At 45.7% G+C, this 115,343-nt stretch carries 94 protein-coding genes (1 of these 94 only partly in view); 84 read left to right on the top strand and 10 right to left on the bottom strand.

Annotation, left to right across the window (positions count from 1 at the left end):
* From KQI22_RS02360 to sdaAB, 13 genes are all read left to right on the top strand, one after another.
* A protein-coding gene (locus KQI22_RS02360; RefSeq protein WP_216550477.1) for a LamB/YcsF family protein crosses the window boundary here: on the top strand, positions 1 to 728 show its 3' portion. Its footprint begins 40 nt before the window's first position; only the last 728 of its 768 coding nucleotides appear in the window; the start codon falls outside the window, past its left edge; it ends in the stop codon at positions 726 to 728.
* A gap of 15 nt (positions 729 to 743) precedes the next feature.
* Entirely contained in the window at positions 744 to 1,583 is an 840-nt protein-coding gene (locus KQI22_RS02355; protein ID WP_253293471.1) for a DUF4392 domain-containing protein, read from the top strand.
* Complete coding sequence (locus KQI22_RS02350; protein ID WP_216550475.1) at positions 1,580 to 2,419, top strand: aminotransferase class IV; 840 nt, start codon at positions 1,580 to 1,582, stop codon at positions 2,417 to 2,419. Before KQI22_RS02355 ends, KQI22_RS02350 begins: the two co-directional genes overlap by 4 nt.
* 10 nt (positions 2,420 to 2,429) lie before the next feature.
* The gene (locus KQI22_RS02345) at positions 2,430 to 3,590 is read left to right on the top strand and encodes a PucR family transcriptional regulator (RefSeq protein ID WP_216550474.1); all 1,161 of its coding nucleotides are present in this window, start codon (positions 2,430 to 2,432) and stop codon (positions 3,588 to 3,590) included.
* A gap of 224 nt (positions 3,591 to 3,814) precedes the next feature.
* On the top strand, positions 3,815 to 4,912 hold the full coding sequence (locus tag KQI22_RS02340) for an iron-containing alcohol dehydrogenase (protein WP_216550473.1): 1,098 nt from the start codon (positions 3,815 to 3,817) through the stop codon (positions 4,910 to 4,912).
* Positions 4,913 to 5,006: 94 nt separating this feature from the next.
* Entirely contained in the window at positions 5,007 to 5,624 is a 618-nt protein-coding gene (locus tag KQI22_RS02335; protein WP_216550472.1) for a cytidylate kinase-like family protein, read from the top strand.
* 50 nt (positions 5,625 to 5,674) lie between these two features.
* Positions 5,675 to 6,883: an ABC transporter substrate-binding protein gene (locus KQI22_RS02330; protein WP_216550471.1), complete on the top strand. Its 1,209-nt coding sequence runs from the start codon at positions 5,675 to 5,677 to the stop codon at positions 6,881 to 6,883.
* A gap of 108 nt (positions 6,884 to 6,991) precedes the next feature.
* Positions 6,992 to 7,879, top strand: coding sequence for a branched-chain amino acid ABC transporter permease (locus KQI22_RS02325; protein WP_216550470.1), 888 nt, complete (start codon positions 6,992 to 6,994; stop codon positions 7,877 to 7,879).
* A 30-nt stretch (positions 7,880 to 7,909) separates the two neighbouring features.
* Positions 7,910 to 8,923: a branched-chain amino acid ABC transporter permease gene (locus KQI22_RS02320; RefSeq protein ID WP_216550469.1), complete on the top strand. Its 1,014-nt coding sequence runs from the start codon at positions 7,910 to 7,912 to the stop codon at positions 8,921 to 8,923.
* Between the two features lie 5 nt (positions 8,924 to 8,928).
* On the top strand, positions 8,929 to 9,729 hold the full coding sequence (locus KQI22_RS02315) for an ABC transporter ATP-binding protein (protein WP_216550468.1): 801 nt from the start codon (positions 8,929 to 8,931) through the stop codon (positions 9,727 to 9,729).
* Complete coding sequence (locus tag KQI22_RS02310; protein WP_216550467.1) at positions 9,722 to 10,432, top strand: ABC transporter ATP-binding protein; 711 nt, start codon at positions 9,722 to 9,724, stop codon at positions 10,430 to 10,432. The genes KQI22_RS02315 and KQI22_RS02310 overlap by 8 nt, the downstream gene beginning before the upstream one ends.
* A gap of 29 nt (positions 10,433 to 10,461) precedes the next feature.
* Entirely contained in the window at positions 10,462 to 11,802 is a 1,341-nt protein-coding gene (locus tag KQI22_RS02305; protein ID WP_330623237.1) for an aminotransferase class III-fold pyridoxal phosphate-dependent enzyme, read from the top strand.
* An 84-nt stretch (positions 11,803 to 11,886) separates the two neighbouring features.
* A complete protein-coding gene (sdaAB, locus tag KQI22_RS02300; protein WP_216550466.1) occupies positions 11,887 to 12,546 on the top strand; it encodes an L-serine ammonia-lyase, iron-sulfur-dependent subunit beta in 660 nt (219 codons plus the stop codon).
* Between the two features lie 22 nt (positions 12,547 to 12,568).
* Here sdaAB and KQI22_RS14105 read toward each other — a convergent pair whose 3' ends face one another.
* Positions 12,569 to 12,754, bottom strand: a complete 186-nt coding sequence (locus KQI22_RS14105; protein WP_253293470.1) for a hypothetical protein — start codon at positions 12,752 to 12,754, stop codon at positions 12,569 to 12,571.
* Between the two features lie 11 nt (positions 12,755 to 12,765).
* Here KQI22_RS14105 and sdaAA point away from each other — a divergent pair, with 11 nt between their 5' ends.
* The 5 genes from sdaAA (at position 12,766) to KQI22_RS02275 (ending at position 30,087) form a co-directional block, all read left to right on the top strand.
* Positions 12,766 to 13,659, top strand: a complete 894-nt coding sequence (gene sdaAA, locus KQI22_RS02295) for an L-serine ammonia-lyase, iron-sulfur-dependent, subunit alpha (RefSeq protein ID WP_216550465.1) — start codon at positions 12,766 to 12,768, stop codon at positions 13,657 to 13,659.
* A gap of 512 nt (positions 13,660 to 14,171) precedes the next feature.
* Positions 14,172 to 17,336 carry an isoleucine--tRNA ligase gene (gene ileS / locus KQI22_RS02290; protein ID WP_216550464.1) on the top strand — a complete coding sequence of 1,055 codons (3,165 nt, stop codon included), beginning with the start codon at positions 14,172 to 14,174 and terminating at the stop codon, positions 17,334 to 17,336.
* Between the two features lie 227 nt (positions 17,337 to 17,563).
* Entirely contained in the window at positions 17,564 to 19,549 is a 1,986-nt protein-coding gene (locus KQI22_RS02285; protein WP_216550463.1) for a methyl-accepting chemotaxis protein, read from the top strand.
* A 198-nt stretch (positions 19,550 to 19,747) separates the two neighbouring features.
* Positions 19,748 to 27,307 (top strand): leucine-rich repeat protein, encoded by a 7,560-nt coding sequence (locus KQI22_RS02280; RefSeq protein WP_216550462.1) that lies wholly within the window; start codon positions 19,748 to 19,750, stop codon positions 27,305 to 27,307.
* A 260-nt stretch (positions 27,308 to 27,567) separates the two neighbouring features.
* Complete coding sequence (locus KQI22_RS02275) at positions 27,568 to 30,087, top strand: glycogen/starch/alpha-glucan phosphorylase (protein WP_216550461.1); 2,520 nt, start codon at positions 27,568 to 27,570, stop codon at positions 30,085 to 30,087.
* 89 nt (positions 30,088 to 30,176) lie between these two features.
* Here KQI22_RS02275 and KQI22_RS02270 read toward each other — a convergent pair whose 3' ends face one another.
* From KQI22_RS02270 to KQI22_RS02260, 3 genes are all read right to left on the bottom strand, one after another.
* The gene (locus KQI22_RS02270; RefSeq protein ID WP_216550460.1) at positions 30,177 to 31,634 is read right to left on the bottom strand and encodes a helix-turn-helix domain-containing protein; all 1,458 of its coding nucleotides are present in this window, start codon (positions 31,632 to 31,634) and stop codon (positions 30,177 to 30,179) included.
* Between the two features lie 162 nt (positions 31,635 to 31,796).
* On the bottom strand, positions 31,797 to 32,150 hold the full coding sequence (locus KQI22_RS02265) for a helix-turn-helix domain-containing protein (protein ID WP_216550459.1): 354 nt from the start codon (positions 32,148 to 32,150) through the stop codon (positions 31,797 to 31,799).
* Positions 32,151 to 32,465: 315 nt separating this feature from the next.
* A complete protein-coding gene (locus tag KQI22_RS02260) occupies positions 32,466 to 33,353 on the bottom strand; it encodes a DegV family protein (protein WP_216550458.1) in 888 nt (295 codons plus the stop codon).
* 173 nt (positions 33,354 to 33,526) lie between these two features.
* Between KQI22_RS02260 and KQI22_RS02255 the strand changes: the two genes are divergently transcribed.
* The 7 genes from KQI22_RS02255 (at position 33,527) to KQI22_RS02225 (ending at position 43,023) form a co-directional block, all read left to right on the top strand.
* Positions 33,527 to 35,830, top strand: a complete 2,304-nt coding sequence (locus KQI22_RS02255) for a hydratase (RefSeq protein WP_216550457.1) — start codon at positions 33,527 to 33,529, stop codon at positions 35,828 to 35,830.
* A 293-nt stretch (positions 35,831 to 36,123) separates the two neighbouring features.
* Positions 36,124 to 37,179, top strand: coding sequence for a hypothetical protein (locus tag KQI22_RS02250; RefSeq protein ID WP_216550456.1), 1,056 nt, complete (start codon positions 36,124 to 36,126; stop codon positions 37,177 to 37,179).
* A gap of 134 nt (positions 37,180 to 37,313) precedes the next feature.
* Positions 37,314 to 38,240 carry a SpoIID/LytB domain-containing protein gene (locus KQI22_RS02245; protein ID WP_216550455.1) on the top strand — a complete coding sequence of 309 codons (927 nt, stop codon included), beginning with the start codon at positions 37,314 to 37,316 and terminating at the stop codon, positions 38,238 to 38,240.
* Between the two features lie 70 nt (positions 38,241 to 38,310).
* The gene (locus KQI22_RS02240; protein ID WP_216550454.1) at positions 38,311 to 39,231 is read left to right on the top strand and encodes a M23 family metallopeptidase; all 921 of its coding nucleotides are present in this window, start codon (positions 38,311 to 38,313) and stop codon (positions 39,229 to 39,231) included.
* Between the two features lie 78 nt (positions 39,232 to 39,309).
* Positions 39,310 to 40,605, top strand: a complete 1,296-nt coding sequence (locus KQI22_RS02235) for a cellulase N-terminal Ig-like domain-containing protein (RefSeq protein ID WP_216550453.1) — start codon at positions 39,310 to 39,312, stop codon at positions 40,603 to 40,605.
* 9 nt (positions 40,606 to 40,614) lie between these two features.
* On the top strand, positions 40,615 to 41,637 hold the full coding sequence (locus KQI22_RS02230; protein WP_216550452.1) for a D-alanine--D-alanine ligase family protein: 1,023 nt from the start codon (positions 40,615 to 40,617) through the stop codon (positions 41,635 to 41,637).
* Between the two features lie 33 nt (positions 41,638 to 41,670).
* Positions 41,671 to 43,023 carry a UDP-N-acetylmuramoyl-tripeptide--D-alanyl-D-alanine ligase gene (locus KQI22_RS02225; protein WP_330623232.1) on the top strand — a complete coding sequence of 451 codons (1,353 nt, stop codon included), beginning with the start codon at positions 41,671 to 41,673 and terminating at the stop codon, positions 43,021 to 43,023.
* On the opposite strand, the gene KQI22_RS02220 is transcribed toward KQI22_RS02225, so the two are convergent.
* Positions 43,020 to 43,754 carry a lysophospholipid acyltransferase family protein gene (locus KQI22_RS02220; RefSeq protein WP_216550451.1) on the bottom strand — a complete coding sequence of 245 codons (735 nt, stop codon included), beginning with the start codon at positions 43,752 to 43,754 and terminating at the stop codon, positions 43,020 to 43,022. The genes KQI22_RS02225 and KQI22_RS02220 overlap by 4 nt on opposite strands.
* Positions 43,755 to 43,918: 164 nt before the next feature.
* Between KQI22_RS02220 and KQI22_RS02215 the strand changes: the two genes are divergently transcribed.
* The 16 genes from KQI22_RS02215 (at position 43,919) to dnaB (ending at position 59,080) form a co-directional block, all read left to right on the top strand.
* Complete coding sequence (locus tag KQI22_RS02215; RefSeq protein ID WP_216550450.1) at positions 43,919 to 44,851, top strand: DMT family transporter; 933 nt, start codon at positions 43,919 to 43,921, stop codon at positions 44,849 to 44,851.
* 41 nt (positions 44,852 to 44,892) lie between these two features.
* Positions 44,893 to 45,384, top strand: a complete 492-nt coding sequence (locus tag KQI22_RS02210; RefSeq protein WP_216550449.1) for a GNAT family N-acetyltransferase — start codon at positions 44,893 to 44,895, stop codon at positions 45,382 to 45,384.
* 62 nt (positions 45,385 to 45,446) lie between these two features.
* On the top strand, positions 45,447 to 45,851 hold the full coding sequence (locus KQI22_RS02205) for a protease complex subunit PrcB family protein (RefSeq protein ID WP_216550448.1): 405 nt from the start codon (positions 45,447 to 45,449) through the stop codon (positions 45,849 to 45,851).
* 77 nt (positions 45,852 to 45,928) lie between these two features.
* Positions 45,929 to 47,221, top strand: a complete 1,293-nt coding sequence (locus KQI22_RS02200) for a dihydroorotase (RefSeq protein WP_216550447.1) — start codon at positions 45,929 to 45,931, stop codon at positions 47,219 to 47,221.
* On the top strand, positions 47,218 to 48,003 hold the full coding sequence (locus KQI22_RS02195) for a dihydroorotate dehydrogenase electron transfer subunit (RefSeq protein WP_216550446.1): 786 nt from the start codon (positions 47,218 to 47,220) through the stop codon (positions 48,001 to 48,003). Before KQI22_RS02200 ends, KQI22_RS02195 begins: the two co-directional genes overlap by 4 nt.
* Positions 48,003 to 48,908 (top strand): dihydroorotate dehydrogenase, encoded by a 906-nt coding sequence (locus KQI22_RS02190; RefSeq protein ID WP_216550445.1) that lies wholly within the window; start codon positions 48,003 to 48,005, stop codon positions 48,906 to 48,908. The genes KQI22_RS02195 and KQI22_RS02190 overlap by 1 nt, the downstream gene beginning before the upstream one ends.
* An 80-nt stretch (positions 48,909 to 48,988) precedes the next feature.
* Positions 48,989 to 50,539, top strand: coding sequence for a DUF3794 and LysM peptidoglycan-binding domain-containing protein (locus tag KQI22_RS02185; protein WP_216550444.1), 1,551 nt, complete (start codon positions 48,989 to 48,991; stop codon positions 50,537 to 50,539).
* Positions 50,540 to 50,703: 164 nt separating this feature from the next.
* Positions 50,704 to 51,576, top strand: coding sequence for a 4-(cytidine 5'-diphospho)-2-C-methyl-D-erythritol kinase (ispE, locus tag KQI22_RS02180; RefSeq protein WP_216550443.1), 873 nt, complete (start codon positions 50,704 to 50,706; stop codon positions 51,574 to 51,576).
* Positions 51,576 to 52,250, top strand: a complete 675-nt coding sequence (locus tag KQI22_RS02175) for a GntR family transcriptional regulator (RefSeq protein ID WP_216550442.1) — start codon at positions 51,576 to 51,578, stop codon at positions 52,248 to 52,250. The genes ispE and KQI22_RS02175 overlap by 1 nt, the downstream gene beginning before the upstream one ends.
* A gap of 46 nt (positions 52,251 to 52,296) precedes the next feature.
* Complete coding sequence (locus tag KQI22_RS02170) at positions 52,297 to 52,566, top strand: hypothetical protein (RefSeq protein ID WP_216550441.1); 270 nt, start codon at positions 52,297 to 52,299, stop codon at positions 52,564 to 52,566.
* A complete protein-coding gene (locus KQI22_RS02165) occupies positions 52,567 to 53,010 on the top strand; it encodes a DUF1934 domain-containing protein (RefSeq protein WP_216550440.1) in 444 nt (147 codons plus the stop codon).
* 81 nt (positions 53,011 to 53,091) lie between these two features.
* Entirely contained in the window at positions 53,092 to 54,000 is a 909-nt protein-coding gene (pfkB, locus tag KQI22_RS02160; RefSeq protein WP_216550439.1) for a 1-phosphofructokinase, read from the top strand.
* A gap of 169 nt (positions 54,001 to 54,169) precedes the next feature.
* The gene (locus tag KQI22_RS02155) at positions 54,170 to 55,162 is read left to right on the top strand and encodes an aldo/keto reductase (protein ID WP_216550438.1); all 993 of its coding nucleotides are present in this window, start codon (positions 54,170 to 54,172) and stop codon (positions 55,160 to 55,162) included.
* Between the two features lie 44 nt (positions 55,163 to 55,206).
* Entirely contained in the window at positions 55,207 to 57,258 is a 2,052-nt protein-coding gene (locus KQI22_RS02150; protein ID WP_216550437.1) for a DHH family phosphoesterase, read from the top strand.
* Positions 57,259 to 57,283: 25 nt separating this feature from the next.
* Positions 57,284 to 57,730: a 50S ribosomal protein L9 gene (rplI, locus tag KQI22_RS02145; protein ID WP_216550436.1), complete on the top strand. Its 447-nt coding sequence runs from the start codon at positions 57,284 to 57,286 to the stop codon at positions 57,728 to 57,730.
* 18 nt (positions 57,731 to 57,748) lie between these two features.
* Positions 57,749 to 59,080 (top strand): replicative DNA helicase, encoded by a 1,332-nt coding sequence (gene dnaB / locus KQI22_RS02140; RefSeq protein ID WP_022004856.1) that lies wholly within the window; start codon positions 57,749 to 57,751, stop codon positions 59,078 to 59,080.
* Positions 59,081 to 59,887: 807 nt separating this feature from the next.
* Here dnaB and KQI22_RS02135 read toward each other — a convergent pair.
* Positions 59,888 to 60,058, bottom strand: a complete 171-nt coding sequence (locus KQI22_RS02135) for a DUF362 domain-containing protein (protein WP_216550435.1) — start codon at positions 60,056 to 60,058, stop codon at positions 59,888 to 59,890.
* Between the two features lie 330 nt (positions 60,059 to 60,388).
* Here KQI22_RS02135 and pflB point away from each other — a divergent pair, with 330 nt between their 5' ends.
* The 4 genes from pflB to KQI22_RS02115 all read left to right on the top strand — a co-directional run bounded on the left by pflB (position 60,389) and on the right by KQI22_RS02115 (position 65,162).
* Positions 60,389 to 62,656, top strand: a complete 2,268-nt coding sequence (gene pflB, locus KQI22_RS02130) for a formate C-acetyltransferase (RefSeq protein WP_216550434.1) — start codon at positions 60,389 to 60,391, stop codon at positions 62,654 to 62,656.
* A 332-nt stretch (positions 62,657 to 62,988) separates the two neighbouring features.
* The gene (gene pflA, locus KQI22_RS02125; RefSeq protein WP_216550433.1) at positions 62,989 to 63,723 is read left to right on the top strand and encodes a pyruvate formate-lyase-activating protein; all 735 of its coding nucleotides are present in this window, start codon (positions 62,989 to 62,991) and stop codon (positions 63,721 to 63,723) included.
* A 345-nt stretch (positions 63,724 to 64,068) separates the two neighbouring features.
* Positions 64,069 to 64,890: a Bax inhibitor-1/YccA family protein gene (locus KQI22_RS02120; protein ID WP_216550432.1), complete on the top strand. Its 822-nt coding sequence runs from the start codon at positions 64,069 to 64,071 to the stop codon at positions 64,888 to 64,890.
* Positions 64,891 to 64,970: 80 nt separating this feature from the next.
* Positions 64,971 to 65,162, top strand: coding sequence for a DUF1858 domain-containing protein (locus tag KQI22_RS02115; protein ID WP_216550431.1), 192 nt, complete (start codon positions 64,971 to 64,973; stop codon positions 65,160 to 65,162).
* 86 nt (positions 65,163 to 65,248) lie between these two features.
* Here KQI22_RS02115 and KQI22_RS02110 read toward each other — a convergent pair whose 3' ends face one another.
* The gene (locus KQI22_RS02110; RefSeq protein WP_216550430.1) at positions 65,249 to 65,959 is read right to left on the bottom strand and encodes an adaptor protein MecA; all 711 of its coding nucleotides are present in this window, start codon (positions 65,957 to 65,959) and stop codon (positions 65,249 to 65,251) included.
* A 563-nt stretch (positions 65,960 to 66,522) separates the two neighbouring features.
* Here KQI22_RS02110 and KQI22_RS02105 point away from each other — a divergent pair.
* The 13 genes from KQI22_RS02105 (at position 66,523) to KQI22_RS02045 (ending at position 82,246) form a co-directional block, all read left to right on the top strand.
* Positions 66,523 to 66,750 carry a hypothetical protein gene (locus KQI22_RS02105; protein WP_216550429.1) on the top strand — a complete coding sequence of 76 codons (228 nt, stop codon included), beginning with the start codon at positions 66,523 to 66,525 and terminating at the stop codon, positions 66,748 to 66,750.
* A 138-nt stretch (positions 66,751 to 66,888) separates the two neighbouring features.
* A complete protein-coding gene (locus KQI22_RS02100) occupies positions 66,889 to 68,691 on the top strand; it encodes a glycosyl hydrolase family 18 protein (RefSeq protein WP_216550428.1) in 1,803 nt (600 codons plus the stop codon).
* Positions 68,692 to 68,767: 76 nt separating this feature from the next.
* Positions 68,768 to 69,475, top strand: a complete 708-nt coding sequence (locus tag KQI22_RS02095; RefSeq protein ID WP_330623228.1) for an N-acetylmuramoyl-L-alanine amidase — start codon at positions 68,768 to 68,770, stop codon at positions 69,473 to 69,475.
* A 130-nt stretch (positions 69,476 to 69,605) separates the two neighbouring features.
* A complete protein-coding gene (locus tag KQI22_RS02090; protein WP_305854754.1) occupies positions 69,606 to 70,688 on the top strand; it encodes an L-threonylcarbamoyladenylate synthase in 1,083 nt (360 codons plus the stop codon).
* Positions 70,669 to 71,097, top strand: coding sequence for a ribose 5-phosphate isomerase B (gene rpiB / locus KQI22_RS02085; protein WP_216550426.1), 429 nt, complete (start codon positions 70,669 to 70,671; stop codon positions 71,095 to 71,097). Before KQI22_RS02090 ends, rpiB begins: the two co-directional genes overlap by 20 nt.
* A 24-nt stretch (positions 71,098 to 71,121) precedes the next feature.
* Positions 71,122 to 71,751 (top strand): uracil phosphoribosyltransferase, encoded by a 630-nt coding sequence (upp, locus tag KQI22_RS02080; protein WP_216550425.1) that lies wholly within the window; start codon positions 71,122 to 71,124, stop codon positions 71,749 to 71,751.
* A 155-nt stretch (positions 71,752 to 71,906) separates the two neighbouring features.
* On the top strand, positions 71,907 to 72,392 hold the full coding sequence (locus KQI22_RS02075; protein WP_216550424.1) for a deoxycytidylate deaminase: 486 nt from the start codon (positions 71,907 to 71,909) through the stop codon (positions 72,390 to 72,392).
* 12 nt (positions 72,393 to 72,404) lie between these two features.
* Positions 72,405 to 73,562 carry a cell wall hydrolase gene (locus KQI22_RS02070; protein WP_216550423.1) on the top strand — a complete coding sequence of 386 codons (1,158 nt, stop codon included), beginning with the start codon at positions 72,405 to 72,407 and terminating at the stop codon, positions 73,560 to 73,562.
* A 293-nt stretch (positions 73,563 to 73,855) separates the two neighbouring features.
* On the top strand, positions 73,856 to 74,269 hold the full coding sequence (locus KQI22_RS02065) for a PcfJ domain-containing protein (protein WP_216550422.1): 414 nt from the start codon (positions 73,856 to 73,858) through the stop codon (positions 74,267 to 74,269).
* 20 nt (positions 74,270 to 74,289) lie between these two features.
* Entirely contained in the window at positions 74,290 to 79,677 is a 5,388-nt protein-coding gene (locus KQI22_RS02060; protein WP_216550421.1) for a DUF4132 domain-containing protein, read from the top strand.
* 256 nt (positions 79,678 to 79,933) lie between these two features.
* The gene (locus KQI22_RS02055; RefSeq protein WP_216550420.1) at positions 79,934 to 80,701 is read left to right on the top strand and encodes an Rpn family recombination-promoting nuclease/putative transposase; all 768 of its coding nucleotides are present in this window, start codon (positions 79,934 to 79,936) and stop codon (positions 80,699 to 80,701) included.
* A 148-nt stretch (positions 80,702 to 80,849) separates the two neighbouring features.
* Positions 80,850 to 81,266 (top strand): HTH domain-containing protein, encoded by a 417-nt coding sequence (locus tag KQI22_RS02050; RefSeq protein ID WP_216550419.1) that lies wholly within the window; start codon positions 80,850 to 80,852, stop codon positions 81,264 to 81,266.
* A 2-nt stretch (positions 81,267 to 81,268) separates the two neighbouring features.
* The gene (locus KQI22_RS02045; protein WP_216550418.1) at positions 81,269 to 82,246 is read left to right on the top strand and encodes an IS3 family transposase; all 978 of its coding nucleotides are present in this window, start codon (positions 81,269 to 81,271) and stop codon (positions 82,244 to 82,246) included.
* Between the two features lie 223 nt (positions 82,247 to 82,469).
* Here KQI22_RS02045 and KQI22_RS02040 read toward each other — a convergent pair whose 3' ends face one another.
* Positions 82,470 to 82,949, bottom strand: coding sequence for a DUF402 domain-containing protein (locus KQI22_RS02040; RefSeq protein ID WP_216550417.1), 480 nt, complete (start codon positions 82,947 to 82,949; stop codon positions 82,470 to 82,472).
* 329 nt (positions 82,950 to 83,278) lie between these two features.
* On the opposite strand from KQI22_RS02040, the gene KQI22_RS02035 reads away from it, so the two are divergent.
* From KQI22_RS02035 to KQI22_RS01975, 13 genes are all read left to right on the top strand, one after another.
* A complete protein-coding gene (locus tag KQI22_RS02035) occupies positions 83,279 to 83,599 on the top strand; it encodes an AtpZ/AtpI family protein (RefSeq protein ID WP_253293467.1) in 321 nt (106 codons plus the stop codon).
* 67 nt (positions 83,600 to 83,666) lie between these two features.
* Entirely contained in the window at positions 83,667 to 84,065 is a 399-nt protein-coding gene (locus KQI22_RS02030; RefSeq protein ID WP_216550415.1) for a hypothetical protein, read from the top strand.
* A gap of 4 nt (positions 84,066 to 84,069) precedes the next feature.
* Complete coding sequence (gene atpB, locus KQI22_RS02025) at positions 84,070 to 84,789, top strand: F0F1 ATP synthase subunit A (protein WP_216550414.1); 720 nt, start codon at positions 84,070 to 84,072, stop codon at positions 84,787 to 84,789.
* A 37-nt stretch (positions 84,790 to 84,826) separates the two neighbouring features.
* The gene (atpE, locus tag KQI22_RS02020; protein WP_022005014.1) at positions 84,827 to 85,081 is read left to right on the top strand and encodes an ATP synthase F0 subunit C; all 255 of its coding nucleotides are present in this window, start codon (positions 84,827 to 84,829) and stop codon (positions 85,079 to 85,081) included.
* A gap of 88 nt (positions 85,082 to 85,169) precedes the next feature.
* Entirely contained in the window at positions 85,170 to 85,685 is a 516-nt protein-coding gene (atpF, locus tag KQI22_RS02015; RefSeq protein ID WP_216550612.1) for a F0F1 ATP synthase subunit B, read from the top strand.
* Positions 85,673 to 86,221, top strand: a complete 549-nt coding sequence (locus KQI22_RS02010) for a F0F1 ATP synthase subunit delta (RefSeq protein WP_216550413.1) — start codon at positions 85,673 to 85,675, stop codon at positions 86,219 to 86,221. Before atpF ends, KQI22_RS02010 begins: the two co-directional genes overlap by 13 nt.
* A 33-nt stretch (positions 86,222 to 86,254) precedes the next feature.
* Positions 86,255 to 87,760: a F0F1 ATP synthase subunit alpha gene (gene atpA / locus KQI22_RS02005; RefSeq protein WP_022005011.1), complete on the top strand. Its 1,506-nt coding sequence runs from the start codon at positions 86,255 to 86,257 to the stop codon at positions 87,758 to 87,760.
* A gap of 26 nt (positions 87,761 to 87,786) precedes the next feature.
* Positions 87,787 to 88,659: an ATP synthase F1 subunit gamma gene (gene atpG / locus KQI22_RS02000; protein WP_216550412.1), complete on the top strand. Its 873-nt coding sequence runs from the start codon at positions 87,787 to 87,789 to the stop codon at positions 88,657 to 88,659.
* Positions 88,660 to 88,680: 21 nt separating this feature from the next.
* Positions 88,681 to 90,072 (top strand): F0F1 ATP synthase subunit beta, encoded by a 1,392-nt coding sequence (gene atpD / locus KQI22_RS01995; protein WP_216550411.1) that lies wholly within the window; start codon positions 88,681 to 88,683, stop codon positions 90,070 to 90,072.
* A gap of 13 nt (positions 90,073 to 90,085) precedes the next feature.
* Positions 90,086 to 90,493, top strand: a complete 408-nt coding sequence (gene atpC, locus KQI22_RS01990) for an ATP synthase F1 subunit epsilon (RefSeq protein ID WP_216550410.1) — start codon at positions 90,086 to 90,088, stop codon at positions 90,491 to 90,493.
* 83 nt (positions 90,494 to 90,576) lie between these two features.
* A complete protein-coding gene (locus KQI22_RS01985; RefSeq protein ID WP_216550409.1) occupies positions 90,577 to 90,957 on the top strand; it encodes a hypothetical protein in 381 nt (126 codons plus the stop codon).
* Positions 90,958 to 91,096: 139 nt separating this feature from the next.
* Positions 91,097 to 92,362: a class I SAM-dependent methyltransferase gene (locus tag KQI22_RS01980; protein ID WP_216550408.1), complete on the top strand. Its 1,266-nt coding sequence runs from the start codon at positions 91,097 to 91,099 to the stop codon at positions 92,360 to 92,362.
* 19 nt (positions 92,363 to 92,381) lie between these two features.
* The gene (locus KQI22_RS01975) at positions 92,382 to 94,895 is read left to right on the top strand and encodes a hypothetical protein (protein ID WP_216550407.1); all 2,514 of its coding nucleotides are present in this window, start codon (positions 92,382 to 92,384) and stop codon (positions 94,893 to 94,895) included.
* A gap of 75 nt (positions 94,896 to 94,970) precedes the next feature.
* Here KQI22_RS01975 and KQI22_RS01970 read toward each other — a convergent pair whose 3' ends face one another.
* Complete coding sequence (locus KQI22_RS01970; protein WP_216550406.1) at positions 94,971 to 95,459, bottom strand: QueT transporter family protein; 489 nt, start codon at positions 95,457 to 95,459, stop codon at positions 94,971 to 94,973.
* Positions 95,460 to 95,636: 177 nt separating this feature from the next.
* Here KQI22_RS01970 and KQI22_RS01965 point away from each other — a divergent pair, with 177 nt between their 5' ends.
* From KQI22_RS01965 to KQI22_RS01925, 9 genes are all read left to right on the top strand, one after another.
* Positions 95,637 to 96,404, top strand: coding sequence for a YlmH family RNA-binding protein (locus KQI22_RS01965; protein ID WP_216550405.1), 768 nt, complete (start codon positions 95,637 to 95,639; stop codon positions 96,402 to 96,404).
* A complete protein-coding gene (locus tag KQI22_RS01960; RefSeq protein WP_216550404.1) occupies positions 96,401 to 98,266 on the top strand; it encodes an ABC-F family ATP-binding cassette domain-containing protein in 1,866 nt (621 codons plus the stop codon). Before KQI22_RS01965 ends, KQI22_RS01960 begins: the two co-directional genes overlap by 4 nt.
* 11 nt (positions 98,267 to 98,277) lie before the next feature.
* Positions 98,278 to 99,567, top strand: coding sequence for a diguanylate cyclase (locus KQI22_RS01955; RefSeq protein WP_216550403.1), 1,290 nt, complete (start codon positions 98,278 to 98,280; stop codon positions 99,565 to 99,567).
* Positions 99,568 to 99,680: 113 nt separating this feature from the next.
* Complete coding sequence (locus KQI22_RS01950; RefSeq protein ID WP_216550402.1) at positions 99,681 to 101,021, top strand: methyl-accepting chemotaxis protein; 1,341 nt, start codon at positions 99,681 to 99,683, stop codon at positions 101,019 to 101,021.
* Positions 101,022 to 101,189: 168 nt separating this feature from the next.
* Positions 101,190 to 101,885, top strand: coding sequence for an ABC transporter ATP-binding protein (locus tag KQI22_RS01945; protein ID WP_216550401.1), 696 nt, complete (start codon positions 101,190 to 101,192; stop codon positions 101,883 to 101,885).
* Positions 101,885 to 104,095 (top strand): ABC transporter permease, encoded by a 2,211-nt coding sequence (locus KQI22_RS01940; protein ID WP_216550400.1) that lies wholly within the window; start codon positions 101,885 to 101,887, stop codon positions 104,093 to 104,095. The genes KQI22_RS01945 and KQI22_RS01940 overlap by 1 nt, the downstream gene beginning before the upstream one ends.
* A 32-nt stretch (positions 104,096 to 104,127) precedes the next feature.
* The gene (locus KQI22_RS01935; RefSeq protein ID WP_216550399.1) at positions 104,128 to 105,123 is read left to right on the top strand and encodes a helix-turn-helix domain-containing protein; all 996 of its coding nucleotides are present in this window, start codon (positions 104,128 to 104,130) and stop codon (positions 105,121 to 105,123) included.
* Between the two features lie 48 nt (positions 105,124 to 105,171).
* Positions 105,172 to 106,956, top strand: a complete 1,785-nt coding sequence (locus KQI22_RS01930) for an ABC transporter ATP-binding protein (protein WP_253293466.1) — start codon at positions 105,172 to 105,174, stop codon at positions 106,954 to 106,956.
* Positions 106,953 to 108,680, top strand: a complete 1,728-nt coding sequence (locus tag KQI22_RS01925) for an ABC transporter ATP-binding protein (protein WP_216550398.1) — start codon at positions 106,953 to 106,955, stop codon at positions 108,678 to 108,680. Before KQI22_RS01930 ends, KQI22_RS01925 begins: the two co-directional genes overlap by 4 nt.
* Before the next feature lie 3 nt (positions 108,681 to 108,683).
* Here KQI22_RS01925 and KQI22_RS01920 read toward each other — a convergent pair whose 3' ends face one another.
* On the bottom strand, positions 108,684 to 109,559 hold the full coding sequence (locus tag KQI22_RS01920; RefSeq protein WP_216550397.1) for a helix-turn-helix transcriptional regulator: 876 nt from the start codon (positions 109,557 to 109,559) through the stop codon (positions 108,684 to 108,686).
* 229 nt (positions 109,560 to 109,788) lie between these two features.
* On the opposite strand from KQI22_RS01920, the gene KQI22_RS01915 reads away from it, so the two are divergent.
* From KQI22_RS01915 to KQI22_RS01900, 4 genes are all read left to right on the top strand, one after another.
* Positions 109,789 to 112,080 (top strand): glycoside hydrolase family 3 C-terminal domain-containing protein, encoded by a 2,292-nt coding sequence (locus KQI22_RS01915; protein WP_216550396.1) that lies wholly within the window; start codon positions 109,789 to 109,791, stop codon positions 112,078 to 112,080.
* A 192-nt stretch (positions 112,081 to 112,272) separates the two neighbouring features.
* A complete protein-coding gene (locus KQI22_RS01910; protein WP_216550395.1) occupies positions 112,273 to 113,340 on the top strand; it encodes an ABC transporter substrate-binding protein in 1,068 nt (355 codons plus the stop codon).
* A 211-nt stretch (positions 113,341 to 113,551) separates the two neighbouring features.
* Positions 113,552 to 114,517 carry an ABC transporter permease gene (locus tag KQI22_RS01905; protein ID WP_442905251.1) on the top strand — a complete coding sequence of 322 codons (966 nt, stop codon included), beginning with the start codon at positions 113,552 to 113,554 and terminating at the stop codon, positions 114,515 to 114,517.
* Positions 114,518 to 115,312, top strand: coding sequence for an ABC transporter ATP-binding protein (locus KQI22_RS01900; protein WP_216550393.1), 795 nt, complete (start codon positions 114,518 to 114,520; stop codon positions 115,310 to 115,312).
* The last annotated feature ends 31 nt before the right edge of the window (positions 115,313 to 115,343 follow it).

The following is a 115,343-nucleotide window of genomic DNA, read 5'->3' as shown; positions in this document are numbered from 1 at the left end:
GAAACTACAAATGTGGTATGGATGAAGAGGTCATACAATATGTTTCGTCTGTCAATGTAGCATGTGGATTTCATGCATCGGATCCGGTCGTTATGGCGGAAACGGTCAGACTGGCAAAAGAAAAAAACACAGCAGTCGGTGCACATCCGGGCTATCCGGATCTGGTCGGCTTCGGCCGGCGGAATATGGCAGTCAGTCCAAAAGAAGTGAAGGCAATGGTGCAGTACCAGATCGGTGCACTGCAGGCATTCTGCGAGGCAGCACATGTCAGTCTGCAGCATGTAAAGCCGCATGGTGCCATGTACAATATGGCAGCCAAAGACGAAAAGCTGGCATATGCGATCGCAGAAGGCATTTATGAAGTGGACAGCGGTTTGATCCTGCTTGGACTGTCGGGCAGTCAGCTGATCAAAGCAGGAGAACAGGTCGGACTTCGTACCGCAAATGAAGTATTTGCGGACAGATCCTATCAGGCGGACGGAACACTTGTACCGCGCGCACAGAAAGGTGCTGTGATCGAAGACGAGGAAACAGCCGTACAGCGGACGATCCGAATGGTACAGGAAGGTGTTGTGACAAGCATAGACGGGACAGAAATTCCGATCAAAGCAGACTCGGTCTGTCTGCATGGGGATGGAAAAAAGGCTGTTGCATTTGCCAGACTGCTGCAGGAGCAGCTCACAGAGGCAGGTGTCACCATAGTACCGATCACACAGGTGATCGCATAGAAAGAAGGGATGCGTATGACAGAAACCATTGAAGATGTTATTTTGCGTTATTCGCAGCGTGGGATACCGTATATCAGGCGATATGTATCGGATAACTGCTGTGAAAAGGCAGCACAGGAAATCCTCTCGTGGGAAAAAGGCGTTGTGTTTTTAACGACCGGATTTTATGTGGCAGGATATGCGGAAACAGATGGCCCGGCAGGAACCGTGGTGCTGGCACTGGCACTGCAAAGACTGGGATATCAGCCGGTGATCCTGACGGATCAGCCGTGTCAGGGCTTTTTTGAACTGGAAATGCTGCCCACTGTCTATGTACCGTATGATGCGGATCAGGAAACCTTTCAGGAACTGATCGAAACCTATCAGCCGAAGGGGATGATCTCGGTCGAACGCTGTGGCAGAAACCGCTTTCTGCAATACGCCAATATGCGGGGGGTGAGCATCAGCGAACACACAGCTCCCATCGATGAGTTGTTTGTGGCTTACCAGGGCATCATTCCTTCGATCGGCGTAGGAGATGGCGGCAATGAGATCGGTATGGGAAAGATCGCAGGCGCGATCAGCAGAAAACTCTCGTTAGAGCCCTGCGTGGTCAGCACCGATATTCTGGTAGTCGCAACCGTGTCCAACTGGGGTGCTTACGGAATTGTGGCAGCCCTGTCCGGCCGTGTGGGGGAAAAACTGCTGCCGGGCTTTTCCTGGATCAGATCCTACATTGCAAAAACGGTGGAGATCGGAAGTGTGGACGGCGTGACACATGAGATGACGTGCACGGTGGACGGCAAGAGTATGCTGACAGAGCAGGAAATCATTACAGCACTGGAAAGGATAGAACAAGGAGGTATATGCGCATGAAAACATTAGGATATTACAATGGAACTTATGATGAACTGGAAAATATGATGGTACCTTTTGATGACAGAGTATGTTTCTTCGGTGATGGTGTCTATGATGCGGGCCCGGCAAGAAATTATCATCTGTTTGCGATCGACGAACATATTGACCGCTTTTTCAATTCCGCAAAGCTGATGGATATGGAAATCCCTTGCTCCAAGGAAGAACTGAAAGAGCTCCTTACTTCTCTGGTACAGAAAATGGATACGGGAGATAACTTTGTTTATTGGGCATGCACAAGAGGAACGGGCATCAGAAACCATGTATATGAAAAAGGTCCGGGCAATCTGTGGGTTATGATCAAGCCGGATCATATCGATCCGTGTCAGAAGCCGATCAAGTGTGTGACAGCGGAAGATAAACGTTTCTTCTATTGTAACTGCAAGACACTTAACCTGCTGCCCTCCGTATTATATGCGGAAAAAGCCTATAAAGCGGGCGCGGATGAAACGATCCTGTATCGTCATGACGGCAGGATCACAGAATGCGCGCATTGCAACTGTCATATCTTAAAGGATGGCATTTTATATACCGCACCGACGGATGATATGATCCTGCCGGGCATTGCAAGGGCACATCTGGTGCGTATGTGCAAAAAGCTGGGGATCGGTGTCAGCGAGACACCTTACTATCTGGAGGATCTGCGAAATGCGGATGAGATCATCGTGACATCTTCCTCCCATGTCTGCATGTATGTGGACGAATTGGACGGAGAGCCGGTTGGCGGAAAAGATCCGGAAACACTGTTCCGTCTGCGTGACGCATTATATGAGGAAATCTGTAAAGCAACAGAATAGGGTGATACATATGGCACTTACAGTGGGTAATCTTTTTAAGGAATCAGTCAAATATAATATGAAGCTGCTGGCAGGACAGGCGGGACTTTGCCGTCCTGTGCAGTGGATCCATATTATTGAAACAAACGAGGGGGCACAGTTTCTGCATGGAAATGAGGTTGTCATCACGGAATGTATTGCCGGAAATGATGAGGAAAAGCTGCAGCGTTTTGTGGATACGATCTACCGTCTGCACGCCAGCGCGCTCATTATCAATACAGGCATGTTCATAAAGACAGTACCGGACAGTGTGGTCGCATTCTGCGAGGAAAAGAAGCTGCCGCTTTTTGCACTGCCGTGGGAAGTTCCGCTTGTGGACGTCACAAGGGAATATTGTCAGATGATCATAGACAATGCAGCGCAGGAGGATACGGTCGCAACGATCATGAAGGATCTGATCTTTCATGTCGGAGAGAAGGACGCGCTTCTGCATCAGCTAGAACGACTTGGCTTTATGACGACCTGCACGATGGCAGCCTTATGTATTTCTCTGCATATGCCACATGGAACGGAGGAATATGTCAGGGAGAGCAGGCATCTGAAAATGGTGGCGGAAAGCTGTGCCAAGCTGATCCATGATCAGTACATTTCCTTTGAATACAGGGAAAAACGGATCCTGCTTTTGATCAATTACACGGCAGAGGATCTGGAGCAGTATCTGGACAGTCTTTTTAAGACTGCATCTGCACATAAGCTCCTGCCACTTATCTCGATCGGCGTGGGAGATATTGTAAAAGGTCCGGAAAATCAGGATGCCAATTTTATGCATGCGTATGCTGCCTGTAAGCTGGCAGCGCGGAAAAAGGAACGCATTCTGTATTACAAAGAAATGGGCATTTACAAGCTGCTGATCGACAATGAAAATACAGAGGCACTGACCGCATTTTATGCGGATTCTGTCGGAAAACTGAAGGATTATGATGAAAAGAACAAAACGGAATATGAGGCATTTGTGAAAACCTATGTGGCATGTGACGGGCATCAGGGAGAGGTCAGTGAAAAATGCTTTATCCATCGCAATACCGTCAACAATTATGTGAAAAAGGCGGAGGAGATCATGGGAATCGATCTTTCTTCCTGGGAAGGGAAGGCAAGACTGTATGTGGCACTCTGCGTAGAAGATATCCTGTAAAGCCGGAGAGGAAATGGATCTATCCGCATGTGCAGATGCACAAAAATGCGTGTTTTGTTTGCTATTGCCAGTGCAAAGGGCAGGTGCTATGATGACTCCAACATCAAACAAAACACAGAAAATAAGACAAAGAAGTCGGGTACAGTGTACACCGGCTTTTTTCTGTGATAGAGTCTTATCACAGAAAATGCTCCGCAGGGACGAAGCTACAGGAGGTGGATGACATGTATCAGATTTTAATGCCCGGCAGAACGATTGTCGGAGAAAATGCAATTTCCATGGCAAAGGAGCAGATCAGCCAGCTTGGAAACCATGCACTGATCATATCCGGCAAGATCGTGGAGAAAAGCGGGATCGTAAAGAAACTGACCGATTCCTTAGAGGAGGCAGGCGTCAGCTACACCGTCTTTACAGATATCAAAGGAGAACCGGATGACCTGATGGTTGCGGCTGCCAAAAAGGTATATGACACAGAAGGCTGCGATATGGTCATCGGGATTGGCGGCGGAAGCCCACAGGACAGTGCCAAAGCAGTTTCCGCAGCATCCGGTTATGCACCGATCGCCTTAATACCGACAACAGCAGGCTCCGGATCGGAAGCAACAAAATTTTACTGCGTGACAGAATCCGCAACGGATACGAAAAAGCTGATCACGGATGAAAAGGTGATCCCAAGGCTGGCGGTCATCGATCCGACGCTTTCCGTTACAGCACCGAAATCAATCACAGCAGCGACCGGAATGGATGCCCTGACACATGCGGTAGAGGCGTATACATCCAGAAAGGCGACACCGTATACCGATATATTTGCCATATCCGCGATCAAACGGGTCTTTACCTATTTACCTGCCGCCTATGAAAACGGCGAAGATCTGGAAGCCAGAACACAGATGGCTCTTGCAGCATACGAAGCCGGTGTCTGTATCAACAATGCAAGCGTGACGCTCGTACATGGCATGAGCAGACCGATCGGTGCACTCTTTCATGTGCCACACGGTATTTCCAATGCCATGCTGATCTCCAAATGTCTGGCATTTGCAAAGGACGGATGTCTTTCCAGATTTGCAGCGATCGGCAGAGCACTTGGCGTGGCAGGAACCGACAAGGAATGTGCAGATGCCTTTTTCATCTATCTGGAAGACCTGTGCAAGACGATCGAGATTCCGACGCTGGAAGCGTATGGCATCAACAAAGAAGCATTTTTCGAAAAGATGGATAAGATGGCGGATGATGCACTGGCAAGCGGCAGTCCGGGAAATACGATCAAAGAAGTGACCAAGGAAGATATCTTACAAATATATAAGAAGTTGTGGGAGGCATAACAATCAGTCAGCATGACCCATACGATAAGCAAAGGAGCTTTTACAAACCGTAAAAGCTCCTTTGTGATTTCTAAATAGTGAGGAGGAGAACAATATGCAGAAATTTGTCATTACGATTGCCAGAGGATTTGGCAGCGGTGGAAAAGAAATTGGTGTAAAACTGGCAGAAAGGCTGGGAATTCCTTGCTATGAGCAGCAGATTCTGAGAATGGCTTCCGAAAGCAGCGGTATTAATGAAGCACTTTTCAATCTGGCAGATGAGAAGATCGAGATCGCAGATAAGCTGAAGGGACTGCCGTTTCATTACGTGGTAGAGCCGTCGGATAAGCGTTTTACATCCAATAACAACCTGTTCAATATCCAGAGCGAGCTGATCCGTAAGCTGGCGGACGAAACATCCTTTATCGTGATCGGAAAATGCGCGGATTATGTACTGAGAGATTATTGCAATGTTGCCAGTTTCTACATAGAAGCACCGCGTGCAGACTGTGTGGCATCCATTGTTAAGAAAATGGGTGTATCGGAAAACGAAGCACATCGTCTGATCGAAAAAACGGATAAATACCGTGCTGATTATTACAAGCATTATACAAACGGAAATTACTGGACGAATCCGGTGAATTATGACATGACACTCAACAGCGCCAGAGTGGGAAGAGACCGTTGTGTCGATGTCATGGAGAATTATGTAAAAGTGAAATTTGGCCTGTAAGCTTTGCGAAGGGTTGAATGATAAATTTTCAAAAAGAGGAGGACAAAACTATGAAAAAACGAATCAAAACAGTCATAACAGCGGCGATGATCGCAGCACTTGGTGCCAGTCTTTTAACAGGCTGTGGCAGCACTGCAGATGAAACGGCTTCCACATCGGGAGCAGCAGAAACATCATCCGATGCGGCGGGCGGAGATTCCGATTCCATCCTGATCGCAGGTATTGCACCACTGACAGGAAGTCTTGCCAGCTGGGGCGAAGGCGCGATCAACGGTTATAATCTGGCGATCAAAGAGATCAACGAAGCCGGCGGTGTAACGATCGGGGATAAGACATACACACTGGAATCCGCAGTATTTGCAGATGATAAGTCGGATGCGACAGAAGCGATCAGCGCATACAACAACTGTGCATCCTATGATATCAGCGCAGTCATCGGTTCTTGTTCTTCCAGCTGTACCCTTTCCTTTGTGGAAACAGCACAGGACAGTGGCATGCTCGTCATCACACCATATTCCACAAATGCAACGATCTGTAAAACAGGTGATTACATTTTCAGAGAATGTTTCTCCGATGCGGATCAGGGCCCGACACTTGCCAAGCTGGCAACAGAAGAATTCGGTGCTAAAAATATTGCAGTCGTAGCGGCAGAAGATTCCGACTACTGCGCAGGTCTTGCAGAAGCAATGGAAGAATCCCTGTCTGAAATGTCAGATGTGACTTATGAGCATTATGGCTGTGTGACAACAGATACAGATTATACAGCACAGATCTCGAAAGCAGTTGAACAGGGTGCTGAAGTTATCATTTATCCAAACAACTATGATACGGTACCTAACTTTGTTTCCCAGGCAAGAGACGCAGGCTTTACAGGCCCGATCCTTGGTGGTGATGCATGGGACGGAACAGATGTTACAGGCTACGAAAGCAAGTTTGATAATTGCTACTATCTGGCACATCTGGATCTTTCCGCTGACACAGAAGCTGTCAAAAATTATGTATCCGCTTACAAGGCAGAATACGGCGAAGACGGTCTGAATGCAGTTTCTTCCCTGTATTACGATTCAGTCAAGATGCTCGCACAGGCAATGGAAGAGGCAGGTTCTTCCGATCCTTCCGTCATCAAGGATACACTGCTTGGCATGAAATATGAAAGCATGGGCGGCGAGATCACTTACGATGAGAACGGTGATGCAAAGAAGCCTTTCACGATCGAAACATTTAAGGACGGAACACTCAGCTATTACGGTAGCTTCTAACTTGTATGATGCAAAGGCCATGTAACACTGGCGTGCATAGGGTGACCGGGCAGGCAAAGGAGCCTTCCGGCCACCCACTAAAAAGAAAAGAAATGGAGATGAGGGCATATGGCTAAATTTATTCAAAGTCTGGCAAACGGATTGAATCTGGGTTCTATTTATGCACTGACAGCTCTCGGTTATACCATGGTCTACGGTATCATCAGAATGATCAATTTCGCACATGGTGATTTCATCATGGTAGGCGGATTTACATTATTCTATGTGATCCCTGTCATGCTCAAACTGGGACTTCCCGCATGGTTTGCCGTATTTGCAGCGATTCTTGTCTGCGTTTGTGTAGGTGTTCTGACAGAGCAGATCGCATATAAACCGGTCAGGGGACAGGGATCTACCACTGCACTGATCACAGCACTTGGTATGAGTCTGGTGCTGGAAAACGGCGCACTTGTTATTTTCGGTTCCGCACCGAGAAACGTACCGCCGATGTTTGACCTGCCGGCAGTTTCCTTTGGCAGCGTCACGATTCCGGCGACAACCATTCTGACACTCGTCATCGGACTTGTCATGATGCTTCTTCTGACACTGTTCATTAAGTATACAAAGCTCGGAAAGGCAATGAGAGCCGTTCCGGAGGATAAGATAGCATCTACTTTGGTAGGAATCAACGTCAATAAAATTATCACTGCGACATTTGCGATCGGTTCCGGTCTGGCAGCAGTCGCATCCATGATGTACACGACATCTTATGTCAGCATCAAAAACGAACTTGGTATCACACTTGGATTAAAAGCTTTTGTAGCCGCTGTTTTAGGCGGGATCGGAAGTGTGCCCGGTGCTATGATCGGTGGACTTTTGCTTGGTATCATCGAGATCATGGTCAAGGTATATATGCTTCCCGGAACTTATGAGGCGGTCACTTATCTGATCCTGATCCTCGTTCTGCTCATCCGGCCGACCGGACTGATGGGCAAAAAAGTAAGCGAAAAAGTATAAGAGAAAGGGAGTGGAGCTATGCCAAAGCGTATGAAAAAAAATTATCTGATCAGTCTGATAGCGGTTGCACTGGGGTTCCTACTTCTTTGTCTGTTATTTGATACAGGAATATTAGGAAAGAAATCTGCATACTTCAATGGCCTTGTTGTCATTGGTATGTTCTATACAATCATTGTCTGTTCCCTGAATCTGCTGACAGGGTATATGGGTGAATTTTCACTCGGTCATGCAGGCTTTATGTCGATCGGAGCCTATGCCTCAGCGATCGTCACAACACTCATTCAGGACCAGACAGATCTGCCGGCGATCGTTTTATATCTGATCGCAATCATCGTAGGCGGACTGGCAGCAGGTCTGATCGGCGTATTAGTCGGTATTCCGGCATTAAGACTCAGCGGCGATTACCTTTGTATCGTTACCGTAGCGGTCGCCGAGATCGTCCGTGTTGTATTAAGTAACTTCGGTATTCCCGCAATTACCGGAAAAGCAACCTTCGGTAAATCCTTTGCAGGCATTGCAAAGGTATCCGATTACCATTACGTCTATATCACAATGGTCATCTGCATCTTCATCATGTACTGCTATATCCGTTCCAGATACGGAAGAGCACTCATTGCCATCCGTGAGGACAGGATCGCAGCCGCAGCATCCGGTATCAATGTCACAAAAACAAAGGTTCTGACATTTACGATCTCCGCATTTTTTGCTGGCGTATCCGGTGCCATTTATGCACATTACATAACAACGTTAGTACCGACTTACTTTAACTTCTCGAAATCATCAGAGTTCCTTGCCATCGTCATCTTAGGCGGCAGCGGCTCTTTGACAGGTTCCATCGTGGCAGCTCCGATCCTTTCTGCACTGCCACAGCTGATCTCCTACGTTGTACCGGCATTTGCAAGCTACAGAATGCTGATCTACGCAGTGATCTTAGTCGTTGTTATGATCTTTAAACCAACCGGTCTGTTTGGCGGACGTGAATTTTCACTGCCGAAGCTGATCGAGAAAATAACCAAAAAGAAAACCCCAAAAGGAAAGAGGTGACTGGTATGGCAGAAGAAAGAGTTCCGGTACTTGAAACAAAATGCCTTGGGATCCAGTTTGGTGGTCTGAAAGCAGTCAATGATGTGAATATTGAAATCTATCCCGGTGAACTGATCGGTCTGATCGGGCCGAACGGTGCAGGAAAAACGACAATCTTCAACCTGATCACCGGTATTTATAAACCAACCTCAGGAAGCTATCTGTTATGTGGCAGGCGGATGAACGGGCTGTCCACGCATCAGGTTGTGGAGGCGGGAATTGCCAGAACCTTCCAGAATATCCGTCTTTTTAAGAAAATGACCGTTCTGGAAAATGTCATGGTCGCTTTTAATAAAGATATGAAATGCAATCTGTTCCAGTCCATCTTCAGAACGCCGTTTTTCTGGAAAGAGGAAGCGGAAACAGCACAGAAGGCGATGGAGCTGTTGAAGCTTTTTCAGCTGGATGGGTTTGCCGATCAGCTCGCGGAAAATCTCCCTTATGGTAAGCAGAGACTTCTGGAGATCGCACGTGCCCTCGCAACGGATATGAAGCTGCTGCTTCTTGATGAACCTGCAGCAGGCATGAATCCGGTAGAAACGGCAGAACTGAAAGAGTCGATCAAGATGCTGCGTGAGAAATTCCGTATTCCGATTCTTCTGATCGAGCATGATATGAGTCTTGTCATGAGTATTTGTGAACGGATCTATGTACTGAATTTCGGTGAGATCCTGGCAAGCGGAAAGCCGGAAGAGATCGCAAACAACAAAGATGTAATCGAGGCTTACCTTGGTAAAGAAGACGAAGGGGGCGAAGAAGATGCTTAAAGTAGAAAATCTGAATGTACACTACGGTGTGATCCATGCGATCGAGGATGTCAATATTGAAGTGCGGGACGGCGAGATCGTTACCCTGATCGGCGCAAACGGTGCGGGAAAAACAACGATCCTGCATACGATCACAGGGCTGAAAAAGGCAACCAGCGGTGCTGTTACGTTTGATGGAACAGATCTTCTGAAAGAACAGCCGAGCAGGATCATCACCCACGGCGTAGCCCATGTACCGGAAGGCAGACATGTATTTGTGGATATGACGGTGCGGGAGAATCTGGAAATGGGAGCTTACATGTTTGGGCGCAAGGATAAGGATAAGATCGCAGCGCGTATGGATAATGTGTTTGAAAAGTTCCCAAGACTGAAGGAACGGCAGAACCAGCTGGCAGGTACGTTTTCCGGCGGGGAACAGCAGATGCTTGCTGTGGGGCGTGCGCTGATGGCGGATCCGAAGATCATCCTGATGGATGAACCGTCCATGGGACTTTCACCGCTGATGGTACAGGAAATCTTCAGTATCATCAAGGAAGTCAATGCGCAGGGCATCACGGTTCTTCTCGTGGAGCAGAATGCCAAGATGGCGTTAAAGGTGGCAAACAGAGCCTACGTGCTGGAAACCGGCAAGATCAAATTATCCGGTGACGCGCAGGAACTGTTGCACAATGATGAGGTAAGGAAAGCATATTTAGGTGCTTAATGATAGTAAATGCAAAGGAGATGTTCATTATGGGAATGACAGGAAAAGAAATCGTAGAAACACAGAAAAAGTATTATTTACAGTCCTGGTCGAAGCAGAAGGATGTAAACCCGATCCCGATGGAAAAGGCAGAGGGTATTTATTTGTGGGATTATGATGGCAACAGATATACCGATATGTCCTCCACACAGGTCAATGTCAATCTGGGTTACGGCAATGAAGATATCAACAATGCCATGAAGGATCAGATCGATAAGTTTGCATGGATGGGACCGGGCTATGGCGTAGAATCGAGAGCAAAACTTGCCAAGATGATCGTAGACCTGATGCCTGACAACATGGGAAAAGTATTTTTCACAAACGGTGGTGCGGATGCGAATGAAAATGCGATTAAAATGGCAAGAATGTATACAGGACGTTATAAGGTCATGAGCCGTTACAGAAGTTACCATGGGTCAACTTTTGGTGCAGGCAATCTGACCGGTGAACCGAGAAGATTCCCATTGGAGCCTGGTATTCCGGGATTTGTGAAATTCTTTGATCCATATCTGTACCGCGAGAGCATCCAGTTCGAGTCAGAGGAAGCTGCAACGGAATTTTATATCGCAAAGCTGCGCGAGCAGATCATCTATGAAGGCAGGGATCAGATTGCAGCGATCATTTTGGAAACCGTGACCGGTACAAACGGTATTATCATTCCGCCGAAGGGCTATCTGCAGGGTGTGCGTAAGCTCTGTGATGAATTTGGCATTGTCATGATCTGTGATGAGGTTATGGCTGGCTGGTGCAGAACCGGAAAGATGTTTGCTTTTATGAATTTTGACGTCAAACCGGATATCGTAACTTTTGCAAAGGGTGTTACCTGTGGCTACATTCAGCTTGGTGGTGCCTGCGTCAGCAAAGAGATCGCCGCATACTTTGACGATCATACGCTTTCCTGTGGTCTGACTTACTGCGGTCATCCGCTTGCCTGTGCAGCAGGTGTTGCCTGTGTCAACTACTACACGAAGGCAAATATCCTCGACAATGTCAATAAGGTTGGTGCCCTTCTGGCTAAAAAGCTGGATGAATTTAAAGAGAAATACAACTGTGTGGGGGATGTCAGACATATCGGTTTATTCTCCTGCGTGGAATTTGTAAAGGATAAGAAGACAAAAGAGCCGATCGTTCCATACGGTCAGGATCCTTACGGAAAGCTGCCTAAGATCATCGGTTCCTTACGTGCCAAAGGCTTCCTGACCTTCGGACATGAAAATATGGTGCTCTGCAATCCGCCGCTGATCATCACGGAGGAGCAGCTTCTGGAAGAACTGGATAAACTCGAAGCAGTTATCCGGGAAGTGGAGACGGATCCGTTCTATATGAAATAAGCGATTTGACTTGACATAGGATAGCCTCAGCGATACGCTGAGGCTATCCTGTTATAAACATGCAACAACGAAAAGAGGAATGCTATGAGTTTAATGAATATCATCGGACCGGTCATGGTCGGCCCAAGCAGCTCTCATACAGCAGGTGCTGTCAGGATCGGTCTGATGGCACGGACACTTTTAAAGGATACACCGGTCGATGGAGAAATCCTATTGCATGGTTCCTTTGCCAAAACCGGAAAAGGACATGGAACGGACAAAGCGATCGTTGCAGGTATTCTGGGGCTTACGCCGGACGATATGCATGTCCCACTGAGCTTTGAACTGGCGCAGGAGAAAAATTTCACCTTTACGATCGGAGCCACGAATCTTGGCGATGCCCACCCCAATACAGCACTCATCAGACTGCGTGGCAGCAGTGGCAGGGAAATAGAAGTACAGGCTTCCTCTGTTGGTGGCGGACGCATCATGGTCAATAAGATTGATGGGATCGATGTCAATTTCAGCGGGGAAAGCCCGACACTCATCGTACACAACCTGGATCAGCCGGGACATGTGGCAGAGGTCACCTCCATGCTGGCACATAAATCCGTCAATATTGCCACAATGCAGCTTTACCGCGAGAGAAGAGGCGAGTATGCGGTTATGGTCATCGAGACAGACCAGCCGATCCCGGACAACGCCATTGCTTGGCTGGAACATCTGGAAGGAATCATCAAGGTAACTTATTTTAACGGATTATAATATGATGCCAGGGTCAAAAGGTCTAAAACCACATGAACTTGCTCATAAGTGGTTGAAAGACCTTGGGACCCGCCCCGATATGAGCATAAAAGTGGGATGTTAATCCCACGATATGCGAATATTGGGCAGGATTGTGGGAGTGCAGAGCACGGAACAATCCGCAGGCATCAAAGCCCGGGCTTTTGCCCCCGACATCATAATATGTCATAAGGAGGAACTATGGAATTATCACTGCAGGAAATTCTGGACTGGTGCCAGACAGAAAAAAAGCGTTTCTGGGAATATATGCTGTATGATGATATGGCGCAGCGCGGCATATCGCGGGAAGAATCCTTTGCTTATATGGAAAAGATCTTCGATACCATGGAGCAGACCGTGAAAACCTACAGGCAGGACAGACTGTCTGCCAGCGGACTTGTCGGTGCAGAAGGCGGAAAACTGGAAGCGTATGCGAAAACCGGCAATATGCTTTGCGGTTCTTTTATGGAAGAAGCCATGATCACAGCACTCAAGATGGCAGAGTCAAATGCGTGCATGCGAAGGATCGTTGCGGCGCCGACAGCAGGCTCTTGTGGTGTGATCCCGGCGGTTCTGCTTCCTTATTATGAGCTGAAAAAAGTGCCCAAGGAAGAAATCTTAAAAGCACTATTTGTCACAGGCGGCATTGGAGAAGTGATCGCACAGCGGGCATCGATCAGTGGAGCGGAAGGTGGCTGTCAGGCAGAGATCGGCTCGGCTTCTGCCATGGCAGCGGGAGCACTTGTTTATTTACAGGGAGGCAGTGACGAGCAGATCTGCCATGCAGCGGCTCTGGCACTCAAAGGACTGCTGGGACTTGTCTGTGATCCGGTTGCGGGACTTGTGGAAATTCCCTGTGTAAAAAGAAATGTGCTGGGCTGCGTGAACGCGATCTCCTGCGCGGATATGGCAATGGCGGGTATAAAAAGCAGAATTCCACCGGACGAGGTGATCGACGCCATGCAGGAAGTTGGCAGCAAAATGGACAGCGCTTTCCGGGAAACGGCACTCGGCGGTCTGGCTGCGACCAAAACCGGGCAGGAAATCATGCATAAGCTGATGGAAACAGAGGAAGATGCCACAATAACCCCTTGACAATGCGGGCATTGCAGAATTATAATCTCACTTAGATAATGACTATGACGAAGACAGTAGATCATTTGTAAAAGCCAAAGCGAGCCGGTGATGGTGAAAGACCGGTGTGAGTAGCAGATGATTGAATATCACTTCTGAGTTGCAGGCTGAAAGATTGAAAATGAGTAGGTTCTGCCGTATCCGTCTCGTTACGACGGGCGCATATAAATCGTAAGTGAGTATGCAGTAACAGGTGGTTTCGGAGATATTACCCCGTCCTTTTACAGGACGGGGGTTTTTGTGTAATAGGAAACTTCGTTTCTATTACACAAAAACGCTCCGCGGGGATGCGCACTGTGGCGTACAATGTAGATGTCGCAATCGACCGCCGCAGGCGCAAGAAATCCAGAAGCACGTTAGTGCGACTGATGCGAAGCAGCAGGGATTTCGAGTGGGAAAGAGGAACAAAATCCCTATACCTATACCGCACATGCATACGAAGTGAAGAAACAGCAAACAGGAGGAAAACGAAGATGTATCAAAAAGTATCCACGAATCTGAATTTCGTAGACCGTGAAAAAGAAACAGAAAAATTCTGGCGTGAAAACGACATTTTCCAGAAGAGCATGAAAGCAAGAGAAGGCTGCCCGACCTATACATTTTATGATGGCCCGCCAACTGCAAACGGCAAGCCGCATATCGGACATGTCCTGACTCGTGTTATTAAAGATATGATCCCGAGATACCGTACTATGAAGGGCTACATGGTACCCCGTAAAGCAGGTTGGGATACCCACGGCTTACCGGTTGAGCTGGAAGTCGAAAAGATGCTTGGTCTGAACGGAAAAGAACAGATCGAAGAATACGGTATTGAACCGTTTATTGAAAAATGTAAAGAATCTGTATGGAAATACAAAGGAATGTGGGAAGACTTTTCCAATACAGTTGGTTTCTGGGCTGATATGGATCATCCATATGTCACCTATGATGATAACTTTATCGAGTCTGAATGGTGGGCACTGAACCAGATCTGGAACAAAGGTCTGCTTTACAAAGGCTTCAAGATCGTTCCTTACTGTCCTCGTTGTGGTACACCACTTTCTTCTGCAGAAGTTTCACAGGGCTATAAAACAGTCAAGGAGCGTTCTGCCATCGTACGTTTCAAGGTGACGGGAGAAGATGCGTATTTCCTGGCATGGACAACAACGCCATGGACACTGCCAAGTAACGTGGCTCTCTGTGTAAATCCGGATGAAGAATATGTAAAAGTAAAAGCTGCTGACGGCTATACGTACTACATGGCAAAAGCACTTCTGGATACCGTTTTATCTTCCAGACTGGCAAATGAAGAAAATGGCAACAAAGCATATGAAATTCTGGAAACCTACAAAGGAAAAGATCTGGAATACAAGGAGTATGAACCATTATATGCCTGCGCAAAGGAAACGGCAGACAAACAGAATAAGAAAGGCTTTTTCGTAACATGCGACAGCTATGTTACCATGTCAGATGGTACCGGTATCGTACACATTGCACCTGCATTCGGTGAAGATGATGCGAATGTCGGACGTAACTACGATCTTCCGTTTGTACAGTTTGTAGACGGCAAAGGTCAGCTGACAGAAGAAACACCTTACGCCGGTAAATTTGTAAAGGATGCGGATAAAGACGTTCTGATCGATCTTGACAAAGAAGGCAAATTATTTGACGCACCGAAATTCGAGCATGAATATCCACACTGCTGGAGATGTGATACACCACTGATCTACTATGCAAGAGAATCCTGGTACATCAAAGAAACAGCAGTCAGAGATGATCTGATCCGTAACAACAATACCGTAAACTGGATTCCGGAATCTATTGGAAAAGGCCGTTTCGGTAACTGGCTTGAAAATATTCAGGACTGGGCAATTTCCCGTAACCGTTACTGGGGTACGCCTCTGAACATCTGGGAATGTGAAGGCTGCGGACATCTCGAATCAATCGGAAGCCGTGCAGAACTTGCCGAAAGAAGCGGTAATCCGGAAGATGCCAAGGTAGAGCTGCACCGTCCATATATCGATGCTGTTACATTTACCTGTCCTGACTGTGGTAAGACAATGAAGCGTGTTCCGGAAGTAATCGACTGCTGGTTTGATTCAGGTGCTATGCCATTTGCACAGCATCATTATCCATTTGAAAATCAGGATCTGTTCAAGCAGCAGTTCCCGGCGCAGTTCATTTCAGAGGCTGTTGACCAGACACGTGGCTGGTTCCACTCCCTGATGGCAGAGTCTACACTTCTGTTCAACAAGGCACCGTACGAAAACGTTATCGTGCTTGGTCATGTACAGGATGAAAACGGACAGAAAATGAGTAAAACAAAGGGCAATGCAGTCGATCCGTTTGATGCACTGGCAACTTACGGTGCTGATGCGATCCGCTGGTACTTCTATATCAACTCCGCACCATGGCTGCCTAACCGTTTCCATGGCAAGGCAGTACAGGAAGGACAGCGCAAGTTTCTCGGAACACTCTGGAATACCTATGCATTCTTTGTTCTGTATGCCAATATTGACGGCTTTGATGCCTCCAAATATACACTGGAATATGACAAGCTTCCGGTTATGGATAAGTGGCTTTTATCCAAATTAAACTCTCTGATCACAGAGGTAGATACAGACCTTGAAAACTACAGAATTCCTGAGACAGCAAGAGCTCTGGATGAATTTGTAGACCAGATGAGTAACTGGTATGTCCGCAGAAGCCGTGAGCGTTTCTGGGCAAAGGGCATGGAGCAGGATAAGATCAATGCTTACATGACATTATATACAGCACTGGTTACCGTTGCGAAACTTGCAGCACCGATGATTCCATTCATGACAGAGGATATTTACAGAAATCTGGTATGTGCAAATGATCCGTCAGCACCGGAATCTGTTCATCTGTGTGACTTCCCGGTTGCAAATCCGGCTTATGTGGATAAGCAGCTGGAAGAAGACATGGAAGAAGTGCTGAAGATCGTTGTTATGGGCCGTGCAGCCAGAAATACAGCAAACATCAAGAACAGACAGCCGATCGGTACCATGTTTGTAAAGGCTGAAAAAGCACTTTCCGATTTCTATCAGGAGATCATTGAAGAAGAGCTGAATGTCAAAGAAGTAAAATTCACAGACGATGTCAGAGAATTCACAACCTACACCTTCAAGCCACAGCTGAAGACAGTAGGACCGAAATACGGCAAACAGCTTGGCGGTATCAAAGAATACTTCGCAAACGTAGACGGCAACGAAGCTATGGATAAATTAAATGCAGGCGAAAATCTTGTATTTGATGTAAATGGTACAGAAGTTTCCCTGTCTCTTGATGATGTCCTTGTGGAAATGAGCCAGAAGGAAGGCTATATGTCAGAGGCTGATAATACCGTGACAGTTGTACTTGACTGCAACTTATCAGAAGAACTGATCGAAGAAGGCTTCGCAGCAGAGATCATTTCCAAGATCCAGACAATGCGTAAGGATTCCGGCTTTGAAGTGATGGATCACATCAAAGTAGGTATCACAGGTAACGATAAGCTGGCAGCGATCGTAACCAAGAATGAAAAAGCGATCGCAGATAAAGTTCTTGCTGATTCTATCGATAAAGATGCGGTTTATGCAAACAGCAAAGAGTGGAGTGTCAATGGTGAAAAAGTGACACTTTCCGTAGAGAAGCAGTAAAAATGAAGCAGTAGGTAAAAATGCCCGGGATTTTTCCGGGCATTTTTATGTTATGGCGACGAGGAAAATGCACGCATTTATGCGGTGCATTTGACGACCGCTAATCAGAGCGAGATTCGCAGAGCGTATCTCGTCTCTGTTAAAAAATAAAATATTTATACAAAAAAGTATGCTTTTTTACAAAACATGATAAAATTTTTTATATGCCACAATAGGGGGACGCGAACATGAAAAAGAATTTAATCAGAAAAAAAGTTGCCATCTTTGGTATTCCGGTTGTGATCATTGCGTTTTTGCTTGTCTGCAGTGTGACATTCTTATCAACCAAAAAAACGACTCTGAAAAATTCCGAGAAACAGTTTTCATTACATGTAGAAAAACTGGACAATGAAGTTTCCAAGGAAATCCGGGAAACGGTCGGTATTATCGGCAATATCAAACAAACCGTCAACCGGACCTGCCAAAGCACGCAGGATATTCAGGAATACATATATAGTATCGCGGATTCCTATCCCGATACCATTCCGACAGGTATTTACTGCGGTCTGACAGACGGTACCTATATTGATAAAATGTGGACACCGGGTGATGACTGGGTCATGAAAGAACGTCCATGGTATATACAGGGTATTGAGGCAGATGATGTTGTGTTCGGCGACATGTATCTGGATGCGGATACGGGTTCCTATATCGTATCGGTATTTACGAATATTTCTGACCAGCAGGGCAATGTGGTCGGTGTTATCTCCGCGGATGTACAGCTTGATGCCATCGATCAGATACTGAGAGGAGAAAAGATCTTTGATAATGGTTATGCCTATGCAGTGGACCGCGTATCCGGTCTGGTTTTCGGAAATCATGTGGATGAGAAAATGAACGGGCAGGAAATCGGTGCAGTCAAGACTGTGGAAGCAGAAACCATTGCACAAAAGATACAAAAAGACACCTATGATGAGCTTCTGGTTGTGGGAGACAGTTATCTGAAGATCCATCCGATCGACGGAACGGAATTTGTCATTGTCTGCCAAGCAGCAAAGAAGGATGTGGAAAGTTCCCTTCTGCAGATCGAAAAGGTAACGGGCTTCAGTTCCGTGGCAGGTATGATCCTTCTGAATGTGGTGATCGCCATTATTCTGATCAATATATTAAAGCCGATCCCGGTGATCAATAAAAAGATTGAGCAGCTTTCCAATCTGGATATGACAAATGATGTGACGATCAAAAATAAAGATGAGCTGGGGGTAATCGTCCACAATCTGAATACAATGTCCGACCAGTTGAAACAGATGGTGCTGACCATCAAAAATTCTGCACTGCAGATGCGGGATGCTTCTGATGATAATATGCAGACGGCCGATAACTTAAACGGATCTGCAGATGCACAGCTTGAGGCAGTCAGTGTATTGACCGGTTCTATCCACCAGCTGACGGATGCGATCAACCAGATCGCGGAATCTGCGCAGGTTCTGACGCAGAGTGTTTCCGATACGGATGAAGCCTGTGAGTTAGTGGCAGGTAATGTAGATACTGCCATTGATCTGGTTGCGACCGGTGAAGAAGATATGCGGACGCTGGAAAGCCAGATGAATCATGTTTCCGAGATCTCCGGTAATCTGGAGGAAGCGGTTGCTAACGTAGAAAAGGGACTGACCGGCATTACCGAAATGGTAAATGTGATCCAGGAGATCGCAGGACAGACCAATCTGCTTTCCTTAAATGCCAGCATTGAAGCTGCAAGAGCCGGGGAATCCGGCCGCGGATTCGCGGTTGTGGCAAGCGAGATCCGGACACTTGCGGACAGCTGTGAGAATTCCGTGAAACAGATCGTGGAAACGACGGATCATCTGTCTGAGCTTGTGGCGATCGTGATCAACGAGACGAAAACAAGCCGCGATGCGATCGACAACAGCGTGGAAGTCGTGAAAAAGACCGATGAGACTTTTGCTGCGATCAACAGCACTGTAGGACAGATCCACGAAGCAATGGAGCATGTGAAGCATGCCATTTCCGATATTGAGGGTGTTGCCACAGATATGGCGGCAAGCACGGAGGAACAGAGCGCAAGCACGATGGAAATGCAGGATACCTGTGAAAAAGTCATGGAGCTTGCAAAGGCTGTCAGAACAGACGGCGAAAAGACGGCTGAGGCGGGACATGGCATGTCAGAGCTTTCCACAAACCTGCTTGGAGAGGTTTCTAAGTTCAAATTATAAATAAAGAGAGCGTTTCTTTGAAAACCGGCATATGTGAAATATGTCGGTTTTTTGCTGCTCTTTTTGGCAAAAATAACAAATGTTTTGACTGAAAATGCGTGCTATACTTAATCTGATACTTTAAAGTCGTGAAACGTGATATGATCACGGGGATTTTTGTGAGACATATGCTTTCACAGAAAATGAGGGAGGAAAAAGATGAGCAAAATGCGAAACAGATGGCTTGCACTTGGGCTGGCATTTCTAATGGCATTTCCGACAAACGGCGTTGTGGCATTCGCCGGGCAGGAGAATGCAGAAGTCGCAGCTGTAAGTGCGAATGATGCCCAAATGCAGGGAGAAGAGCCTGCTGCAGAGACGGAAGATCCTTCGGATGAGGCAGATGAGGCAAAGCAGTCTGCCGGTGAAGAACTGGATGCAGATGAAGCGGTAATTATGACAAGCTATCCGGTGGAGATCGGAGAAGAAAAGGAATTAACACTCTTGCCGAAAAACGGAACGTATTACCTGCAGGTAACAATTCCGGAGGTAGAGGAAGGCAGGCAGCAGCCTGTATATCGCGTTACTGTAGATGGAAAGACCATAGATTCCATTACCGTCTGGGATAGTCTGGAAAAAATTATCGGCTGGGGGAATAATGGTGGATTTTTCACACGCAGTGCGGGAACCTATTGGCTGGAAATCCAAAACGATTCCGAGCGTGTGCATACGGTACGTGTTGCCGAAGCGGAGATTAAATCGGTGACAGCAGATTTCTCGGAAGCTGAGATCTATGAAAACGGTTCCTATTATATACCTGGACTGGCAGTCTATACGCTGACTTATGCAGATGATTCTGTGGAGGTAATGGCAGGCAATAAATTAAATGCAAATACTTCATGTCAGTATTTTGATGAGGGCGAGGGGGATTTCAGCAGTTTGAAAGCCGGAGCCCATACTGTCACGATGTACGTATTGGGAAAAACGATAACAGCTGATTTTACTGTCTTGAGTAATAGCGTATCGGCAGTCCGTTTTGCAGAAGAACAGCCTCTGGAAGTCTGTTATGAGGATGGCATGAATAACTGGGTCTATCTGGACAGCAATACCAAAGTGGTTGTAACAGAGGACGGAAAAGAACAGGAGTATACACTCGAACAGTTAAATAAGAAGTTTGGATATGTATACGGTGTTTACTATACCTATGACAGTGATACCGGTGTCTATTCACAGGCAGCGCCGGATAAAGCTGATGGATATACAGATTCTACATATGAGCTGGTCCGCTATTTTGAGATTGCGGATGAGAAAACTTTAGCTGGCTATCTTGTATGTGCGGGGCAGTATTGCAGCTTCCCTGTTAAGATTGTGGCAAATCAGGTAGTATCTGTTTCCGTCAACACACTGCCTGTTACTACAGTAGTTGAGGAAGGAACAGACGCAATTTCCTTTGCCGGGCTGGAGCTGGCTGTAACCTATAAGGATGGCAGTGAACGGATCCTTTCTTATGATGCAGGTGATTTCAATACTGACGGTGCGACCGGATGGGGGTTGGACACCTCCGGTATATATAAGGATGAGGATCATCAGGGATATTCCGTTGCCGCATTAGTACCGGGAGATTATACATATCATTTAAGATATGCGGGACAGGCTATCAGTTTCCCGTTTTCTGTTGTGGAGTCTTCTATAGAGAGTATTTCCTATATAGGGGAGAAGATACAGATCCCTGAGGGATATGACGTAAACAGCTCCTTAAACTATACGATGGATTTCATGATCACTATGAAAGATCAAAGCACTGTGATAAGATCATATCAGAGATGGAGCTGGGGTGATACCAGCATTACCTATCGCGAAGCTGACGGAATGGATATGCTCTATGCGGATACCAGTGAGGTAGACAATAGTAAACAAGGTGTTTATCAGATCTATTTTTCTTTAAAAGGCAAAATGTTTCCGGTAGATGTAGAGATAATAGAAAATCCGGTAGAGAGCATTGCCATTGATATAGCAAGCGTCAGAACGACATACGTACTGGGAGAAAACATCTATCTGGGCAGCAGTCTTGGACTTACTGCCACATATAAAGATGGAGAAATAAAACATCTGGATAGTGTTTTGCCGGATGCCCAGACTATTACCTATACAGACAAAAATGGGAACGAAATTACAACAGGTAATATCAACGAGCTGCCGCTTGGAAAGTATACGGTGGATGTCAGTGCACTTGGCAGAAAAGATTCTTATACAATTGATATTGTGGAAAATCCGATCAAGAGCATAGAAGTTGTCAGCGGAGCAGAACAGACTGCCTACGCGGGTATTACAAATGGCTATCTGGCACAGGATATGACGTTAAAAGTCAGCTATAAAGATACCACTCTTCCATCAAAGAAAGTAATCATACCAAAGGGATACAGTAGTGAGATAGAAGATGAAAACTATCCGGGCGGAAAACTCACTATAAATTATCTGGGTGTGAAGATAACAGACACTATGTGGAGTTCGGACATGCAAGCTATGCCATGCGGAACCCATGAGACAAGTCTGCAGCTTGGAGGATTTACGATTCCGTTTACGATTACAATCACAGAGACACCGATAGACAGTATCTCAGTATCAATACCGCAGGAATACCGGAGCTTTGTAGCAGGCGAGGATTTCTATTTCAACAGCGCGAACCTGCCGGGAAGTACCATTACCATTCGCTATAAAACCGGAGATCCGGATAAAGTTATTGATCTGGATACTTATAATTATTATGATACAGTATTAAATACAAACATGAATATAACCGGCAGTTTAAAGGATGCAGATGGTAACTGGGTAAGTGACTGGGTCGGCAATTTAGAGCCGGGACAGTACTACTATGAGGTCAGCATTGGAAAGAAAACTGGAAGCTGCCCGATCACGATCACAGAAAATCCGGTCGATCATTTTGAGGTAACGGTACCGGATAAATATACATCTGAGACCGAGGGAGAACTTGAGTACATTCCATACGGAAATGACTTTAAACTCCATGTTTATTATACGGATGGAACAGAGAATACTTTCGTTACGAATAAAAAAGGAATGTGGCAGGATAATAAATTCAGCAGACTTAACAAACAGCGGTTGAGGCTGACTATGCTGCAGGATGGGGAAGAAGTAGATGAAGAACAGCTTTCACAGCTTCTATACGGCATTTATGATGTACAGGTAACGGCATATGGGAAAACAGCTACATACCCGTTTACGATCAAGAAAAACCCGATTGATAAGATTGAGCCGATCATGAAGGAAGACTTCAGTTTTGTAGCAGGTACTGAAACAAACGTTAGAAATGCTATTTCCGGAATTACAGTGTACAAGACAGACGGAAGTACGGAAAATCTTTATATAGACGATGGATATGACGTTGATGTTTATATTGCAGGAGAGGAAGATAACTATAGCGATTGCAGTGATCTTGCAGCAGGTGAATATACGGGGTATGTCCGCTATAAGAATAAAAAAGCAGAATTCCCTGTTACAGTTGTAGAAAATCCGGTAGACAGTATTACTGTTTCGGTAAAGGAAGAAAACACAAAATATCTGATCAATTCGGAGCAGAATATTTCTACAGAAGGTATGACACTGACGGTACATTATAAAGATCCTTCTGTAAAGGATAAGTCCTTTAAGCTTGGTGGAGATACAGGCTGGTATGATCTGGACTTCCCGGGTAAGCGGGTAACTATCAGACAGATGATCACAGTAAAAATGAATGATAGTGACGATGATTATACTATGGAAACAGATTCTATCGGTACGGATGTAAAAGAAGGAGCATATGATGTAAAGGTATATGCATACGGAAAAGAGACAACGTATCAGATACAGGTGCAAAAGCCGGAAATTTCCAAGATAACACTTAAGACGGATAATCTGCAGAAAACCTATATGGCGGGAAGCGGTGATTGTGTACAGTATACCTATGATGATATTTTAGTCAGCTTTAAAAACGGAGAGACAAAGAGCCTGCAGGAATTACTGTATGATAAGAATGGAAATGAAACCGCTCTGTGTAACACCTATCAGTATGGTCTTAATTTTAATCTGACGGACGAAGCGGGTGAGGTCTACAGTGGTTCCAGCTGGTTCAAGAATATGAAGGCAGGGACATATACGGTTACATTTTCTTTGTACGGAAACGAGGCAAGCTATCAGATTCAGCTGGAAGAGTCCGGTGTGAAGTCCATGACGGTCGCAAAGACACCTGATTATCTGGAATACTGGGATGGAGAGCTTTCTGATGAAAATGAAGTAACGGATTATATCAAAGGACTCCAATTATCCGTTCTGTATCAGGATGGTACCAGCCGGATATTTGATGTTGATAAATTCCAAAATATAAGAGGAAGCGAATACAGTCTGGACGGAGAGGTATTGTATATCAGTCTGGTACAGCAGGAATGGGATGAGGAAGAAACCGATAACGACTGGAGTCTGCAGGTAACATATAAAGATCAGGAAGTGCAGATACCGCTTCAGAAGAAGGACTTCAGCAAGGAAGCCTCAACTTTGATCACAAAGGATAAGGTAAATATTACAACCATTGGTAAGCCGGGACAATATGCGGTTTATAAGCTGATGCCACAGACGACAGCCACCTATTATATGTATAGCGAAGGACTGTTTGACACCTATGGCTATTTATATGATGCGGAAGGTAATCTCCTGCAGAAAAACGATGACGATGGCAAGGGAAATAATTTCTACATAGAGAATACACTGCGCGCAGGAGAAACCTACTATTTTGTCAGCAGACTGTATAGCAAAAACGGATTGGGCATTTTCCTGACAATATTCAGCTGGGAAGAAGCATGGATCGTAGAAAGTCAGGAGAAGATCGATCAGGTCGCTGTTTCTCTGCCGGAGCCGAAAGCAGGGGAGAAAAAGGCGCTCTGCACGGATATTGCGGTGTCAGCGTCCGTTTCCGATAATTGTATTGTTAAGTCTGTACAGTGGGGAACAGAAGATGGCTATGACACGGTGGGAAATTTTGAAGCCGGACATGATAACATATTGAAGGTAATTCTTTCACCAATTTACGGTTATTGCTTTACAACCCGTACGGCTGTCACAGTGAATGGGAAAAAACCCGGCAGCAGATATATTGATGAACAGGGAGATCTGACAGTGACTTACACATTTAAATCACAGGAAGTGAAAGTCACATTACCGGAGAATACAAAAGATTACACGGTGACAACGGACGAAAAAGATGCGTTTGTAACCAAAGGCGGCAGTTATGCATTTGATGTAAAGCCGGCAGCGGGTGCTGCTCTGACGGTAAAGGCGAACGGAACTCCTGTAAAGCCTGAAAGTGGAACGCATTATGTTCTGACAGATGTGCAGAATAATGTAAACGTTACAGTTACGGCAGAAGCACCAAAGCCGGAGGCTGAAAAAGTAATTGTCAGCTATTATGATGGCAGTACATTATATGATCAGGTCAGTGTAAAGAAGGATTCAACAATCTATTATGGTACACAGGAGAAAAATCTTCCGAAGCTGACAAGCTATGCAAACGGAAGTAATCAGTTTTTCCTTGGCTGGTATCAGAAGGATGGTACACGACTGACAAGAAATACACAGATCAGTGAAGATATTTCCGTTACTGCAAAGTGGATCAACGGAATTATCACAAAACAAAGCAGCGGATTTACAATTACTTATAAGGTAATTGAAGTTTCAGATAACGGAAAGATGTATCTGGAGGTTACGCAGGCAAAGGCAGACAGCAGCGCATTGGAAAGCAATCTGAAGAGTTTTGTGCATGACCTGCTTGATATTGAGAGCGACAGGGCAGGAGAAGTTACCATTGAAAACGGAATGGAGATAGAGGGATTTGATGCGGATGTCATTGCAATTGCAAGTAATGCATTTGCAAACAATGAAACACTTACAAAGATTAAGATCCCGGATACGGTAGAGACAATCGGAGACGGTGCGTTTGAAGGCTGTAGTGCATTGGAGGAAGTTGCAATTCCTGATTCTGTAAAAGAAATCGGTGACAGTGCATTCAAAGACAGTGCAGTAAAAACGGTTGCTTTACCGGATAGTATCGAAAAAATCGGTCAGGGAGCGTTTGCAAAGAGTAACGGTGCAGAAAAAACAGAAATCCTTTGCTCTGCATCGCTGAGTCAGGAAATGGCACAGGATATTGAAAGTGCCGGAGCGAAAGCTACAGTACTTGATTTTGCGTTGACACCGGATCAGGATATTGTAGCACTTACGGTAGATGAGACGCTTTCCGTATCTGCAAATGCGGTACTGGGCGATGAAGATGTCAGTGAAGAAACAACATGGGCAGTTGCGCAGGGAGATGAAGAATTACTTTCTGTTTCCGGCAATACAACCGGTAAAGAAATTGCGGTAAAGGCAGTAAAACGATATAACAATAAAAATACGGCAACACTGATCGCAACATGCAGGGGTATGCAAAAGAAACTGCAGATCAGAATAGAAAAGAAAGCAGCGGAGAGTTCTGATTTTGTTGTTACGCTGGATAAAGAGCAATATGAGTATGACGGAAATGAAATGACACCAAAAGTAAAATCCATTACGTATAACGGAGTGGAAATACCGGCATCAGAATATCAGATTATATGTGATGATGAAGATAATATTATATATATCTCTCTGGATAATTATGAAGTGGATCTGCGTAAGAGATATACCGTAACATATCCATCTGTGAAAGGTGTAAAAATCGATAAGAGCACACTTTCCGTTACGGTAGGTGAGGAGATTGCCCTGACAGCATCTATCCAGCCTGCATATGCAAAAAATGCCGGCTTCATATGGGATAGCGACGATGAAACAATAGTATCCCAGACCAATCAGAATGGTGGATTCCGGGCAGAAAAAGCAGGTGTTGCAACGATTACCGTAAAATCCGTTACAAATCCGGATATTACTGATACATGCATTGTGACGGTAAATGATAAAAAAGACGATCCCGGCAAAGGCGATCCGGGAAAAGACAACCCGGGCAAGGGTGATGAAAAACATACCTGCACCTTTGATAAGGGCAGGATCACCAAACAGCCTACCTGTACAAAGGCAGGGGAGAAGACTTACACCTGTACAGTCTGTCATAAGACAAAAGTAGAAGCAATTGCCATGACAGCACATGTATGGACAGAGAAAACCGTAAAGGCATCCGCCCAGAAAAACGGTTATACAGCTAAGGCGTGCAAGAACTGCGGAAAAGAAACAGAACTGAAAGATATTTATGCACCGGCAGAAATAGAACTTTCCAAGGATCTCTATTCTTATAACGGTAAGGCATGTAAACCGGCTGTTAAGGTGAAAGACAGTGCGGGAAATGAGATAGCAGCAGCTAACTTTGATGTAACCTACGCGGACAATAAAAAGATTGGTAATGCAAAGGTAACGGTAACCTTCAAAGGAATACGGTATGAAGGAAACCTGACAACGACATTTACCATCGCATCCCCTAAGACAACGGTTTCAAAGGCAAAAGCAGCAAAGAAGAGCATTACCGTAACATGGAAAAAGCAGAAAAAGAATGTCAGCGGTTATCAGATCCAGTACAGTACTTCCAAGAAATTTGATAAGGCTGTTAAGACGAAAACCGTGAAGGGTACGAAAAAAACATCACTTACAATCAGTAAGCTGAAGGCAAAGAAAACTTATTATGTCAGAATCCGTACCTATAAGACTGTAAAGGGAACGAAGTATTATTCTGAATGGTCCAAGACAAAGAAGGTTAAGACAAAATAACAAGGTCCGGATAAATATGCCGGAACGTATGGGAAAATGGGCATTGACAGGTGACTGTCAGTGCTCATTTTCTGTCTGTATGAAACCATACGGTAAAAAACTGCGGTTGCTTATAGCTAACTATGCGTGCAAAATGTCGCAAATGTGTCGTATTATTGATTTTTTTCTTCCTTTTTCTTACATTTTATTGTATAATGAGTGAGTACGAAAACGATTAAGTAGAAGTTTGCAATCAAATATTATATTTCTAGGAGGCAGAAATGGCTAAGAAGACAACAGTACCTGTTTCATCTACGTTTGATAAGGAACTCTTCAAGCGCAGCGTGCTCTACAATGTAAGAACTCTTTATCGTAAAACGATGGAGGAAGCAACTGACCAGCAGATTTTCCAGGCAGTATCTTATGCGATCAAGGATCAGATCGTGGAAAACTGGATGGAAACACAGAAGGAATACGAAAAGAAAGATCCAAAGACGGTTTACTACCTGTCCATGGAATTCTTAATGGGTCGTGCACTGGGTAATAACATGATCAACCTGCAGGCTTATGACCAGGCAAAGGAAGCACTGGAAGAGCTTGGTGTTGATATCAACGTGATCGAAGATCAGGAGCCGGATGCAGCACTCGGTAATGGTGGTCTGGGAAGACTTGCAGCATGTTTCCTTGATTCTCTGGCAACGCTTGGTTATTCTGCTTACGGCTGTGGTATCCGTTACCGCTACGGTATGTTCAAGCAGGAGATCCGCGACGGTTATCAGGTGGAAGTACCGGATAACTGGTTAGCAGATGGCAATCCATTTGAGCTTCGCCGTCCTGAATATTCCAAAGAAGTGAAATTCGGCGGTTATGTATCCGTATATCAGGATGAAAACGGCCGTAACAACTTCAAGCAGGAAGGTTATCAGTCAGTAACTGCTGTACCGTATGATCTGCCGGTTGTAGGTTATGGCAATGGTATTGTAAATACACTTCGTATCTGGGATGCACAGCCTGTAGAGTGCTTCCAGCTCGAATCTTTTGATAAAGGTGATTACCGCAAGGCAGTAGAACAGGAAAACCTTGCAAGAAATATCGTAGAAGTTCTGTATCCGAATGACAATCATTATGCAGGTAAAGAGCTTCGTCTGAAACAGCAGTACTTCTTTATTTCCGCATCCGTACAGGAAGCAGTTGAGAAGTATATGCGCACACATGATGATATCCGTAAATTCCACGAGAAGGTTACATTCCAGCTGAATGATACCCATCCGACCGTTGCGGTTGCAGAGCTGATGCGTATCCTGATGGATGAATATTATTTAACATGGGATGAAGCGTGGGATGTTACAACAAAGACATGTGCTTACACAAACCATACGATCATGGCAGAAGCACTGGAAAAATGGCCGATCGAGCTGTTCAGCCGTCTGCTTCCACGTATCTATCAGATCGTAGAAGAAATCAACCGTCGTTTCGTGATGGAGATCGAAGCAAAATATCCCGGTAATCAGGAAAAGATCCGCAAGATGGCGATCATCTATGACGGTCAGGTTAAAATGGCTCATCTGGCAATCGCAGCAGGCTACAGCGTAAACGGTGTTGCAAGACTGCATACAGAGATCTTAAAGAACCAGGAGCTCAAAGACTTCTATGAAATGATGCCTGAGAAGTTCAACAACAAGACAAACGGTATCACACAGCGTCGTTTCCTGCTTCATGCAAATCCGCTTCTTGCCGAGTGGGTAACAGCTCATGTAGGTGCAGACTGGATCACAGATCTGCCAAAGATCAAGAAGCTTGCTGTTTATGCGGATGATGAAAAAGCACAGCAGGAATTCATGAACATCAAGTATCAGAATAAAGTAAGACTTGCAAAATATATCTTAGAGCACAACGGTGTTGAAGTAGACCCTCGTTCTATTTTCGATGTACAGGTAAAACGTCTGCATGAGTACAAACGTCAGCTTCTGAACATCCTGCACGTTATGTACTTATACAATGAGATCAAAGAGCATCCGGATATGGAGTTCTTCCCGAGAACATTCATCTTCGGTGCAAAGGCAGCAGCAGGTTATAAGAATGCCAAGCTGACGATCAAGCTGATCAACTCCGTTGCAGATGTGATCAACAATGATGCATCTATCAATGGCAAGATCAAAGTTGTCTTCATTGAGAACTACCGCGTATCCAATGCAGAGCTGATCTTTGCAGCAGCAGATGTTTCCGAGCAGATCTCTACAGCATCTAAGGAAGCATCCGGTACAGGTAACATGAAGTTCATGTTAAACGGTGCGCTGACGATCGGTACAATGGATGGTGCCAATGTAGAGATCGTAGAAGAAGTCGGAGCAGAAAATGCATTTATCTTCGGTCTTTCTTCCGATGAAGTGATCCATTATGAGAACTACGGCGGATATGATCCGATGGAAATCTTCAATAATGATGCAGATATCCGTAAAGTGCTGATGCAGCTGATTAACGGTACTTACTCACCACAGGATCCTGAGCTGTTCAGAGACCTTTACAATTCACTGCTGAATACACAGTGTACAGCAAAGGCAGATACATACTTCATCCTCAAAGACTTCAAGTCATACGCTGAGGCGCAGAAAAAGGTAGAAGCAGCTTACATGGATGAAAAGGGTTGGGCAAAGAGCGCAATCTTGAATACAGCATGTTCCGGTAAGTTTACATCTGACAGAACCATTCAGGAATATGTAGATGATATCTGGAAGCTTGACAAGATCGTTCTGCCAAAGAAAAAAGAAGTAAAAAAGACAGTAGCAGCAGAAGAAAAATAAAATAAGGGTATTTTGGGTTATAGTTACTATAGAAAGAGCCGGCTTTAAGGGGTTAAAGCCGGCTCGCTTTTTGTTATGACGACCACTAATCAGTCTGATAACTGTTCAGTTAGCTGAGAGATGCTTTTCCGGAACAGTTCTGTTGTTTCTTCTACTGTATAGATCAGTTTATAGTAGGCTGTATGCAGCAGGAAATCTTTAAAAGCCTGAATAATATGGGGCTCTTTCATAATGCATACCTGTGCCAATGCATTTTCCGGTGTTGTGTGCGAAAAAAGAATTGCACTGTCATAAATGAAAAATTCCATCTGGGGCCGGAATGCCTCTGCTTTTGCAAGGATAAAGCGTTTTTGCCCGGATTGATTGGCAAGGATCAGACGCTGCAGGAGCAGGATCCGGTCTTCAATTGAGAGTGGATGATACAGATCGGAAGGAATCTGATAGATAATACCGTTTTCCACAAAGTCATCATACCCTTTCTTTGAAAAAATGGATAGAAAATCAGGTGTCCGCTGTAAATTTTTACATTGCTGCAAAAGTGTTTCGGATAGGATTTGGATTTGCATAGGATCCAGATCTTTGTTAATACACCGTTGTACCATTTCTTCGTCTACAAAAGAACCAATACATGGCTGGGCTTCCAACGTATAGGTGTATCGTGCGTGACTGGAAAGAGAAATACAGGTAGACAGGAAAGAGGCAGTGTCAATGTCGTCCAGAAGTGGCATGGATGCCTGCAACATGCCGTCAAAGTGTTGTTGATAATAGGAAACGCTTTCTTTAGGCAGAAAAAGTGCATTCTGGCAGTCTCCTGATAACAATACGACATTCTGGGGAAGTATCAGATAGTAAGGATACGGAATTCCGGCGAGCTTCTGGGCTGTAATTTCTTCATAACAGTAATAAAGTTCACAGCCCCGTGGTGCTGACATCGCAAACGGAAATAAGGTGGAAAGTGTTTTGAGATTTAACAGGGAGGCTTCGTCATGATTTCCTGATACTTTACAGAATGTTATGATGTGTCGGATTCGGAGACCGTTAAGGTTTGCTGCCTGTAACTGCATATATAAGCTGCTGAAAAACTGATTGTGAAAGTCGGAAACAGTATATAAGTAAGCATCAGAATCCTCTGCCGCTTCTGCTGCAAGCAGATTGCAGATCGTTGTGATGATAGGGTAGATTCCGGTCACGGGACATGTCTGTTGTAATTGCAGCCCCGGCAGAACGGCTGTGCTGCGATCCGGTGTTGGCAGATCAGAAGCAGGAAGATTAACACCTTCTATCAGATCTTTCAGATACATATGTTTTTGATAAGTTACTTCACCAATCTGAGAGATCAGAAATGCCTGATCCAGTTCTCTTTTTTCTGTAACGGAAAGTCCAAGAAATGGTAGAAGTTTTGATAAGTTTTCCTGGCTGATCGGACGCTCTCCCGATAATGCTTTCTGCAGGGTAGTACGGTTGATGCTGCTCTCTATTGCCAGTTGATAAATCGTGTAATTACTCTTTGCTATATATTCCTTTAACAGTGTATGAAGTGATTTCATATGTGTGCTCCCCTCTTGTATGAACCCCAGTGATTTGTATAATAATAATTATATTTATTATATCTGATTTTAAAAAAAATTCCAGTCAGAATAGAAATGCGTACACAAAAAGATTGTCACAATTCTTGTCACATATTTAGAAACAACATATAATATGCTATTCTAAAAAGTGGAAACATTGTCGAAATATCTGGTCAGATCTTTGACCAGTTTCAGGATCAACTGCTTTTCCGGTTCATTGCGGTTGATTACCTGAGCCAGAATCTGCGTCGTATAAGGATCGTAGGTATGTGATATTTGCAAAGAGGACTCAAAAAAACTGGAAAGGTCAATATGAAGTGCAGTACAGATCTGTTCCAGTACTTTTACAGTAGGGTTTTTCAGATTGCGCTCTAAAAGCCCCAGATAGGTAGTTGTAATACCTGAGGAAAGCGCAAGCTGCTCCTGACTGAGTCCCTGCTCTGTCCGAAGCTCTTTTATTCTGTTTCCGATATTACAATTATTATTTTTTATCATAACCATAGTTTAGTTTATTGACATGGAAAGTTCAAATTGCTATAGTTATTATGTGTATAAATAACTATAGTTTATGCACTTTCGATGGGAAAAGGAGGGAAAAGATGCAATATCATACAAAAGAGAGAGAATGCAGTATTTATATACGAATGGGACATAACGGATTATGAGGAGATATGTTGCATGTAAGCGTTTGTTACAGGTATGATAACAGCTTGCAGGGCGGCATAAAGGGAGAAAAACAGGAACTGCAGCTTATGGATGATAAGTTACAGTTCCTGTTTTTTTACATGTATTAAAAAGTAAATTTATTTATTAATTTGTACGTTCCTGTCCCCAGAAGAACAGAGCAACTGTGCCCGGTCCTGTATGACTGCCGATCGTTGTACCGATGGAGTTGATCTCTACCTTTCCGTTCAGATGCGGGAAAGCAGCTTCTATGAGGTCTGCAACCGCTCTGGCGTCTTCATAGCAGGCTGACTGGGAAATATAGCATTTGCCGTCGTAATCCAGTCCGTTCTCAGCAAGCTCTTTCATCTTATCTGCGATGGCAGCAATGACCTTTTTCTTGGTACGGATCTTCTGTCTTGGGATCAGACGACCTTCCAGATCTACATTTAACAACGGACAGATATTCAGCATGCCACCAATTGCGCCTGCAGCTTTGGAAATACGCCCGCCTTTTACATAGAAGGTAAGATCGGTGGAGAAGAACCAGTGGTTTACCTTCAGGCGGTTGTCTTCTGCCCACTTTGCAAGTGTATCGATATCCATTCCGCCGTCGCGCAGATCTGCCAGCTTGTCCATCAAAAGTCCGTAACCGGAAGATGCGGCAAGCGAATCGATGATATAGATCTTGCGGTCAGGATACTTTTCGGCAAGCTCCTCTTTTGCGAGCATGGCGGAATTGTAGACACCGGAAATGCCGGAAGAAAGCGTCAGATGGATGATATCTTTTCCCGCCTGTAAAAACGGCTCAAAATACTCGACAAATTCTTCCATATTGATCTGGGATGTCTTGGTATCAGCACCGTTTGCCATTGCTTCATAAAATTTGTCAAATGGCATGGATTGTCCGAGGTCATCGGCATAAGGCTTGCCGTCCAGAAAATAGTGGAAGCAGATGTAATGGATATTTCTATCGGTAAAGTGTTCTTTGGAAAGATCTGCTGTGGAACAGCAGCTGATGATATATTCACTCATAATAAAACCCTCCTTAAATTCCACTTCATATTACGATAGAATCTCTGCTCCGTCAATGGGGCAGCCCTTTTTGAGAAAAGAAATCGGCTGTAGTTGCAGACAGAAAAAAAGCATGATAAACTGTAAATGATTTGGGTTTTAACGGATCAAACTGACTAACAGGAGGATAACACATGATCAAATTGCATGAGGGCGGCGCCTATCTGGTAAACGGAACAGAGATCATACCGGATAACGCACAGGCACAGGCTGCGATAACAGCCAAAACAGGGAAAACAGTCACAAAACAGGAAGCTGCGCAGCAGACGATTGCATATGGTATTTTGAAGGATCACAATACTTCGGGAAATATGGAAAAGCTGAAGATCAAGTTTGATAAGCTGACAAGCCATGATATTACATTTGTCGGCATTATCCAGACAGCCAGAGCATCAGGGCTGGAAAAGTTTCCGATCCCGTATGTCCTGACGAACTGTCACAACTCTCTTTGTGCGGTAGGCGGAACGATCAATGAAGATGATCATATGTTTGGTCTGACCTGTGCAAAGAAATACGGCGGTGTTTATGTACCACCGCATCAGGCAGTCATTCACCAGTTTGCAAGAGAAATGCTTGCAGGCGGCGGCAGAATGATCTTAGGATCCGATTCTCATACAAGATATGGCGCACTTGGTACAATGGCAATGGGCGAGGGTGGACCTGAGCTTGTAAAGCAGCTCCTCTGCCAGACCTATGATATCAATATGCCGGGTGTTGTCGGTGTTTATTTAAAGGGTGCACCGGTCAAAGGCGTTGGCCCACAGGACGTTGCACTTGCGATCATCGGTGCGGTATTTGCAAATGGATATGTAAAGAATAAAGTCATGGAATTTGTCGGACCGGGAGTATCCGCTCTTTCCGCTGATTTCAGAATCGGCATTGATGTCATGACAACGGAAACAACATGTCTGTCCTCTATCTGGCGCACAGATGAGCAGATCAAAGAGTTTTATGAGATCCATGGCAGAAGTGAAGAGTTTAAAGAACTGAATCCGGGTCAGGTAACCTACTATGATGGACTGATCGAGGTTGACCTTTCTGCGATCAAGCCAATGATCGCCATGCCATTCCATCCGAGCAATACATATACGATCGAGGAAGTCAATGCAAACCTTGCAGATGTGCTCCATGATGTAGAAGAAAGAGCTAAGGTTTCTCTGGACGGTCAGGTACCGTATTCTCTGGCAGATAAAGTAGTAAACGGCAAATTTATGGTAGATCAGGGAATTATCGCAGGCTGTGCGGGCGGCGGATTTGAAAATATCTGTGCGGCTGCTGATATCTTAAAGGGCAGATACATCGGATCCGATGAATTTACTTTAAGTGTATATCCGGCTTCTATGCCAGTTTATATGGAACTGATCAAGAATGGTTGTGCAGCGACAATTCTTGAAACAGGAGCTGTTATGAAGACTGCATTCTGCGGCCCTTGCTTCGGCGCAGGTGATACACCGGCAAACAATGCATTCTCGATCCGTCATTCTACAAGAAACTTCCCGAACCGTGAAGGTTCCAAGCTGCAGAACGGTCAGATCTCTTCCGTTGCACTGATGGATGCACGTTCCATTGCAGCAACTGCGGCAAATAAGGGCGTTCTGACACCTGCAACAGAATTTGACGGTGAATTTGGCAAATACAAATATCACTTTGATGCAAATATTTATAAGAACCGTGTCTTTGATTCCAAGGGCGTGGCAGATCCTTCCGTTGAGATCCATTTCGGACCAAACATCAAAGATTGGCCGAAGATGGTAGCACTGACCGACAATCTGGTGCTGAAGGTTGTTTCCGAGATCCACGATCCGGTTACAACAACGGATGAGCTGATCCCATCCGGTGAGACTTCTTCTTACCGTTCCAATCCGCTCGGACTTGCAGAATTTGCACTTTCCCGTAAGGATCCGGCTTATGTCGGCCGTGCAAAGGAAGTACAGAAGGCAGAAAAGGCAAGAGAAGCACTGATCAGCGGAGAAAGTGATGTACATCCATGTGCAGAGCTTCCGGAGATCAAGGCTGTCATGGGCGTGATCAGAACCCAGTTCCCGGATCTGACCCACGAAACATTTGGTATCGGCTCCACGATTTTTGCGGTAAAACCGGGTGATGGTTCTGCAAGAGAGCAGGCAGCAAGCTGCCAGAAGGTACTTGGCGGCTGGGCAAACATTGCCAACGAATATGCGACCAAGAGATATCGTTCCAACCTGATCAACTGGGGTATGCTTCCATTCCTGATCGAGGAAGGCGAGCTTCCATTCCAGAATCTGGATTACCTGTTCATTCCTGATATCAAAAAGGCAGTAGAGGAGAAATGGGATGAGATCACAGCCTATGTAGTAAAGGATACGCTTGTACCGTTTACACTCAGACTCGGTGAACTGACCGATGAGGAAAGAGAGATCATCTTAAAGGGCTGCCTCATCAACTACAACAGAGTATAACTTATGATTTAAGTATTAAGTAAATGAAATTCTGACCGATAATCATTATGTAAGTTTAATGATAAAAGTCAGCCACGGAAGGTGTATGTTCTGCATTTGCAGACATACACCTTTTGGCATATATCCGGCACCACAGGTGCAGGATGCAGCCCCGAGCTTTGCGAAGCAAATTCTCATGCGAGGGGTTCCAGAATATGTCCTGCATCTGTGATGCAGGATGCAGCCCCGAGCTTTGCGAAGCAAATTCTTATGCGAGGGGTTCCATATGTGGCGACAAGAAAAGGAGGGACTATTTGAAAATTGATTCCAGCTACATAGGAATGGAATCCGCCAGAAGGTATACTTCTGTAGAACGAAAAACGATTGGCATGACAGTAGTCGATGCAACGACGATGCAGGGAAGCGAAATGGGGAACAGGTCATTTGCAGATCTGTTTCAAACAGAAACGGGGGAAGAGGACACAGAACCGTATATGGACGGTCTCACAAAGGCGACCGGTCTGATGCAGACCGGCAGTACAAGGAGCATTACCTCTTTAGAGGAAAAGAGGACTATGCAGTCGATCAGACAGCAGTGTCTGCAATATCTGATCCGGCTTTTGTACGGCGACAAGTGGAAAGAGGTGCAGGTAGATGATACTTATCTGCAGCCGGTTACCACAGGACAACAGGCTACTATAAGACGGGTAAATCTGACAGCTTCTTATTATCATGAAGAATCTGAGGAAACTGCCTTCCGCACAAGTGGAACAGTCCGCACGGCAGATGGCAGGGAGATCAGTTTTGGGCTGGAGCTTGGCATGAGCCGAAGATTCCGGGAAGAAACGAAGATCGAAAACATTGCTGAGATCGTGGATCTGACGGATCCGCTTGTTATCAACCTCGATGGCAATATTGCAGGGCTTTCCGACCAGAAATTCATGTTTGATATTGATGCGGACGGTGAGGAAGAAAGTATTTCTTATCTGCAGCGCGGAAGCGGTTATCTGGCACTGGATAAAAATGGCGACGGCATGATCAATGACGGCTCAGAGCTGTTTGGCACAAAGAGCGGTGACGGCTTTGCAGATCTTGCGGAATATGATGCAGACGGAAACGGCTGGATCGATGAAAATGATCCGATCTTTGACAAACTTCGGATCTGGGCAAAGGATGAGAACGGAAAAGATGAGCTGTATACACTCAAAGAGGCGGGCGTAGGCGCGATCTGCCTGCAAAGAGCAGCAACAGACTTTTCACTGAATTCCCAGAAGGACAATACAAAGAACGGACAGATCCGCAGCACCGGTATTTTCCTGTATGAAAACGGAACAGCAGGAACGATGCAGCAGCTGGATCTGGCACAGTAGATCGGATATGGACAGAGCAGTCTGAATAGAAGCGTAATGCCATAAGATCCCATCAGCACCGGTATGTGTTGATGGGATTTTTTTATGTGCTATGGCTTATGCCTGTGGCATATACTACTCAGAGGTGTATGAACATGAAACAGGGCGTGAAGGATGCTTTTGCAGTTGTCCTATTCTTACTTTTATTTCCTTACTTTGCAATGTCCTTCTGGCAGCAGAAGCATGTGGAAACGGCTCCGGAGACTACAGACTGGCAGCAGCAGGAACTGGAACTGACCACACAGCTTTCGGATGGAAAATACTTTGTCTACTGGGAAAAAGAACAGAAAAAGATCCCGTCAGAGCTTTTTCTGGTGGGCGCGCTGGCAGGCAGCATCGACAGCAGCTACGAAACGGAGACGTTGAAAGCGCAGGCAGTGATGCTCAGAAGCAGCCTTTACCGCAAAATGCAGCAGGAAGATACAAAACTTGCAGAGCTGACGACAGCAGACAGCAGTTATCTTTCCGTGGCGGAGCAGAAGAAAAAATGGGGAGACAGCTATGAAGAAACAGAGAAAAAGCTGTTAGAAGCCGTCAGTCAGACAAAAGGCGTTGTTGCGGTTTATGAGGGAATGCCTGTCATGGGCTGCTACCATGGCATGAGTGCGGGAATGACAAGGGACGGAGCGGAGCTTTCCGATGCATATGGCTATCTGAAACAGGCAGACTGCAGTAAAAATCTTTCCGCAGCCTCTTATATCCGGACAACAAAGCGGAGAAAAGAACAGACGGGAGAACTGGATGCATCGTCTGTCAAAAAGGATCAACAGGGCTATGTGATCGAGCTTTTGCGGAATGGAGAAAAGGTAAGCGGTGAGTCACTGCGGGAAGAACTGCAGTTACCTTCTTCTAATTTTACATGGGAAGAAAAAAACGGAAGCTATCTCTTTACGACAAAAGGCATCGGGCATGGATTCGGGTTTGATCAGTATTACGGAAATCTGCTGGCACAGCAGGGACAGGATTATCAGGAGATACTGAATTATTTTTATCAGAATATCACATTTGACCGCATGGAATAAGTTGTTTTGCGCATAGAACATTGCATAGTTTGCCGGAAAAGTGGAAACACTGAAACCGAGGTGATGAAATATGCGTAAAAATGATAAAAAACAAAGGAGAAGCCTTCTGTTTTCCACGGCTGTTGTGATCACAGGCTGTCTGCTGACCGCCTTTTATGTGAATCAGGAAATGCCAAAGAGTGAGTATGAAGTGGATCTTTCACAGCTTTCGGTGGAGCAGAAGCAGGAAGATCTGGCAGGAGACATACGTACGGAAGGTGCAGGGGTTGCAAAGGTGACCGGAAATGATGTGCAGAATCCCGTAATTGCGGCTGAAACGGATGCGGAAAAGAATACCGCAAAAGATGGTAAGCAGGAGATAACCGAACCGCAGGATGGGACAAAACTGCAGACACCATCAGGCACAGATCAGGCAGAGCAGCAGACCTCTCAGTCCGGAGATAAAACAAAACAGGACAATACAGAAGCGGATAAGGTGCAGTCACAAAATGATGCAGATGAGCAGCAGAAAGATACAAGCGGACAGCAGAGCAGTACAGCAGAAGAAACTACGGAAACGGCTGCTGCGGTTCTGACATTTTCGCCGGAGGACGGTATGACCTGGCCGGTCAGCGGTGATGTGATCTTAAATTACAGCATGGACGCGGCTGTTTATTTCCAGACACTTGAGCAATATAAATATAATCCGGCAATTTATATCAGTGCTGCGGAAGGAACTCCGGTCAGTGCCTGCGCCAAAGGTGTGGTAAAGGAGATCGGAACGGATGCACAGATCGGACAGTATGTGGTGACGACACTCGGAAGCGGTTATGAAGTTATCTATGGACAACTGACAGATCTGCAGGTAGCGGAAGGCGCGACGGTTGCCAGAGGTCAGGTGATCGGTAATGTGGCAAAAACAACCAAATATTTCTCCGTAGAAGGAGATCATGTGTATCTGGAGATCTTAAAAGACGGAACGCCGGTCGATCCATTGCAGCTTCTGCAATAGGCGTGTGCAAATCAGAAAGCCTCTTTACCTGTCAGGGAGCATGCGTTATAATAAATGTCGTGTGTGGAGGTAAGTTTTTTGACAAAGGATAAAAGGGAATTTAGAAAACGTATAGCAGCGTTTTTTTCTGTCTTCCTCTGCCTGCTGCTGGTAGGTTGTCAGACGAGTGTAGTCGGGCAGAAGGAGCAGATCACGACAGAAAGCGGAGAAGAAAAAGAAGAACTTTCAGATGAAACAACAAAAACGCAGACAGACAGTACGGCACTTGGGATCGACCGGCCGACGGTCAGTTCCAATATTGCAATAGATTTACAGGGATATGCGCCGGCGGATATCAAATATGCCTGTTTCACAGGGCAGGATCTGCAGGATACCTTTTCTGTGTACCGGCAGAAGGATAAACAGGTTGTTTATCAGGGAAGTATACAGCAGACCGGTGAAGCTGGAAAAGCATGGGGAGATTTCTCCGGGCTGACTGAGCCGGGAAGCTATTACATACAGACGGCAGTGATCGGCAGATCGTATACATTTCAGATTTATGAGGACAGATACCGGACGCAGTTTGAGACAGACCGGGAAAGCTGGCGGAATACTGCGCCGGAGGACTATTATACAGCGGAAGAAGAAACAGATTATCAGGCACTACTGATCCTTGCCGTGCTACAGGAATTTTATGCAGAACCGGAAGAGGAAGATCTGAAGAAGCTGCAGGAGGATGCAGACTATTTGATCCGGTATCACACGGAGCAGGCAAAGAGCAGTGTTTCCGCATCGGATGCAGATATGGCTTATGTCAGGGCAGTGTATACCTATGCAGCAGCGATGGCGCAGTGTTATCATGTCCTGAAGAATGAAGCGGGAGCGGCGGCTTATCTGAAACAGGCGCAGACTGCTTATCAGGCAGCGGCAAGGAGCAGAAGCCGGACGGACACGGCGGTATCGCCGGAACAGTATATGGCGGCAGCGGCACTTTTTAAGGCGGCCGGATCATATAGTTATCATCAGGTAATCAAGCAGTATGAAGCGGCAGAAGATACGACTGCAGGCTTCTGGGGAGATCTGTTTTATCTGACGAGTCTGCAGCGTGTGGATACAACGCTGTGTGAACAGCAGATGAGCAGGCTTCTGAAGGAATGCGGGGAGCTGTCTGACCGTGTACTGTCACAGTATACGATCGAAGATAGGGCGGACAGTATCACAGCGATGCTGAAGCTGTCTGTTGCGGATGATACGCTGGTGAGTTTAGAGTACAGAAATGCATGTAAGACGCTGCTTCATGCATGTTACAGCAATATGGAAGAAACGGACTGCGGACAGCGGTCGGCATTGCTCTTTATAGAAGGAGAGCTGGCGAAGAATGAGCAAGGAAAGTGAGGATAAAAGATGAAAATAGCAGTACTGGCAGGCGGAACAAGTACAGAAAGAGATGTTTCGCTGATCACAGGAAAGATGGTATATAAAGCACTGAAGGAGAACGGACATCAGGTTGTACTTGTGGACGTATTTATGGGATATCCGGGAGAAGATTACGGGACACTGTTTACGTCGGATATTGATTTCAGTGAGCAGATTCAGGGTATTACGGAGAAAGATCCTGATATTGAAGCAATCAAGAAGAAAAGAGGCGGCGAGGGCTTCTTTGGACCGCACGTACTGGATATCTGCCATCAGGCGGATCTTGTGTTCATGGGGTTGCACGGTGCTAACGGTGAAGACGGTAAGGTGCAGGCAGCACTGGATCTGGAGGGTATCCGCTATACAGGAACCGGACCACTCGGTGCAGCAGTCAGCATGGATAAGGCACTTTCTAAGCAGTTGTTCCGCGAGGGCGGTGTTCCGACTCCTTACGGTATCAGCTTAAAGAAGGGGCAGCTCCTTCCGCAGGATGTCAGTTATCCGGCGGTTGTAAAAGCATGTAACGGCGGTTCCAGCGTCGGTGTCTATATGGTAAATGACCGGGCAGAGTGCGAAAAAGCACTGGAGCAGGCATATGCATACGATGATGCGGTTATCATAGAGCAATATATTAAAGGAAGAGAATTTTCTGTAGGCGTGATCGAGGGAAAAGCACTTCCGATCATCGAGATCGCCCCGATCGAAGGGTTTTATGATTACAAAAACAAATATCAGGCAGGCAGTACCGTAGAAACCTGTCCTGCAGTTTTGGACGAAGCACTGACAAAAGAAATGCAGCATTACGCAGAGCTTGCGTACGAAGTATTACATATCACGTCATATGCACGTATGGATTTTATGATGAATGAGAAAAACGAGATGTTCTGTCTGGAAGCAAACACACTGCCGGGCATGACACCAACCTCTCTGCTCCCGCAGGAAGCGGCAGTACTTGGTTATAATTTTAACCAGCTTTGTGAATGGCTGATTGAAGTATCGCTGCGCAAATAAAGAGGGGATATATCCTATCAGGAAGAAGGCAAAATGATGAAAAATATGACACTGGAAAATATTGCGGCAGTTTGCGGTGTTTACCATGGAGATCCTGCCAAAAGTAAGCAGGAGGTAACTAATGTAGTGATCGATTCCCGTAAGATAGAGCCGGGCGGGCTGTTTATTGCCACAAAGGGAGAACGGGTAGACGGACATTCCTTTATCGGGCAGGTGATCGAAAAAGGCGCGCTTGCGGTTGTATCGGAGCAGGAACTGCCGGATGCGGAATTTCCTTATATTCTGGTCAAGGACAGCTTTACTGCCCTGAAACAGATCGCCACCTTTTACCGCCAGCAGCTTTCCGTACATGTAGTGGGCATTACCGGAAGTGTGGGAAAGACGAGCACAAAAGAAATGATCGCCGGTGTGCTTTCTGCCAAGTATCATGTCATGAAGACAGAGGGCAACTTTAATAATGAGATTGGGCTTCCTCTTACGATCCTGCGGATCCGGGAAGAAGACGAGGTTGCGGTTCTGGAAATGGGGATCAGTGATTTCGGGGAAATGAGCCGCCTGACACAAATGGCAAAACCGGATATCAGTGTCATTACCAATATCGGGCAGTGTCATCTGGAAAATCTGAAGACAAGGGACGGTATCCTGAAAGCCAAAACAGAGATCTTTGAGGGCATGAATGAGCATGGCAAGGCTGTATTAAACGGCGGGGACGATAAGCTGCGGACAGTCAAGCTGGTAAAAGGACACAGACCGTATTACTTCAACGATCCGAGCTGCTATGCGGATCATATTGTCAGCCATGGCATATTTGGTACGAGCTGTGAGATCCATATGGATGGGGAACTCATCCGGGCAGAGATCAAAGTACCGGGTCAGCATCAGGTAACCAATACACTGGCAGCGGTCAGAGTGGCAAAGCTGCTGGGTCTTGACATGGAGCAGATGACAAGAGGCATCCGGAGCGTTGTACCGATCGCAGGCAGAAACCGTATCCTGCAGGAAGGGAACTATACCCTGATCGATGACTGCTATAATGCCAATCCGGTCTCCATGAAAGCGGCACTTGATCTGCTTTCCCTTGCTGATACGAGAAAGGTTGCAATCCTGGGTGATATGTTTGAACTGGGAGAAAACTCGGATCTGCTGCACAGCGGTGTTGGCAGTTATGCAAAAGGAAAAACAGATCTGCTGATCTGTATCGGAGAAAATGCAAAGCATATTTATGACGGTGCGAAAGAAGCCGGCGTAGAGCCTGTCTATCATTTTGCGGACAAAGAAAGCTTTTTGCGGGAAAAAGAAAATCTCCTGCAGGCAGGAGATACGATCTTGTTAAAAGCCTCTCACGGAATGGCTTTTGAAACATTAATAAAGGAATTGGCCGGTTAGACCAATTCCTTATTTTTTTCGTAATGTGTCACAATGATATCTGCAACCTGCTTGCCGATGAATCTCTTTTCCTCTTTGGAAAGATCTTCCATATAGATCGGATCACAGTATTCGATCACAACATGGGATTTCACGATCTTCGGCAGATGATCTTCAAAGATCGCACCGGAGTTGTTGATCGCCATCGGAACGATCGGACAACCTGATTTTTCAGCCATTTTCAAGCTGCCATCATGGAATTCCAGCAAAGATGCGGATGTTCTGTTTCTGGTGCCTTCCGGGAATACACAGACGGAAATGCCGCTCTTTAACAGCGCGATATTGTCCAGGATCGTCTTCATACCTTTTTTCACATCCCTGCGGTCAAGGAAAGTGCAGCGGATATTGCGCATCCAGTTGCGGAGCAGCGGATAGCGGAGCATTTCTATTTTGGCAACATAGCCGGTCGGGCGTGGCGCACGCACACTGGTGATCAGAATATCAAAATAGCTTCTGTGGTTTCCGACGTAGAGCACCGGTCTGTCGGTCGGAACTTTTTCCTGTCCGATCACGGTGACGGAAGTGCCTGCCAGAAACAGGCAGACGCGGAATGCCCAGTTGACGATCTTCTGGGAGCTTCTGTCTTTCAGATCCATGTTAAACTTTCCGATGATCCATTCGATCAGTAAAAGCGGAATGCTCAGGATCAAAAATAAAATGACAAATGTTGCAACAAGTATCAAACGTATCATAATGTACCTCTCTTTATGTTTGAAAATCACGACATCATTATATATGAAATGAAATAAAATAACAAGAAGCGGCAAAAATACATTGTAAGAGCGGGAGAGATTGCGCTATAATGGAGCGCGAAAGCATATGACAAGATCAGAAATGACAGAACAGAGGAGTACTTATGAAAAGTAAACAGATCAGAAATTCGCTTCTGCTGGTGCTGACAGCACTTGTCTGGGGCATTGCATTTGTGGCACAGAGCACGGGAGGAGATGCGATCGGGCCTTACAGCTTTAACAGCATCCGTTCGATCATTGGCAGTCTGGTGCTGATCCCGGTCATCTTTTTACTGGACCGGATCAATCCGTCGGGAAAGAAACCGAAGACAAAAGAAGAAAAAAGGACATTGCTTCTGGGCGGCTTCTGCTGCGGAACTGTTTTGTTCCTGGCATCGACTGCGCAGCAGCTTGGCATTTATTACGGAACCTCGGCTGGAAAGGCAGGCTTTCTGACTGCCTGCTATATTCTGCTCGTTCCGGTTTTCAGCCTGTTTTTAAAGAAAAAATGCGGGGTCAACATCTGGATCGGTATTGTGATTGCGATCGCGGGGCTTTATCTGCTTTGCATGACGGATTCCATTTCTTTCCGGACGAGCGATCTGCTGGTACTGCTTTGTGCGGTTTTATTTGCCCTGCACATTCTGGTGATCGATCATTTTTCGCCGCTGGTGGACGGCGTCAGGATGTCCTGTATCCAGTTTCTGGTATGCGGGATCTGGGGCTGTTTTCCAATGGTATTTTCCGATATGAGACAGCAGACACTTTCCGGCTGGCTGTCTGCACTGGGCAGTCTGGATGCGTGGATCCCTATTTTATACGCCGGTATTTTCTCCTGCGGTGTTGGTTATACGCTGCAGATTGTCGGACAGAACGGTCTCAATCCGACGGTGGCATCCATGATCATGAGTCTGGAATCCGTATTTTCCGTGTTGGCAGGCTGGGTGATCCTGCACGAAGTGCTTAGCCCAAGACAACTGGCAGGCTGCGGACTTATTTTTGCAGCGATCATACTGGCGCAGCTTCCGGCAAAGAATAAACAGACAAAAACTGCATGATGCAGTAAGAATAAATAATAAAAAAGAAAGCTGGTAGACAAATGAATATCAAAGTAAGAGCTTATGAGGAAAAAGATCTTTCTGCCATGATCCGCATCTGGAATGAGGTAGTAGAGGATGGCATTGCCTTTCCGCAGGAAGAAACATTGACAGAGGAAACAGGAAAAGAATTTTTTGCATCGCAGACATACAGTGCAGTAGCAGAAGATGTCGAAACAGGAGAAATTTACGGGCTTTATATCCTGCATCCGAATAATGTCGGACGATGCGGCCATATCTGTAATGCAAGCTATGCGGTTTCAAGAAACAGCAGAGGGCTTCATATCGGAGAAAAATTAGTATCGGACTGTCTGTTGGAGGGAAAAAAGCATGGCTTTGGCGTGCTGCAGTTTAATGCGGTCGTAGCTTCCAATGTACATGCCAGACATTTGTATGAAAGACTTGGATTTGTACAGCTCGGAACGATTCCGGGCGGCTTCCGTATGAAGGATGGCAGCTATGAGGATATCTGTCCGTATTATCATGTGCTGTAATTCAGAATAGTTAGCCCGCTATGTACATATACTCCATATATAGAACATAAATGGAGTGAACTATGAAAAAAATCAGGAACGGAATCGTTATGATACTGTTGCTGTGTCTGCTTTGCGGATGCAGCTTTGCCACAGAGAAAGAGGAAGACCGCAGGGATTTGGCGTATACGGTTGTCAGTGAAGATGAACTGCCCACGGAACTGAAGGATCTGATCGAAACCAAAAAGGCAGAGCCTTTTAAAATGACATATGAGGATCAGGGTTATCTGTACATCGTGCAGGGATTTGGGCAGAAACCGACAGGCGGTTTCAGCATCCAGCTGCAGGAACTGTATGAAACGGGAAATGCCATTTACTTTTCTGCACTCCTGATCGGACCCGAGGAGCAAAATGCACCGGCGGCTTCGTTCCCGTATATTGTTGTAAAGACAGAGTATCAGGAGAAGACGGTTGTCTTCAATTCTTAGAAATGATAAAATAATGCCAGACACGGAGCAGTCCGTAAGCAGCAGATAACAGACAAAAATTCAAGTGAGGTACAGGGATGCTTTTGATCACAAACGGAACTCTCGTGGATCCGGTACAGGGGATTTACAAGGGTGATATTCTGATCCGCGACGGAAAAATAGCAAAGATCGCAGATAAAATAGAACAGACAGAATTAAAAGAAGAAACAGAACCATTGCGGATCATAGATGCAACAGGCAAAAAGATAGGACCGGGTCTTGTGGATGTACACGTGCATTTCAGAGATCCGGGCTTTACGCATAAAGAGGATATTGAAACGGGTGCACGCGCAGCAGCGGCGGGCGGTTTTACCACGGTCGTGCTGATGGCAAATACAAAGCCTGCAGTCGATACGAAGGAAACGTTGTCTTATGTGCTGGAAAAGGGTAAAAAGACAGGAATCCATGTGGAAAGCTGTGCCTGTATCACAAAAGGACTGGCAGGAAAAGAACTGACCGATATGAGGACGCTTCGGGAAGCAGGCGCAGCAGGCTTTACCGATGATGGTATCCCGATTATGGATGAGGCTCTTGTAAAAGCCGCCATGGAGCAGGCAAAGGGGCTGGATGTACCGCTCAGCTTCCACGAGGAGGATCCGGCTTATATCGAAAACAATGGAATCAACCACGGAAAAGCATCTGCTTATTATCAGATCGGAGGCAGCGACCGTATGGCAGAGATCTCTCTGGTCAGACGGGATCTGGAGCTTGCGCTTTCGACAGGGGCAGCCTTTGATGTGCAGCATATCAGCGCAAAAGAAAGCGTGGCACTTGTCAGAGAAGCCAAGAAGAAGGCAAAGGAAATGGGCATGGACAATATCCACGCAGAGGCAACGCCGCATCATTTCAGTCTGACGGAGGAGGCGGCAATTCAGTATGGAACGCTTGCCAAGATGAATCCGCCGCTGCGGGAAGAGGCAGACCGCATGGCGGTCATAGAAGGACTTGCAGACGGAACAATCGACCTGATTGCAACCGATCATGCACCGCATAGTGCGGAAGAAAAAGCAAAGCCGCTGACAGAAGCACCGTCCGGTATTATCGGACTGGAAACCGCATTTTCGCTTGCCATTACGAATCTGGTCAGACCGGGCTATCTCGATCTGCCAAAGTTGTTTGAACGAATGAGTCTGGCACCTGCAAAGCTGTATCATCTGCCGGCAGGACAGATCAGGGAAGGCATGCCAGCGGATCTGATCGTATTCGATGATGCTGCGGAAGTTGTCTATGAGAAATTTGCCTCCAAAAGCAGTAATTCACCGTTTACGGGACAACCACTTTATGGCAGGATAGAAATGACAATCTGTGAGGGAAAGGAAATACAAAAATGATCAAAACAAAAGTAATCGGAAGGGTATTCCGTCAGGATGAGATCGCAGATCAGATCTATGATATGTGGATCGAAACAGAGCTGGCACAGGGCGCAAGACCGGGACAGTTTGTCTGTGTCTACACCAAAAACGCAGCAGCACTTCTGCCGCGTCCCATCAGTATCTGCGAAGTAAATGAAGAAAAAACAATGCTCCGTCTTGTATACAGAACAGTCGGAACAGGTACAAATGAATTTGCAACTTATCATGCAGGCGCAGAGATCTCCCTGCTCGGACCGCTCGGAAACGGATTCCCGGTGGAAAAAGCGGCAGGAAAACGCGTTTTCCTGATTGGCGGTGGAATCGGTATTCCGCCGATGCTGCAGCTTTCCAAAGAAATCAAAAAGGCTGGACAGGCTTACTGTGAGCTGAGTGTGCTTGGCTATCGGAATGAACTGTTTTTAAATACGGATCTGGAAAAATACAGCCAGGTCTATGTGGCAACAGAGGACGGAAGTGCAGGCACAAAAGGAACGGTGCTGGATGCCATAAAGGAAAAGGGCTTATCCGGGGACGTGATCTTTGCCTGTGGGCCGATGCCAATGCTGCGTGCGATCAAGGAGTATGCTGCGGCTAACAATATGGAAGCCTATATCTCTCTGGAAGAGCATATGGCATGCGGTGTAGGTGCCTGCCTTGGCTGCGTCTGCAAGACAAAAAATGTGGATGCCCATTCGCACGTGCACAATTCGCGGATCTGTACAGACGGACCGGTTTACAATGCAGAGGAGGTAGAGATCTGATGAATACAAAAGTAACAATCGCAGGTGTGGAATTTAAAAATCCTGTCATGACAGCCTCCGGTACATTCGGATCCGGTATGGAATACAGTGATTTTGTAGATCTGAACAAATTAGGCGCAGTGGTAACAAAAGGTGTTGCCAATGTACCGTGGCCGGGAAATCCGACGCCGCGTGTGGCGGAAACCTATGGTGGAATGCTCAATGCGATCGGACTGCAGAATCCGGGTATTGATGTCTTCGTCGAACGGGATCTTGCCTTTTTGAAAAATTATGATACAAAGGTGATCGTCAATGTCTGTGGAAAAAGCGTTGAGGATTATATAGAAGTGGTGGAAAAACTCGGCGATCAGGATAACGTGGCAATGCTGGAGATCAATGTATCCTGCCCGAACGTCAAGGAAGGTGCGATCGCCTTCGGTCAGAAGGCAGATGCCCTTATGCATATCACAAGTGAGATCAAGAAGAAGGCAAAACAGCCTGTTATCATGAAGCTGAGCCCGAATGTCACGGATATTACCGAAATGGCAAAGGCGGCAGAGGCAGCAGGCGCAGATGCGATCTCCCTGATCAATACGATCACAGGTATGAAGATCGATATCAACAGAAGAAAGTTTGCACTGGCTAACAAAACCGGCGGACTCAGCGGCCCTGCTATCAAACCGGTCGCAGTACGTATGGTATATCAGGCAGCTAACGCGGTAAAGATTCCGATCATCGGAATGGGCGGTATTGCCAATGCGGAGGATGCACTTGAATTTATCATGGCAGGTGCAACAGCCGTATCGATCGGTGCTATGAATTTTGTGAACCCATACACAACTGTAGAAACGATCGAAGGAATCGAAGCCTTTATGAAGAAGAATCAGGTCGAAGACATCAACAGCCTGATCGGCTGCGTCAAATAGATACAATAACAGAATAGTTCTAACCTCCCGGTGGCAGACATACAATAAACAAAGTGATGTATGCGCTGGGAGGTTTTTTTATGGATATCATACATAATAACATTCATATGGATATGGTAAAATGCCGGGCTGTCAGTCAGATGACGCTGGAAGATGATATGAATCTGCCGCAGGATAATCCTGATCTGGATAAAATCATATTTCGGGAAGGGACACTGAATCTGACCGATACGGTTGTGACAAATGATCATGTGCTGGTGAAAGGGCAGCTTCTGGTGACAGTGCTGTATCTGTCCGAGGACGAAGAGGAAAGGCTTGCCAGAACAACAGGAAAGCTGAGCTTTGAAGAAAATGTGTATCTGGAGGGCATACAGCAAAACGATACGGTCGATGTGACATGGAAGATCGAGGACCTTTCCGTTACCATGATCAATTCCCGCAAGATCAGTGCCAGAAGCATGATCACGCTGACGCTCCAGTCGGATCAGCTCTATGATGAAGAAGCGGCGGTCGACCTGATGGATGCGGAAGGGATCGAGTTTCATAAAAAACAGATGGACATTACCTCGCTGGCAGTCTGCAAGCGGGATATTTACCGGATCAGACAGGATCTGGAGCTGCCTGCAAGTATGCCTAACTTCTATCATGTGATCTGGCAGAGTATCCGGATCGCTTCCGTTGATATGCGCCCTATGGAGGAAAAGATCGCGATCAGCGGTGAACTGTCTGTTTTCCTTTTGTATGAAAGCATGCAGGACGGCGATCATCAGTATTATGAAACAACGCTTCCGTTCTCCGGAACGATCGACTGTCAGGGCAGCAGGGAAATGATGATCCCCGATATCCGCTATACGATCGCAAGCCGTGAGGCGGAGGTCAGACCGGATCTGGACGGGGAAGAACGTTGCTTTTCCATGGAGCTTGTACTGGATCTGTGTATCAAGCTGTATGAACAGCAGCAGATCTCCGTTATTGAGGATGTATATGGCACACGCAATGAGGTGCAGGCAGATGTCAGGGACGGAAACTTCCGTCATATGCTGCTGCGCAACAGCGGCAAATGCCGTGTGACGGAAAAGAGAAAGATAGAGCACACGGGAGCAATTCTGCAGCTGATCCACAGTGAAGGAGAAGTCTATACGGATAGTACTTCTGTGCAGGAAAACGGGATCGAAGTGGAAGGGACTGTGCATATCAAATCGCTGTATGTGACAAGTGATGACAGAATGCCTTATGCAGCATTTGAAGATGATATCCCATTCAGCTATCTGCTGGAAGCCAAGGCTGATGCCAAAGACTGTGAGGTGAACCTGCAGGTTGCTTTGGAACAACTGAGTGTCACGATGCTGGACGGACAGGAGATCGAAATCCGCATGACGATCGATGTGGCAGCAGTCCTTCTGGAACCGTATACGATGCAGCTTGTCAGAGATGTGGAGGTTCTGCCGCTGGATAAAGAAAAATTCAGGGCACTTCCCGGTATTGCGGTTTATGTGGCAAAGCCGGAAGACAGTCTGTGGCAGATCGGAAAGAAATATTATATGCCCGTTGCCCGGATCAAAGAACTCAACGGACTGACAACCGATACATTAAAAGGTGGCGAAAAGCTGCTTCTCGTAAAAGAAAGATAGCAATTTCCATCAGCAGACAGATGGCGCAAAAAGCAGGCGGTGTATATCCGGTTGCTTTTTTGCGTTTTTCGGTATATAGTAAATTGTACTGATATTGATACAATCTGATGAAACTATTCAGAGAATGGTGCTGAATAGTTTCAATAAGGCGAGGAACGCAAACTATGGAGCAAATCACAAAAAAGGCATATGCCAAGATCAATCTGGTGCTGGATGTCACAGGCAGACTGCCAAACGGATATCATGAGGTCAGTATGGTCATGCAGAATGTTGGCATACATGACACACTGACGTTTACAAAAAGAGAGGATGAGCAGATCGTCCTGACAACAAACGACGGACAGCTTCCGTTAGGAGAAGACAACCTTATATATAAGGCAGTTCTGCTGCTAAGGGAGCTGACAGGAAACAAAGACGGTGTGACAATTCATTTAGAAAAAAGGATCCCCGTGGCAGCAGGCATGGCAGGCGGCAGTACAGACGCTGCAGCCACACTTCTGGGCGTCAATGAGCTTCTGGGACTGGGGCTTCAAAAGGAACAGCTGCAAGAGGAAAGCGTCAGGATCGGCGCAGATGTGCCATATTGTGTGCTTGGGAAAACTGCCCATGCTCAGGGCATCGGAGAAAAACTGACGGAGGTCGCATCGCCGCCGCAGGCATATCTGGTTGTCGCAAAGCCGGATATCAACGTGTCAACGCCTGTTGTATATCGAGCACTTGACAGCCTGCCTTCTTATCCGCACCCGGATGTGGAGGGCATGATACACGCACTGGAACAGAAGGATTTAAATGCCCTCTGTGAAAGGCTCGGAAATGTGCTGGAGCTTGTGACGGCAAAGGAATATCCGGTGATCGGGCAGATCGAGGATATTTTGCTGAAAGAGGGAGCACGGGCAGCACTGATGAGCGGAAGCGGGCCAAGCGTATTTGGTATTTTTGATACAAAGGAGCAGGCACAGACTGCCTGCAAAGCACTGGAAAAAGCAGCACTTGCGAAACAGCTTTTTGTGACGACATTTGAAAATGGAGAAGGTTGATGAAGGATTTCATGCAGGAAAACATGGACGAATTTTTACCACTGAGGGAAGTGGTGTTTAAGACACTCAGACAGAGCATTCTGACGGGAGAACTGAAACCGGGCGAACGGCTGATGGAGATCCATCTGGCGGATAAACTCGGTGTCAGCCGTACGCCGATCCGGGAAGCAATCCGTAAGCTGGAGCTGGAGGGACTTGTGACCATGATCCCGCGCCGCGGGGCGGAGGTTGCCAAGATCTCGGAAAAGAATCTGAAGGATGTACTGGAAGTGCGTACCTGTCTGGACTCGCTCGCGGTAAGACTTGCCTGCCAGAGGATCACGGATGAGCAGATCGCTGATCTGAAAAAGGCATGTGATGATTTTGTGCTGGCGACAAAGACCGGGGAAGCTACAGCAATTACAAAGGCAGATGTCAAACTGCATGATGTGATCGTGCGTGCAACGGGAAATGAACGTCTGCAGCAGATGATCAATACGCTGTCAGAGCAGATGTACCGTTACCGATTTGAATACATCAAGGACAGTGCCTATCATGCACTGCTGATCGAGGAACACAGGCGGATCTATGAGAGCATTGCAGCGCGGGACGAGGAGCGTGCAGTGGCGGAGATCACGCAGCATATAGAAAATCAGTTGCATACGATCCGAAAACATTTGCATTTTACGGAATAAAGTGGTAAAAATCTGTTGATACTCCCAAAAGAAGGGAGTGGAAAACATGAAAAAAATGTGGATGGAAACGATTATGTACGGAGCACTTTCCATGCTGTTCGGGCTGGCATTCTTTTTCAGCCTTTTATACGAGGATAACAGCATGGTCATGGGCAGATGCTACAGGATCGATCCTGCATATGCGCAGAAAACAACCTATACAGTGGAAATGTTAGAGCAGATGGATCTTGATACACTTCATACGGTCTTCCCGGAAGAGAAGATCAGATATGGATTTTATTTTTGTGGAAAGAAGCCGTCTGACAGGAGAAGATAAATGACAAAAGATGTTTTGATCTCTGTTTCGGGGCTCCAGATGGGAGAAGAAAAACCGGAGCAGATCGAAGTGATCAGCAAAGGAAATTTTTATCAGAAAAACGGCTATTCCTATGTGTTTTATGATGAAGTGATCGAAGGATTTGATCAAAAGGTCAGAAATATGATCAAATTCAAGGACGGTGCACTTCATGTGCAGAAGAAGGGCGCTGTCAATGTCAATATGGCATTTGAGGAAGAAAAGAAACACAATACCTGTTATGCGACGCCGTACGGTGATATTATGATCGGGATCGATACAGACAGCGTGGAGATCTCGGAAGAGGAAGATCACATCAGTCTGGATGTTGCATACCGGCTGGAAGCAAACTATGAGCATCTTGCCGATTGCCGGATCAAAATGGATATCCGGTCAAAAGAGAGCGGAATGCCTTTAATGTCATGAATCGGCAGATTCATGATGCAGCCTCGCCCCATCACCGAAGGTGATTTTTATGGGCGATGGTTCTAATGATGGAGGAATAAAATGATCTATACAGTGACGATGAATCCCTCTCTGGATTACCTGCTTTCCCTGCCCGTATTGCAGGCGGGAGAAACAAACCGCTCTGCGGCAGAACGGCTTGTGGCAGGCGGAAAAGGGATCAATGTATCGAAGATGTTACATAATCTGGGAACAGAAAGCACGATTCTGGGCTTTGCAGGCGGCTTTACGGGAGAAGAACTTTGCAGGCAGCTGACTGCTGCGGGACTGAAACAGGAACTGCTTTTTTTACAAAACGGGAATACAAGGATCAATGTCAAATTGTCTGCCGGACAGGAAACCGAGGTCAATGCAACGGGGCCGCAGGCGGAGGAAGCGGCTTTGCGGGCGTTTTATCGGAAGCTGGAAGCACTTTCGGCGGCAGATTACGTGGTTTTATCGGGCAGCTTATTGCCGGGCATGCCACGCGACAGCTACAGACAGATCATGCAGCACCTGCAGGGACGAGGTGTGCATTTTATAGTGGATGCAACGGGAGAAACGCTCAAAGAGACGCTTCCTTTGCATCCGTTTCTCATAAAGCCCAACCAGAGAGAACTGGAAGAAATCTTTAAAACAGAAATCACAGAGCGCAGTCAGGTGGCAGGATTTGCGAAGAGGCTGCAGGAAATGGGTGCGGAAAATGTGCTCGTATCGCTTGCGGGAGAAGGGGCTGTCTGCGTAGCGGCAGATGGCAGGATCTTTGACAGCAGACCGCCAGAAGGAAAGGTAGAAAGTTCTGTGGGCGCGGGAGATTCCATGGTGGCAGGCTTTCTGCATGGCTATCTGCAGGCGGAAGATTATAAAACGGCTTTTCTGGAAGGCTTGTGCGCGGGCAGTGCCAGTGCTTTTTCGGAGGGCTTTGGTACAAAAGAACAGGTGGAAGAATTATTAGGACAAATAGTTTCATGACATTTCGGGAACCATCGCCCATGAAAATCACCTGCGGTGATGGGCGAGGCTACATCATGAACCTGACGGTTCATGACATTTTGGGAACCATCGCCCATGAAAATCACCTGCGGTGATGGGCGAGGCTACATCATGAACCTGACGGTTCATGACATTGGAGGTAAAAATAATGGCATATCAGGCAGATAAAAACAGATATCAGGAAATGGAATACAAAAGATGTGGCAGGAGCGGTCTGAAGCTTCCGGCAGTATCGCTGGGACTGTGGCACAATTTTGGCTCTTACGACAACTATGAAAACAGCAGAAAGATGTGTGAAACCGCTTTTGATCTGGGCATCACGCATTTTGACCTTGCCAATAATTATGGTCCGGAATACGGAAGCGCGGAGCGTAATTTCGGTACAATCTTAAAACATTCGCTCGGCGTCTACAGAGATGAAATGATCATCAGCACAAAAGCCGGCTATGATATGTGGGAAGGCCCTTACGGCGACGGTGGCAGCAGAAAATATCTGATGGCAAGCATCGACCAGAGCCTTCTGCGTATGGGACTTTCTTATGTTGATATTTTTTATCATCACAGACCGGATCCGGAAACACCGCTGGAAGAAACCATGGGTGCACTTGCCGATATCGTAAAAAGCGGGAAGGCATTATATGTGGGCATTTCCAATTATGACGGCGTACAACTGAAAAAAGCAGAGCAGCTCCTGACCGAGATGCACTGCCCGTTTATCATCAACCAGAATAAATATTCCATTCTCGACCGGACGATCGAAAAGAACGGACTCAAAGAAACAGCACCAAAGCTGGGGCTGGGCATTATTGCGTTCAGCCCGCTTGCACAGGGACTTCTGACCGATAAATACCTGCATGGGATCCCACAGGGAAGCCGTATCCAGAAAAACAGCCCGTATCTGACCGCCTCAAGCCTGACACCGGAAATGCTGCAGAAGATCTCCGCTTTAAATGATATGGCACGCGAGAGGGGAGAAAGTCTGGCACAGATGGCACTGAACTGGATCCTCAAGGATGATGCACTGACCTCTGTCCTGATCGGCGCATCCAGCCCGGCGCAGATCATCGAAAATACGACAAAGATCAAGCGTCATGCCTTTACGGAGGAAGAGCTCCAAAAGATTGACCGTATTGTATTTTAAAGGTATAATATAGTGGCGTATAAGAAAAACAAAGAGGAACTACTATGAAGCATAAATTAAAACTAAAGGGAAAACTGCAAACCTATCTGCAACTGTCGATGCTGTTGGGTATTTTGCTGGCGGTTGTTGATATCTGGATCTATACACTGGATATCAAAGCAGGTGTCGTACTATCCGGTTTTGTGCTTTTTTATCTGATCATGTCTCTGATCATGATGAATTTCAATAAATCGATCCTGATGAATGAGCTGGTCAGCTTTGCCACACAATATGGGCAGATCCAGAAACGGCTTTTGCGGGATTTTGAAGTTCCTACCGCACTTTTGGACGAAAACGGCAAGGTGATCTGGACGAACCGCACCTTTGAAGAAACGGTGCATAAGCCAAAGGGCTACAACAGAGATATTCATTCCTTATTTTCCTGTATCACAAAGGAAAAGCTGCCTAAAGAAAACAATGAACTGACAGAGCTTTCCTTCACCTATGAGGAACGCGAATTCACCGCAAAGATGCGTAAGATCCCACTGGCCGAAATGGTGGAAAACAGCGATATCTTTGAATCCGAAGGCAGATATGAAGGCTTTATGGTCGTTCTCTATCTGTTTGATGAAACTGCGCTGAAGATCGCGCTGCGTGAGAATGATAATCAGTCCCTTTGTGTCGGACTTTTATACATTGATAACTATGAAGAAGCCTTAGAGAGCGTCGAGGAAGTCAGACGATCCCTCTTGACGGCGCTGATCGAGCGAAAGCTCAATAAATACTTTGCAGCCTATGACGGTATTGTAAAGAAGATGGAAAAGGATAAATTTTTCGTCATTATCCGGAAGCAATCGCTGAAAAGGCTGAAAGAAAACCGCTTTGACCTGCTGGAAGATGTCAAGACGGTCAACATCGGTAACGATATGTCTGTCACACTCAGTATGGGAATCGGTTCTGACGGACTTTCTTATGGGCAGAATTACGAATTTGCAAGAACTTCCATTGATCTGGCACTCGGCCGTGGCGGCGATCAGGTTGTCATCAAAACGCCGGAAGGTGTTTCTTACTTCGGCGGTAAGAGCCAGCAGATGGAGAAGAATACAAGAGTGAAGGCAAGAGTCAAAGCGCTTGCCCTCAAGGAAATCATCACCACCAAGGACAAGGTGCTTGTCATGGGACATGCCAATACCGACGTGGATAGCTTTGGTGCAGCGGTCGGTATTTACCGGATCGCCAAGACACTTGGCAGAAATGCCCATATTGTCCTGAATACGACGAACAATACGATCAAGCCGTGGGTAGAGTCCTTTAAGAGCCGTCTGGATCATGAGGAAGATGCCATTATCACAAATACCCAGGCGATCGAAATGGCGGATAACAATACCGTCCTTGTTATTGTGGATGTCAATAAGCCGAGCATCACAGAATGCCCGGATCTTCTGAAATATTGCCGCAGTGTTGTCGTACTCGATCACCACAGACAGGGAGAAGAGGTTGTGGAAAATGCAACGCTTTCTTATGTAGAGCCGTATGCTTCCTCTGCATGTGAAATGGTTGCGGAGATCCTGCAGTATGTCGGTGACGGCATTAAGGTAAAAGGCGTGGAGGCAGACTGCCTGTATGCAGGTATTGTGATCGATACGAATAATTTCGTGGCAAAGGCGGGTGTCCGTACATTTGAAGCCGCAGCATTCCTGCGCCGGAGCGGAGCGGATGTGACGCGTGTCAGAAAGATGTTCCGTGAGGATGCCAACGATTACCGGGCAAAGGCGGATGCAGTCGGACAGGCAAAGATCTACATGGATGAATATGCCATTTCCGTCTGTCACGGAGAAAATACAAGTGCACCGACGGTTGTTTGTGCGCAAGCGGCAAATGAACTGTTGAACATCAAGGGCATCAAAGCCAGCTTTGTCCTGACACAATATAACCAGATGATCTACATTTCAGCGCGTTCTATCGACGAAGTCAATGTACAGATCGTTATGGAGAAATTAGGCGGCGGCGGTCATATGAATGTTGCCGGTGCACAACTAAAAGACACCAGCATTGAAATGGCGTGTGAGCGTATCAAGGATACCTTGAAAGAAATGAAGGAGTCCGGTGAAATCTAACATACAACGGAAAGGATGAGATACCATGAAGGTTATTTTATTAGAGGATGTAAAATCCATTGGAAAAAAGGGAGAGATCATTGAAGCAAGCGATGGCTATGCAAAGAACTTCCTGTTTAAGAAAAAGCTGGGCATTGAAGCAACGGCAGACAATAGGAACAACTTAAAGCTGCAGAAAAAGCATGAAGAAAAAGTAGCAGCAGAAAATCTGGAGGCAGCGCAGGAATTTGGCAAGGAGCTGGCTGAGCAGAAGGTTGTTGTGAAGATGAAAGCGGGAGAGAACGGAAAAGCATTCGGTTCCGTTTCCAGCAAGGAAATTGCAAAAGCATACGCAGACCAGTACAAAAAGGATCTGGATAAAAAGAAACTGATCCTGCCGGATGCCATCAAGAATTTCGGTACCTACGAAGTAAAGGTAAAGCTGCATCCGCAGGTAACGGCAGTTTTACATGTACAGGTAGTGGAGGCTTAACAGTAGGAGGTGCTACCTGTGGCAGAAGAAGCGATTCTGAAAAGAGTATTACCACATAGTATAGAAGCAGAGCAGTCCGTCATCGGATCCATGATCATGGATAAGGATGCGATCGTGACGGCATCTGAAATTCTGCACGGTGATGATTTCTACAGCAAGCAGTACGGTATCATTTTTGATGCCATGGTGGAGCTGCACGACAGCGCACAGCCTGTGGATCTGATCACATTACAGAACAAATTAAAAGAAAAAGACGTTCCGCCGGAAGTCAGCAGTTTGGAATTTGTCAAGGATCTGCTTGGCATTGTTCCGACGAGTGCGAATGTTGCCAATTATGCCAACATCGTTGCGGAGAAATCTCTGCTGCGCAAGCTGATCCGCCTGAATGAAGAAATCGAAAATACCTGCTACGCAGGTAAGGAAAGTCTGGAATTTATCTTAGAGGATACGGAGAAGCGTGTTTTTGATCTGGTGCAGAGAAGGAATACAGGCGATTTTGTACCGATCCGTCAGGTCGTTTTAAATGCGATGGATAAGATCGAGCAGGCGAGCAAGACGACCGGAACCGTAACGGGAATTGCGACCGGCTTTATCGATCTGGATTATAAGACATCGGGCATGCAGCCATCCGATCTTGTGCTGATTGCGGCGCGTCCTTCCATGGGAAAGACGGCGTTTGTTCTGAATATCGCACAGCATGTGGCATTCAAGCTGAAGGAAACGGTTGCGATCTTCAGTCTGGAAATGTCGAAGGAACAGCTTGTAAACCGTCTGTTCTCCTTAGAGTCCCGCGTGGACAGCCAGCATATCCGAAACGGTAATCTGACCGACAGCGACTGGGAAAGACTGATCGAAAGCGCAGGCGTGATCGGAGAATCCAATCTGATCATCGACGACACACCGGGTATCAGCATTTCCGAGCTCCGCAGCAAATGTCGAAAATATAAATTAGAGCATGATCTGAAAATGATCATAATTGACTACCTGCAGCTCATGAGCGGCAGCGGAAGGGCAGAATCCCGCCAGAACGAGATTTCCGAGATCTCCCGTTCCCTGAAAGCACTTGCGCGTGAGCTCCATGTTCCCGTACTTGCACTTTCGCAGTTGAGCCGTGCGGTAGAACAGAGACCGGATCATACGCCGATGCTCTCCGACCTGCGTGAATCCGGTGCGATCGAGCAGGATGCGGACGTCGTTATGTTCATTTACCGTGACGACTACTACAACCACGACAGCGAAAAGAAAGGGATCGCAACGATCATCATCGCCAAACAGAGAAACGGCCCGATCGGTGACGTGGATCTGGCATGGCTGCCTGATTACACAAAATTTGCGAACCTGGAACATTAAGAATGATAATTAATGATCGAAAGGACAGCATAAGCTGTCCTTTTTTGCTGCCTGTTATATATGTAGATTCGCCTTATAACTCTATATTGGGTTAGCCTACTGTAGATGTGTGGATTTGGGCGGGTATTTCATCCAAATACGGAAAGTGCAAAGATGTGTATGACCTTGCATGGGATGTCTTGGCACACATTCGTCCAAATCGATAAAAAGAGTGAAAGGGGATGAAGCATATGAAAATATATAACCGGATATTCGCCCAGAAGCGGATAAAAGAGCAAGGGCGGACGAAACATATGAAAAGACTTTGGCGCGCATTCGCCCAAAGCAGATAAAAGCGTAAGAGTGGACGAAGCAAATAAAACTACTTTGGCATGTATTCGCCCATATAGATAAGAAGGGACAAATAAGTATGCATATAATAAATGATTTACGATGAGAGATCTCGCATTGGAGGAAAATATTCGCCCATATTACAACAAAACAGCACATAAGGATGAATATAAATAAGATAGCGAAAAATACTTTCGCCCAAATTCGAACGAAAATGTCAATTTGTATGAAATGCAAATAAATAGAATAGAAAGAGTTCTGCAGAAATTCCTTTATTTTGCCGAATACTTTGTGGGGGATGGGACAGTATATTGCAAAGAACTATACCGAGAGCAAAAACGCCCCCATTACATCATTTCGGAAACAAATTCTGACGAGACAAAATTGATTAATTAGATTGTGTTAGTGATATTAATAATAAATAAGAGGACTTCCATCGGAAGTCCTCTTATTTATTCACTCATATTCACTCAGATATTAAGCTTCTTCGATAGAACCTGTTGGGCAAGCACCTTCGCAAGCGCCGCAATCGATACATACAGATGCATCAACTTCGAATTTGCCGTCTCCCATGCTGATTGCTCCAACCGGGCAAGCACCTTCACAAGCGCCACAAGCTACACATCCGTCATTAATCTTACGTGCCATAATGATATCCTCCTTGTTTTCTGAAACTTTTCATAACTTCATTTTTCTGAGATTGATATTTTTATATCAATAACAACTACACCACATTATATAAAAAAAATGACGGAAATACAAGAGGAATTCGCATTTATTTGCCGGGATATTTTTGGAATATTTCCGACAAGCGAAAAGTGCGGAATAAAAATGTATAAAATCGTATACATTGCGCAAAAGAGTTGACACTTTGCCCAAATAAGTAGTACACTTTTAACGTAAAAAATAGTTTGGGAAACTGCATTCCCAAGCTGTTAAATTATAGTATTCTTACCAATTAGAAGGAGGTATATTTTCATGGCAGAAGCATGGAGAGGCTTTAAGAAAGATGGCCATTGGGATGTAGACGTCAATGTACGTAACTTTATCCAGACAAACTACACTCCATATGATGGAGATGAAAGCTTCCTGGAAGGATCTACTGAAGCAACAGATAAGCTTTGGGGAAGACTTCAGGAGCTGCAGAAAGAAGAACGTGAGCACAACGGCGTTCTGGAATGTGAGACAGAGGTTGTTTCAAGTTTAACAGCTTATGGCCCTGGCTACATTGATGAGTCTATGAAAGATCTTGAGCAGATCGTAGGTCTTCAGACAGATAAGCCATTAAAGAGAGCATTTATGCCATACGGTGGTATTAAGATGGCTCAGCAGGCAGCCAGCACATATGGTTATGAAGTAAATCCTAAATTCGACAAGATCTTCAACGAGTATCACAAGACTCACAACCAGGCTGTATTTGATGCATACACAGATGAGATGAAAGTTGCTCGTCATACACATATCGTTACAGGTCTTCCGGATACTTACGGACGTGGACGTATCGTAGGTGACTACAGAAGAGTTGCTCTGTACGGTATCGATTTCCTGATCGAGAAGAAGAAAGAAGACAAGAAGAACTGTGGAAACGGAACAATGACAGAAGACATTATCCGTTTAAGAGAAGAGATCGCTGAGCAGATCAAAGCTCTTCAGGGAATGAAAGAAATGGCTAAGATCTATGGCTATGATATTTCAGGTCCTGCTACAAACGCTAAAGAAGCAGTTCAGTGGTTATACTTTGGCTACCTTGCAGCTATCAAGACACAGAACGGTGCTGCAATGTCAGTTGGACGTATTTCTACATTCCTTGATATTTATATCAACCGTGACCTTGAAGAAGGTACATTAACAGAGAAGGAAGCTCAGGAACTGATCGACCATATGACAATGAAATTCCGTATGGTTAAGTTCGCTCGTATCCCTTCTTACAACCAGTTATTCTCAGGTGACCCTGTATGGGCTACTCTGGAAGTTGGTGGTATCGGTATGGACGGACGTTCTATGGTTACAAAGAACGACTACCGTTTCCTGCATACTCTTGAAAACATGGGACCTAGCCCAGAGCCGAACTTAACAGTTCTGTACTCAAGCAAATTACCGGATAACTTCAAGAAATATGCTTCTAAGATTTCCGTTACAACATCTTCTATCCAGTATGAGAATGATGATGTTATGAAGCCAATCTGGGGCGATGACTACAGCATCTGCTGCTGTGTATCCGCTACACAGACAGGTAAAGAGATCCAGTTCTTCGGTGCACGTGCTAACCTTGCAAAATGTCTCCTTTACGCTATCAACGGTGGTAAAGATGAGAAGCATCTTGACAAAGAAGGCAAGCATATGCAGTGTGGTCCTGAAATCGCACCTATTACTTCTGAATACCTTGATTTCGACGAAGTTATGCATAAATACGATATCATGCTTGACTGGTGTGCAGCTCTGTATGTAAACATCCTGAACCTGATCCATTACATGCATGATAAATACTACTATGAAGCAGCAGAGATGGCTCTGATCGATACAGATGTAAGAAGAACATTCGCTACAGGTATCGCTGGTCTTTCTCATGTAGCAGACTCTCTGTCAGCTATCAAGTATGCTAAGGTTAAAGTTATCCGTGATGACCAGGGATGTGCAGTTGACTTCCAGACAGAAGGCGAATTCCCTAAATATGGTAACGATGATCCTAGAGCAGATGAATTTGCAGTATGGCTTCTGAAGACCTTCATGGAGAAGATCAAAAAGAACCACACATACAGAAATTCTGAGCCTACAACATCTATCCTTACAATTACATCTAACGTTGTATATGGTAAGGCTACAGGTGCTCTTCCGGATGGTAGAGCAGCATACACACCATTTGCACCAGGTGCTTCACCATCTTACGGTGCAGAGCAGAGCGGACTGTTAGCATCTCTTAACTCAGTTGCTAAACTTCCTTATGAATATGCTCTTGATGGTATTTCTAATACACAGACAATGGCTCCTTCAGCTCTTGGTCATGACCTTGACGAGCAGAAGACAACTCTGGCAGGCGTTCTCGACGGATACTTCGATCGTGGTGCTCATCACCTCAATGTAAACGTATTCGGTACAGAAAAACTGTTAGATGCTCAGGCACATCCAGAAAAACCTGAATATGCTAACTTCACAATCCGTGTATCTGGTTACGCTGTTAAATTCATCAGCTTAACAAAAGAGCAGCAGGATGACGTTATCGCAAGAACTTGCCATAAGAGTCTGTAATCAGATTTTTAGAGTTTAGATAATGCACTTTACGGGATCGGGCGTATTCACCCGATCCCGTTCTATATGTAGCGAGGTAACGAAATCAAGCATTGTCACATATTTGCGCAGCAAATGTGCGACTAAATAACCTGCGCAGCAGGTTATAGCTTCTGAGCGTACAACGAGAAATTAGAAAGCGCGAAGCGCGGCTGACAGCGAAGCTGGCAGGAATTTCGAGTATGAAAGAGGTAACGAATTTCGCGTATAAAACGCATGAAAAACCGATTTTGGTAAATAGTAATAAAAAACAATAAAAGTTAGCTGCCTGCGGGGCAGAGAAAGGATTATGTATGCTGAAAGGTAGAATACATTCAATAGAATCATTTGGAGCAGTCGATGGACCGGGCATTCGATACCTGATCTTTTTGAAAGGCTGTAATATGCGCTGCCAGTATTGCCATAATGTAGATACATGGAATCCGGAAACGGATAACCTGCAGACTGCTGACGAACTGTTAGATAAAGCGGAACGGTTCCGCAGTTACTGGGGCAATAAGGGCGGTATTACAGTAAGTGGTGGAGAAGCACTTCTGCAGATCGACTTTTTGATCGAGCTGTTCAGAAAAGCACATGAAAGAGGTATCAACACAACACTGGATACCTGTGGACAACCATTTACAAGAGAAGAGCCGTTTTTCTCTAAATTTAATGAACTGCTTAAATATACAGATCTGGTTATGCTGGATATCAAGCATATTGATGATGAAGAGCATAAGAAATTAACAGGTCATACAAATAAGAATATTCTGGACTGCGCAAGATATTTATCTGAGCAGGGCATTCCGATGTGGATCCGCCATGTACTTGTACCGGGTATTACAGATAAAGATGAATATTTAAAGAAAACAAGAGAATTCATTGATACGTTGGATACGGTCAAGAAAGTGGAGGTTTTACCATATCATACACTCGGCGCTTATAAGTGGAAAGAACTTGGCATTCCGTATAAGCTCGAGGGCGTAGATCCGCCAACGGAGGATCGCGTCGCAAACGCCAAGAAGATCCTGGAATTTTCGAAGGAGTAAAACGTTATTATTAAGCATAAACGACTTGGATGAAAGTTATTGATACAAAAACAGGAACAGCATATAGCAAGCAATCGGTAGTGTAGGCGACTGAGATTTATCGCTCGTTTACCCGGCGGCGAGATCGAAACGCTCTTTTTCGACCAGAGCCGGGTAAAATACGAGCAAGATAAATCGCAAGGCAGCCAAACGTGATTGCGGCTATATGCCGTTCCTGTTTTATTATCTGTATTTTTGTGTATGTAATCTTCAAAAATAAATTGCCATCCCACTGATTTTATATTATAGTTATGCGTAAGAATAACTTACATTTTATAGTGCCGTTTGGCAGGATAAGGGGGACTTATGGATAATAACTATCAGAATCAGTATAATGGTTATCAGAACAACTATCAGGATAGCTACCAGGGAAATACGGGAAACAGCTTTCCGGGTTGGGAAGACCAGAATTATGATATGATGCAGGGCGGCTTTGAAGCAGAAGAGCCTGTGAAGAAGACATTAGCTGATTTTAAGAGCATTATGTATGAAGAGGTTGTTGTAAAATCCTATCTGTTTATGGTGGCAGCACTTCTGATCACAGCTTTTGCAGCATTTACGGTTTCGCCGTATGTAGCGATCAAAATGCTGACAGGATACAATTTTTATCTGCTTTTGTTTAGTGAGCTGGGTATTGTACTTGTTTCCAACTGGGCGATTTCAAAGAACAATGCGGTTCTTGCCGGTGTTCTTTATACCGTATATGCGTATCTGACAGGCGTTCTATTATCTGTCATCTGCATGATCTATACAGGCAGCTCACTGGTAAAAGTATTCCTGCTGACAGCCGGTATGTTCCTGATCATGGCAGTTTACGGACTGGTCACTAAGAAAGACCTGACAAAAATGGGCAACATCTTGATGATGGCTCTGTGGGGACTGATCCTTGCAACCGTCTTCAATATATTTATCTTCCGCGGATCGATGGTAGATTTTGCATTGAGTATCGTAGGCGTTTTGATCTTTACAGGACTGACAGCCTATGATTCACAGAAGATCAAAGAAAATGTGTATATGGCAAATGACAGCAATATACTTTGCCTGTCACTGATGGGTGCATTTGAGCTGTATCTTGATTTTGTCAACCTGTTTTTGAAACTGGTGAGATTGTTCGGAAAGAAAAAATAAAGAGCCGTTGCTAAAAAACGACAGACAGGGTATACTATTTTAGGATAAAAATTGCATGATATGATAAAGGAGGATAAGAAATGGCACAGATAACAAAGGATATGACTATCGGTGAAATCATCAGAATCGATCAGAGTGTTATCCCGATCCTGATGGAAGCTGGTATGCATTGTATCGGATGTCCTTCCGCACAGGGCGAGACATTAGAAGAAGCAGCCATGGTTCATGGAATGGATATTGATGCGCTGATGAAAGCGATCAATGAAAAATAAAGAATCTGTTGATTCATGACATGAAAACCCGTAAGCATTTGCTTACGGGTTTTTCGCATTACAAGTAACAATTATTTACAGTCGTTTTAAATCTGGGCAAGCGCACAAACCGCATCTTCCGGAACGAGCATTTCAAAATGTTCCTGCAGATATGCGCTTCTGGCCGGTTCTACTTTCTGGATCGTGCCATATTCTGAGGCAATATTACATATTTTTCCGAATTGCTGCTGTGACATATCGCCCATTGTAAGAACCAGACAATACTGCATGGTGTCCGGGTCTTTATATAAAGAACTCTCTGCGGTATAGGCATCTTTCACGATACGGGAGAAGGTGCAAAGATGATTCAGGCTTGCCTGCAGCATACGTGGTGCTGCTGCCTTTGACTCCTCACTCTGTGTATTTGTAACAGTGCCGGCACTGTTTTTGATCTTCTGGAACAGATCCAGGACATCATCGGAAAAACGATCTGTGATATCTTCCTCTGCAGTATCATCTTCTGCACTGAGTGCAGGAGAAAACTTGGAAAAACGGGTATCGATCTCATCGGGATCTTCAACCTTGGTGATGATCAGCACGATACAATCCGCATTGACCGGAATTGCCTCGATCATAAGCGGGATATCTTCCGCTTCAAAGCCAAATTCGAAAGATGCCTGCTGCATCATGTCGCGGAACAGGTTTTTGGCTTTTTCGCTGCCATAGGCAAGTTCGCTGATCTTTAACTCTCTATTTGCAAGATCTGCACCTGTCAGGGTACATCTGATCTGATGGTCATTTACTTTTTCGATTTTCATATTATCACATCCTTATCTGATTTTATTCAAAAATCGACCTCAAACGACTGAAAATACTTGTTTCTTTTGTACAAGTATCTTATATCTTATGTCGGTTTTAGTCAATAGAAGTTACCTGTCAGGCAACTAATTTAATAAAAATTTTAACTTTTCTATTGTCAAAGAAACATTCTTCTTTTATAATCGTACCAATAAGAGATGCCATCCGAAGCAGTCTGCACTGGGAAGGGGGCACGATCTTACAGGATTTCGTTCAGATGCGATCCGCATCATCAGACAATATGGAATTGATATCGTGATCGGATATCGATTGTCTTTAAAGCACATACGTGTTTTATCAAACTATTTTCCAATATTAATTTTCAAACAAATAATTCAATATTACAGTATTTATTTTTTATGTCTTTGTGCGCGTCCGATGTCATCTCTTAGTATTCTATTCTTTATCATCACCACAATTTTAAAATATGATTCAAAATCTGGAATTATTATTCATATCACAGTAAATTTTCCTTTTGGGGGATCGGGTGAATGAGAAGAAAGCAACAGGAGGACAAATGCTTATGTCAGATCAGGGGCAGAAGCTCACGCAAATGCTGGATCGGATAGAAGTACAGTTTCAGGTTATGCAAAAGCTGCAGGACTGCTTGTCGACACTTGCGGGAGCAGAAAGAAATAACGTTGTGAAAGAAATGGATAGATATCATGCGGACAATTTTATGGCAGACTATGTCATGGATGCGTCCGGTGGTATAAAGGAGGTCAGATACGACTGGATTAAAAAAGAATAAGCCATGAGATACTATCAAAAATGGGACAGGTAACAGATAAAACAGCCCCTCTGTGTAAATCGTATGTGTATACTTGTCCCATTTTGTATAGTTTGGTATACTAAAACCGAATGTGGGATTCAGACAAAGGAGAACAAGATGGAAAAAAAGAAAATACTTCCCGTTGTGATCGCAGTCGTTTTGATGGTGCTGATCATTGTGGGCGCAGTCGGTGTCAAATTGTATGAGAAATATTCCTATTCCAAGGAAACAATGGATCTGTCTCAGTACTACGGAATCGAAAAGGAAGGGCAGGTTCCGATCATTCTGGCAGATGCGGTAACGGAGGAAAAGGCTGCAAATATAGATGGAAATGATTATCTGCCGCTGTCTTTTGTGCAGGAGCAGCTGAACAGCAGATTTTATTATGATGTGAATGAAAAACTGCTGCTTTATACAACAGCACTGGATCTGTATGAGATCCCGCTTGATTCGACGGCATATACGGTTTCAGGGGAAACTGCGGAGCATACATGCCCGATCTTTGTGCTGCAGGATGAGGTGCCATATGTATCACTCAGTTTTATGGAGGGATTTTCCAATTTTGTCTGCAACACGTATGAAGCACCACACAGATTGCAGATCTATACGGAAAATGTAACGCATCAGACCGCGGTGATCCGGAAAGCGACTGCTGTCCGGTATCAGGGCGGTATCAAAAGTGATATCTTAGAGCAGCAGGATGCAGGCAGCCAGGTGACTGTTCTGGAAGAAATGGAAAACTGGTCCAAGGTGGAAACAGCGGATGCAGTCATCGGTTATGTGGAAAATAAGCGTCTGGAAGCAGCAGAGGATCAGGCAGTAGAAGTGCCGATCAGCTATGTGATCCCGGAATATACAAGCATCCATAAAGATTACAAGATCAATATGGCATGGCATCAGGTGACAAATGCCGCTGCCAATGATGGTGTGGACGGTCTGCTGGCAAATACGAAGGCGGTCAATACGATCTCTCCGACGTGGTTCTTCTTAAATGATAACGCCGGTAACTTTACATCCATCGCAAGTCAGGCATATGTGGACGCAATGCATGCCCGCGGGATCGAAGTGTGGGCACTTATCGATAATTTTACCAATGATGTGGATATCGCACAGATCCTTGGTACGACGACGAACCGCAAAAATCTGATCTCCCAGCTTGTGGGAATTGTTACGGCAATGGGGATCGATGGCATCAACATTGACTTTGAGCAGGTTCCGGAAAGTGCGGGCAATGATTATGTGCAGTTTTTGCGAGAGCTTTCCATCAGTTGTCGGAAGAACCAGATCGTGCTTTCGGTCGATAATTATGTACCGACAGGTTATACAGCGCATTATGACAGAAAAGAACAGGGAACAGTCGTAGATTATGTGGTTATCATGGGATATGATGAACACTATGCAGGTTCTGCGGAAGCAGGCAGTGTGGCTTCGATCGGTTATGTACAGCAGGGCATCGAGGATACGGTTTCTGCCGTACCGCAGGAAAAAGTGATCAACGCGGTTCCGTTTTATACAAGACTCTGGAAATGGGGAGAAAGCCTGACAAGTGAGGCGCTTTCCATGTCCGCAGCCGCTAATTATCTGGCACAATACGGCGTGACAGCTTCCTGGGATGAAACGACCTGTCAGGATTATGCGACCTTTGAAGCGGATGGTGTGACCTATCAGATCTGGCTGGAAAATGCAAAGAGTCTGGAAGCAAAGCTGCAGGTGATGTCGTCTTATCAGCTCGGCGGTATTGCGGAATGGAAGCTGGGACTGGAAACACCGGATGTCTGGACACTGATAGAAAATTATGTCAAGAATGAAGCTGCCATAGATCCGGTCGTTTCAGATGAGACAGCGGCTGTGCAGGATGCAGACGGACAGACAGATACAGTGGATGAGCAGGCGCCGCTTCAGGAAATCGTGACAGAATAAAAAGAAGGCAGAAAGTCATAACACAGAGCAGCTTGGCATAGAATGTAGTAAAGCTACACAGTATGTGGAGGCAAACGTGCAAAACAAGCTGATTTCTGTGATCATGGCGATCTGCCTTTTGTGTTCTATGTATTATCTGGCGAGGACAGCAGTGATCTATACCATGCAGCAGGAAAAAAGAGGTGAGCAGCCGGTCATTGTGCTGGATGCAGGGCATGGCGGGGAAGACCCCGGTAAGATCGGAATCAACGGTGCACTGGAAAAAGATGTCAATCTGCAGATCACAATGCGGCTTGCAAGACTGCTGCAGCAGAACGGTTATCAGGTTATTCTGACAAGAAATGAAGACAAAGGGCTGTATACAGGAAATCAGGGAAGTAAAAAGGTGGAAGATCTGAAGAACAGGATCGCACTGATTGAATCGTCCGGAGCGGCTCTGGCGATCAGCATCCACCAGAACAGCTATACGGCGGAGGGAGTGCGTGGTGCACAGGTCTTCTACTATGAAACCTCGGAAGCAGGGAAAGAAGCCGCCCGGATCATGCAGCAGGAACTGATCGCGGGTGTGGATCCTGAAAATAAACGGATGCCCAAGGGCAACAATACCTATTATCTGCTGAAAAAATCGACTGTTCCGACGATCATCGTAGAATGTGGATTTTTGTCCAATCAGGCGGAGGCGGATAAACTGGTGACAGATGCATATCAGGAGCGGCTTGCATTTTATATTGCGATGGCTGCGATGCAATATGTAAGCGGTGTGCAAAAAGCACCGTCAGCCTAGTGCGGAAATGACAAAAATGTATGTAAATGTGTGCGCAGATAGTTTGAAAGCAGGGGGAAATGTGCTATACTAAAGCAGAATTACGGTGAGGTATCAAAATCCCTCATCCGGCAGAGAAGGAATGAGTCATTTGGAAACGAAGTGGATCAAAGATTTAGAGCATACATGGAATGAAGAAGCGATCAGACAGGCAGGCCAGATCATCAGGGACGGCGGTCTTGTTGCTTTCCCGACAGAGACAGTTTATGGCCTGGGCGGAGATGCTTTGAATCCGGACAGTTCCCGCAAAATCTATGCGGCAAAGGGCAGACCGAGTGATAATCCGCTTATCGTGCATATCTGCAGGCTGGAGGATCTTCCGAAGGTCGCAGCCGAGATCCCGGAAAATGCCAGAAAGCTGGCAGAAAAGTTCTGGCCGGGTCCATTGACCATGATCTTCAAAAAGACGGATCTGGTGCCAAAAGAAACGACCGGCGGACTGGATACGGTTGCGGTGCGTTTCCCGGATCACAAAGTAGCACTTGCCTTTATTGATGCAGCGGGCGGTTTTGTGGCAGCACCGAGTGCCAATACTTCAGGCAGACCTTCTCCGACACTGGGGAAATATGTGTATGAGGATATGAACGGAAAGATCGAAATGCTGCTGGACGGCGGACAGGTCGGAATCGGTGTGGAATCGACGATCGTAGATGTGACGGGTGAAAAGCCTATGATCCTCAGACCGGGTTATGTGACATATGAAATGATGCAGGAAATTTTGCCGGAGCTTTTGCAGGATCCGACTATGTTCAGCGTCAGCGGAAATGCAAAGCCGAAGGCGCCTGGCATGAAATATAAACACTATGCACCAAAGGGTGAGCTGACGATCATCAGCGGACAGGCTGATCATGTCAGGAAACGGCTTCAGCAGGAAGTGGACAAAAAGCGTGCGCAGGGATATAAAGTCGGTGTGATCGCTGCAGGGGAAGATGGCAGCGCCTATCAGGCGGATTCTGTTAAGGTAACGGGAAACAGGGATGATCTTGCGCAGATCGCAAAGGATCTTTTCCGGATGCTCCGGGAGTTTGATGATGAGGGAATGGACTTCATGTATACAGAAAGCTTTTCGGATAAGGGGATCGGACAGGCTGTTATGAACAGGCTGCTGAAGGCAGCAGGTCATAAAATAATAGATGCAGACCAGGAGGAAACAGATGATAGCAATAGGCAGTGATCATGGCGGATTTGATCTGAAGGAAGCTGTGATAGCACATTTAAAAGAAAAAGGATATGAAGTAAAGGATGTAGGCTGCTACGATAAAAGCTCCTGCGATTATCCGGTTTACGGAAAAGCAGTGGCTAACGCGGTAGCGGATGGTACATGTGAGAAGGGAATCGTGATCTGCACAACGGGGATCGGTATTTCCATCACAGCCAATAAAGTAAAAGGAATCCGTGCTGCGCTCTGCGCAGATACACTTTCCGCAAAGCTGACAAGACTGCATAACGATGCCAATGTACTGGCAATGGGAGCAGGGATCGTCGGACCAAATCTGGCACTTTCCATCGTCGATACCTTCCTTGAAACAGAATTTTCGGGTGAAGAAAGACATCAGAGAAGAATCAATCAGATTGAAGATTAATCAATACACAGGAGGACAAAGAGTATGAGTAAGGTAGTAGTTATGGATCATCCGCTGATCCAGCACAAGATTGGTATTATCCGCAGAAAGGAAACAGGAACAAAGGATTTCAGACAGAATATCAGCGAGATCGCAATGCTGATGTGTTATGAAGCAACAAGAGATCTGCCGCTTGCTGATGTAGAGATCGAAACACCGATCTGCAAGACAACCGTAAAAGAGCTGAAAGGTAAGAAACTGGCTGTAGTACCGATCCTGCGTGCAGGACTTGGCATGGTAGACGGTATGCTGGAAATGATCCCAGCTGCAAAGGTAGGACACATCGGTCTGTATCGTGATCCTGTTACTGTAAAGCCGGTAGAATATTACTGTAAGCTTCCGGAAGACTGCGCACAGAGAGAAGTGTTTGTAGTTGATCCGATGCTGGCAACAGGCGGTTCTTCTGTAGCAGCCATCCAGATGCTGAAGGATAAAGGCTGTAAGAACATCCACTTTATGTGTATCATTGCTGCACCGGAAGGTGTAAAAGCAATGCAGGAAGCACATCCGGATGTAGATATCTACATTGGTTCTCTGGACGAAAAGCTGAATGAGCACAGCTATATTGTACCGGGACTTGGTGATGCAGGAGACAGAATTTTCGGAACAAAGTAAGTGATATTCATGTCATAAACGATGCGAGGGTAAAAACAGATTGCAGTGCGTGTTTCGGTATGGATTGTTATCTGTGGCATCGGTCATTTGGTCTGCGTAGCAGAATGATATCTGCTGTATATGCGGATCTGCCAGGAAAACGGATGGGATAAATTATGAATCATAAGAGAAAAGATTACATTTCGTGGGATGAATATTTTATGGGCGTTTCCATGTTGTCGGGGATGCGCTCCAAGGATCCGAATACACAGGTTGGAGCCTGCATTGTCGGAAAAGACAATCGTATTCTTTCCATGGGATATAACGGATTCCCAAATGGATGCAGCGATGAGGATTTCCCGTGGGACAGAGAAGGCGATGCGCTGGAAACAAAATATCCTTTTGTCACACACAGCGAGCTGAATGCCATTCTTAATTATCGCGGTGGAAATCTGGAAGGCACAAAGCTGTATGTCTCCCTGTTCCCTTGTAATGAGTGTGCAAAAGCGATCATACAGGCGGGGATCAGAACGGTTGTGTATGACTGTGACAAATACGAAGGAACGCCGATGAATATCGCATCGAAAAAGATGTTTGACGCAGCAGGCGTGGAATATTACCGGTATGAAAGAACCGGCAGAAAAATAGAACTTGATCTGTAAGGGATGTAGCAGATGACATTTTGTAAGAACTGGAAAAAATGGATAGCTTTTACAACATTGACGCTCGGTTGTTTGATCGGGCGTCCTTTGTATACCTATGCAACGGCGGGACAGCAGCTTGAGCAGGCGCAGCGTGATAAAGCGAAAGCGGAAAACGGACTGGAAAAGGCAAATGACAGCATTCAGGATCTGCAGACAGATCGGGCAAGCCTGCAAAGCTATCTGGATAATCTGAATGAAGAGTTGCAGAAGGCTAACAGTAAACTGCTGGAAATTGATGAGATCATCGAGAAGAAGCAAAATGCGATTACCGAGGCGCAGGAAACGATCGCAGATGCCAAGGAGCAGCAGAAGGTACGATATGAAGAAATGAAGCAGCGGATCCAGTTCTTATATGAAGAGGGAAACACTTCTTATCTGGATGTTTTCCTTTCTGCATCCAGCTTTTCGGATTTGCTCAATAAGGCTGATTATATTGAGATGATCAACCAGTATGACCGGAAGATGTTGCAGGAATATGCGGATACACAGGTAAAAATCGCAAAGAAGGAAAAAGAACTCAAACAGGATAAAGAGACACTTGAAATGCTGCAGCAGGAAGCAAATGCCAGCACAACGGGATTGTATGAGGACGTTAAGAAAACAAGCGAAAATGTACGCCAGTACTTAGATCAGATCGCAGAAAAAGAAGAAGAAGCACTGGCTTACGAGCAGGAGATCGCACAGAAGGAAAGCGATATCGCAACGCTGCAGGAGCAGTATAAGGAAGAACTTGCCATGTCCCTGCAGTCACAGGCGATGGTCAACAGGGATCTGTCGGATGTGCTGTTTGCGAGCGGTGATGTGGATCTGATGGCTGCGATCATTGAGTGTGAGGCGGGCGGCGAAAGCTATACCGGAAAAGTGGCGGTCGGAGCAGTTGTACTGAACCGTGTCAGAAGTCCGCTGTTCCCATCCACTGTGCTGGAAGTTATCATGCAGAAGAAGCAGTTTTCACCCGTCGGCAGCGGACGTTTTGCATTGGTGCTTGCCCGAGGCGCAAATGAATCGTGCTATCAGGCAGCGCAGGATGCCATGGCAGGTGCTTCACCGGTCGGAAACTGTCTGTTCTTCCGTACCCCGATCCCGGGGCTTACCGGGCAGCAGATTGGGGGACATATTTTCTACTAAGGATTGGGTAGTAATGTGAAAATAAACAGGAACATTCTAGGAATGCAATCACATTTGCCTACCCTAGGATGTTCCTGTTTTGTATTAACATTTCTATGAGGTGATTGCTTTGAAAAAATTATTAAATAATTCCAAGCTTGTGATTGCAGTTGCCATTGTTGGAATTGTATTCTGTACTATTTCACTGATAATATCGCTTATCAGGCAATATATTCCTGGCTCTATTATTTTTCTTTTATGTGTTTTATATTGTGCTAATTTAATTATAAAACGTAAAAGATAGGAGAAAACATATGCATTTATATGTCAATATGAAGCAGCTTGGAAAGCGTAAAAACACGATAGATAAAGTGGCATTTTCTTATGAGAAAGCACCGGAGAGTTTGCGGGAGCTGATCGGAGAAACGGTAAAGATCTGCGTGGCTGATTATATAGACCGCATGGACAGAGGCGAGGCGGTGCTTTCCAAGGAGCAGATCGAGGATATGTCACAGATCGGTAAGATTGCATTCGGGATCGTATACGGGGAAAAGAAACCGGATGTAAAAAAGGCAATAGAGACGGCTGTGCAGGGATTTGAGGATGGATTGTTCCGTGTCTTTCTGGGAGACAGAGAACTGGAAAATCTGGATGAGAAAGTGGAGTTTGCAGAGGGTAACGAAATTACATTTATCCGCCTGACGATGCTGGCGGGCAGAATGTGGTAAAGATGTGAAAGGGGCTATACATGGGAGAAGGTAAGAAAACAAGACAAGAGCTGGAAGAGCAGAAGAAGGTTGCAAAAGAGGTTAGACAGGCATTTGATAAAGCTTCGCGGGAGCTTAGAAATGGCTACAGTGAGCAAGTAAGACAGGTGCTGGATGAAAGTGACAAATATAGAGGAAGTGTGTCCTCCACAGTGATCGGCAAGCGGCTTAGAACCTTTCTTGAAAAGAAAGGAGCCCGTCCGTCCGAGTTCTTCAGAAAAGAGTTGAAGAATATGCCCGGATGGCTGCCTGATGCGCTGCTGGAGGATTTTTATGTTTCCGTAGACAGTATTATAAAATGGCAAGTGAGTGAGTACTATTACAGGAGAACGATGCGGACAAAGCGGTATACGACATTTTTGGACAGATACTTCCGCATTTTAAAGGCATACCATGAGATGGGCATCTATCAAGCAGATATTGTATCCCTGTATAAAGAAGAACTGCCTGCGGACAAGCTGTGTTTTTACCGCAATAAATATGCCACTGCGGGATACAGTGCTGTATCGGAATACTGGATCGCTGCAGAGCTTGACCGGGGCAATGAGGAACTTATCAGGCTTCTACTGGATGTGCTGCTTGGTGAAGGCACGCAGACAAAGCTGACAACAAGTATGCTCCGTGGTATTTTCATGAGCGAGAATACGGAACTTTATGAGGCTGTCGGAAAACTTCTTCTTGCGGCGAGATTGCAGGAAGGGCTTCGTCAATCAATCTGTGAAAATATGGATTACGGAACTGCGCAGGCATTTATGACACTTTTTCAGGTGATAAAAGAAAATGACCTCTTGCGCTATTCTTCTGTCATGCGGGCAGTCGCGACCTGGACGGGACTGATCGCAAGCGAGGAAAGTAAAATTGACAGGATCCAGAAAAAGCAACTGTTATCCATAGACACTTATCTGCATGATGAAAAAGCCAGAAAAGAAGCACTTGCAGGCGAGGATGCCATGCAGATCTATCTGGCTCTGTGGAGCTATGGATTTTTCGATTTGGATGAGGCGTGCGCTGTTATGAATAAGCTGGCGCTAACCGGCAGCAGGCATCAGAGAATGGTTTTCGGCATGTATATCAAGTCGATGAATCTTGGCATGGTATACACCCATAAAGTGGCAAAAACATTTATCAGGCAGTTTTCGGAGGAAATGGATACCATAACTGTTATGCTGCCAAGTTTTATGTCGGATTTTGTGTCTTATATGAATGAACTGGTCTATGAGGAAGGGAAATGCTACAGTGGCGTGCTCCGGGAAAAGACATATGCGGAGGTGGAGAAATACTTTGACAGCAGACAGGAATGCCAGGAAATCTATGATATTCTGGAAGATATTCTTGCACGTATTCCGAAAAAACGGTTGGAAATCGATCCATGCGTATTTCCATGGAATGCAGAATATCTTGACCGCTCGGATGTGATCATGCGTCTTGCCATCTGTGCAAGTGCCCTCCGTGATGAGGATAAGATCACGCATATTGCAGAGATGCTGCAGGAGATAGATATTTCCCATTACAGCAGGGATACACTGTTGCTTCTTTTGGTCAGAGAACCTGCAAATGACAGACAGAGAGAAATACTGGTAGATGCGGTTGCGGATAAAGAGACGTATACGCGGCAGAAAGCTGCAAAGCTGGTCAGCGCCATGGAACTTTCAAAGGCAGATTATGCAAGACTTGAGGGAATGCTGAAGTATAAAAAATCTGATATCAGGGAAACTGTATTATCCATCCTTTACAAGCTGGATGGAACAGAGATGGAGCAGATGATCTGCAGACTGCTTACTGACGCAAAAGAGGAAAAGAGGACAGCAGGACTGGATATTCTTCTGCAGCTTAAAAATGATGACAAAAGACAGAACTTGTTTACAGCATGTGCAGGCTGTATGGATGAAATGGAGCAGAAGGGGATCAAAGTTTCCACGAAGGAACAGATACTGATCCGGGAGATCCGAAACGAGACAGAGAACAAAGCAGGTGCTGCACAAGGCTATGGGCTGTATGATGTAAATGCGGACTATACGCCTGTATTTGATGCAGAGTATCTGGCAGAATGCAGGGAATTTTATAACAGATATTTTTCGGACAGCGGGATTGCCACAGGGAAACTTGTAGGAAGCGCAGGTAAGCTGGCAGGAACTTTTCTGAAGATGAAGGACAGATTATTAAACGGATCAAAGACAGGAACAACAGATCCGGGAGAAATCCTGCGGAAGCTGGATGCCCTCATTGATATCCATAAATATGATGAATATGAAAACAAAAATGGGGAAATCTGTATGCTTGGCGAACAGCCGGGGATTTATGTTGCGGCGGATGACGAAAGCATCATATTGGAAGACCTGTGGCTGGTTTTTTATGAAAAGACAATACAGACTCCGGAAGTATGTATGCAGGCTTATGTATATTTACAGGGGTATAACAATGATAAGGAAGACTTTAAAAAGTATTGTGAAAGTTTTCTTGCAGACCTGTTCGGATGGCAGTATACAGGGGAGAGGGTTAGCCTTGGCTACATTGCGCATATCAGAGCAGTCATCAGCTATCTGTATCAGAAATTTGTACCGGACAGTGATGAGAGAAAGCTGGCTGTGGTTGCAGCGGACTACCTTTTAAGCCGGAAGGAGGACCTGATCTATACATTCCGGGGGAAAAAGCGCAGAAATCATTTTATAGAAGAAACAGAGGAACAGGAGACATTGTGCCACCGGAGCGTGCTGACGCATGAGCAGATCATGATATTGGCAGGCAGGATCTCGCCTGTCCACAGCGGTGGCGGAAAGGCACCGGAGGCGGAGGCAGGTTCTGCGGAGGCTGCTTATAAAGAGGAACTATTTGTCAGGCTGTTCCCGTACAACTATGCGCTGGCAAAGGCACACGATTTCAGGATCCCGGCGGATGTGATCAACGAACCGGGCGATCACTACTGGGTACATGGCTGGAATACAATGGAAATACCGAGTCTTTCCACTTATATTGCGGCGCACAATCATGGACTGATCAGCCGGGATTATATGTACAAGATGGCATTTGAAGGCAATCCGCTGGATAAGAGTCTGGAATGTGTATCGAATGTGATGCAGTATGTGACAGAACAAGACAGACAGCGGCAGGTCAGAGGCTATGAATGGAAATGGGGCTGGGCAGAAAGAAAACGAATGGACAGCGTGAAACAGATCCTGCTCCACGCACCATCCGGGGATTTGTCTGAGAAGGATCAGGCATGTCTGGAGATCGCCAAAAAGCTTTATACGGATATGTCGGCGCTTGTAATGGAAGCAGAGCTGACAAGAGGAGATACAGAGACAGAATTTTCACCATATGTATATGGACTGAAACGCGTATACGGAGCAGCGTATTTTGTCAGAATACTGGCTGCACTCGGTAAGGAAACGCTGGAGAGATCTACCTATTTTAGCGGCAGTTATACATATGGCAGACGTCAGAAGGTCAGCAAGAAGAACAGCCTGTCGCATCTGCTGCAGGTTTGTATGCCTGATGTGAACGACAATGCGGATACGCTGCGGTCTTATCTGGAAGGAACCGACATCAGTGAAGCGCGCCTGATCGAGGCTGCCATGTATGCACCGGAATGGATCGATATTGTGGGTGCATATCTTGGCTGGGATGGATTTACGGCCGGCTGCTATTATTTCATGGCGCATATGAATGAAATGTTTGATGATAAGAGAACGGCAATGATCGCCAGATATACGCCGCTTGAGGTGGATGAGCTGAATGCGGGTGCTTTTGATAAGAAGTGGTTTACAGAGGTATATGAAAAGCTGGGGGATCAGCGCTTCCAGCTCATATACAAGGCTGCAAAGTATATATCAGACGGCGCGAAACATACAAGAGCCAGAAAATATGCAGATGCTGCACTTGGTAAATATGAAGAAGAAAAGCTGTTTGCCGAGATTGAGGCAAAGAGAAACAAAGATCTCCTCATGGCGGTCGGTATTCTGCCGATTGAAAAGGAGGCGCAGATCAAAGACAGATATCTGTTCCTGCAGAAGTTTAAAAAAGAAAGCAAGCAGTTTGGTGCCCAGCGGCGTGCAAGCGAGGCGGCTGCAGTTGAGATAGCTATGCGCAACATGGCAGTAAGCGCCGGCTATCAGGACGTGACAAGACTTATTCTGCGCATGGAGGGGCTGGTGGCGCAGGAAATGGCGGAATATTTCAAACCGCATGAAGTCGGCGAACTATCCATATGGCTGGAAATGGAAGAGGGCGGCAAATGTGCGGTCATTTGTGAAAAGAATGGCAGGCAGCTCAAGAGTGTTCCGCCAAAGAGCAAGAAAGATCCGTATGTGCTGGAGCTGACAGATGCCAAAAAGCAGCTGACAGAGCAGGCAAGACGTACAAAGGCTATGCTGGAAGCTGCAATGGAGAGTCAGGAAACTTATGCATATTCGGAAATAAAGGGAATGCTGGAAAATCCGGTCGTACACGATATGGTCGCTGCGCTGGTGTTCAAAACGGAGGATGACATACTTGGTTTTGCTGCAGAGGATGCATTTTATGTGCCGGCAGAAGACGGAGAGATGCGGCAAATGCAGCTTGCAGATGGTACAAAATTGACTGTGGCACATCCGTATCAGATGTATATGGCTGGCAAATGGCATATGCTCCAGAAATATGTATTTGATCAGCAGATCATACAGCCGTTTAAACAGGTATTCAGGGAATTATACGTAAAAACAGAAGAAGAACTGAATATGGAGCATTCTCTCCGCTATGCGGGCAATCAGATCCAAACGAAGAAAACGTTGGGCTGTCTGAAAGCAAGACATTGGGTGGCAGATATCGAAGATGGTCTGCAGAAGGTATATTACAAGGAAAATATCGTAGCAAGGATCTATGCCATGGCAGACTGGTTTTCACCATCTGATATAGAAGCTCCGACGCTGGAATGGGTTGTATTTACAGACAGAAAAACGGGAAAAGATCTGAAACTGAAGGAAATCCCGGATATTCTGTTTTCCGAGGTGATGCGGGATGTGGATATGGCTGTCAGCGTGGCACATGCGGGCGGTGTGGATCCGGAGACTTCTCATTCCACAGTGGAAATGCGGAAGGCGATCGCAGAATTTACGATGCCATTGTTCAGATTGACGAATGTGACCTTCACAAAGAATCATGCTTTGATAGAGGGAAAACGCGCAAATTATACGGTTCATCTTGGAAGCGGCGTGGTGCATCAGGAGGCAGGCCCGATGATCAATGTACTGCCGGTTCATTCGCAGAGGCGCGGACGCATTTTCCTGCCATTTGTGGATGATGATCCAAAGACGGCAGAGGTATTGACGAAGATCTTATTTTTTGCGGAGGATGAAAAGATCAAGGATCCGTATATACTGGAGCAGATACAGTAGAGGTATTTATGGTTGCCTGCATTCAGTATGTATGTTAAACTGAATGCAAGCAGAAAGTCAAAATCATATTTTATATGGGATGGCTCGCCATCCCATTTTCTATTTCATGATAGGTAACTCTGACTGGTTACTATCATATATCTAAACGTTTCAAGAAACTTCACTGCTTAAATTCCACAAACAAATGAATAGCAGAGAGGTTTCAAAGTATAACAGACCTCTCTGGGTAAGCATGGCTTACAGAAGAGGAGGTCATATGACACAGAAACGAAAAAATGTCGTATCGGATATGGGGACAGGAAAAGGCAAAACGGAGACGATCAATTTTGATGAGATTGGTATCACCAATGATTTCATGTTTGGCACGGTATTCCGGGATAAGGAAAAATGTAAGGAACTACTTCAGAGAATCCTGCAGATCAAACTGATCGAGATTGAGGTTGTAGAGCCGCAGAAGTCGATGAAAACAACCTTTATCGGAAAGGGAATCCGTATCGACATTTATGCCAAAGATAGCGCTGGTAATGTGTATGATATCGAAATGCAGACAACGGAAGAAACAGATCTGCATTTGAGAACACGCTATTATCACAGTGAGATGGACGGCTACCAGATCCGTGCAGGACAGAAATATTTTAATTTAAAGCAATCGGTTGTGATCTTCATCTGTACCTTTGATCCTTTTGCAGATGACAGAAGTATTTATACATTCGAGACGACATGTAAGGAAAATAAAGAATTGGTGCTTGCGGATAAACGACAAACGTATTTTGTAAATATAAATGGCAACAGAGAGGGGATCAGCGAGGATACAACAAAATTACTTGATTATTTCAAAACCGGACAGCCAACGGATTCTTATACAGAAAACATTCAGAATCAGGTAAAGATTATAAGAGAAGATGATGATTGGAGGGAGAATTATATGACGATAGAAATGAAAATGGATCAGAAATATGAGCAGGGACGAAAAGAGGGGGTGAAAATCGGCAGAAGCGAGGGAATGAAACTCGAACGTGAATAAAATATACCCCATAAAGTGGACACGATAAGAAGAAGGGTTCCTGAAGAATGGACACATAAAAAGGGGATAAAATCCCAACAAGTGGACATAAAATAGAAGGATTTTCTCTAGTGGATGATATATAATAAAAGCATCTGCAGGAGGAAATATGAAGGAGTATACAGCGAAACAGATTAAGCAACTTGAAAAGAATCCATATGTTTTTAAAGTAACGAAACATATGATATATTATACTGCAAAATTTAAAGAAGATTTTTGGGTAAGCTACCAGGCTGGAAACACACCTAGAAAAATTCTTGAAGATTTTGGATTTGATTTAAGTATATTTAGACAAAAACAAATAGATTCACTTGTGCAGCACATAAAAAAGCAAGCCCTGGCTGGGGAGGGATTTTCTGAAGGTGCTAATAGAAAAAGAAGAATTCCCCCAAAGCCAACAGATATAGAAGAATTGGCAGCACCTCAATCCATAGAGCGAATGCAAAATGAGCTGTTGTATCTACGGCAAGAAGTTGAATTTCTAAAAAAAATTATTATTGCGGACAATTTGAGAAAGAAAAAGTAATCATGGAGATGGCAGAGAATAAATTTGAGATTATCCATGAGACAATTAGTAAAGCAAATAATACACTGTCAGTTAAAATGCTCTGTGAAATTGCTGGCGTCTCAAGATCCGGTTATTATAATTGGGTGAATGCAGCAGATAAAAGAGATGAAAAAGAAAGACAAGACAGAGCTGACTTTGAACTGATTTTAATTGCATATAGCTTCAGGGGATATGATAAAGGTGCCCAGGGAATATATATGAGATTGCTGCATATGAATCCGCCTGTTATCATGAACGTCAAGAAAATAAGACGATTGATGAAAAAATATGGTCTTGTATGTAACATACGAAAGGCAAATCCTTATAGAAGGATGGCGAAAGCAATAAAGACGAATAATGTTGCAGAGAACCTTGTAAAGCGTGAATTTGAGAAATATGGGGCTAGAAAGATACTACTCACAGATATTACATACATTCCATTTGCTGGTCGTTTCTGCTATCTGTCAACAATTATGGATGCCTTTACAAAGCAGATATTGTCCTATGTGCTAAGTGAATCATTGGAAGTTGATTTTGTGTTGGAAACAGTAAAACAAATGATAGAAAAACATGGAATTTCTCTTGCAACAGATACAATCATACATAGTGATCAGGGATGCCACTACACAAGCTGTAGCTTTATTCAACTTGTAAAAGATAAAGGATTAAGGCAGTCAATGTCCAGAAAAGGTAACTGCTGGGATAATGCACCGCAGGAAAGTTTTTTTGGTCGAATGAAAGATCATATAGGAGAAAGGATACGGGAATGTACAACATACAAAGAGATACATACTATTATTGATGACTGGATGGATTATTATAATAATGACAGATATCAATGGAGATTGGCCAAGCTTTCTCCAAATGAATATTATCAGTATATAACAACAGGTATATATCCAATTAAGGGGAAAACCCCTTTATCAGATATAGATAACGAAGAAGGTAATGAAATATAATGATATAGCCATCTGCTGGCTGGAAAATAAAATCCCTTCTTCTTAATTTGTCCTTGACAAGGGGTATACTTTAGAAAATACAGAAAAAGAACGGAAAAGAGCTGACGATGCTCTGAAAAGGGCAGCAGAACTTGAGAACGAGGTAAAAAGACTGCGCGCCATGCTAAAGAAGTAAAATAAAATGCCATATAGGAGCGATTATGCTTGCTATATGGCATTTTTATTATACTTCAAAACTCTCCACATAATCCTGGATCCGTTTAAATTCCCCTGCATAGATCATGCCAAGCAGCTTGTCCAGCGTGCGCAGGGATTTCAGGAGCTGCTCTTTTGTGATGATACCCGCTTCTTCCGCGTCTGCAAGTTCATCCAGATCCACAACTTTTACAAAACCATCGGGATAGATCAGCACATCCGCCAGCAGATCGATCACCGTCAGAGAGGATCCGTCCTCATTCCAGCTATGCGTGATAATGTCAATATACCAGTAAAGCAGCCTGCCATCCTCATAATAGAATTTGCTGACTTTGATACCATGCTCCAGAAAATAACAGGAAATGCCATGGTGCAGGTCTTTCTTCGGATGGAGCGCAGACCATGTTGTGACCAGACGATTGTCCTCGAAGGAAACAATGTGGTCGTTTTTCAATAAAATACATTCATCCGGAATAATCCGTTTACGATAGAGAGAGAATTCTTTCATAAGGTTCTCCTTATGTGGGATTGAGGAATCTTTGATTCACTATTCAGCACCCCATTCGCAAAATCGCATCTTAATGATGCTTTCCTTTTGCTCATGTGGTTGCTTCGCCATATCATCCGTAAATAGCGTGACCATAAATGGTCAGCTTATTACGGATTGTATGGCTCTGAATAGTTATACAAATCGTACTCTGCGTGGTACAAAAAGTCAATGAGAAGAAAGAAAATAAAATGAGAAAAAATAGCTATAAATTAAAATGGGTATTTTGGTAGACAGTCCACAAAAAAATAGGTATAATGTAAGGAAGTTCGATTAGGATGAGGTGTGATTTGAAAAAACCGAAAAAGCAGAAAAAAAATGGGTATGACAGAAGCGTATACCGGTCACTTGCAATGATCACGCAGTTTGGCATCAATATGCTCGTGCCGATCGTGCTTTGCGGCGGTGCAGGGTGGTATCTGGACAAGCTTTTAGGCACTTCATTTTTATCGATCATCCTGTTTTTCATCGGTGCCTTGGCCGGTTTTCGGAATATTTATATTTTCGCGATGCGTACAGCCGGGGATGATTCCGGGCGGAAGAAGCGCAGAGCCGATGTAAAGGCACACAGGATCGACAGGACGCAGGACGATTCTTCCGAGGAGCGCTGAATGACAAGGCGTGAGGACAGATGGATCCTGTGAGGCAGAAACAGTTTGAGGGAGAAACGGAGCTAACATGCAGAAATTAAAAAACTGGTTAAACGGTTTAAGTGATGTACTGCCGGATCTTCTGATCGGTATTTTGTTATATGGTGTGGTCTGTGAGGCTGTTGGTCTTATTTTTGTAAAAGACCGTTTGTTTTACAGTATTGGTCTTCTTACCGGTATTTTATGTGCGATGGGCATGGCGGTCCATATGGCATGGTCGCTGAATATGGCACTGGATCTTGGCGAAAGCGGCGCGGTGAAGAAGATGCAGCTTCATAATCTGCTCAGATACGGAATCGTCGTTGTTGTTGTATTTGCTTTATGGCTTTCCGGTATCGGAAATCCGGTCGTATCCTTTTTAGGCATCATGGGTTTGAAAGTAGCGGCGTATTTACAGCCGTTTACTCATAAATTATTCAGGAGGTGAATGTATGGGTCAGGGTATTTTGTTATCCGCAGATCAGGAAGTAGATTTCATGGTACATGGCGTCTTTTCCTATAAGTGGTTTGGTCATACCGTGTGGATAACAACAACACATGTATGTGTCCTCATTGTATTTTTGATTCTTGGCATTTTCGCATTATGTGCCAATCGTGCAATGAAGCATGCAAGTGATGTGCCGACAGGCTTCCAGAATGTTGTGGAGATCATTGTGGAAATGCTGGACAATATGGTAAAAGGTACCATGGGCAAAAATGCATCAAAGTTTGCCAATTACATCGGAACCATTTTTATCTTTATTTTCATCAGCAATATTTCCGGACTATTGGGGCTTCGGCCGCCGACAGCGGATTATGGAGTGACACTTCCGCTTGGTGTTATGACTTTTGCAATCATTCATTTTAACAAATTCAAGTATCAGAAGGTCAGTGGAGTCATTAAGGGATTATGTGAGCCGTGGCCGTTCTGGGCACCAATCAATATCATTGGTGATGTGGCTGTTCCGATTTCCTTGTCACTTCGTTTGTTCGCAAACGTGCTTTCCGGAACTGTCATGATGGCGCTGGTCTATGGACTGCTGAAATGGTTTGCCGTTTTCTGGCCGGCAGCGCTGCATGTTTATTTTGATTTATTCTCAGGAGCGATCCAGACATATGTATTCTGTATGTTGACGATGACATATGTAGCGGATGCGATTGGGGACAATTAAAGAAAGTTATTCATTTCAATTAAGGAGGAAACAAAACATGGAATTTAACACAAACTTTATCTTAGGTTGCTCAGCAATCGGTGCTGGTCTGGCAGTTATCGCCGGTATCGGACCTGGTGTAGGTCAGGGTATTGCAGCAGGTCACGCAGCAGCAGCTGTAGGTAGAAACCCGGGTGCAAAATCTGATATCACAGGTACCATGCTTCTTGGACAGGCAGTTGCAGAGACAACAGGTCTTTACGGCTTACTTATTGCTATGCTGTTATTATTCGTAAAACCGTTAGCAAAATAAAGACCTTCGGGACAAATCATGAAAGGAGGCTAATGGCTTGAATACGATACTAAGTACGACCTTCGTACTGGCAGAAAGCGAAGCAGGTATGACAAGATTATTTGATCTTGACTGGCAGCTTTTGCATGATGCGTTTCTTATGATCCTTGCGATCTTTGCATTATTTCTGTTTCTGTCCCACTTCCTGTTCAATCCGGTCAGAAAGTTCTTAACGGACAGACAAAGCCGTATTGCGGACGACATTGAGACAGCGCAGACAGAAAAGGCAGATGCCATCGCACTGAAGGAAGATTACGAAAACCGCATCCGCGAGATTGACAAGCAGGCGGAAGAGATCTTAAGTGCAGCAAGACAGAAAGCACTGGCAAATGAAGCGGATATCGTTGCAAAAGCAAAAGAAGAAGCAGCCCGTATCATTGCGAGAGCAAATGCGGAAGCTGAACTTGAAAAGAAGAAAGCAGCGGATGATGTGAAGAAGGAAATGATCCAGATCGCGTCTGCAATGGCAGGTAAGGTTGTGGCAGCTAACATTGATACAACAGTAAGCGACGGCCTGATTGACGAGACATTAAAGGAAATAGGTGAAAGCACATGGCTAAGCTAGTATCCCAGACATACGGAGAAGCGTTGTTTGAGCTGGCAAAGGAGCAGGATAAGATCGATGCCTTTACACAGGAGATCGATGCCATATCCGAGGTGCTTGCCGAAAACCCGGACTTCTCCAAATTAATGAATCATCCAAAGATCGATAAAGAAGACAAGCTGGAAATTGTCGACAATGTCTTTTTGGGACGGATCGACAAGGAACTGGTTGGTTTTCTGAGACTGCTCGTCACGAAAGGACGTTATGCGGATCTTGACAGCATCCTGCAGTATTTCCGGAATGCGGTCAAGGAAGAAAAAGGCATTGGCGTGGCTTATGTCAAAAGTGCCGCCACACTTTCCGACCGGCAGAAAAAGCAGATCGAAGAAAAGCTTCTCGAAACGACAAAATACACCAACATGGAGATGCACTACAGCATAGATGCAGCTATCATCGGCGGTCTTGTGATCCGTATCGGGGATCATGTCGTGGACAGCAGTATTGCAACGAAGCTTAATGAGCTGAAGAAACAGCTTATGAAAATTCAGCTGGCATAGCCGGCTAGTATTTAGAAAGGAACAGAAAGATCCATGAATTTAAGACCAGAAGAAATAAGTTCAGTGATTAAGGATCAGATCAAGAGATATGCGTCAGAGCTTGAAGTATCAGAAGTCGGTACTGTTATTCAGGTAGCAGACGGTATTGCACGTGTGCATGGTCTTGAAAAGGCAATGCAGGGCGAGCTTCTTGAATTCCCGGGTGAAGTGTACGGAATGGTCATGAACCTCGAGGAAGACAACGTCGGTGTAGTACTTCTTGGCAGCCAGAAGAATATCAGTGAAGGCGATACCGTAAAGACGACAGGACGAGTTGTAGAAGTCCCTGTAGGCGATGCTCTTTTAGGACGTGTCGTAAACGCACTTGGTCAGCCGATCGATGACAAGGGACCGATCCAGACAGATAAATATCGTCAGATCGAACGTGTGGCATCCGGCGTAATCACAAGAAAGAGTGTAGACACACCTCTTCAGACAGGTATCAAGGCTATCGATTCCATGGTTCCGATCGGAAGAGGACAGCGTGAGCTGATTATCGGCGACAGACAGACCGGTAAGACAGCGATCGCGATCGATACGATCATCAATCAGAAAGGACAGGGCGTAAAATGTATTTACGTTGCGATCGGTCAGAAAGCATCTACCGTAGCAAGCCTTGTCAAAACATTAGAAGAGTTTGGTGCCATGAGCTATACAACGGTTGTAGCAGCTACAGCTAGTGAGCTTGCACCATTACAGTATATTGCACCGTACGCAGGATGTGCGATCGGTGAGGAATGGATGGAGAACGGAGAAGATGTTCTCGTTATTTACGATGACTTAAGTAAGCATGCAACTGCTTACCGTACACTCTCCTTGCTCCTTCGTCGTCCACCGGGCCGTGAGGCTTATCCGGGTGATGTATTCTATCTGCATTCCAGACTGCTGGAGCGTGCAGCCCGCATGAGTGATGAATACGGCGGAGGCAGTTTAACAGCCCTTCCGATCATCGAAACACAGGCAGGCGACGTATCCGCTTACATTCCGACCAATGTTATTTCCATCACAGACGGTCAGATCTATCTGGAAACAGAAATGTTTAACTCCGGATTCCGTCCGGCTGTTAATGCAGGTCTTTCCGTATCCCGTGTAGGTGGTTCTGCGCAGATCAAGGCAATGAAGAAGATCGCTGCTCCTATCCGTGTGGAGCTTGCACAGTACCGTGAGCTTGCTGCATTCGCACAGTTTGGTTCCGAGCTGGATGCAGATACCAAGGAAAAGCTGGCACAGGGTGAAAGAATCAGAGAGATCTTAAAGCAGCCTCAGTACAAGCCAATGCCTGTACAGTATCAGGTTATCATTATTTATGTAGCAACCAATAAATATCTTCTGGATGTCCCGGTTGAGGATATTACAAGATTTGAAGCAGAGCTCTTTGAATTTTTGGATACAAAGTATCCTGAAGTACCGAAGAACATTGCAGAGGAAAAGGTAATCTCCGAGGAGACAGAACAGATTTTTGTAAAGGCAATCAAAGAATTCAAGGCACAGTTTAAGTAAATTGCAGAAAGAATAGGTGAACACGCATGGCTTCAATGAGAAGTATCAAAAGGCGCAAGGAATCTGTTCAGAGTACACAGCAGATCACGAAAGCAATGAAGCTCGTATCCACTGTTAAGCTGCAGAGAGCAAAAACGCGTGCAGAACAATCAAAGGCATATTTTGAATGCATGTATGAGACTGTCAAATCCATGCTTGCCAAAGCCGGAACGATCAATCATCCTTATTTAAAGGCCGGTGAAAGCAGCAAAAAAGCAGTCATTGTCATCACAAGTAACAGAGGTCTTGCCGGCGGTTATAACTCCAATGTCGTAAAGCTGATCACAAAGAACGAGGATCTGAAAAAAGAAGATCTGAAGATCTACGCGATCGGTAAAAAAGGAAAAGATGCACTGGAGAGAGCCGGTTATGAGATCGCTGCCGATTATTCCGATATGATCGACGAACCGGTTTATATCGATGCCATGAATATCGCGAACACTGTTCTGAAAGCATTTTCAGACGGTGAGGTCGGTGAGATCTATCTGGCATATACAGCATTCAAAAATACCGTTGTCCATATTCCGCAGTTTTTAAAACTTCTTCCGGTCAGCGGACAGGAGACGGAAACGACGGAGACAAAGACAGATGCGGACGATAAGCTTCTGATGAACTTCGAACCGGAGGAAACGGAAGCACTTGATCTGATCATTCCAAAATATATCACAAGCCTGATCTTTGGCGGAATGGTAGATGCTGTCGCAAGTGAGAACGGTGCACGTATGCAGGCAATGGATTCAGCAACGAGCAACGCTGAAGAAATGATTGATTCATTGGCTTTACAATACAATAGAGCCCGTCAGGGATCTATTACGCAGGAATTAACCGAAATTATAGCAGGTGCGGAGGCCATCAGCTAGAAAAGGAGTGAATAGAAAACAATGGCAGAACAGACAATCGGAAAGATCACGCAGGTTATCGGTGCTGTACTTGATATCAAGTTTGCGGAAGGCAGCCTTCCGGAGATCAACGAAGCAATTCGCATCGAGCGTGGCGAAAACGAAAAGCTCATTGTAGAAGTGGCACAGCATCTGGGCGACGACACTGTCAGATGTATTGCCATGGGACCGACTGACGGACTGGTAAGAGGAATGGATGCGATCGCAACAGGTGCTCCGATTACCGTACCTGTCGGTGAAAAGACATTGGGAAGAATCTTCAATGTCTTAGGTGAGGCAATCGATAATAAAGAACAGCCTACAGATGTGGGCTACGAACCAATCCACAGACCGGCACCAAAGTTCGCAGAGCAGTCCACAGAGACAGAGCTTCTCGAAACCGGTATCAAGGTAGTCGATCTTCTCTGCCCGTATCAGAAGGGTGGTAAGATCGGATTATTCGGTGGTGCAGGTGTAGGTAAGACCGTACTGATCCAGGAGCTGATCCGTAATATCGCAACCGAGCATGGTGGATATTCCGTATTTACAGGCGTTGGAGAGCGTACAAGAGAAGGAAACGATTTATATCATGAAATGACAGAATCCGGCGTTATCGATAAGACGACCATGGTATTCGGTCAGATGAATGAGCCACCGGGGTCCAGAATGCGTGTCGGTCTGACAGGACTGACAATGGCAGAGTACTTCCGTGATAAAGGTGGTAAGGACGTACTTTTATTCATTGATAATATTTTCCGTTTTACACAGGCAGGTTCCGAGGTTTCAGCGCTTTTAGGCCGTATGCCTTCCGCTGTAGGTTACCAGCCGACACTGCAGACAGAAATGGGTGCCCTGCAGGAGCGAATCACTTCCACAAAGAATGGTTCCATTACTTCTGTACAGGCAGTTTATGTACCGGCGGACGACTTAACTGACCCGGCTCCGGCTACAACATTTGCCCATCTGGATGCAACAACCGTACTTTCCCGTTCTATTTCAGAGCTGGGTATTTATCCGGCAGTTGATCCGCTGGAGTCTACCTCCCGTATCCTCGATCCTCGTATCGTAGGACAGGAGCACTATGAAGTAGCACGTGGTGTACAGGAAATCTTACAGAAATACAAAGAATTACAGGATATCATCGCAATCCTTGGTATGGATGAACTTGGCGAAGATGATAAGCTGGTCGTAAACCGTGCCAGAAAGATCCAGAGATTCTTATCTCAGCCATTCTTCGTTGCTACACAGTTTACAGGCTACGAAGGAAAATACGTACCGATTGCAGAAACGATCAGAGGCTTCAAGGAAATTCTGGAAGGTAAGCATGATGATATTCCGGAAAGCTACTTCTTAAATGCCGGAAGCATCGATGATGTGGTAGCCCGCGTAAAGTAAGGAGTGAGACCGGATGGCAGATGAAAGAAACTTTGAACTGAAGATTATCACACCGGATCGCGTTTTCTACGAAGGTGAGGCTGTCATGGTCGAGTTTAATACGACAGAGGGAGAGATCGGTATTTACAAGCATCATATCCCGATGACGGTGATCATCAAACCGGGTATTCTTACCATTACGGAAGAAAATGACGAAACGCGTGAAGCAGCTCTGCACGCCGGTTTTGTAGAAATACTGCCGGACAGAGTGACGATCATGGCGGAGATCATTGAGTGGCCGCAGGAGATCGATCTGGACAGAGCGGAGGCGGCAAAGGAAAGAGCCGAAGAACGTCTTTTGCATAAGACAAGCGAGACTGATGTCGCAAGAGCGGAGACTGCGCTGCAGCGTGCACTTGCACGTATCGAAACAGTCAAATAGAAGAGCAAAATTTTGCGGGAGCTGTTATGTAACAGCTCCCTTTCTTTTGTCATATATATAGAGAAAAGTAGTTTGAGGCCTGCATGAAAAAAATGAATGTGCTTCCTTTTTATATGACATATCCCGCAGTCGCCTATACCAAAGAAAACGGAATGGTGGAAGATCTGGAATATTTCCAACAGATGTACTTAAACGGTGCGAGGATGCTGCAGCGGGAAATTGTCAAGTCGATCAGTATTTTAGATTATGACGGCAGTATGATCTACGATGCTTATCCGGATCAGCTCATGCTGCGCAGACTTTCGGCAGATCTTCTGGGTAAGATGAAAAAGCAGACAAAGCCGGAAGATCCGCTTTATAAAGTGCTTTCGCAGGACGGGATCGATGAGCTCGTTTTTCTGATCCTGCTGAATGAGGTGCTGAAACGCAGACACAAAAAGGATATGGGATTTCTGCAGTTTTAAGATAACAGGCTGGAGCCTGGCAAATCCGTAATAAGCTGACCGGTTAAGGGCATGCTTTTACGGATTTGTGCCTTGACGAATAGATGCAGGCAACTTAAAATGAAACTATTCGAGGTCAGACAGATAAGGAATGTGATACATGGAGCGGATAGAGCAGATACTGGAAGAAAAACTGAATACAGATCTTTTGCAGATCGTACTGAGTGATCCGCGTAAAAAGCCGGAAGCCTTCGGAAATGCACAGGGCATGGAGAAAGATAAAGCACTTCTGGCATCCAAGGTCAGGATCAGACCCGTGCAGAAGAAGGACAGGCTGTTTTTTCAGATGACAAGCTATGTGGGAACACAGGTGTTTCACGCTAACTATGAAAAGGAAGAACTGATCGCGGAAATTATGTTGCTTTTGGCTAACTTCCGGCAATTTTCCCTGCAGGCGGCGGATTGCCAGGTAACAGCCATGATCAGTAAAAACGGAAAAGTTACCGTGAAGAAGCGGGCAGCAAAGAAACCGGAAAGATCCGGAAACAGTGTATCAGACGAACGAATCTCTGTTATGGGAGATATGGGAACATGTAATAAAGATAGATTGTCCCACAACCGCAAAAAGAAGTACATTCTACAGGAAGGCGTCTGTGTTCCGTTTTTGCAGGAGCTTGGTGTGCAGAATGCGGATGGCAGTATCGTGCGCACGAAATATGATAAATTCAAACAGATCAACCGTTTTTTGGAATATATCGAGGATGTACTGCCGGCGCTTCCACAGGACAGAAAGATCTCCATCGTGGATTTTGGCTGTGGAAAGTCCTATCTGACATTTGCCATTTATTATTATCTGAAGATCTTAAAGGGATATGATATCGATGTGATCGGACTGGATCTGAAAAAAGACGTGATCCAGCACTGTAACCGTCTGCGGGATCAGTACGGCTATGAGGATCTGCATTTTCTGGAAGGCGATATTAAAAACTACCGGGAAAAGGAAGAAGTCGATATGGTCGTAACACTGCATGCATGCGATACGGCGACAGATTATGCGATCGCAAAGGCGATCTCCTGGAATGCGAGTGTGATCCTGACTGTTCCGTGCTGCCAGCATGAGCTGAACAGACAGATCAAATGTGACATGCTATCTTCCGTGCTTTCCTATGGGATCTTAAAGGACCGTATGGCAGCGATCCTGACGGACGCAGTCCGGGCGCAGCTGATGGAATGCTATGGCTATGAAACGCAGATCATGGAGTTTATCGATATGGCGCACACGCCGAAAAACCTGCTCCTGCGCGGCGTGAAAAAGAAGGGGATGCAAAAACGTCCTTCTGTAGAAAAGGTAAAGGAGCTGCTTGATGCACTTTCCTGTCATCAGACATTATATGATCTTTTAATGGGAGAAGCAGTCCAGAGGTAATAACGTGAAGAAATCAATTTTGAAGATAGTATATACGGTCATCATGTTTCTGATCGCGATCCTGATGATCGATCATTTTATGAATAAAGGAAATACGGATATCACGGCAGAAATGCCGAAGGCAACGTATCCGCTCGTCTATGTGATGGAGGGCGATACGCGCATCAACTGTCTGCACGGCTATGACCAGGAAATGGATTGCAGCCAGCAAAATGATACGATATCGCCGTTGCAGAAGGATGACCGTAAGATCTCCCTGCAGATCGATCTGTATGCGGACAGCATTTCCGCACTGGCTTACGAGGTCAGATCGGCTGACGGACAGCGTCTTGTGGAGGATACGGAGATCAGCAGCTTTACGGAGTCGGAAGATACGACGTATGTGGATCTGGTACTGAAGGATCTTCTGGAGGAGAAAACCGAGTATTCCTTCTGCTTGAAGCTGACGGATACAGAAAGCAGGACGATCTATTATTATACAAGGATCGTACTGGCGGATGCGGCGTATCATGTGAGCGATATGACAGCATTTGCGTTGGATTTCCACAGCAGAAGCTTTGATAAGGAGCGTGCGCAGGAACTGACAAAATATCTGGAGTCCAATGCAGACGGAGATAATACGACCTACAGCAAGGTAACGATCCATTCGAGCTTTGCACAGATCACCTGGGGTGATCTTTCCGTTAAAGAGGAAACAGAGCCGGAGGTCTATGTCAGAAGGATCAATCCGTATGTGGCAAATGTCGAGCTGCGTTATGCCCTGTCCGTTGATATGACGGATGGCTGTCGGTATTATAATGTGACGGAGTATTACTATATCCGCTATACGGCGGAACGTATGTATCTGCTTGACTATGAAAGGGACATGGATTCTTATTTTGAACCGGAAGCAGCTTCCTATACAAATAACAAGTTGTCTCTGGGTATCAGTGACGGAAATCTGGAGCTGGCGGAGAGCGAAGACGGCAATGTATTTGCGTTTGTGAAGGAAAACCGGTTGTTCTCCATTAACCTGACAGACAGTAAGACTGCATTATTGTTTGGCTTTTACGATCAGGATAATGTGGACAGCAGGACGCTGTATCAGAATGGCGGGATCAGGATCGCCAGTGTGGATGAGACGGGTAACGTCCGTTTTCTGGTATACGGCTATATGAACCGCGGTAATCATGAGGGCAGTGTCGGTGTTGGCTGTTATTACTACAACAGTATGCTGAACACGATCGAGGAAGAGGTATATATCCCTTATACAGGTTCTTCCCAGCGGCTGATGCAGGATATTTCGCAGCTTGCCTACGTGAATAACAAAAACCAGCTGTTCCTGATTTTGGATCACGTGATCTATCAGATCGACCTGGTGGAAAAGAGCTATACTGCGCTGCAGGAAAATCTGATGCAGGGCAGCTACCGCGTATCCGAAAGCAACCGGATGATCGCATGGCTGACCGGGGATGCGGACAGCAGTCAGGAGCTCATCCTGCTGAACCTGAATACGGGCAGACAGACAAAGATCGAGGCGGGAAGCGGCAGATGTATCAGACCGCTTGGCTTTATGAATGAGGATCTGATCTATGGGCTGGCATATCGGACGGATATTACAAAGGATAATATGGGAAATACGCTGTTTCTGATGTATGATGTGAAGATCCAGAATGAAAGTGGCGATATTTTAAAGGATTACAATAAGAACGGCATTTATGTACTGGAAGCGGAGATCAACGGAAATCAGATCGACCTGCATCGTGTGAGTGCAGACGGAAACGGCGGTTATACAGCAGTAGCGGATGACCAGATCATGAACGATCTGCCGGAGACAACGCAGAAAAATACGGTGGAGGTCGTTGCAACAAAGGATTATGAAAAAATCGCACAGCTTGCCATGAAGAGCAGCCTGAAATCGGATAAGATGAAATATCTCACACCAAAGCAGGTCATGTATGAGGGCGAGCGTTCCATCCATCTGCCGCAGACAGAGGAAAAGCAGGAATGCTATTATGTGTATGACGGCTACAGGCTTTCTGCGATCGTACAGCAGGCAAGAGAAGCGGTCGCAAAGGCAGATGCCCTGTCAGGAAAAGTGCTCGATGAAAATGGAAACTGTATCTGGGAGAAGAGTAACAGAAGTAATGTCAACCAGATCATGAAGATCACGGCGGATATGGTTTCGGAAGAGAGGAGCAGCGTTGCGGTCTGTCTTGATACGATCCTGTCCTTTGAAGGTGTCAGCAGAAACAGCATGCAGCTTCTGCAGGCAGGAAAGTCGCTGTTTGATATTCTGCAGGAAAATCTGCCGGATGATAAGATACTCGATTTGACCGGCTGCAGCATGGAAAGTGTGCTTTACTATGTCGGAAAGGATATTCCGGTCATGGCACTGTTAAATGATGGAAATGCAGTACTGATCGTGGGCTATAATGAGCTCAATACGGTCATCTTTAATCCGATGAGCGGAACGATATCCAAGATGGGTATGAATGATTCGCGTGATTATTTTGAAGCGAACGGAAACTGTTTTATCACATACAGTAAATAGGGTTGAAAGAAAAAAGGCATCTGCGGGAAAATGTTGCGATCGTGTCCCCCAGATGCCTTTTATGTTCCCGTAATGTCATGCATCTATGCTAAAAAGCGTCGTTCTGTATTTATTCAGTGCAAATAAAAGCACCATGCCCAAAACGCCGCAGGAGAGCACTTCTCCGATACCGACTGTCAGCATCAGGTAAGGGATGGTTCCCGGCGTACCATACACATAAGAAAGTACGAATGGAACGATGATCGTATTTGCAATGATCGGGGAAACGGGAGCAAGCCATTTGTGTCTGCGCAGCAGATAAGTACCGACTGCACCGAGCAGAGTGGCAATACTGCCGAAGATGATGTCAAACAGCGCACATCCGGTGATGATGTTGCTTAAAAGACAGCCGATAAACAGCCCCGGAATGGCAGCAGGCGTGAAATAAGGCAGGATCGTAAGTGCCTCGGACATGCGCACCTGAATGGCACCGCTGGCAAGACCGAATGCGTTGATGGCAAGTGTCAGGACGACGTAAAGTGCCGCGATCATAGCGGCCTGCGTCAGAAAATTGATTTTTTTCATAAAAGATATCTCCTTTAGTTTTGTTTTACGAGTGGAAGGTCTCGAACACTCGGTATTTTTTCCATAGACCTTGGTTTCTGGAATCGCAACGAGCGTATTCTAGCACGATTTTGCAGGGATTGCAAGAGGTACGGGTTTGTAGTACGATGGTGTATATAAGTAGGGCGTGAGGACAATATGACAGACGAAGATATTTTTATACAAAAAAGACTGCAGGATTTAAGTGAGCAGTCTTATCGGAATAACCATTATACGTTTACCGGCTTTCTGACGCTGGCAGAGCAGGATCTGTTTTATCAGCTTCTTTCCCGGCAGCCGGGCATGGAATATACCATATCCGGCGGTAGTGAAGGCTGCGAACGCTGCGTGATCCGTTTCGGCAGTGAAGAAAGTCTGGGCTATGAAGAGCCGTTCCCGATCGTGTGTGTAGAGATCGCACCGGCACTGAAAAAGTTTGCGGAAGATCTGGGACACAGGGATTTTCTGGGGGCTCTGATGCATCTTGGGATTGACAGAAGTACGCTGGGCGATATCTGGCTCAGCGACGGAAAAGCATATCTGTTCTGTCTGGCAAAAGTAAGCAGCTATATTGTAGAGAATCTGACGAAGATCAGACATACGGCTGTCAGATGCAGGATACTGGAGGAAGTACCGGAGCATAGTAAGCCACAGGTAACTGAAGAAACGCTGATCGTAAGCTCTCTCAGACTGGATGGCATCATAGCCAAACTGTACCATCTTTCCCGCAGCCAGAGCCTGCTCCTGTTCCGGGAGAAAAAGGTATTTGTGGACGGCAGATGCATGGAAAATAACAGCGGTATCTGCAAAGAGGGCAGCATCGTTTCTGTCCGCGGGCATGGCAGATTTGTGTATCAGGGACTCATCCACGAAACGAAAAAAGGCAATTTAAGTATACAGATAGGCAGATACGGAGGCACACATTGAACATCGTAACACTGGATCATATTACAAAATCATACACGGGAAGACTGTTGTTTTCGGATGCCTCCTTTTATTTGCAGGAAGGGGAAAAGGTAGGGATCATCGGCATTAACGGAACCGGAAAGTCCACCCTTCTGCGGATTCTTGGCGGACTGGAAGAGCCGGATGCGGGCGAAGTGATCATGGCAAAGAACAGGACGGTACAGCTTCTTTCCCAACAGCCGGAATTTGAGCCACAGGATACGGTGCTGCAGGCAGCACTGCGGTCACATACCAAACAGAGCATGCAGGAGCAGCAGGCACTGACTGCACAGGCAAAATCCATGCTGACGGAGCTTTCCGTTACGGCATATGATACGCCGGTGGCAGAGCTTTCCGGCGGACAGAGAAAACGTGTGGCACTTGTCAATGTGCTGCTGCATGAATCGGATATCCTGCTTCTGGACGAGCCGACCAACCATCTGGATGCGGAAATGGCGCAGTGGCTGGAAAATTTCCTGAAAGGCTACAAGGGCACGCTTGTTATGGTCACACACGACCGCTATTTTCTGGACAGCATTGCAAACAGGATCGTGGAGATCGACAGAGGCGCATTATATTCCTATGATACAAATTACGCGGGCTTTCTGGAGCGGAAGGCGCAGCGAGAGGAGATCGACCAGGCAGCGGACAGAAAACGCCGCAGCATATTGCGCAATGAACTTGCATGGGTCATGCGCGGGGCGAGAGCACGGAGCACGAAGCAGAAGGCGAGGCTGGAGCGTTTCGAGGATCTGAAGGTCAGTAAGCTGAAGGAAGAAACCGGCAATGTGGAAATGAGCAGTGTGAGTACCCGCATGGGCAAGACGACGGTAGAGCTTCAGCATCTGTCCAAGGCATACGGAGAGCATGTCCTTTTACGTGATTTTACCTATCTGTTTCTGCGCGGCGACCGCGTCGGATTTGTCGGGAAAAACGGTTGTGGTAAGACAACTCTTATGAAAATGATCGCAACCGCGGCCGGACAGCTTACCGGAAATGCGGCGGTATATCCCGACAGTGGCAGTATCGAGATCGGACAGACGATCAAGATCGGTTACTACGCACAGGAGATCAGCCAGGAAAAAGAAAAGGGACTTGCCTATATGGATCCGGAAAAGCGTGTGATCGATTATGTCAGGGATACGGCGGAATTTATCAAAACAAAGGACGGAGAAGTATCGGCCGCGAAAATGTGTGAGCGTTTCCTGTTTGACGCAGAGCTGCAGTACAGCAAGATCGGAAAGCTTTCCGGCGGACAGAAGCGGCGGCTGAATCTGCTGCGGGTATTGATGGAAGCCCCGAATGTCCTTTTGCTGGACGAGCCGACAAATGATCTGGATATCCGTACACTGACGATCTTAGAGGACTATCTGGACAGCTTTGACGGGATCGTGGCGGTTGTTTCCCATGACCGATATTTCTTGGACCGGACAGTGCGGCGTATCTTTGCTTTTGAGGAGGCAGGCAGCGTGACGCAGTATGAGGGCGGCTATACGGATTATCAGCTTCGCATGGAGGAACGGAAAACAGAGCAGGCTAAGACGCAGCGGCAGGAGAAGGAAGAAAAAGAGAACAAAGGGCAGGAGGTGCGCCAGCACCGGAAGAAGCTTTCTTATAAAGAACAGAGGGAATACGAGACGATCGAGGATACGATCACAGAGTTGGAAGAAGAAATTGCAGCGCTGGAAGGTGAATATACAAAGGCAGCAAGAGATTTTGTCCGTCTGGCAGAGCTGGACAGGCAGCTGACCGAAAAGCGGGAGCTGCTTTCCGAAAAAATGGACAGATGGATGTATTTAGAGGAACTTGTCACGGAGATCGAGCAGGAAAACAAAAGTAAATAGGGGGAATACATATGGAAAATACGAAAAAAACAAGTCTGAAACACACTTTACTGAAATTTTCGCTTGTACCGGTTCTGGTTCTGGGACTGGTTCTGACACTGATCTCGACAAGGACATTGATACGGGAAACAACGGACGAGGTCAGCCAGTCGCTCAAGATCGCGGCACGTTCGGTCTACAATACCTACTCGCTGGTCGCACCGGGTGATATGTATGAGAAAGACGGAATCATATACAAAGGAGAGGTTACACTTACCGGTGATTATTCGATCGTGGATTCCCTGAAAGAGTCGTACGGAATGGATATCACACTGTTTTACGGCGACAAGCGTGTTCTGACAACACTCACGGATCAAAAGGGAAAACGTCTGAGCGGAACAAGTGCGGATGAAGAAGTCAGCCACTGGGTGCTGGAAAACGGAAAAGACTATTTTTCCGGTAAAATATCTATCGGCGGAACAACCTATTTTGGATATTATGTGCCTATTTATAATAAAGACGGTTCCGTTGTGGGAATGGCATTTGCCAGTAAAACACGTGCAAGCGTTATGACATCTGTCAGAACCAATGTACTGAATTCCATGGCAGTCAGTCTGCTTGTGACCATAGCCGCACTTCTGTGCTGCATTGTTGCCAGTCAGAAGCTGGTAGATGCGTTGAAAGCGATCATGGATTATCTCGGGCATCTGGCAAACAGTGATTTTTCTACAAAAATGCCTGTTTCCGTCTTGCGCCGGAAGGATGAGATCGGCGCAATGGGAAGCTATGCGGCCACTGTCAGCTGTTCCCTGAAGGATATGATCACGACGGATCCGCTGACCGGACTTTTGAACCGCCGGGCCTGCAGAAGCAGCCTGCAGAAGATGATCGAACAGTGCAGGGAAAACAGACAGCGGTCTCTGTCTGTGACGATCGGTGATATCGACTTTTTCAAACGGATCAATGATACCTATGGGCATGAATGTGGTGATATGGTGCTCAGGAGTGTATCCAATATTTTTAAGAAAAATATGGAAGAAAAAGGGTTGGTATCCCGCTGGGGCGGTGAAGAATTTCTGCTTGCATTTGAACTGCCGCTTGCACAGGCACACGAAAAGCTGGAACAGATTGCAGCTGAAATAAGGGAAACGACATTTGCCTATGAAGGAGAGACATTTTCAGTTTCCCTGACCTTCGGTTTGACGGGTGTTACCGGAGAGCAACCACTGGATGAGATTGTGAAAGACGCCGACGATCTTCTGTATCGGGGAAAGGCAGAAGGAAGAAACCGTATTGTGACATCTGAGACCGGGAAAGCGTGATGAAAATACCAAAATGTCCTTTGCTTTTTGTGGTAAATATGTTACTATAATGTAGTATATATAGGGGATAGCATATACAATTTGACGAAAGTAGTTTATAAGGAGTGTTACCTATGGAGAGTAAGTCATCTGTGAATGAAGTAAAGCAGAAAGCAAAGAAAAGATTTTTTACATTAAAGGTAAAAATGCTGCTCGTAGCGATCGTACCGGTTGTTGTGGCGATGGCAGCAGCAATGATGGTCGGAGCTCTTTCTCTGAAAGGAAAGATCTCAGATCAGGAAATACAGACACTGGTAAAATATTTTGCCATGCTGATGGTTGTACTGGTAATCCTTGTTGCAATTTCCATCCGACTGGCACTTTGGGGATTTGTCAATTCCCTGAACCGTACGATCAAGGTACTGGATTCCGCAGCAGAAGGCAATCTGACCGTTATGGCACAGCCAAAGGATACAGCCCGTAAGGATGAGACAGGTACACTGGCACGCCATACGAATCAGGTTATCAAATCACTGGCAAAGGTAATCGCCAAAGTTGGTACTACTTCCGATGTGATTGTGGCAGCTTCCGAAAAGCTTGAAAAGATGACAGACCAGACAAGTAATGCATCCGATGATGTTGCAAGATCTATGTCAGATATGGCAAACGGTGCAACCGCGCAGGCAACAGAGACACAGTCCGTATCCGAAGCGGTTATGCAGATCGGAGAAGGCATTGAACAGACAAACGAAGCTGTACAGAGCCTGATGAATAACGCAGACACGATGAAGAAAGCAGGTCAGGCAGGTGTTGAGAGTGTACAGGATCTGGAGAGTATTTCCGAAAAGGTAAAGACACAGATTGCAGTGATCTATCAGCAGACAAATACAACCAATGAATCCGCACAGGAGATTCATAAGGCAACAGAGCTGATCGCTTCTATCGCCAACGAAACAAACCTTCTTGCACTGAATGCTTCCATTGAAGCAGCAAGAGCCGGGGAAAGCGGACGTGGATTCGCCGTTGTTGCAGAGCAGATCAAGAATCTGGCAGAGCAGTCCAATGAATCTGCAAAGACGATCGAGGGCATTATCAAGAATCTGTTAGAGGAATCCGAGCAGGCGGTTAAGACGATGAACACAGTAGATGCGATCATCGGACTGCAGGCAGATAAGGTGGAAACAACCAAACGTGTATTTGATAAAGTAAGCGGTGGCTTACAGGTAACGATCGATGGCATCGAAAGCATTGCTTCCAATACGGAAATGCTGGCACAGGCAAGAGGTCAGGTTATGAGCTCCGTAGAAAGCCTTTCCGCAATCGCAGAAGAGAATGCAGCAGCCACACAGGAAACAGCAGCTTCTGCAGAAGAGCTTGCAGCAACGATCAGTGAGATTAAGGATGCAACAAGCAGACTGTACAAGGTATCGGATGAGCTGACAGGCGAGCTGAATATGTTCCAGATCTACGAATAAAATACATAATATTACGAATAAGAGTGCTTTACAGGAGCCGGAATGAATTTCATTCCGGCTCTTTTTGGCTTAAAAGCAGGCAATCCGATAAATCATTTGACATAAGAGTTAGAATACACTAACATATATTTGACACAACTATTTAGACGAACAGAGGGAGGAAGGAATATGTACATAGAGGTGAAAGACGCCGTTAAAAAGTATGGAACAGGAGAAAGCGAGCTGTATGCATTAAATCATGTATCGCTAAGTCTGGAAAAAGGCGAAATCTGCGTGATTTTAGGACCGTCAGGTTCCGGTAAGAGTACACTTTTGAACATGCTGGGCGGAATGGATCATCTGGATGCAGGAAGCATTACGATAGACGGACAGGAAATTACAAAGCTTTCCAGAAAGGCACTTGGAGAATACCGCAGAAAAAAGATCGGTGTTGTGTTCCAATCATATAATCTGATCCCCGAACTGACAGTCCGGGAAAATATCCGTGTGGTAGAGGATATTTCTCAAAATCCGCTGCCCCTTTCGGAGCTGCTGGAAAAACTGGGACTGACGGATCATGCCACACATTTTCCGTCCGAACTTTCCGGTGGTCAGCAGCAGCGATGTGCGATCGGAAGAGCACTGATCAAAAATCCGGTGCTGCTTCTCTGTGATGAACCGACGGGCGCACTGGATTCTGTTTCTTCCAGAGAAGTATTACGCATGCTGGCAGAGGTGAATGAAGCCTACCATACAACGATCGTCATGATCACACATAATGAGGGAATTGCGCAGATGGCAGATCGAGTTGTCAGGATCCATGACGGACAGATCATCAGTAACCTGAAACAGCAAAAGAAAAACGTAGAGGAGCTGGAAATCTGATGACATTACAAAGAAGAGTACGAAGAAGTATCGGGAAACATATATCTTTTTATCTGACGGGAACTGTTTTGACGGCAATTACCATTATGCTTCTGGTAGGAGCCTTTGCGGTCAGCAATACATTATATGACAGATTTGAACGCTTTTTTGCGCAGAACCGGATCGAGGACGGTGAATTCAAAACAGAGACACCGTTGACAGATGCGGATATCCGGGCATTGGAGGAACAGTATGCGGTCACATTGGAACAGCAGCAGTATACAGATCTGACATACGGGGATACAAAACTGCGTATTTTTACGCAGATGGAGAAGCTGGACCTTGCCTCTGTATTGGAGGGAGAGGATCTGCAATGCGATACGGATATTCTGATTACGTACCGCTATGCAAAAGCAAACGGGATCACAGTCGGGGATGAGATCACAATCTTAGGGCAGAAATTTTGTGTGAGTGGTCTCTGTAACAAATCGGATTATGCGGTCATGCTTTATGATTTTACAGAGTCTATGCCCGATCAGGATGGGTTTGGAATTGGAATCATTACAAAACAGGCAATGGAAAAGCTGGCGGATCCGATCACGTACTATGCAGTGCGATATGGGGACAAAGCAAAGGAACAGGATTTCCGCAAAGCCGTTTATGATACATACAAAACAATGGAATATATCGAAAAGGAAAGTAACACAAGGATCAGTCTGATCTTTCATGAAGCGGACGATCTGACGGCGGAATTTTCGCTGTACAGTCCGATCATTATGCTGCTGGTTCTTGTGATCATTGCCATGGTCTTATCAAGAATGGTCAAGAGAGAAGGAAAGATCATTGCGGTACTGATGACGCTTGGATATCGGAAACAGGAGCTGATCCGACATTATATGCTGTTTGGCATGATCCCAGCGGTTGGTGGAGATATTCTGGGCATTCTTTGCAGCATTCCGTTTTCCAAAGCATTCAGTGCCTTTTATTTCGGGGATGGCGAGTATCTGGATTATACGGTAAAAATGCCATGGCTTACGCTGCTTGTTGCGGTGCTGATTCCGATCGTTGTCTATGGGCTTGTATCTTATCTGGTGCTGTCAGCATGTCTGAAAAGTGATATTGTTCCGCTTCTGCGCGAGCAGAAGAAAGAGAAAACTGCCTGGATATGCAGAAACAGCAGTCGCAGCACCGGCTGGATCTATACGGTGCGTTCCATCTGGCTGAACAAGGCAAGAAGCCTGACGATGGTCATCGGTATTGCCATCGCAACACTTGTCGTGGTGCTGGGGGGTTCCTTTCAGGATTCCTATGATAATCTGATCGGGGTAAAAATGCCGGACGCGATGATGGGCGGTCAGTATGAATATGGATTTAAGAGCTTTCAGACAGAAAATCCTTACGGCGGATCGGCTGTTTTTGATATCAGCTTTGGCGCAAAGACGGACGACTCCCGGTTTAATATGATCGGGTATGAGGAGAACAATGATGTGCTTTCCGGGAAACTGGTATCGGGCAAACAGATCGAATACGGAAAGTATTACATGACAAATGCGGCGGCAAAGCGTTATCACATATCGCCGGGAGACAGCTTTACCTTTTATGACACGGTTACGCTGCAGGAAACAACGATCGAAATAACAGATATTCTGGATAATGATGTGATGTCACTTATCCTGACATCCAAGGAAAATGTGGCAGCGCTGCTGGACAGACCGGTGGAGCAGTACAATGTCATCATCAGCAGGGAAAAACTGGATATTCCGGGCGAAATGCTCAGTAAATCCTCTTCCGTGGATGATTATATTGAGCAGGCAAAAAATCTGGCAAGTACAGCAGGAATCGTGCTGAAGCTCTTAAAGGTGCTGGGCGTGTTGATCTGTATTCTGGTGACAAGTATGCTGGCAGGCATGATATTGGAAGAAAACAAAAGAAACGTTTCGATGCTTGCGATTCTGGGCTATACGGACAGAGAGATCAGAACATTTATTTTCCGTGCCAATCATATTCTGGTGCCGCTTGGATTTCTTGCAGGCGTTCCGCTTGGGTATGCGACGGCTTACTCCATGATTCTGTCAGCCATGCAGTCATCGGGAAGACTGATGAGTCTGCCTGTGAAGGTTTCCACAATCGGAATCAGCTTTGGCTACGTACTCCTATCCTATCTGCTGGCAATGACACTTCTCTCCAAAAAGAAGGCACTGTTAAAGCTTTTGTGGCAGAAGGATGAATAAGGCAGGCAACAGGTGTAAGGGAGAAACAGGATATGAAGATCATTGATGAATTACACAGCAAAGGTTTTGACCGGGCAAATGCCCCGTCCATGACGATTCTGTCAAGAAATGAAGAAAACGGGGAAAGAAGCTCCATGGTGTTTCATCCGATCATGCCCGGCGTGTACTTTGTATACAACAATTTCCATTCGCAGGAAGCGGTAGAAGCCGATTATAACGAAGATACCCAAAATATGATTGAGATCAATCACTGCAGGCGGGGACGTTTCGGCTGTAAAGTGGAGGGCAGACAGCTTTACCTTGGAGAAGGTGAAATAGAGGCAAATCTGGTCGGTGTCAAACGGGAAAACCCGGAATTCCCGCTGGGTTTTTATGCGGGAGTGGAAATTCTGATCGACCCGGAGACGGCAAAAGCATATTTAAAAGATGTTTTTCCGGAGGCTGCAGAGCAGATTGGCTTTCTCGGAAAGCAGATCCGCAAAGAAAAGGGAGCCATGTTCATCCGTTCTCTGCCGGAGATCAATCATATTCTGAATGAAATGTATCAGGTGGATCCGAAGATAGAGACTTATTATCTGAAGTTAAAGATTCTGGAACTGCTTCTGTTGATCTGTATGGTAACACCGGAGGGAGAAAAGATGCAGAAGCGCTATTACAGACAACAGGATTATGATAAGGTACGTGCAATCCATAAAGAGGTTGTTTCACATCTGGATCAGCGCTTCTCCGTTCCACAGCTCGTGCAGAAATATGGGATCGGACAGACGACGTTTCAGAGTTGTTTCAGTGAAATCTATGGAAAACCATATTATACATTTGTGAAGCATTATAAAATGCATAAGGCGATCCATTACATAGAAGAGGCAAGGTACAGTATGGCGGAAATTGCAGGAATGCTCGGTTATGACAATCCGAGTAAGTTTGCGGCGGCTTTCCGTTCTGTTGTAGGCTGCAGCCCTCGCGAGTATAAAAAATCCAGTGAACGAATGGAGCATTTGGCGCTGTTTGGAGTAGAAATAGAGGGATAATATTTTTACAATATCCGGGAAAAGGAATTAATAAGGAGGAGAGAGTTTATGGAGAAAAAGAAAGACGAGAGCGCGCTCAGTGTCCTGATGCGATATGCGGGCGGTCATAAGTATTGTACCTACTTTTCCTGGATATTTTCCGGACTCAGTGCGGTAGCAGCACTTCTGACCTATGTGTTTTTATTCCGCATTATCAAAGAAGTGATCGAAGTTGCGCCGGATTTTAAACAGGCAACACATATTGCGGGAAACGGATGGCTTGCAGTACTTGCAGCGGCAGTTTCCATGCTGCTTTATTTCGCTGCATTGATGTGTTCCCATGCAGGTGCATTCCGTGTGGCAACGAATATCAGAAAGGAATTGCTTGCCCATATTGCGAAACTTCCGATCGGATTTGCCGATGAGCTTGGATCGGGCAGGATCCGCAGAGTTATCAATGATTCCGCGGCTGCAACGGAAACATATCTTGCACATCAGCTGCCGGATCTGGTCGGCGCCTATGTGACACCGGTCGCCATGATCATACTGCTGTTTGTATTTAACTGGCGGTTCGGTCTTGTCTGTCTGATCCCTGTTGTACTGAGCATGGCAGGCATGACAAAAATGACCGGAAAACAGATGCAGGAGGATATGAAACATTATCAGACTGCACTTGAAAATATGAACAATGAGGCGGTGGAATATGTCAGGGGTATCAACGTCGTAAAGACATTTTCCCAGACAGTACATAGTTTTTCCAGATTCAAAGCATCCATCGACAGCTATTATAAATTCTGCATCAATTATACAACAGAGATGCGTATGCCAATGGTCTGCTACCAGATGATGGTAAACAGTACCTTTGCATTTCTGATTGCACTGACACTGATCCTGTATCGTGGCGATCATGTGGCATTCAACATTTTACTGAATTTCGTATTTTATGTGATCTTTACACCGGTCATTGCCACGACACTGACCAAGATCATGTTTATGGGAGAGGAATCCATGAAGGTTGAGGATGCCATTGCCCGTTTTAACGAGATCATGGCGATCGAACCGCTTCCGGAACCTGCGCAGACTAAGCACCCACAGACATATGGAATCAGTTTTGAGGATGTCAGTTTCCGCTACCGGAAAGAGTTACCGGATGCTGTTTCCCACGTCAGCCTGCAGATTCCGGCAGGAAAGGTAACAGCCTTTGTCGGACCTTCCGGCAGTGGAAAAAGTACAGCCGCAGGTCTGATTGCAAGATTTTATGATGTAACAAGCGGATGTGTCCGGATCGGTGATGTTGATATCCGGGATATCGCGCAGGAGGAAAGAGTCAGTACGATCTCCTATGTCTTCCAGAACAGCAGGCTGCTGGCAGGTACGATCGCGGACAATGTGCGCATGGGCAGAAGGAATGCGACTGATGAAGAAGTGCTTGCTGCCCTTCATAAAGCGCAGTGTGATGATATTCTGGCAAAACTGCCGCAGGGAATCGAAACGGTGATCGGAACAGACGGTATTTACTTATCCGGCGGTGAGCAGCAGAGAGTGGCGATCGCAAGGATCATCCTGCAGGATGCGCCGATCATCATTCTGGATGAAGCAACGGCTTACGCAGATCCTGAAAATGAAGTGCTTGTCCAGAAGGCATTTGAAGAAATGGCAGTCGGTAAGACCGTCATCATGATCGCGCACAGACTGACAACAGTCAGAAACGCTGATACGATCTACGTATTTGAAAACGGAAAGATAGAAGAGGCGGGTAAACATGAAGCACTTCTGGAAGCCCATGGTCTTTACGAGAAGATGTGGAATGATTATCAGACTTCAATCCAGTGGAAGGTAGGTGGCAGTAAATGATAGCAAAATTAATGAAAAAATACGCCGTATCAGAGCAGGGTGCAAAAGACATGATAAAATCAGTCTGCATCTGTATTCTGGTCAACATCGCACTCATGCTTCCGACCGGTCTGTTATATGTTCTGGCAGAGGACATTTTAAAGGATGCACCATTTGCGCATGCACAGCTGCTGCTCATTGGCAGTATCCTGACAATTGCACTGCTCGGTGTTTTATATTACATGCAGTATAATGCAACCTTTTTTGCCATGTACAAAGAATCCGGTAACAAACGTATTTCTCTGGCAGAGAAGCTTAGAAAAATGCCATTATCCTTCTTCGACCAGAAGGACAGTGCAGATCTGACAACTGTTATCTTAGGGGATGTGGCAGCACTGGAGCATGCATACTCCCATCAGTTTGCTCAGTTTTACGGTGCTATCTTTTCAACCATTATCATTGCGGCCGCCCTGTTTTTCTATCAGTGGAAGCTGGCACTGGCAGCACTCTGGATGTTACCGTTTGCGATCTGGATCGTATTTGGTTCCAAAGGCATTCAGGTCAGAAGCGGTAAAAATCTGACAGAGAAAAAACTGGAAATTGCAGATCATATCCAGGAATTTATCGAGTGCTCCAAGGACTTAAAGAGTACAAACTCCCAGAAAGGATATCTGCAGGGATTATTTAAAAAGATCGATCAGACGGAAACTGCAACGATGAAACATGAACTTTTATCCGGTATGATCGTCAATTCCGGTCAGCTTCTGCTCAAGTTTGGCATTGCCTGCGTGGCACTTGTCGGTGGTTCTCTTCTGGCAAAAGGCGAAATTGATGTGATCACTTTCTTTGCATTCCTGATTCTTGTATCCCGTATTTATGAACCGATGAACGGATCGCTGATGAACCTTGCTGCATTAAATGCACTGACTGTCAATGTAGACCGTATGAATGAGATTTCGGAGGGGTATGAGATGACAGGCCGTGAGGAATTGACCAACCGGGGCTGTGATATTACATTTGACCACGTCAGTTTTGCTTATGAAACAGGCGAGCAGGTGCTTTCCGATGTATCCTTTACGGCAAAACAGGGCGAGGTAACAGCACTTGTCGGACCTTCCGGTTGTGGTAAGACAACAGTATCAAGACTGGCTGCCCGTTTCTGGGATCCGACCGGCGGACGTATCACGGTCGGCGGTATGAATGTGAAAGAAACAGATCCGGAAGCCTTGTTATCCTTATATTCCATCGTCTTTCAGGATGTGACACTGTTTGACAATACGATCATGGAAAATATCCGTGTCGGTAAGAAGGATGCAACAGATGCGGAGGTCATGGAAGCGGCAAAACGTGCCAATGTACTGGAATTTACCGAGAAACTGCCGGATGGCATGCAGACGCGGATCGGTGAAAACGGTGCGGAGCTTTCCGGTGGGGAAAGACAGCGTATTTCCATCGCCAGAGCCTTTTTGAAGGATGCACCGATCATCCTGCTGGATGAAGCTACCGCTTCTTTAGATGCGGAAAACGAAACAAAGGTACAGGCTGCATTATCTGCGCTGATCGGCGGCAAGACAGTTATGGTCATTGCTCACAGAATGCGTACCGTTGCACAGGCAGATAAGATTATCGTACTCGATCATGGCAGCGTGATCGAGGAAGGCAGTCCGAAGGAGCTACTTGAAAAAGGCGGTAATTTTGCACATATGTACAGCCTGCAGACGCAGAGCGGTAACTGGGAGTTATAATTTTTAAGAGCGTGACGACTGGCGGCCGGCAGACACAGTCTCCCGCCGCTGGCGGGGCGACATATGGTAAAGCTGTTTGAATTTCAGCAGAAATGCTTTGTAATTGCTGACGCCGTTGCGCTCCAGTATTTCGGCGACCGGCAGATCTGTATGCAGCAGATCATGATCGATATGCTGGATCCTGACCTGCATAACGTAGTCGAGAAAGGTAAGACCCATATATTTTTTGAAATACCGGCAGAAATATTCCTCGCCGACATGGATCAGGGAAGCTGCCTGCCGGACAGAAAGCGGTTGTGTATAATGGGCATCCACATAAGAGGTAATGGTGGATAACCGCGCCAGGTTCTTTTCCGTTTTTAAAAGTGCCTGCGGCGAGACGACCCGTTTGAAATCCCGCACAAGTGTATAAAGGATGGTATATAAATGACCCAGGAAGGCAAGACGAAAGCCTTCCTGGTCTTTTTTTTCATACAGTCCGGCGACCGCAAGAAGGAGCTTTCGCATTTCATTCTGCTCCGGGGAAAGGAAGGGCTGTTCATAGCCTTCAAACCGGATCGTATCGTAATCCGGGATATTGGCACGCAGAAAATTGATCGGAAACTGCAAAAGCAGGATCCTGGCATGGCCGATACAGCGCGTGCTGTGGATATCCCGTGAATTGATGATGACAAAATCATCCGCCTGCAGGATCCGTCTGCTGTCGCCGTCTTCCACTTCCATACTGCCCGCGAGCAGATAAACGATCTCCATATCATCATGCCAGTGACGGCTGATAAAGGCGTTGTTTTCTTCATATACGATATAACGGACGGGCAGTCCGTATTCTGTTTTGATCTGTTCATGTTTGTAGATTTCGCGGTATGAGCCATCTGCCATATGTGTTTTCCACCTTTTTATCAAATAAATCAGAATATAACATATTCTGATAGAAATATACTGCATTATTGCAGTGAAAAAGTCAATATTGACCTAGTGATTGGTCAAAAACGGCTATAGGAAAGTACAGTGATCCGTGCTAGATTAAAGGTAAATCAGACAGACGGAACAAAAGACGAAAGCGTGGGAAAGCGCGGCGGCAAATAAAACAAAGAAAAGGAGAAAACAAATGACAGCAGAACAGTTAAAAGAAATCATTTCACAGATGACACTGGAAGAAAAAGCAGCTATGTGCTCAGGCGACGACTTCTGGCACACAAAAGCAGTGGAAAGACTCGGCGTTCCGAGAAGCATGGTATCAGATGGCCCTCACGGACTCAGAAAGCAGGATCAGAGCGGAGATCATCTTGGCATCAATGACAGTATCAAGGCAGTCTGTTTCCCGACAGCATGCGGAACGGCTGCAAGCTTTAACAGAGATCTTCTTTACAGCATGGGACAGACGCTCGGACAGGAATGTCAGGCAGAAGATGTCAGCGTCATTTTAGGACCTGCTGTCAACATCAAGCGTTCCCCGCTTTGCGGCAGAAATTTTGAATACTATTCCGAAGATCCGTATCTGGCAACAGAGATCGCGACAAGCCAGATCAAGGGTGTACAGAGCAAGCATGTCGGTACTTCCATCAAGCATTTTATGGCAAACAATCAGGAAACAAGACGTATGTCTTCCGATTCCCGGATCGATGAGCGTACCATGCGGGAAATTTATCTGGCAGCATTTGAAGGTGCGGTAAAGAACGCAAAGCCATGGACAGTGATGTGCTCCTACAACCGGATCAACGGAACCTATGCAGCAGAGAACAAGCAGCTTCTGACAGACATTCTGCGTGATGAATGGGGCTTTGACGGTTATGTAGTCAGTGACTGGGGCGCAGTCAACGACAGAGTGGAAGGTGTTAAGGCAGGACTGGATCTGGAAATGCCTGCTTCCTACGGCGTCAATGATGCCCTGATCGTGAAGGCAGTCAAGGAAGGCAGACTGGACGAAGCCGTGCTGGACAAAGCAGTGGAAAGAATTTTGAACATTGTATACCGATTTGTGGAAAACCGTGATGAAACAGCGGTATTTGACCGTGACAAGGATCATGAAATGGCAAGAAAGGTAGCAGAGGAGTCTATCGTGCTTCTGAAAAATGATGGCATCCTTCCGCTTTCCGAAACAGATGAGATCGCATTCATCGGTAAATTTGCAAAGAAGCCGAGATTCCAGGGTGGTGGCAGCAGTCACATCAATTCCCATAAGGTAGACAGCGCCATGGATATGGTAGCGGGCATGGCAAATATCACCTATGCACAGGGCTATGATGATGCAGAAGACGTGATCGATGAAAAGCTGATCGCAGAAGCAGTGGAAGCAGCAAAGGCGGCAAAGGCAGCAGTCATCTTTGCAGGACTTCCGGATGCCTTTGAATCCGAAGGCTTTGACAGAACACATATGAGAATGCCGGACTGCCAGAACAAGCTGATCGAAGAAGTGGCAAAGGTACAGCCGAACACAGTTGTTGTACTGCACAACGGTTCTCCTGTTGAAATGCCATGGGTAAATGACGTAAAAGGTATTCTGGAAGCTTATCTGGGCGGACAGGCAGTCGGCGGTGCGACCGTGGATATCCTGTTCGGACGTGTCAATCCAAGCGCAAAGCTGGCTGAGACATTCCCACTGAAGCTTTCCGATAATCCATCATACCTGTATTACATCGGCGAGGGCGATGTGGTGGAATACAAAGAGGGCGTTTTTGTAGGCTACCGCTATTATGATAAAAAGAACATGGACGTTTTATTCCCATTCGGACACGGACTGAGCTACACGACTTTTGCGTATTCCAATATGAAGCTGGATAAAGAAAAAATGTACGATACCGATACCCTGACTGTTTCCGTTGATGTGACAAATACCGGAAAGATGGCAGGCAAAGAAGTGGTACAGCTTTATGTGGCTGACAAGGAAAGCACAGTGCTCCGCCCTGTCAAAGAGCTGAAAGGCTTTACAAAGATCGAGCTTATGCCGGGCGAAACAAAAACAGTTACCTTCAGCTTATCCAAGAGAGCATTTGCTTACTTTAATACAGATCTGCATGACTGGCATGTGGAATCAGGCGAGTTTGATATCCTGATCGGACAGTCCTCCAGAAATATCGTCTGCCAGAAGACCGTATATGTAGAGTCTACCGTGGAAGTATTTAAGAAATACCACTTAAATACAACAATTGGCGATATCATGAAGGATCCGCTTGCAAAGCCGTTCCTGAAGGATATTCTGGACGCCTGTACAATGATCGAGGAAAATTCGACAGAAGGAGAAGGACTCGGCGCAGCAGCGGAAGAAATGCAGGAAGCCATGATGGGCTATCTGCCGGTCAGAGCCGTCATCAGCTTCATGGATGGCACGATGACCCATGAAAAACTGCAGGGCTACATTGATCAGATGAATGCCTGTCATGCATCTTCGATGCATGACTAAATAACCTGCGAAGCAGGTTATAGCTTGTAACATATTCCCAATCCCGATAATAACCAGAAGGTCAATCGAAAAAATCGATGGTTGTTATCGGGATTTTTGGTTGACTTTTTAGGCGGATGCGCCTATAATCTTACCTAGTTGATACATTGACGCGTTAAAGTGTAAGTGTATAAGATTAGGAGGAGATAGATTATGAAAAAGAAAATGCTTTCTGTTCTGCTTGCAGCAGCCATGACAATGTCACTCATCGGCTGTGGTTCTACAGCAGATACAGCAACAGACACTACAGAGACAACAGATGCTACAGATGCAGCAACAGACGCTACAGATGCAGCTGATGACAGCGCAGAGGCAACAGACGCTGCTGCAGATTCCGACAAGACATACACAGTCGGTATTTGCCAGCTTGTACAGCATGAAGCACTGGATGCTGCTACAGAAGGTTTCAAGACAGCTTTAACAGATAAGCTTGGTGACAAGGTTACATTCGACGAGCAGAATGCAGCAGGTGATGCACCTACATGTTCTACAATCTGTACAACATTCGTTACAAACAACTACGATCTGATCCTTGGTAATGCAACAGCAGCTCTGCAGGCAGCAGTTGCAGCTACAGATACAATCCCGGTACTTGGTACATCTATCACAGATTACGGTACAGCACTTGGTGTAGACAACTGGACAGGTACAACAGGAAAGAACATTTCCGGTACAACAGACCTTGCTCCGCTTGACGGACAGGCAGACTGCATCGCTGAGTTATTCCCGGATGCAAAAAATGTTGGTATTTTATACTGCTCATCTGAGCCAAACAGTATTTATCAGTCAACAACGATCAAAGGATATCTGGAAGACAAAGGTTACACAGTAACAGAGTACACATTCTCTGATTCCAACGACGTTGCAGCAGTAACACAGAGTGCATGCGATAATTCAGATCTGATCTATATCCCGACAGATAACACAGCAGCATCCTGTACAGAAGCAATCAACAACGTAGCAGATCCTGCAGGCGTTCCGATCTTCGCAGGTGAGGAAGGTATCGCTAAGGGTTGTGGTGTTGCAACACTTTCCATCAGCTACTATGACCTTGGTTACAAGACAGGTGAAATGGCATATGACATTCTTGTAAACGGTGCTGATATTTCTACGATGGAAGTACAGTCTGCACCAAACTTTACAAAAGAATACATCAAAGACCGTGCTGACAAACTGGGCGTTACTGTTCCGGACGGATATACAGAAATTACTGCAGAATAATATCTGATTGGTAAGATATGCAGAGAAAGGGTCATAGTGACCTTTTCTCTGCTTTTGTAGTGAGGAAAGAAACCAAGCGGCAGCGAAGCTGACATTTGGTTTCGCCCGAACGTACAACGAGAAAATCAAAGAGTGCGGAGCGCGTCTGACAGCGAAGCTGGCAGGATTTTCGAGTCTGATGAGGATAGAAACAACAAGGGAGGTAACTATGATTCAATATTTTACATCACTTAACCCGGCCGCATTTGGAAATGCACTGCCGGGCAATGTGGCGCAGGGGCTGATATGGGGTATTATGGCACTCGGTGTGTATATTACATTCCGACTGCTGGATTTTGCAGATCTGACAGTGGATGGTTCTTTTGCAACCGGCGGTGCAGTAACCGTTATGATGACGATCAATGGATATAACATCTGGATCTCGCTTTTATGTGCTTCTCTGGCAGGGCTTTTAGCAGGACTGTGTACAGGGCTTTTACATACCAAGCTTGGTATCCCGCCGATCCTGGCAGGTATTCTGACACAGATCGCACTGTATTCCGTGAATCTGAATATCATGGACCGACATGCCAATCAGGCACTCAGCATTGACAAATACAATCTGATCCTGTCTTCCCGTAACCTGACAAAAGCGATCATTGTCGGTCTGATCTTTGCAATCGTGCTGATCGCCCTTTTATACTGGTACTTCGGTACAGAACAGGGCTCTGCCATCCGTGCGACAGGCTGTAATCCGGCAATGAGTAAAGCACAGGGGATCAATATCGATACAATGAAACTGATCGGTCTTTCCCTGTCAAATGCGATTGTTGCAATGTCAGGCGGACTGCTTTCCCAGTATTCCGGTTTTGCCGATGTCAACATGGGACGTGGTGGTATCGTTATCGGTCTTGCGGCAGTTATCATCGGAGAAGTACTGGGGGATGCGATCCTTGGCAAACATATGGACTTCAAAGGACGTCTTACCTTTGTGGTAATTGGCGGTATTATTTATTATATCGTTATCGGTATTGTTCTCTGGCTGAAGATGCCAAGTGAGGATCTGAAGCTGTTTACAGCGATCATCGTAGCAATCTTCCTCGCTGTTCCTTATCTGAAAGGACAGAGTAAGAGCTCCTTTAAGAAAGCAGGAAAGAAAGCAGCTGCTATGGCAGCAGGCAGTAAGGAGGGTAAGTAAATGTTAGAAATCCGTAATGTACATAAAACCTTCAACCTTGGCACCATCAATGAAAAGCATGCGTTAAACGGCGTAGATCTGAAGCTGGACGAGGGCGACTTCGTTACTGTGATCGGCGGAAACGGTGCAGGAAAATCTACCATGCTGAATGCAGTAGCAGGCACGTGGCCGGTAGATGACGGTTCTATTCTGATCGATGGTGTAGATGTCACAGGGCTTCCTGAATTTAAACGTGCTTCCTTCTTAGGCCGTGTCTTCCAGGATCCGATGACAGGAACGACCGCAACCATGCAGATCGATGAAAATCTGGCACTGGCAGCAAGACGCGGACAGAAAAGAGGACTCCGCTGGGGGATCACAAAGGCAGAAAAAGAGCAGTTCCATGAGCTGTTAAAGGAACTGGATCTGGGACTAGAGGATCGTATGACTTCCAAAGTCGGACTGCTTTCCGGTGGACAGAGACAGGCAGTTACCCTTCTGATGGCAAGCCTGCAGAAGCCGAAGGTTCTTCTTCTGGATGAGCATACAGCAGCACTGGATCCGAAGACTGCGGCAAAGGTACTTGCCCTGACAGATAAGATCATTACAGAAAACCATCTGACAGCCATGATGGTTACCCACAATATGCGTGATGCGATCGCACACGGAAACCGCCTGATCATGATGAACAACGGTAAGGTGATCTTAAATATCGCAGGCGAAGAAAAGAAAAAACTGACAGTAGAAGATCTGCTGCAGAAATTTGAGGAAGTATCCGGCGAAGAATTTGCGTCTGACAAAGCACTGCTTGGTTAGATCATATAACAGCAAAAAACGGAGCGTATGA

The sequence above is a fragment of the Kineothrix sp. MSJ-39 genome (assembly GCF_018917935.1).
Classification (GTDB): Bacteria; Bacillota; Clostridia; order Lachnospirales; family Lachnospiraceae; genus CAG-194.
This window is presented reverse-complemented; position numbering and strand designations above follow the sequence as displayed.

Excerpts from the sequence above, each read along its gene's own strand:
- KQI22_RS02195 (WP_216550446.1), top strand. The coding sequence starts at position 47,218 with ATGATCAAAACAAAAGTAATCGGAAGGGTATTCCGTCAGGATGAGATC.
- pflA (WP_216550433.1), top strand. The coding sequence starts at position 62,989 with ATGCTGAAAGGTAGAATACATTCAATAGAATCATTTGGAGCAGTCGAT.
- KQI22_RS02245 (WP_216550455.1), top strand. The coding sequence starts at position 37,314 with ATGAAACAGGGCGTGAAGGATGCTTTTGCAGTTGTCCTATTCTTACTT.
- KQI22_RS02345 (WP_216550474.1), top strand. The coding sequence starts at position 2,430 with ATGGCACTTACAGTGGGTAATCTTTTTAAGGAATCAGTCAAATATAAT.
- KQI22_RS01965 (WP_216550405.1), top strand. The coding sequence starts at position 95,637 with ATGACAGACGAAGATATTTTTATACAAAAAAGACTGCAGGATTTAAGT.
- KQI22_RS02270 (WP_216550460.1), bottom strand. The coding sequence starts at position 31,634 with ATGAAATCACTTCATACACTGTTAAAGGAATATATAGCAAAGAGTAAT.
- KQI22_RS02175 (WP_216550442.1), top strand. The coding sequence starts at position 51,576 with ATGAAGGATTTCATGCAGGAAAACATGGACGAATTTTTACCACTGAGG.
- KQI22_RS01900 (WP_216550393.1), top strand. The coding sequence starts at position 114,518 with ATGTTAGAAATCCGTAATGTACATAAAACCTTCAACCTTGGCACCATC.
- KQI22_RS02260 (WP_216550458.1), bottom strand. The coding sequence starts at position 33,353 with ATGAGTGAATATATCATCAGCTGCTGTTCCACAGCAGATCTTTCCAAA.
- KQI22_RS02350 (WP_216550475.1), top strand. The coding sequence starts at position 1,580 with ATGAAAACATTAGGATATTACAATGGAACTTATGATGAACTGGAAAAT.
- KQI22_RS02060 (WP_216550421.1), top strand. The coding sequence starts at position 74,290 with ATGGGAGAAGGTAAGAAAACAAGACAAGAGCTGGAAGAGCAGAAGAAG.
- KQI22_RS02225 (WP_330623232.1), top strand. The coding sequence starts at position 41,671 with ATGATGAAAAATATGACACTGGAAAATATTGCGGCAGTTTGCGGTGTT.
- atpE (WP_022005014.1), top strand. The coding sequence starts at position 84,827 with ATGGAATTTAACACAAACTTTATCTTAGGTTGCTCAGCAATCGGTGCT.
- sdaAB (WP_216550466.1), top strand. The coding sequence starts at position 11,887 with ATGAGTTTAATGAATATCATCGGACCGGTCATGGTCGGCCCAAGCAGC.
- KQI22_RS02040 (WP_216550417.1), bottom strand. The coding sequence starts at position 82,949 with ATGAAAGAATTCTCTCTCTATCGTAAACGGATTATTCCGGATGAATGT.
- ileS (WP_216550464.1), top strand. The coding sequence starts at position 14,172 with ATGTATCAAAAAGTATCCACGAATCTGAATTTCGTAGACCGTGAAAAA.
- KQI22_RS02230 (WP_216550452.1), top strand. The coding sequence starts at position 40,615 with ATGAAAATAGCAGTACTGGCAGGCGGAACAAGTACAGAAAGAGATGTT.
- KQI22_RS01955 (WP_216550403.1), top strand. The coding sequence starts at position 98,278 with ATGGAAAATACGAAAAAAACAAGTCTGAAACACACTTTACTGAAATTT.
- KQI22_RS01935 (WP_216550399.1), top strand. The coding sequence starts at position 104,128 with ATGAAGATCATTGATGAATTACACAGCAAAGGTTTTGACCGGGCAAAT.
- ispE (WP_216550443.1), top strand. The coding sequence starts at position 50,704 with ATGGAGCAAATCACAAAAAAGGCATATGCCAAGATCAATCTGGTGCTG.
- KQI22_RS01985 (WP_216550409.1), top strand. The coding sequence starts at position 90,577 with ATGAAAAAAATGAATGTGCTTCCTTTTTATATGACATATCCCGCAGTC.
- KQI22_RS02045 (WP_216550418.1), top strand. The coding sequence starts at position 81,269 with ATGGAGATGGCAGAGAATAAATTTGAGATTATCCATGAGACAATTAGT.
- KQI22_RS02215 (WP_216550450.1), top strand. The coding sequence starts at position 43,919 with ATGAAAAGTAAACAGATCAGAAATTCGCTTCTGCTGGTGCTGACAGCA.
- pflB (WP_216550434.1), top strand. The coding sequence starts at position 60,389 with ATGGCAGAAGCATGGAGAGGCTTTAAGAAAGATGGCCATTGGGATGTA.
- KQI22_RS01925 (WP_216550398.1), top strand. The coding sequence starts at position 106,953 with ATGATAGCAAAATTAATGAAAAAATACGCCGTATCAGAGCAGGGTGCA.
- KQI22_RS02335 (WP_216550472.1), top strand. The coding sequence starts at position 5,007 with ATGCAGAAATTTGTCATTACGATTGCCAGAGGATTTGGCAGCGGTGGA.
- KQI22_RS02050 (WP_216550419.1), top strand. The coding sequence starts at position 80,850 with ATGAAGGAGTATACAGCGAAACAGATTAAGCAACTTGAAAAGAATCCA.
- KQI22_RS01930 (WP_253293466.1), top strand. The coding sequence starts at position 105,172 with ATGGAGAAAAAGAAAGACGAGAGCGCGCTCAGTGTCCTGATGCGATAT.
- KQI22_RS01970 (WP_216550406.1), bottom strand. The coding sequence starts at position 95,459 with ATGAAAAAAATCAATTTTCTGACGCAGGCCGCTATGATCGCGGCACTT.
- sdaAA (WP_216550465.1), top strand. The coding sequence starts at position 12,766 with ATGGAATTATCACTGCAGGAAATTCTGGACTGGTGCCAGACAGAAAAA.
- KQI22_RS02030 (WP_216550415.1), top strand. The coding sequence starts at position 83,667 with ATGCAGAAATTAAAAAACTGGTTAAACGGTTTAAGTGATGTACTGCCG.
- KQI22_RS01980 (WP_216550408.1), top strand. The coding sequence starts at position 91,097 with ATGGAGCGGATAGAGCAGATACTGGAAGAAAAACTGAATACAGATCTT.
- atpB (WP_216550414.1), top strand. The coding sequence starts at position 84,070 with ATGGGTCAGGGTATTTTGTTATCCGCAGATCAGGAAGTAGATTTCATG.
- KQI22_RS02075 (WP_216550424.1), top strand. The coding sequence starts at position 71,907 with ATGAATCATAAGAGAAAAGATTACATTTCGTGGGATGAATATTTTATG.
- KQI22_RS01910 (WP_216550395.1), top strand. The coding sequence starts at position 112,273 with ATGAAAAAGAAAATGCTTTCTGTTCTGCTTGCAGCAGCCATGACAATG.
- KQI22_RS02100 (WP_216550428.1), top strand. The coding sequence starts at position 66,889 with ATGGAAAAAAAGAAAATACTTCCCGTTGTGATCGCAGTCGTTTTGATG.
- KQI22_RS02340 (WP_216550473.1), top strand. The coding sequence starts at position 3,815 with ATGTATCAGATTTTAATGCCCGGCAGAACGATTGTCGGAGAAAATGCA.
- KQI22_RS02010 (WP_216550413.1), top strand. The coding sequence starts at position 85,673 with ATGGCTAAGCTAGTATCCCAGACATACGGAGAAGCGTTGTTTGAGCTG.
- KQI22_RS01940 (WP_216550400.1), top strand. The coding sequence starts at position 101,885 with ATGACATTACAAAGAAGAGTACGAAGAAGTATCGGGAAACATATATCT.
- rplI (WP_216550436.1), top strand. The coding sequence starts at position 57,284 with ATGAAGGTTATTTTATTAGAGGATGTAAAATCCATTGGAAAAAAGGGA.
- KQI22_RS02155 (WP_216550438.1), top strand. The coding sequence starts at position 54,170 with ATGGCATATCAGGCAGATAAAAACAGATATCAGGAAATGGAATACAAA.
- KQI22_RS02065 (WP_216550422.1), top strand. The coding sequence starts at position 73,856 with ATGCATTTATATGTCAATATGAAGCAGCTTGGAAAGCGTAAAAACACG.
- KQI22_RS02135 (WP_216550435.1), bottom strand. The coding sequence starts at position 60,058 with ATGGCACGTAAGATTAATGACGGATGTGTAGCTTGTGGCGCTTGTGAA.
- KQI22_RS02280 (WP_216550462.1), top strand. The coding sequence starts at position 19,748 with ATGAGCAAAATGCGAAACAGATGGCTTGCACTTGGGCTGGCATTTCTA.
- KQI22_RS02110 (WP_216550430.1), bottom strand. The coding sequence starts at position 65,959 with ATGAAAATCGAAAAAGTAAATGACCATCAGATCAGATGTACCCTGACA.
- KQI22_RS02240 (WP_216550454.1), top strand. The coding sequence starts at position 38,311 with ATGCGTAAAAATGATAAAAAACAAAGGAGAAGCCTTCTGTTTTCCACG.
- KQI22_RS14105 (WP_253293470.1), bottom strand. The coding sequence starts at position 12,754 with ATGACATATTATGATGTCGGGGGCAAAAGCCCGGGCTTTGATGCCTGC.
- KQI22_RS02070 (WP_216550423.1), top strand. The coding sequence starts at position 72,405 with ATGACATTTTGTAAGAACTGGAAAAAATGGATAGCTTTTACAACATTG.
- atpC (WP_216550410.1), top strand. The coding sequence starts at position 90,086 with ATGGCAGATGAAAGAAACTTTGAACTGAAGATTATCACACCGGATCGC.
- KQI22_RS02200 (WP_216550447.1), top strand. The coding sequence starts at position 45,929 with ATGCTTTTGATCACAAACGGAACTCTCGTGGATCCGGTACAGGGGATT.
- KQI22_RS02320 (WP_216550469.1), top strand. The coding sequence starts at position 7,910 with ATGAAAAAAAATTATCTGATCAGTCTGATAGCGGTTGCACTGGGGTTC.
- KQI22_RS02165 (WP_216550440.1), top strand. The coding sequence starts at position 52,567 with ATGACAAAAGATGTTTTGATCTCTGTTTCGGGGCTCCAGATGGGAGAA.
- atpG (WP_216550412.1), top strand. The coding sequence starts at position 87,787 with ATGGCTTCAATGAGAAGTATCAAAAGGCGCAAGGAATCTGTTCAGAGT.
- atpA (WP_022005011.1), top strand. The coding sequence starts at position 86,255 with ATGAATTTAAGACCAGAAGAAATAAGTTCAGTGATTAAGGATCAGATC.
- atpD (WP_216550411.1), top strand. The coding sequence starts at position 88,681 with ATGGCAGAACAGACAATCGGAAAGATCACGCAGGTTATCGGTGCTGTA.
- KQI22_RS02330 (WP_216550471.1), top strand. The coding sequence starts at position 5,675 with ATGAAAAAACGAATCAAAACAGTCATAACAGCGGCGATGATCGCAGCA.
- KQI22_RS02150 (WP_216550437.1), top strand. The coding sequence starts at position 55,207 with ATGAAGCATAAATTAAAACTAAAGGGAAAACTGCAAACCTATCTGCAA.
- KQI22_RS02310 (WP_216550467.1), top strand. The coding sequence starts at position 9,722 with ATGCTTAAAGTAGAAAATCTGAATGTACACTACGGTGTGATCCATGCG.
- KQI22_RS01915 (WP_216550396.1), top strand. The coding sequence starts at position 109,789 with ATGACAGCAGAACAGTTAAAAGAAATCATTTCACAGATGACACTGGAA.
- KQI22_RS02115 (WP_216550431.1), top strand. The coding sequence starts at position 64,971 with ATGGCACAGATAACAAAGGATATGACTATCGGTGAAATCATCAGAATC.
- KQI22_RS02120 (WP_216550432.1), top strand. The coding sequence starts at position 64,069 with ATGGATAATAACTATCAGAATCAGTATAATGGTTATCAGAACAACTAT.
- KQI22_RS02275 (WP_216550461.1), top strand. The coding sequence starts at position 27,568 with ATGGCTAAGAAGACAACAGTACCTGTTTCATCTACGTTTGATAAGGAA.
- KQI22_RS01920 (WP_216550397.1), bottom strand. The coding sequence starts at position 109,559 with ATGGCAGATGGCTCATACCGCGAAATCTACAAACATGAACAGATCAAA.
- KQI22_RS02170 (WP_216550441.1), top strand. The coding sequence starts at position 52,297 with ATGAAAAAAATGTGGATGGAAACGATTATGTACGGAGCACTTTCCATG.
- KQI22_RS02255 (WP_216550457.1), top strand. The coding sequence starts at position 33,527 with ATGATCAAATTGCATGAGGGCGGCGCCTATCTGGTAAACGGAACAGAG.
- KQI22_RS02055 (WP_216550420.1), top strand. The coding sequence starts at position 79,934 with ATGACACAGAAACGAAAAAATGTCGTATCGGATATGGGGACAGGAAAA.
- KQI22_RS01945 (WP_216550401.1), top strand. The coding sequence starts at position 101,190 with ATGTACATAGAGGTGAAAGACGCCGTTAAAAAGTATGGAACAGGAGAA.
- KQI22_RS02265 (WP_216550459.1), bottom strand. The coding sequence starts at position 32,150 with ATGATAAAAAATAATAATTGTAATATCGGAAACAGAATAAAAGAGCTT.
- KQI22_RS02210 (WP_216550449.1), top strand. The coding sequence starts at position 44,893 with ATGAATATCAAAGTAAGAGCTTATGAGGAAAAAGATCTTTCTGCCATG.
- pfkB (WP_216550439.1), top strand. The coding sequence starts at position 53,092 with ATGATCTATACAGTGACGATGAATCCCTCTCTGGATTACCTGCTTTCC.
- atpF (WP_216550612.1), top strand. The coding sequence starts at position 85,170 with ATGACAAGATTATTTGATCTTGACTGGCAGCTTTTGCATGATGCGTTT.
- KQI22_RS02105 (WP_216550429.1), top strand. The coding sequence starts at position 66,523 with ATGTCAGATCAGGGGCAGAAGCTCACGCAAATGCTGGATCGGATAGAA.
- KQI22_RS02220 (WP_216550451.1), bottom strand. The coding sequence starts at position 43,754 with ATGATACGTTTGATACTTGTTGCAACATTTGTCATTTTATTTTTGATC.
- KQI22_RS02285 (WP_216550463.1), top strand. The coding sequence starts at position 17,564 with ATGAAAAAGAATTTAATCAGAAAAAAAGTTGCCATCTTTGGTATTCCG.
- KQI22_RS02190 (WP_216550445.1), top strand. The coding sequence starts at position 48,003 with ATGAATACAAAAGTAACAATCGCAGGTGTGGAATTTAAAAATCCTGTC.
- KQI22_RS02315 (WP_216550468.1), top strand. The coding sequence starts at position 8,929 with ATGGCAGAAGAAAGAGTTCCGGTACTTGAAACAAAATGCCTTGGGATC.
- KQI22_RS02355 (WP_253293471.1), top strand. The coding sequence starts at position 744 with ATGACAGAAACCATTGAAGATGTTATTTTGCGTTATTCGCAGCGTGGG.
- KQI22_RS02305 (WP_330623237.1), top strand. The coding sequence starts at position 10,462 with ATGGGAATGACAGGAAAAGAAATCGTAGAAACACAGAAAAAGTATTAT.
- rpiB (WP_216550426.1), top strand. The coding sequence starts at position 70,669 with ATGATAGCAATAGGCAGTGATCATGGCGGATTTGATCTGAAGGAAGCT.
- KQI22_RS01950 (WP_216550402.1), top strand. The coding sequence starts at position 99,681 with ATGGAGAGTAAGTCATCTGTGAATGAAGTAAAGCAGAAAGCAAAGAAA.
- KQI22_RS02325 (WP_216550470.1), top strand. The coding sequence starts at position 6,992 with ATGGCTAAATTTATTCAAAGTCTGGCAAACGGATTGAATCTGGGTTCT.
- KQI22_RS02185 (WP_216550444.1), top strand. The coding sequence starts at position 48,989 with ATGGATATCATACATAATAACATTCATATGGATATGGTAAAATGCCGG.
- KQI22_RS02205 (WP_216550448.1), top strand. The coding sequence starts at position 45,447 with ATGAAAAAAATCAGGAACGGAATCGTTATGATACTGTTGCTGTGTCTG.
- upp (WP_216550425.1), top strand. The coding sequence starts at position 71,122 with ATGAGTAAGGTAGTAGTTATGGATCATCCGCTGATCCAGCACAAGATT.